This window comes from Roseivirga ehrenbergii, assembly GCF_001593005.1.
GTDB classification, from domain to species: domain Bacteria; phylum Bacteroidota; class Bacteroidia; order Cytophagales; family Cyclobacteriaceae; genus Roseivirga; species Roseivirga ehrenbergii.
This window is the reverse complement of sequence record NZ_LQZQ01000051.1, coordinates 57,672-173,014: the sequence shown is the minus strand read 5'-3', so window position 1 is coordinate 173,014 and position 115,343 is coordinate 57,672. Positions and strand designations below refer to the sequence as shown.

At 39.3% G+C, this 115,343-nt stretch carries 105 protein-coding genes and 2 tRNA genes (2 of these 107 cut by a window edge); 51 read left to right on the top strand and 56 right to left on the bottom strand.

Annotated features, from left to right (window positions below):
- Positions 1 to 52, top strand: partial view of a YggS family pyridoxal phosphate-dependent enzyme gene (locus MB14_RS18095; RefSeq protein ID WP_062594122.1) — the end only. Its footprint begins 626 nt before the window's first position; the window shows 52 of its 678 coding nt (coding positions 627–678); the start codon falls outside the window, past its left edge; it ends in the stop codon at positions 50 to 52.
- A complete protein-coding gene (locus tag MB14_RS18090) occupies positions 52 to 429 on the top strand; it encodes a DUF423 domain-containing protein (protein ID WP_062594121.1) in 378 nt (125 codons plus the stop codon). Before MB14_RS18095 ends, MB14_RS18090 begins: the two co-directional genes overlap by 1 nt.
- Positions 430 to 535: 106 nt before the next feature.
- Here MB14_RS18090 and MB14_RS18085 read toward each other — a convergent pair whose 3' ends face one another.
- The gene (locus MB14_RS18085; RefSeq protein WP_062594119.1) at positions 536 to 1,936 is read right to left on the bottom strand and encodes an ATP-dependent DNA helicase; all 1,401 of its coding nucleotides are present in this window, start codon (positions 1,934 to 1,936) and stop codon (positions 536 to 538) included.
- Between the two features lie 3 nt (positions 1,937 to 1,939).
- Complete coding sequence (locus MB14_RS18080; protein ID WP_062594117.1) at positions 1,940 to 2,395, bottom strand: PaaI family thioesterase; 456 nt, start codon at positions 2,393 to 2,395, stop codon at positions 1,940 to 1,942.
- A 38-nt stretch (positions 2,396 to 2,433) separates the two neighbouring features.
- On the opposite strand from MB14_RS18080, the gene MB14_RS18075 reads away from it, so the two are divergent.
- The 5 genes from MB14_RS18075 (at position 2,434) to coaD (ending at position 6,880) form a co-directional block, all read left to right on the top strand.
- Positions 2,434 to 2,925, top strand: a complete 492-nt coding sequence (locus MB14_RS18075) for an NUDIX domain-containing protein (RefSeq protein WP_062594115.1) — start codon at positions 2,434 to 2,436, stop codon at positions 2,923 to 2,925.
- A gap of 59 nt (positions 2,926 to 2,984) precedes the next feature.
- On the top strand, positions 2,985 to 4,565 hold the full coding sequence (locus tag MB14_RS18070; RefSeq protein ID WP_062594113.1) for a TlpA family protein disulfide reductase: 1,581 nt from the start codon (positions 2,985 to 2,987) through the stop codon (positions 4,563 to 4,565).
- Between the two features lie 380 nt (positions 4,566 to 4,945).
- A complete protein-coding gene (locus tag MB14_RS18065; RefSeq protein WP_062594110.1) occupies positions 4,946 to 5,524 on the top strand; it encodes a hypothetical protein in 579 nt (192 codons plus the stop codon).
- A gap of 12 nt (positions 5,525 to 5,536) precedes the next feature.
- Positions 5,537 to 6,409, top strand: coding sequence for a DUF3822 family protein (locus MB14_RS18060; protein WP_062594108.1), 873 nt, complete (start codon positions 5,537 to 5,539; stop codon positions 6,407 to 6,409).
- Positions 6,410 to 6,424: 15 nt separating this feature from the next.
- On the top strand, positions 6,425 to 6,880 hold the full coding sequence (gene coaD, locus MB14_RS18055) for a pantetheine-phosphate adenylyltransferase (RefSeq protein WP_053224734.1): 456 nt from the start codon (positions 6,425 to 6,427) through the stop codon (positions 6,878 to 6,880).
- Here the strand turns inward: coaD and MB14_RS18050 are convergent.
- The gene (locus tag MB14_RS18050) at positions 6,877 to 7,560 is read right to left on the bottom strand and encodes an NUDIX hydrolase (protein ID WP_062594106.1); all 684 of its coding nucleotides are present in this window, start codon (positions 7,558 to 7,560) and stop codon (positions 6,877 to 6,879) included. The two genes, coaD and MB14_RS18050, sit on opposite strands and share 4 nt — an antisense overlap.
- Positions 7,561 to 7,661: 101 nt before the next feature.
- On the opposite strand from MB14_RS18050, the gene pyrE reads away from it, so the two are divergent.
- The 6 genes from pyrE to MB14_RS18020 all read left to right on the top strand — a co-directional run bounded on the left by pyrE (position 7,662) and on the right by MB14_RS18020 (position 14,670).
- Entirely contained in the window at positions 7,662 to 8,312 is a 651-nt protein-coding gene (pyrE, locus tag MB14_RS18045) for an orotate phosphoribosyltransferase (RefSeq protein WP_062594104.1), read from the top strand.
- Between the two features lie 23 nt (positions 8,313 to 8,335).
- Positions 8,336 to 9,439 carry a glycosyltransferase family 4 protein gene (locus MB14_RS18040; protein WP_062594103.1) on the top strand — a complete coding sequence of 368 codons (1,104 nt, stop codon included), beginning with the start codon at positions 8,336 to 8,338 and terminating at the stop codon, positions 9,437 to 9,439.
- Positions 9,440 to 9,476: 37 nt separating this feature from the next.
- On the top strand, positions 9,477 to 11,753 hold the full coding sequence (locus tag MB14_RS18035; protein WP_062594101.1) for an ATP-dependent helicase: 2,277 nt from the start codon (positions 9,477 to 9,479) through the stop codon (positions 11,751 to 11,753).
- A 170-nt stretch (positions 11,754 to 11,923) separates the two neighbouring features.
- Positions 11,924 to 12,562: a DUF4290 domain-containing protein gene (locus MB14_RS18030; protein WP_071387043.1), complete on the top strand. Its 639-nt coding sequence runs from the start codon at positions 11,924 to 11,926 to the stop codon at positions 12,560 to 12,562.
- Positions 12,563 to 12,565: 3 nt separating this feature from the next.
- On the top strand, positions 12,566 to 13,870 hold the full coding sequence (gene murA / locus MB14_RS18025) for a UDP-N-acetylglucosamine 1-carboxyvinyltransferase (RefSeq protein ID WP_062594099.1): 1,305 nt from the start codon (positions 12,566 to 12,568) through the stop codon (positions 13,868 to 13,870).
- Positions 13,871 to 13,935: 65 nt separating this feature from the next.
- On the top strand, positions 13,936 to 14,670 hold the full coding sequence (locus MB14_RS18020; RefSeq protein WP_062594097.1) for a VIT1/CCC1 transporter family protein: 735 nt from the start codon (positions 13,936 to 13,938) through the stop codon (positions 14,668 to 14,670).
- Here MB14_RS18020 and MB14_RS18015 read toward each other — a convergent pair.
- From MB14_RS18015 to MB14_RS17965, 11 genes are all read right to left on the bottom strand, one after another.
- Positions 14,667 to 15,926: a sulfate adenylyltransferase subunit 1 gene (locus MB14_RS18015; RefSeq protein ID WP_062594095.1), complete on the bottom strand. Its 1,260-nt coding sequence runs from the start codon at positions 15,924 to 15,926 to the stop codon at positions 14,667 to 14,669. The two genes, MB14_RS18020 and MB14_RS18015, sit on opposite strands and share 4 nt — an antisense overlap.
- On the bottom strand, positions 15,913 to 16,818 hold the full coding sequence (gene cysD / locus MB14_RS18010) for a sulfate adenylyltransferase subunit CysD (RefSeq protein ID WP_062594093.1): 906 nt from the start codon (positions 16,816 to 16,818) through the stop codon (positions 15,913 to 15,915). The genes MB14_RS18015 and cysD overlap by 14 nt, the downstream gene beginning before the upstream one ends.
- An 8-nt stretch (positions 16,819 to 16,826) precedes the next feature.
- Entirely contained in the window at positions 16,827 to 17,537 is a 711-nt protein-coding gene (locus tag MB14_RS18005; protein WP_062594091.1) for a phosphoadenylyl-sulfate reductase, read from the bottom strand.
- Between the two features lie 3 nt (positions 17,538 to 17,540).
- Positions 17,541 to 17,786, bottom strand: a complete 246-nt coding sequence (locus MB14_RS18000) for a DUF2061 domain-containing protein (RefSeq protein WP_062594089.1) — start codon at positions 17,784 to 17,786, stop codon at positions 17,541 to 17,543.
- An 82-nt stretch (positions 17,787 to 17,868) separates the two neighbouring features.
- Entirely contained in the window at positions 17,869 to 18,282 is a 414-nt protein-coding gene (locus tag MB14_RS17995; RefSeq protein WP_062594087.1) for an RrF2 family transcriptional regulator, read from the bottom strand.
- Between the two features lie 95 nt (positions 18,283 to 18,377).
- Positions 18,378 to 19,499: a DNA polymerase III subunit beta gene (dnaN, locus tag MB14_RS17990; RefSeq protein WP_062594085.1), complete on the bottom strand. Its 1,122-nt coding sequence runs from the start codon at positions 19,497 to 19,499 to the stop codon at positions 18,378 to 18,380.
- Between the two features lie 175 nt (positions 19,500 to 19,674).
- Positions 19,675 to 20,973: an adenosylmethionine--8-amino-7-oxononanoate transaminase gene (gene bioA / locus MB14_RS17985; RefSeq protein ID WP_062594083.1), complete on the bottom strand. Its 1,299-nt coding sequence runs from the start codon at positions 20,971 to 20,973 to the stop codon at positions 19,675 to 19,677.
- Positions 20,966 to 21,577, bottom strand: a complete 612-nt coding sequence (bioD, locus tag MB14_RS17980; RefSeq protein ID WP_062594081.1) for a dethiobiotin synthase — start codon at positions 21,575 to 21,577, stop codon at positions 20,966 to 20,968. The genes bioA and bioD overlap by 8 nt, the downstream gene beginning before the upstream one ends.
- 22 nt (positions 21,578 to 21,599) lie before the next feature.
- Positions 21,600 to 23,669 (bottom strand): PAS domain-containing hybrid sensor histidine kinase/response regulator, encoded by a 2,070-nt coding sequence (locus MB14_RS17975; protein WP_062594079.1) that lies wholly within the window; start codon positions 23,667 to 23,669, stop codon positions 21,600 to 21,602.
- A 92-nt stretch (positions 23,670 to 23,761) separates the two neighbouring features.
- Positions 23,762 to 23,992, bottom strand: coding sequence for a hypothetical protein (locus MB14_RS17970; protein WP_062594077.1), 231 nt, complete (start codon positions 23,990 to 23,992; stop codon positions 23,762 to 23,764).
- A 9-nt stretch (positions 23,993 to 24,001) separates the two neighbouring features.
- Complete coding sequence (locus MB14_RS17965; protein WP_053224715.1) at positions 24,002 to 24,406, bottom strand: OsmC family protein; 405 nt, start codon at positions 24,404 to 24,406, stop codon at positions 24,002 to 24,004.
- Between the two features lie 106 nt (positions 24,407 to 24,512).
- Here MB14_RS17965 and MB14_RS17960 point away from each other — a divergent pair, with 106 nt between their 5' ends.
- Complete coding sequence (locus MB14_RS17960) at positions 24,513 to 25,532, top strand: VWA domain-containing protein (RefSeq protein ID WP_084376143.1); 1,020 nt, start codon at positions 24,513 to 24,515, stop codon at positions 25,530 to 25,532.
- 154 nt (positions 25,533 to 25,686) lie between these two features.
- Entirely contained in the window at positions 25,687 to 26,220 is a 534-nt protein-coding gene (locus MB14_RS17955; protein WP_062594075.1) for an NADPH-dependent FMN reductase, read from the top strand.
- An 8-nt stretch (positions 26,221 to 26,228) separates the two neighbouring features.
- On the opposite strand, the gene MB14_RS17950 is transcribed toward MB14_RS17955, so the two are convergent.
- The 8 genes from MB14_RS17950 to MB14_RS17915 form a co-directional block, all read right to left on the bottom strand.
- On the bottom strand, positions 26,229 to 26,837 hold the full coding sequence (locus MB14_RS17950; RefSeq protein WP_084376142.1) for a DUF1684 domain-containing protein: 609 nt from the start codon (positions 26,835 to 26,837) through the stop codon (positions 26,229 to 26,231).
- An 87-nt stretch (positions 26,838 to 26,924) separates the two neighbouring features.
- Positions 26,925 to 27,443, bottom strand: coding sequence for a DUF4199 domain-containing protein (locus tag MB14_RS17945; protein WP_062594072.1), 519 nt, complete (start codon positions 27,441 to 27,443; stop codon positions 26,925 to 26,927).
- Positions 27,444 to 27,567: 124 nt separating this feature from the next.
- Positions 27,568 to 27,999, bottom strand: coding sequence for a response regulator transcription factor (locus tag MB14_RS17940; RefSeq protein WP_084376141.1), 432 nt, complete (start codon positions 27,997 to 27,999; stop codon positions 27,568 to 27,570).
- Positions 28,000 to 28,002: 3 nt separating this feature from the next.
- Positions 28,003 to 29,259 carry an RNA polymerase sigma factor gene (locus MB14_RS17935; RefSeq protein ID WP_062594070.1) on the bottom strand — a complete coding sequence of 419 codons (1,257 nt, stop codon included), beginning with the start codon at positions 29,257 to 29,259 and terminating at the stop codon, positions 28,003 to 28,005.
- Positions 29,260 to 29,330: 71 nt separating this feature from the next.
- Entirely contained in the window at positions 29,331 to 30,326 is a 996-nt protein-coding gene (locus MB14_RS17930) for an adenosine kinase (protein ID WP_062594068.1), read from the bottom strand.
- Between the two features lie 9 nt (positions 30,327 to 30,335).
- Entirely contained in the window at positions 30,336 to 31,505 is a 1,170-nt protein-coding gene (locus tag MB14_RS17925) for a hypothetical protein (RefSeq protein ID WP_053224697.1), read from the bottom strand.
- A gap of 106 nt (positions 31,506 to 31,611) precedes the next feature.
- A complete protein-coding gene (locus tag MB14_RS17920) occupies positions 31,612 to 32,499 on the bottom strand; it encodes a glycerophosphodiester phosphodiesterase family protein (protein WP_062594066.1) in 888 nt (295 codons plus the stop codon).
- Positions 32,500 to 32,606: 107 nt separating this feature from the next.
- A complete protein-coding gene (locus MB14_RS17915) occupies positions 32,607 to 33,629 on the bottom strand; it encodes an alkaline phosphatase D family protein (RefSeq protein WP_157716615.1) in 1,023 nt (340 codons plus the stop codon).
- A gap of 107 nt (positions 33,630 to 33,736) precedes the next feature.
- Between MB14_RS17915 and MB14_RS19060 the strand changes: the two genes are divergently transcribed.
- From MB14_RS19060 to MB14_RS17890, 6 genes are all read left to right on the top strand, one after another.
- Positions 33,737 to 33,883 (top strand): hypothetical protein, encoded by a 147-nt coding sequence (locus MB14_RS19060; protein ID WP_165899503.1) that lies wholly within the window; start codon positions 33,737 to 33,739, stop codon positions 33,881 to 33,883.
- Entirely contained in the window at positions 33,846 to 34,148 is a 303-nt protein-coding gene (locus MB14_RS17910; protein ID WP_062594062.1) for a hypothetical protein, read from the top strand. Before MB14_RS19060 ends, MB14_RS17910 begins: the two co-directional genes overlap by 38 nt.
- Positions 34,149 to 34,583: 435 nt before the next feature.
- Positions 34,584 to 34,657 (top strand) — tRNA-Pro (locus MB14_RS17905).
- A gap of 193 nt (positions 34,658 to 34,850) precedes the next feature.
- Positions 34,851 to 35,495, top strand: a complete 645-nt coding sequence (locus tag MB14_RS17900; RefSeq protein WP_062594060.1) for a hypothetical protein — start codon at positions 34,851 to 34,853, stop codon at positions 35,493 to 35,495.
- A gap of 227 nt (positions 35,496 to 35,722) precedes the next feature.
- The gene (locus tag MB14_RS17895; protein ID WP_062594058.1) at positions 35,723 to 36,277 is read left to right on the top strand and encodes a carboxymuconolactone decarboxylase family protein; all 555 of its coding nucleotides are present in this window, start codon (positions 35,723 to 35,725) and stop codon (positions 36,275 to 36,277) included.
- Between the two features lie 197 nt (positions 36,278 to 36,474).
- Positions 36,475 to 36,939, top strand: coding sequence for a MarR family winged helix-turn-helix transcriptional regulator (locus tag MB14_RS17890; protein WP_062594057.1), 465 nt, complete (start codon positions 36,475 to 36,477; stop codon positions 36,937 to 36,939).
- Between the two features lie 31 nt (positions 36,940 to 36,970).
- Here the strand turns inward: MB14_RS17890 and MB14_RS17885 are convergent, their stop codons facing one another.
- The 5 genes from MB14_RS17885 to MB14_RS17865 form a co-directional block, all read right to left on the bottom strand.
- On the bottom strand, positions 36,971 to 37,831 hold the full coding sequence (locus tag MB14_RS17885) for a type 2 periplasmic-binding domain-containing protein (protein ID WP_062594055.1): 861 nt from the start codon (positions 37,829 to 37,831) through the stop codon (positions 36,971 to 36,973).
- Between the two features lie 196 nt (positions 37,832 to 38,027).
- Positions 38,028 to 41,258: a S41 family peptidase gene (locus MB14_RS17880; protein ID WP_062594053.1), complete on the bottom strand. Its 3,231-nt coding sequence runs from the start codon at positions 41,256 to 41,258 to the stop codon at positions 38,028 to 38,030.
- 78 nt (positions 41,259 to 41,336) lie between these two features.
- The gene (locus MB14_RS17875) at positions 41,337 to 41,993 is read right to left on the bottom strand and encodes a DUF2461 domain-containing protein (protein ID WP_062594051.1); all 657 of its coding nucleotides are present in this window, start codon (positions 41,991 to 41,993) and stop codon (positions 41,337 to 41,339) included.
- Positions 41,994 to 42,021: 28 nt separating this feature from the next.
- A complete protein-coding gene (locus MB14_RS17870) occupies positions 42,022 to 42,717 on the bottom strand; it encodes a DUF2461 domain-containing protein (RefSeq protein ID WP_062594049.1) in 696 nt (231 codons plus the stop codon).
- A 78-nt stretch (positions 42,718 to 42,795) separates the two neighbouring features.
- Positions 42,796 to 43,692 (bottom strand): aldo/keto reductase, encoded by an 897-nt coding sequence (locus tag MB14_RS17865; protein WP_062594047.1) that lies wholly within the window; start codon positions 43,690 to 43,692, stop codon positions 42,796 to 42,798.
- A 193-nt stretch (positions 43,693 to 43,885) separates the two neighbouring features.
- Here MB14_RS17865 and MB14_RS17860 point away from each other — a divergent pair.
- Positions 43,886 to 43,959: transfer RNA gene (locus MB14_RS17860), tRNA-Arg, on the top strand.
- A 71-nt stretch (positions 43,960 to 44,030) separates the two neighbouring features.
- Here the strand turns inward: MB14_RS17860 and MB14_RS17855 are convergent.
- Complete coding sequence (locus tag MB14_RS17855) at positions 44,031 to 44,942, bottom strand: Abi family protein (protein WP_221405516.1); 912 nt, start codon at positions 44,940 to 44,942, stop codon at positions 44,031 to 44,033.
- A 319-nt stretch (positions 44,943 to 45,261) separates the two neighbouring features.
- Between MB14_RS17855 and MB14_RS17845 the strand changes: the two genes are divergently transcribed.
- Complete coding sequence (locus MB14_RS17845; protein WP_062594043.1) at positions 45,262 to 46,353, top strand: putative phage abortive infection protein; 1,092 nt, start codon at positions 45,262 to 45,264, stop codon at positions 46,351 to 46,353.
- On the opposite strand, the gene MB14_RS17840 is transcribed toward MB14_RS17845, so the two are convergent.
- On the bottom strand, positions 46,350 to 48,026 hold the full coding sequence (locus MB14_RS17840) for an AMP-binding protein (RefSeq protein WP_062594042.1): 1,677 nt from the start codon (positions 48,024 to 48,026) through the stop codon (positions 46,350 to 46,352). The two genes, MB14_RS17845 and MB14_RS17840, sit on opposite strands and share 4 nt — an antisense overlap.
- Before the next feature lie 395 nt (positions 48,027 to 48,421).
- Between MB14_RS17840 and MB14_RS17835 the strand changes: the two genes are divergently transcribed.
- The 9 genes from MB14_RS17835 (at position 48,422) to MB14_RS17795 (ending at position 55,546) form a co-directional block, all read left to right on the top strand.
- Positions 48,422 to 48,889 (top strand): Lrp/AsnC ligand binding domain-containing protein, encoded by a 468-nt coding sequence (locus MB14_RS17835; protein WP_053224680.1) that lies wholly within the window; start codon positions 48,422 to 48,424, stop codon positions 48,887 to 48,889.
- Positions 48,890 to 49,014: 125 nt separating this feature from the next.
- Positions 49,015 to 50,460 (top strand): Fe-S cluster assembly protein SufB, encoded by a 1,446-nt coding sequence (sufB, locus tag MB14_RS17830; protein WP_053224679.1) that lies wholly within the window; start codon positions 49,015 to 49,017, stop codon positions 50,458 to 50,460.
- 67 nt (positions 50,461 to 50,527) lie between these two features.
- On the top strand, positions 50,528 to 51,286 hold the full coding sequence (sufC, locus tag MB14_RS17825; RefSeq protein ID WP_062300192.1) for a Fe-S cluster assembly ATPase SufC: 759 nt from the start codon (positions 50,528 to 50,530) through the stop codon (positions 51,284 to 51,286).
- Between the two features lie 11 nt (positions 51,287 to 51,297).
- Positions 51,298 to 52,623: a Fe-S cluster assembly protein SufD gene (sufD, locus tag MB14_RS17820; RefSeq protein ID WP_062594040.1), complete on the top strand. Its 1,326-nt coding sequence runs from the start codon at positions 51,298 to 51,300 to the stop codon at positions 52,621 to 52,623.
- A 3-nt stretch (positions 52,624 to 52,626) separates the two neighbouring features.
- The gene (locus MB14_RS17815) at positions 52,627 to 53,871 is read left to right on the top strand and encodes an aminotransferase class V-fold PLP-dependent enzyme (protein WP_062594038.1); all 1,245 of its coding nucleotides are present in this window, start codon (positions 52,627 to 52,629) and stop codon (positions 53,869 to 53,871) included.
- Positions 53,868 to 54,299, top strand: coding sequence for a SufE family protein (locus tag MB14_RS17810; protein WP_062594036.1), 432 nt, complete (start codon positions 53,868 to 53,870; stop codon positions 54,297 to 54,299). The genes MB14_RS17815 and MB14_RS17810 overlap by 4 nt, the downstream gene beginning before the upstream one ends.
- Before the next feature lie 32 nt (positions 54,300 to 54,331).
- Positions 54,332 to 54,679 carry a four helix bundle protein gene (locus tag MB14_RS17805; protein ID WP_062594034.1) on the top strand — a complete coding sequence of 116 codons (348 nt, stop codon included), beginning with the start codon at positions 54,332 to 54,334 and terminating at the stop codon, positions 54,677 to 54,679.
- A gap of 91 nt (positions 54,680 to 54,770) precedes the next feature.
- A complete protein-coding gene (locus MB14_RS17800; RefSeq protein WP_062300185.1) occupies positions 54,771 to 55,079 on the top strand; it encodes a DUF59 domain-containing protein in 309 nt (102 codons plus the stop codon).
- A gap of 50 nt (positions 55,080 to 55,129) precedes the next feature.
- Positions 55,130 to 55,546 carry a BrxA/BrxB family bacilliredoxin gene (locus MB14_RS17795; RefSeq protein ID WP_053224673.1) on the top strand — a complete coding sequence of 139 codons (417 nt, stop codon included), beginning with the start codon at positions 55,130 to 55,132 and terminating at the stop codon, positions 55,544 to 55,546.
- Positions 55,547 to 55,614: 68 nt separating this feature from the next.
- Here MB14_RS17795 and MB14_RS17790 read toward each other — a convergent pair whose 3' ends face one another.
- The 7 genes from MB14_RS17790 to MB14_RS17760 form a co-directional block, all read right to left on the bottom strand.
- Complete coding sequence (locus MB14_RS17790; protein WP_062594032.1) at positions 55,615 to 55,992, bottom strand: hypothetical protein; 378 nt, start codon at positions 55,990 to 55,992, stop codon at positions 55,615 to 55,617.
- Between the two features lie 276 nt (positions 55,993 to 56,268).
- A complete protein-coding gene (locus MB14_RS17785) occupies positions 56,269 to 56,661 on the bottom strand; it encodes a hypothetical protein (RefSeq protein WP_132644141.1) in 393 nt (130 codons plus the stop codon).
- Positions 56,662 to 57,004: 343 nt separating this feature from the next.
- On the bottom strand, positions 57,005 to 57,433 hold the full coding sequence (locus tag MB14_RS17780; protein WP_062594028.1) for a hypothetical protein: 429 nt from the start codon (positions 57,431 to 57,433) through the stop codon (positions 57,005 to 57,007).
- A 6-nt stretch (positions 57,434 to 57,439) separates the two neighbouring features.
- A complete protein-coding gene (locus MB14_RS17775) occupies positions 57,440 to 68,830 on the bottom strand; it encodes a T9SS type A sorting domain-containing protein (protein ID WP_062594026.1) in 11,391 nt (3,796 codons plus the stop codon).
- Between the two features lie 297 nt (positions 68,831 to 69,127).
- Positions 69,128 to 70,003: a hypothetical protein gene (locus tag MB14_RS17770; protein ID WP_062594025.1), complete on the bottom strand. Its 876-nt coding sequence runs from the start codon at positions 70,001 to 70,003 to the stop codon at positions 69,128 to 69,130.
- A 110-nt stretch (positions 70,004 to 70,113) separates the two neighbouring features.
- Positions 70,114 to 70,842 carry a LytR/AlgR family response regulator transcription factor gene (locus MB14_RS17765; RefSeq protein ID WP_062594023.1) on the bottom strand — a complete coding sequence of 243 codons (729 nt, stop codon included), beginning with the start codon at positions 70,840 to 70,842 and terminating at the stop codon, positions 70,114 to 70,116.
- A gap of 129 nt (positions 70,843 to 70,971) precedes the next feature.
- A complete protein-coding gene (locus tag MB14_RS17760; protein WP_062594021.1) occupies positions 70,972 to 72,927 on the bottom strand; it encodes a sensor histidine kinase in 1,956 nt (651 codons plus the stop codon).
- A gap of 218 nt (positions 72,928 to 73,145) precedes the next feature.
- On the opposite strand from MB14_RS17760, the gene MB14_RS17755 reads away from it, so the two are divergent.
- The 4 genes from MB14_RS17755 to ppgK all read left to right on the top strand — a co-directional run bounded on the left by MB14_RS17755 (position 73,146) and on the right by ppgK (position 75,803).
- Positions 73,146 to 73,724: a MarC family protein gene (locus tag MB14_RS17755; protein ID WP_053224662.1), complete on the top strand. Its 579-nt coding sequence runs from the start codon at positions 73,146 to 73,148 to the stop codon at positions 73,722 to 73,724.
- Complete coding sequence (gene rnhA / locus MB14_RS17750; protein WP_062594019.1) at positions 73,721 to 74,182, top strand: ribonuclease HI; 462 nt, start codon at positions 73,721 to 73,723, stop codon at positions 74,180 to 74,182. Before MB14_RS17755 ends, rnhA begins: the two co-directional genes overlap by 4 nt.
- A gap of 77 nt (positions 74,183 to 74,259) precedes the next feature.
- On the top strand, positions 74,260 to 74,979 hold the full coding sequence (locus MB14_RS17745) for a tRNA1(Val) (adenine(37)-N6)-methyltransferase (protein WP_062594017.1): 720 nt from the start codon (positions 74,260 to 74,262) through the stop codon (positions 74,977 to 74,979).
- 80 nt (positions 74,980 to 75,059) lie between these two features.
- A complete protein-coding gene (gene ppgK, locus MB14_RS17740) occupies positions 75,060 to 75,803 on the top strand; it encodes a polyphosphate--glucose phosphotransferase (protein ID WP_062594016.1) in 744 nt (247 codons plus the stop codon).
- A 151-nt stretch (positions 75,804 to 75,954) separates the two neighbouring features.
- On the opposite strand, the gene rplI is transcribed toward ppgK, so the two are convergent.
- From rplI to cdd, 5 genes are all read right to left on the bottom strand, one after another.
- The gene (gene rplI, locus MB14_RS17735; RefSeq protein WP_062594014.1) at positions 75,955 to 76,401 is read right to left on the bottom strand and encodes a 50S ribosomal protein L9; all 447 of its coding nucleotides are present in this window, start codon (positions 76,399 to 76,401) and stop codon (positions 75,955 to 75,957) included.
- 25 nt (positions 76,402 to 76,426) lie between these two features.
- The gene (gene rpsR, locus MB14_RS17730) at positions 76,427 to 76,678 is read right to left on the bottom strand and encodes a 30S ribosomal protein S18 (RefSeq protein WP_053224657.1); all 252 of its coding nucleotides are present in this window, start codon (positions 76,676 to 76,678) and stop codon (positions 76,427 to 76,429) included.
- Positions 76,675 to 77,040 (bottom strand): 30S ribosomal protein S6, encoded by a 366-nt coding sequence (gene rpsF / locus MB14_RS17725; protein WP_062594012.1) that lies wholly within the window; start codon positions 77,038 to 77,040, stop codon positions 76,675 to 76,677. Before rpsF ends, rpsR begins: the two co-directional genes overlap by 4 nt.
- A 156-nt stretch (positions 77,041 to 77,196) precedes the next feature.
- Positions 77,197 to 77,838, bottom strand: coding sequence for an alpha/beta hydrolase (locus tag MB14_RS17720; protein ID WP_062594011.1), 642 nt, complete (start codon positions 77,836 to 77,838; stop codon positions 77,197 to 77,199).
- Entirely contained in the window at positions 77,838 to 78,326 is a 489-nt protein-coding gene (gene cdd, locus MB14_RS17715; RefSeq protein WP_062594009.1) for a cytidine deaminase, read from the bottom strand. Before cdd ends, MB14_RS17720 begins: the two co-directional genes overlap by 1 nt.
- Positions 78,327 to 78,457: 131 nt before the next feature.
- On the opposite strand from cdd, the gene MB14_RS17710 reads away from it, so the two are divergent.
- Positions 78,458 to 79,798 carry a saccharopine dehydrogenase C-terminal domain-containing protein gene (locus MB14_RS17710; protein ID WP_062594207.1) on the top strand — a complete coding sequence of 447 codons (1,341 nt, stop codon included), beginning with the start codon at positions 78,458 to 78,460 and terminating at the stop codon, positions 79,796 to 79,798.
- Between the two features lie 57 nt (positions 79,799 to 79,855).
- On the opposite strand, the gene MB14_RS17705 is transcribed toward MB14_RS17710, so the two are convergent.
- Entirely contained in the window at positions 79,856 to 82,204 is a 2,349-nt protein-coding gene (locus MB14_RS17705; RefSeq protein ID WP_062594007.1) for a penicillin-binding protein 1A, read from the bottom strand.
- A 204-nt stretch (positions 82,205 to 82,408) separates the two neighbouring features.
- Between MB14_RS17705 and MB14_RS17700 the strand changes: the two genes are divergently transcribed.
- Complete coding sequence (locus MB14_RS17700; RefSeq protein ID WP_062594005.1) at positions 82,409 to 83,092, top strand: VLRF1 family release factor; 684 nt, start codon at positions 82,409 to 82,411, stop codon at positions 83,090 to 83,092.
- 67 nt (positions 83,093 to 83,159) lie between these two features.
- On the opposite strand, the gene MB14_RS17695 is transcribed toward MB14_RS17700, so the two are convergent.
- Complete coding sequence (locus MB14_RS17695) at positions 83,160 to 84,662, bottom strand: beta-1,3-glucanase family protein (RefSeq protein ID WP_062594003.1); 1,503 nt, start codon at positions 84,660 to 84,662, stop codon at positions 83,160 to 83,162.
- A 157-nt stretch (positions 84,663 to 84,819) separates the two neighbouring features.
- Here MB14_RS17695 and MB14_RS17690 point away from each other — a divergent pair, with 157 nt between their 5' ends.
- Entirely contained in the window at positions 84,820 to 85,539 is a 720-nt protein-coding gene (locus MB14_RS17690) for a DsbA family protein (protein ID WP_062594000.1), read from the top strand.
- 70 nt (positions 85,540 to 85,609) lie between these two features.
- Here MB14_RS17690 and MB14_RS17685 read toward each other — a convergent pair whose 3' ends face one another.
- From MB14_RS17685 to MB14_RS17655, 7 genes are all read right to left on the bottom strand, one after another.
- Positions 85,610 to 87,097, bottom strand: coding sequence for a RagB/SusD family nutrient uptake outer membrane protein (locus tag MB14_RS17685; RefSeq protein ID WP_062593998.1), 1,488 nt, complete (start codon positions 87,095 to 87,097; stop codon positions 85,610 to 85,612).
- Between the two features lie 12 nt (positions 87,098 to 87,109).
- On the bottom strand, positions 87,110 to 90,187 hold the full coding sequence (locus tag MB14_RS17680) for a SusC/RagA family TonB-linked outer membrane protein (RefSeq protein WP_062593996.1): 3,078 nt from the start codon (positions 90,185 to 90,187) through the stop codon (positions 87,110 to 87,112).
- Positions 90,188 to 90,798: 611 nt separating this feature from the next.
- Positions 90,799 to 91,362, bottom strand: coding sequence for a fibrobacter succinogenes major paralogous domain-containing protein (locus MB14_RS17675; RefSeq protein WP_084376139.1), 564 nt, complete (start codon positions 91,360 to 91,362; stop codon positions 90,799 to 90,801).
- A gap of 99 nt (positions 91,363 to 91,461) precedes the next feature.
- Entirely contained in the window at positions 91,462 to 91,923 is a 462-nt protein-coding gene (locus MB14_RS17670; protein WP_062593992.1) for a hypothetical protein, read from the bottom strand.
- Between the two features lie 223 nt (positions 91,924 to 92,146).
- Complete coding sequence (locus MB14_RS17665; protein ID WP_062593990.1) at positions 92,147 to 92,737, bottom strand: hypothetical protein; 591 nt, start codon at positions 92,735 to 92,737, stop codon at positions 92,147 to 92,149.
- Between the two features lies 1 nt (position 92,738).
- Positions 92,739 to 93,107 carry a hypothetical protein gene (locus MB14_RS17660; protein WP_062593988.1) on the bottom strand — a complete coding sequence of 123 codons (369 nt, stop codon included), beginning with the start codon at positions 93,105 to 93,107 and terminating at the stop codon, positions 92,739 to 92,741.
- Positions 93,108 to 93,117: 10 nt separating this feature from the next.
- Entirely contained in the window at positions 93,118 to 93,573 is a 456-nt protein-coding gene (locus MB14_RS17655) for a hypothetical protein (RefSeq protein ID WP_062593986.1), read from the bottom strand.
- A 347-nt stretch (positions 93,574 to 93,920) separates the two neighbouring features.
- Between MB14_RS17655 and MB14_RS17650 the strand changes: the two genes are divergently transcribed.
- Both MB14_RS17650 and MB14_RS17645 read left to right on the top strand, forming a co-directional pair.
- Positions 93,921 to 94,892 carry a vWA domain-containing protein gene (locus tag MB14_RS17650; RefSeq protein ID WP_062593983.1) on the top strand — a complete coding sequence of 324 codons (972 nt, stop codon included), beginning with the start codon at positions 93,921 to 93,923 and terminating at the stop codon, positions 94,890 to 94,892.
- Entirely contained in the window at positions 94,889 to 95,845 is a 957-nt protein-coding gene (locus tag MB14_RS17645) for a hypothetical protein (protein WP_062593981.1), read from the top strand. Before MB14_RS17650 ends, MB14_RS17645 begins: the two co-directional genes overlap by 4 nt.
- 4 nt (positions 95,846 to 95,849) lie before the next feature.
- On the opposite strand, the gene MB14_RS17640 is transcribed toward MB14_RS17645, so the two are convergent.
- The 3 genes from MB14_RS17640 to MB14_RS17630 form a co-directional block, all read right to left on the bottom strand.
- Positions 95,850 to 96,635: a histidine kinase gene (locus MB14_RS17640; protein ID WP_062593979.1), complete on the bottom strand. Its 786-nt coding sequence runs from the start codon at positions 96,633 to 96,635 to the stop codon at positions 95,850 to 95,852.
- A gap of 163 nt (positions 96,636 to 96,798) precedes the next feature.
- On the bottom strand, positions 96,799 to 97,461 hold the full coding sequence (locus tag MB14_RS17635; protein ID WP_062593978.1) for a response regulator transcription factor: 663 nt from the start codon (positions 97,459 to 97,461) through the stop codon (positions 96,799 to 96,801).
- Complete coding sequence (locus MB14_RS17630; RefSeq protein WP_062593975.1) at positions 97,448 to 101,992, bottom strand: PAS domain-containing protein; 4,545 nt, start codon at positions 101,990 to 101,992, stop codon at positions 97,448 to 97,450. Before MB14_RS17630 ends, MB14_RS17635 begins: the two co-directional genes overlap by 14 nt.
- Positions 101,993 to 102,321: 329 nt before the next feature.
- Here MB14_RS17630 and MB14_RS17625 point away from each other — a divergent pair, with 329 nt between their 5' ends.
- From MB14_RS17625 to MB14_RS17600, 6 genes are read left to right on the top strand one after another with little or no spacing between them, the layout of a single operon-like run.
- The gene (locus MB14_RS17625) at positions 102,322 to 103,500 is read left to right on the top strand and encodes an acetyl-CoA C-acyltransferase (RefSeq protein ID WP_062593973.1); all 1,179 of its coding nucleotides are present in this window, start codon (positions 102,322 to 102,324) and stop codon (positions 103,498 to 103,500) included.
- Between the two features lie 54 nt (positions 103,501 to 103,554).
- Complete coding sequence (locus tag MB14_RS17620; protein WP_062593971.1) at positions 103,555 to 104,871, top strand: toxin-antitoxin system YwqK family antitoxin; 1,317 nt, start codon at positions 103,555 to 103,557, stop codon at positions 104,869 to 104,871.
- A gap of 45 nt (positions 104,872 to 104,916) precedes the next feature.
- Positions 104,917 to 105,858 (top strand): phosphoribosylaminoimidazolesuccinocarboxamide synthase, encoded by a 942-nt coding sequence (locus tag MB14_RS17615; RefSeq protein ID WP_246032653.1) that lies wholly within the window; start codon positions 104,917 to 104,919, stop codon positions 105,856 to 105,858.
- 4 nt (positions 105,859 to 105,862) lie between these two features.
- On the top strand, positions 105,863 to 106,246 hold the full coding sequence (locus MB14_RS17610) for an STAS domain-containing protein (protein WP_062593967.1): 384 nt from the start codon (positions 105,863 to 105,865) through the stop codon (positions 106,244 to 106,246).
- Between the two features lie 9 nt (positions 106,247 to 106,255).
- Positions 106,256 to 107,179 (top strand): ribonuclease Z, encoded by a 924-nt coding sequence (locus MB14_RS17605; RefSeq protein WP_062593964.1) that lies wholly within the window; start codon positions 106,256 to 106,258, stop codon positions 107,177 to 107,179.
- An 11-nt stretch (positions 107,180 to 107,190) separates the two neighbouring features.
- On the top strand, positions 107,191 to 107,991 hold the full coding sequence (locus tag MB14_RS17600) for a queuosine precursor transporter (protein ID WP_053224631.1): 801 nt from the start codon (positions 107,191 to 107,193) through the stop codon (positions 107,989 to 107,991).
- Here MB14_RS17600 and MB14_RS17595 read toward each other — a convergent pair.
- Positions 107,988 to 108,725, bottom strand: coding sequence for an RNA methyltransferase (locus MB14_RS17595; protein ID WP_062593962.1), 738 nt, complete (start codon positions 108,723 to 108,725; stop codon positions 107,988 to 107,990). The genes MB14_RS17600 and MB14_RS17595 overlap by 4 nt on opposite strands.
- A gap of 14 nt (positions 108,726 to 108,739) precedes the next feature.
- Between MB14_RS17595 and tamL the strand changes: the two genes are divergently transcribed.
- The gene (gene tamL / locus MB14_RS17590) at positions 108,740 to 111,202 is read left to right on the top strand and encodes a translocation and assembly module lipoprotein TamL (protein WP_062593959.1); all 2,463 of its coding nucleotides are present in this window, start codon (positions 108,740 to 108,742) and stop codon (positions 111,200 to 111,202) included.
- Positions 111,203 to 111,267: 65 nt separating this feature from the next.
- On the opposite strand, the gene MB14_RS17585 is transcribed toward tamL, so the two are convergent.
- The gene (locus MB14_RS17585) at positions 111,268 to 113,367 is read right to left on the bottom strand and encodes an alpha-ketoacid dehydrogenase subunit alpha/beta (protein WP_062593958.1); all 2,100 of its coding nucleotides are present in this window, start codon (positions 113,365 to 113,367) and stop codon (positions 111,268 to 111,270) included.
- 128 nt (positions 113,368 to 113,495) lie between these two features.
- Between MB14_RS17585 and hemF the strand changes: the two genes are divergently transcribed.
- From hemF to MB14_RS17570, 3 genes are read left to right on the top strand one after another with little or no spacing between them, the layout of a single operon-like run.
- Positions 113,496 to 114,401, top strand: coding sequence for an oxygen-dependent coproporphyrinogen oxidase (gene hemF / locus MB14_RS17580; RefSeq protein ID WP_089082186.1), 906 nt, complete (start codon positions 113,496 to 113,498; stop codon positions 114,399 to 114,401).
- Positions 114,402 to 114,965 (top strand): phosphatase PAP2 family protein, encoded by a 564-nt coding sequence (locus MB14_RS17575; RefSeq protein WP_062593953.1) that lies wholly within the window; start codon positions 114,402 to 114,404, stop codon positions 114,963 to 114,965.
- Between the two features lie 26 nt (positions 114,966 to 114,991).
- Positions 114,992 to 115,246: a hypothetical protein gene (locus tag MB14_RS17570; protein ID WP_053224626.1), complete on the top strand. Its 255-nt coding sequence runs from the start codon at positions 114,992 to 114,994 to the stop codon at positions 115,244 to 115,246.
- On the opposite strand, the gene MB14_RS17565 is transcribed toward MB14_RS17570, so the two are convergent.
- Positions 115,243 to 115,343, bottom strand: partial view of a response regulator gene (locus MB14_RS17565; RefSeq protein ID WP_053224625.1) — the end only. 529 nt of this gene lie beyond the right edge of the window; the window shows 101 of its 630 coding nt (coding positions 530–630); its start codon lies off the right edge, out of view; it ends in the stop codon at positions 115,243 to 115,245. The two genes, MB14_RS17570 and MB14_RS17565, sit on opposite strands and share 4 nt — an antisense overlap.

Sequence of the window (115,343 nt, the reverse complement as noted above, 5' to 3'; positions counted from 1 at the left end):
TATGGTAAGGATTGGGTCTGCTATTTTTGGAGGACGAAACTACAATCAATAATGAGCGCAAAAACTGTTTTAATTTTAGCTGGAATATTTGGAATGTTATCCGTAGCCATTGGCGCTTTTGGTGCGCATGGTTTGGAAAGTACATTAACTGCCAACAATCGAATGGATACTTTTGAAACTGGCGTGAAATATCAGTTTTATCACACTTTGGCACTTTTCCTTTTAGGCATGTTAATGATCAATTACCAAAGCAATTACTTTGGCTATGCTGCCATCTGCTTTGTAGCGGGCATATTCATTTTTAGTGGTTCGCTCTATACCTTATCATTGACCAATGTTACGTGGTTGGGCGCTATCACTCCAATTGGAGGCTTGGGCTTTATTATGGGTTGGTTGTTTTTGGTTTTAGGGGTGAAGAATAGTCTTTAAGAGCAGCATAAACTTAACTTTTGGTGAATCAATTCACCAAAAGTCATAACTATCGGTGAATTGATTCACCAAAAAGACTATACAAGTATTGCGGTTAAAGAAGTAATCAGAAGAATTTCTGATGAAAATTAACAAGAAAAAGCTCTTTTGAGGCACGGGTAACGGCTGTATACAGCCAGCGTAAATAATCTTGATCGATCATTTCTTCATTGAGGTAACCTTGATCTACAAAAACTGCCTCCCATTGCCCGCCTTGGGATTTATGGCAGGTAAGCGCATAAGCGAATTTCACTTGTAAAGCATTCAGATAAGGATCCTTCTTGATCAATTTTATCCGCTCCCCTTTCGATTCTACATCCGCATAATCTTCAACCACTTGCTCGTAAAGTTTCTTTTGATCTGCACTTGGCAATGAGGCTTCTGGCGTATAAAGGGTGTCTAAAATTACTTTGGCCTCGAAAGGCTCATGATCTGGGTAATCGAGTAATCGGAGGTTCAGCGTAGCAAAACGCAATCCGTAAACATCTTCAAACCGAACTATTTTCATCACCTCCACAAAATCTCCATTCGCTAAAAAACCACCAGGCGTATTCTCTGGTAAATAGTGATAGTTGTTCCGGACAATCATCAATATATCTCCAGCCTCCAATTCGTCTTCTCTATATTGAATCGCCCTGCGGATGTATTGATTGTACTGCACCGCATTTTTATTCGACCGACAAACAATCACCGTATTCTCGGTTCCATATTTATCGTAGGCATAGCGAAGACCATCTTCCAACCTTTCACCCGTCATTTTAAAAATATCTTTAAACTGACCTGTGGTAAACTTAATATCAAACTTCTCTTTGCTAAGTTCTTTCCTGAGTTGCGTAGCATTATATAGTATCCCAGAAGATTCCTCCTGCCGCATTACTTCGGTAAGCTCTATGGAAAAGTTATCGGTTTTGAAATTGTGTTTCAGGTATGAGGCTTCCAAAGCTGGGCTTTCAGCACTGCCTACTGGCGGAAGCTGCGCCACATCACCAATCAGCAAAAGTCTGTTCCCCTCCTTTTCAAACACGTAGTCCATCAACTCGGTCAACAGCCCTTTTGTGCCATAGTCCGATTGGTCGGAAAGCATTGAAGCTTCATCCACAATAAAGAGTGTATTCGTGTGGTAATTCTTCTGACGCGAAAAACGAAGACTTCCCCCCGGCTCTTCTGTTTGTTGGAAGATCTTTTTGTGGATCGTAAAAGCCGTGCGTTTGGAATAAGAAGACATCACTTTGGCGGCACGCCCAGTTGGCGCCATCAACACATACTTCATATTGAAGAAGGGAAGCATATTGACCACCGCTCCAATCACAGTGGTTTTCCCCGTTCCAGCATAACCCCGAATGGTCAGGGTAGGCTTTACTAAATCTTTGTCCAAAAGAAATTTATCGAACATACGGAAAAGCTCCTTTTGGCCAGAAGTGGGTTCAAAAGGGAATTTGCTCAATAATATTTCTGAAGGTTTTGCCAATGCTTATTTTTTAGCGGGTGAGATGTCTTCAGGGAAAATAGTAGCCATGGTAGTGGTGGCTTTTGCAATCAATGTTCTTTTCTCTCCACCCAAGCACCACACTTCGGCTTCACAGAAGTTCAGCTTTCTACCTTGTTTAATCACTTTGCCAATGGCATGAAGTCGGTCTCCTTTACCTTTAGAAAAATAGGAGATTTTAATCTCTCCCGTCACTACGTGGTGATCTTCCGGCACCACCGTATAAGCGGCAAAACCCGCAACAATATCGGCCACAGTAGCCGTAACGCCTCCATGCACCAAACCCGTTTGCTGCTGATGCTCTTGTTTTAAAGTCAACCAACCTTCCGTAGTTCCCGCTTCAATCACATTCAAATCAAAGCCTACCAGCTTCATAAAATATTGTCTTTCGAGGAATTTCTCGATTCTTGATTTAAAGTTGGGATTCAATACCTTTATCATCTTTTCAATTTTGGACAAATATATCGTATCTCCTACTTATGGACTCACTGGAATCCAAAATCAAATCTAATTATGGCGAAAAACTTCGGGTTCGGGTTTGCGGCATCTGCATTACCGAAGAAGGTCTGTTGATGGTTCATCATACTGCTTTGGGAAAAGGTGGCTCTTTATGGGCGCCACCGGGCGGAGGTATGGAATATGGAGAAAGTGCTCATGAAGCATTAAAACGTGAGTTTATAGAAGAAACCCATTTGGAGATTGAAGTGGAGAGATTCCTTTTTGTGCATGAATACCTCGATCCGCCACTACACGGCATTGAATTATTTTTTGAAGTAAGAATAACGGGTGGAAAACTCAAAAAAGGCACTGACCCAGAAATGGAGGCCAATGCACAAATCATCACACAAGTCGAGTTTAGATCCTTTGAAGAAATACAACAACTCCCAAAAGCACATTTGCATTATGTGATTCAAAACATGAGCAGCTTTGAGAGTCTTTTAAGTAGGACTGGTTATATGAAAAATAAATAACTAAAATGTTAGTTTATAAATGTGATATTTCTATATATTTATAGAATAAACCACATGTTATGAATAAGCACCTCGTTTTACTGATCTTAATATCCACTTTGGCCTGTAGTGACAATAAAGAAAAACTCGTAGACCTGCCTCAATTGCCAGATCAGGTGGTTTTGATTTTCAAAAACCCTCAATCGCATGCGAGATACACTTTTCCTACTTTCGATAGTGTCACTGCCATAAGTCACCCGCATCAGATTGCAACTATAAATGATCAATTTATTCCAACGCGCTACAAATTTGAAGTTAATGCTACATCCGATACCGTAATCATAAACACTAAGCGTGATTTATTCGAAGTTAAACTTACCTACAAGTCCCAAGATGAACTCACCTATTATTTTCAGAAGGGGGACACCGTAGTTTTTGACTATGAGGGGAAGAAGCCAATAGCCAAAATCATTAATCGAAGGGAAAACCCGGAGATCACAAACTTCAGTCTACATCAGCGAGATTCTGTTTATCATGATGACATGCCAGCTTTACTTGTCTTTAGCCACCCTATATTGATTGATAAAAAGTACTATGAACTTAACGACAGAACTATTGATTACACAAAGTTTGTTAAAAATTACAAAAACAAGATTGGCGAAATTTTGATAAACGAGCTAATCGAAGACGTTAAACTAATTACCTCTTTCAGAAAAAGTAACCTAATAACAGAACAACATCAGAATGCCATACTTAGTGATCTATACTGGAAACTTACCAATGGATTGACCAGTATAACCAAGAAACCCGAGGGTGAAGCTTTTGGAGAGCTCTATCAAATTTTAAAAGATTTAGAAAAAGATCACCCAGTGCTTGCGATTAGAAACGATTCTCTTCTCGTTTCAGGGGGTTACCAAAAATTCATTGAAGAAAAAGCCAAGCGACTCTACCCTCTTCCGAAGCTTGAAATGAGAGGTAGAGGTAGTGCTAGCAGTATAAGAGACTACGCTACCTCATACGATTCTATTCAAGCATCTAAAGCGTTCAGTCCCACAGAAAGAAAACTTCTTCAGTATAAAAACTTAGACAAAATACTTTCTGAGACTGGGGATTTCAACATTGAAACAAGGCTTAAATACCTCACCAAATTCAAAAATGATTATCAAGACACTGTGCTATTTAATGACTTTGTAAAGAAGTATAATGTCAAGTTTGAAATTGATGACGATGTTCAATTAGTAGATAACAGCGGAAAGACTGGAACACTGAATGAATTCATTTCGACCAATAAAGGAAAAGTGATCTATGTAGATTATTGGGCCAGCTGGTGCGCCCCTTGTATTGCTGAAATGCCTAGTTCTAAGAAATTCCAGAAAGAAATGAACAACGAGAATATCGTCTACCTCTACCTTTCTACAGACCGCACAGAAGAACCATGGCAAAAGGCATTAAAAAAACTAGAGTTAGAAGGAAGCACCAATTACCGCATTATGAACGCAGATAATTCATTGCAAATGGACGATTTAGAAATTCAATTTATTCCGCGCTACATGATTTACGATACCCAAGGACGTTTGGTAAATAAGGATGCTCCAAGACCAAGTGAATCAGAACTTCTAAAAGCACAGTTGATGAATGCTCTCAACACTTCAAGCAATTAGTACTAGAAATTCTTGGACATAAGCCTCGTTTTAAAATTCAACAAGGCTCAATTCAAAACCCAAATAGCCGATTGAATATTCAAATCGAAAAAAAAATATTCTCAACCGTGAACTAATATAAAAAGTTAAAAAAAGCCCTAAAACTCAAATAGAAGCCTATTCTCAGGTTATCGCTCAAACCGATTTTAAACCCTTTGAAAAAATAAAACAAATCCCTAACGCTCCCTTGCACCATCTTATTCAAAATATTACTAGTTTCGAAAGCCTTTTAAATCAGACTGGCTATTTCAAATTTCGTTAGAATTGCATAAAATAGCAGTTCGATTTATTTCAGTTACCTAATAAAATAGTTATTTTCGCAAAAAGATCAACCTTAAAAAATGAGCCTAACTAAAATCCTTACTGTAGTCATATTCATTGGAGCCATCGCATTTGGCTACTTCCTTTATGACAGTATTAACTCAACCATTCAGAAAGCAAAAGAGATTGAAAGAGTAGAAAATTCGGTGAAAGCCAAACTTGAACTCATTCGTGATGCACAAATTGCTTATCAAGTGACTTACGGTGACTATGCCGATACTTGGGAGAAATTAATTTCTTATGTAGATAGTGGAAAAATCTGGTTGATTCAAAGAACTGAAACCATTACCCCTCAAGCCTATGGAGAAGAAATTTCTACCTTTACTTATGACACATTAGGTTTTAGAACAGTGAAAGATTCATTGTTTAAAATGCCAAACTTCAACCCAATGAACCTACCAAGGTTACCACATGCACCAGACAAGTTCTTTTCGCTTTACGCCAAAGATTCCGTTCGTTCAGGTGTTAATGTAGATTACATTGAGGTAGTTGACACTTATCCTTTCGACAGAACAAGAACAGAGGATCACGAAATTAAAAACAGAAGACCTTTACGTTTCGGTTCTAGAACTGAAATCACCACTTCAGGTAACTGGTAGTAAATCATTATAGTGAGTACTTTTAAAAACCAAGAACTCATAAAAATTAAAGACGAAAGAATGGACATTGATCATATTGATCAATGTCGTCTTTCGTTTTTTATTGGTGAGCACGACTGTCAAATCATAGTATTTGATGAACAAAAGCAGAAGCTTCTGCTTTTCGAAAATCACCTTATTTCATCTTCCCCGATTGAATTTCTCGATAAGCTACACGATCAGCATGAGTTAGTACCTGCTGGTTTTTGGCCTACTATACATATTCATATCAGGAATAATCAGTTCTGTTTGGTACCTAGCTTCCTATTCGATGAAGATTCAGCATACAATTACATACGCCTGAATACCGATAGCAATCCTGATTTAGACAATTACGCTATACAGCAACACAAGTCATTGGCCGCTACATATGTTTTTGGTTACCCTGCTGCCATTCAAGACTGGTTCTTCTCTAAATATAAAAAGGCCAGTATCCATGTTTTTCATGAAGGTTCTACCTTTTTAAAGAGTATAGAAAAGCAATTGCTTAAAGTTGCTAAACCAGCCTTATACCTCAATTGTAATTCGGACAACTTAATGCTTGCTGGTTTTAATGGGCAAAAGTTGATGATTTATAACCAATTCAAAATTGGCGACCTAAAGCAGATGCCTAAATTAATTTTGATGTCAATTCAGCAATTTAGTCAAGAAGGCCAGGACACCCCAATAACGCTATGGGGTGTTAAAGACAGAATAAAAAGCTTAGAACCGCTGCTGAAAAAATACTTTAAAAACCTTAGCTTGGGTAAAAGATCTACTCAATTTAAAATGAGTCATCAGTTTGATGAAATTGAGCTTTACGAACACATAGAAATTTTCGGAAGCTTCTCAGACACCAATTCATAACCAATACCCGCTGCTATGAAGCGCATCGCTATTTTCCCAGGTTCATTCGATCCTTTCACAAAAGGACATCATGATATTGTAATGAGGTCTTTAGGGCTGTTTGACGAAGTGGTTATTGCGATTGGCTACAATACCGCCAAGCAAAATCGATATTTCGATATTGATTTTATGGTGAAAAAAATTGAAACCACGTTTGTCAATGTTCCAAGGGTAAAAGTAGTTGTTTATAATGAGCTTACAGCCACCCTCGCAAATAAAATGGGCGCTAAATACCTAATAAGAGGGTTACGAAATACAACAGATTTTGAGTACGAAAACAGTATTTCTCAGGTAAATAGGCATCTAAACGATGAACTCGAAACGGTATTTTTAATTACTTCACCCGAGCTATCATCGGTCAGTTCTACCATTATCAGAGAAGTGCATCGTTATGGAGGCGATGTTCAAGAGTTCCTGCCTTACGAGCTTTAAACGACTTTCTTCTTTCTCTTTTTCTTATACTTTTTATAAACGTGTTGAATTGAACGATAAGTGTGGTAAAGTGCCACGTTTACCTCGTTAGAGTTCATCCATTTCACTTCATCAATATCTTCATCCACTTGAGGTTTCATTTTAGAGTCGTCAAGGTTATCCATCAAAAACCAACTGGTTTTCTTTAGAATATCCTTTCCACCACGCACATACGTATGCCAAGTAACACATATCTGTTCCTTCACCTGCACCTTAACGTTACACTCTTCCTCTACTTCTCTCTTCGCACCCTCTTGAACGCTTTCCTTCCCTTCGATTTTACCTTTTGGGAAATCCCACATGCCGAGCCGGTGAATCATTAGCACTTTATTGTCCTTCTCTACTACCCCACCAGCCGCTTTAATGATCTTAAACTTCGCTTTGATTAAATTGACGGTTTCTTCGTATTCTGGAGTAATAAGGGTTACAGACTTAAAGCCCTTTAATTTGCTATGGTGCAAAATAAAAAGTAACGATTTTATCATTCCCTGAGAAGCGTTGGTGATCAACATATTACCCCTAAATGCTTTCTCATTCAGAATAATATCATCCACATTGATTACAAGGTCGAATTTCGAATGATCCTTAACTTCCTCCGGGCGTTTGATTCGAAGGGGCTTATCTTTGATGTATATTCTCATCTATTGTGAGCACTAATTTTTGCTAATATGAAATATTTTTTAAGAACAATACCTCTGTTGGGTTTATAAATTTCAGAAAAAAAATCCCTTAAATTCGTGCCATGGAAAAATCAGGCACCCCTAAAGATACAGCACTAAGAGTTGCTTCCGACTTATTAGAAATAAAAGCAATTCAACTTAATAAGTCTCAACCGTTTACCTGGAGCTCAGGATGGAAATCTCCAATTTACTGCGATAACCGCATGTCGCTTTCTTTTCCTGCCACAAGAACTTACATTAAAAAGGCACTAGCCGAAGCATGTAAATCACTCTACCCAGAAGCGCAATCTATTGCAGGTGTAGCTACTGCTGGTATTCCTCAAGGCGCTTTACTTGCAGACGAACTGGACCTTCCCTTCATTTATGTTCGTTCTTCCCCAAAAGGACATGGCATGGAAAATCTTATTGAAGGTAAAGTCGCACCGGGCCAAAAAGTAGTGATTGTAGAAGATCTTGTTTCTACCGGAGGAAGTTCCTTAAAAGCGGCAGAAGCACTAAAAGCTGCTGGCTATGAAGTACTTGGAATGGTGGCCATTTTCACTTATGGTTTCCCTTTAGCTGACGAAAATTTTTCAAAAGCGGGCATCAAGCTTCACTGCTTGAGTAACTATTCAGTAATGCTTGAAAAGGCGAAAGAACTTGGTTATGTAAACCAAGACGACTTGGCTTCTTTAGAAAAGTGGAGACAAGATCCGGCCAACTGGAAAGGTTAATCCGCAAAGCACTTATTTAAAACATGCCGAAAGACAAACTCAGGCTTCTTTTTATTACCTACCAAGGTGGTTTGGCAGGTTCTACCAATTCCATTGCCTATTTAGCAAAAGGGCTGGCCGAAAAGGGGCACGAGGTTTTTGTGGGCTGCAGGCAAGACATGCTCATTTGGGATTTGCTGGAAGGCAGTAAAGTGCAGCGAATCCCAATGACATTCAAAGGAAAGTTCGACATTGAAAACTGGCGGCAGATTCGGGATACAGTAAAAAAACATCGCATTCAAGTGATTAACGCCCAATCGAGCTACGACCGCTACACGGCCATTTTTGCCAAACTCTGGTATAAGCTTAAGGTAGAAATTGTTCATACCCGAAGACAAAATCCATTGAGCGCTGGCGGTTGGTTACAGAAATGGTTTTACGTAAAAAACACTGCTGGAATTGTGGTAATTAGCGAAGGCTTGAAAACCATTTTCGCAGAAAAGGGCTATCCCAAAAATCATTTAAAAGTAATTCATAACGGCATTCCCGCAGAGCGACTAACGCAATGGAATGAGGAAACCGTAGAGAAATTCAGACAACAGCTTAAGATCAAAGCAACAGAAAAAGTAATCGGTTGTGTTTCTCGCTTTAAAGAGCAGCCTCAAATTATTGAAGCCGTTGCCCAACTCAACGACCCAAGTATTAAACTCGTTTTTGCAGGAATTGAACAAAGTCAACTACAGCCTTATATCGAGCAGTTTGGCCTAAAGAATGAAGTGATTTGCTTGGGCGATGTTTCTGGAAAAGAAGTACTCAACCTTTACCGTTTGTTCGACATCAATATTCTTGCTTCCACCATGGACGGCTTCGGTTTGGTGTTGATTGAAGCCATGGCCATGAAATGCCCCGTAATCGCCACCAACTTTGGAGGTATAGCCGATGTAGTTCAAAACGATTACAACGGTTTTCTCTTCGAAAACGGAAACATTACTGAACTATCCTCTAAAATAAAGCAGCTTCTCTCCGATCAACCCACCAGAGATAAGTTTATCGAAAATGGGTTAACCACCGCCTTCGAGACTTTCAGTATGGAGAGTACAATTCTGAATTACGAGGAATACTTCTACGGTTTAGTGTCGAAAAACTAGAATCAAAGCTTAAATTGCAGGTTGAAAACTGTGCAGAATGGATTACCTCTCTTCCCTTAATGAACCCCAATACGAAGGAGTAGTGAATACGGAAGGCCCTACCATGATTATTGCTGGTGCGGGTTCCGGAAAAACTAGGGTGCTTACTTACCGTATCGCTTACCTGATGCAGGATAAAGGAGTTGATCCTTTCAATATCCTTTCCCTCACTTTTACCAATAAGGCCGCAAAAGAAATGCGTGAAAGGATTGAGAGCGTTGTGGGTTCTAATGCCAGAAATCTATGGATGGGCACTTTTCACTCGGTATTTGCCAGAATTCTTAGGGCAGAAGCTGGTAAGTTAGGCTACCCAAGTAATTTCACCATTTACGATACAGACGATTCTAAATCGCTCATTAAAAATATTGTTAAAGAATACGGGTTAGACGATAAAGTTTATAAGCCCAACACGGTACTCAGTAGAATTTCTAGTGCCAAAAACAGGTTAATCTCTTGGCAGGAATACACCACAAACCCCATTTACAAAGCCGATGATGATTCGGCCATGAAACCAGAAATGGGTCGACTGTACAAAGCCTATAGTTTGCGCTGTAAAAAAGCAGATGCTATGGACTTTGACGACCTGCTTTTTAACACTAACGTATTATTTCGAGATCATCTAGACGTATTGAACAAATACCAACATAGATTTCAGTATGTACTGGTAGATGAGTTTCAAGACACGAACGTTTCTCAATATTTGATTACAAAAAAGCTTTCTGCGGTAAATAGAAATATTGCTGTGGTGGGAGACGATGCACAAAGCATCTATGCTTTTCGCGGAGCAGACATCGAAAATATTCTGAATTTCGAGAAAGATTTTCCAGACCTGAAGGTGATTAAACTAGAACAAAATTACCGTTCTACTCAGAACATTGTAAACGCGGCAAATTCAGTAATTGGAAGAAATAAAAGCCAACTGAAAAAGACCGTCTGGACGGCTAATAACGATGGCAACCAAATTGAATTAATCAAATCAGTTTCAGACAATGAGGAAGGACGATTTGTAGCCTCAGAGATTTTCGAACAAAAAGCTAACCGAAACTACAAAAACGAGGATTTCGCTATTCTGTACCGAACTAATAGCCAGTCGCGTTCCATTGAAGAAGCACTAAGAAAATCAGGCATTGCCTATCGCATTTATGGTGGGCTCTCGTTCTATCAAAGAAAGGAAATTAAGGATTTGATGGGCTATTTAAGGTTTGCCATCAACCCAAACGATGAACAATCTTTCCGAAGAATCATCAACTTGCCGAAACGAGGTATTGGCCCAACTTCTGTAGAAAAGATTGTTGTAGCGGCTTTCGAGCATGATATTCCACTTTGGGAAGTACTCACCAATATAAATTCCTTTCTACCCGGTCGAGCCGCCAATGCCATCAACGACTTTGTAACGCTCATTAAGAGTTTTATGATTTATGTTGAAACAAAGGATGCCTTTGAAACAGCCAGTCATATTGCCAAAAATTCTGGCCTGTTAAAAGAACTTTATGAAGACAAAACCATAGAGGGCTTGAACCGTTATGAAAACGTTCAGGAATTACTGAATGCCATCAAAGAGTTTGTAGATACGCCAGAAGTTGAGGATAAATCGCTGAATAACTTCATGCAAGACATCGCCTTGTTAACCGACAATGACAAGGAAAATCAAGAGACCGATGTAGTAACTCTAATGACCATACACTCCGCCAAGGGGCTCGAGTTTAAGAATGTGTTCATTGTGGGCATGGAGGAAGACCTTTTTCCTTCCCAAATGATGATGAGTAGCAGAGCCGATTTAGAAGAAGAAAGGCGTCTATTCTATGTGGCCATTACTCGAGCAAAGGAAAACCTCTATTTCTCCTATGCGCTATCGCGCTATCGTTATGGTCGTTTGCTGAACTGTGAGCCCAGCCGATTTATTGAGGAAGTAGACCCGAGTTACATCAAGGTTAATACCAAATACGGAAGTCGCGAACAAAAGCCTTCAAGTTTTAGCCCTAACCCTAACAGAAATGTGCCACAGGTGGGTTCAAACTACGCCCGAAACCTAATTGCAAATAGAAATACCGCCCCTAAAAAGCCTTTGGCCTACCATAAACCTTCAGATAATTTCACCCCAAGTGATATTTCAAACCTGAAAGAAGGAATGAAAGTGGAGCATCCTAAATTCGGTTTCGGAAAAGTACATAAAATGGATATCGAAGGTTCGAACAAAAAAGCTAGGGTAATATTTGAGAACTTCGGTGAAAAAACCCTGTTATTGAGCTTCGCGAAGCTTAGGATTGTAGAATAAAAAAGAATTAACTTACAGCCATAACAAGCCAACGCCATATACGTTGAGAATATATTAGTCCGAAAGAAGGATCAAGTTTATAAAACGGCACTCAAACCGATTCACATCTAGCATTAAATAGACCTTCTTCTTCCAGAATAATTGTTAATTTCGTAGTGAAAACTGAAAACATGAGTTTAGAATATAATACCCAAAGAGAAGATGTAATCCAGAAGGAGTACGGCAGAAACGTACAGAAACTGGTTGAATATATCAAAACCGTAGAAGACAAAGAAAAGCGCAATCAATATGCGCAAACGCTCACTGACCTTATGCGTCAGATTAACCCTAATTTGCTTCGCGAAAATGCCGAATACGATCAAAAAGTATGGGATGATTTATACATCATGTCACGTTTTGATTTAGACGTTGAATCTCCTTTCCCAATGCCTGAGAAAGAATCAATTGGTAAAAAGCCTCAGCGTATGGAGTACAAAACCGATGAAATCAAGTTCCGCCATTATGGTAGAAACTTAGAAACAATGGTGAAGTTGGCAGTAGAAATGGAAGATGAAGAATCTCGTGAAAATGCGATAATTCACATTGGCCGCTTAATGAAAAGCTTCTTCTCTAACTGGAACAAAGACAATATTGAAGACGAAGTAATTGCTCAGCATATTCACAGAATGTCGAAGGGGCAATTGAAAGTAAATATTGAAAAAATCAAAGAAGAAGGTTTATTCAATACCAGTGTTAGAGAAAGAAGACCATCCTCTGGTTCGTCTAACCAAAACAGAAAAAAGAATTATACAAAACGTAGACGTGCATAATTAATGGCATCTTTTGTAATTGAAGGCGGTACCAAATTGAGTGGAGAAATCACTCCACAGGGTGCCAAAAACGAAGCATTACAAATCTTGTGTGCTGTTTTAATCACTCCAGAACCCGTTACACTTCACAAAGTCCCTGATATTCGTGATGTAAATAAACTGATCGAATTGCTTGGCGCCATGGGTGTAGAAGTGCAATTCTTAGGGGGAGAGAGTTACCGCTTTTGTGCAAAAAATGTAAACATCGATTACTTAGAAACTGAAGAGTTCAGAACCAAAGCATCATCGCTCCGTGGTTCGGTAATGATTTTAGGGCCTCTGTTGGCGCGTTTTGGAAAAGCAAAAATTTCGAAACCAGGAGGTGATAAAATTGGTCGCAGAAGACTCGATACCCACTTTATTGGTTTTCAAAAATTAGGTGCACGCTTTCTTTACGAGGCCGAAACGGGTATGTACCACATTGATGCTTCGCAACTGAAAGGCGCTTATATGCTTTTGGAGGAAGCTTCGGTTACAGGTACGGCCAACATCCTAATGGCAGCCGCAATGGCCAATGGAAAAACTACCATTTACAATGCGGCCTGCGAGCCTTACTTGCAGCAGCTATGTGCCATGCTGAATAGAATGGGTGCAAAAATCACAGGTGTAGGATCTAATCTGTTACATATTGAAGGCGTTGATTCGCTTGGAGGTACAGAGCATACGATGCTGCCTGACATGATTGAAATAGGCAGTTTTATTGGTATGGCTGCCATGACACAATCGGAAATCACTATTAAAGATTGCCGAATTGATCAGCTTGGTTTAATTCCAGACACCTTCAGAAAAATGGGAGTTCAAATGGAGTTTAGAGGTGACGATATTTTTATTCCGGGGCAAGATCATTATGAAATAGAAACCTTTATTGATGGCTCTATCATGACCATTGCCGATGCCATTTGGCCAGGATTAACTCCCGACCTTTTGAGCATTATTTTGGTGATGGCTACTCAAGCCAAAGGAACGGTTTTAGTACACCAGAAAATGTTTGAAAGCCGCTTGTTCTTTGTCGATAAGCTGATTGATATGGGAGCACAAATTATTCTTTGCGATCCGCACAGAGCTACTGTTATTGGCTTAAACCGCCAGCAAAAGCTCAAAGGGATTCGTATGACTTCTCCTGATATTCGTGCGGGACAGGCCTTGCTTATTGCAGCGCTTTCTGCCGAAGGCACCAGTGTAATTGATAATGTTGAGCAAATTGACAGAGGCTACCAACATATTGATCAAAGATTAAACGCATTAGGCGCTAAGATTCAAAGACAATAGGGTTTAAAAAAGCAATCGTGCTATATTGAGTAAATATTCAGGTTAAACCCTATTACTCAAGCAGTATGAGCAAGAAACATCACGAAGCCCATTTACACGGAAAAACATCTTTCTTCTCAAAATTCCAAGAATACATTGGCGAATTCATCTATGGAGGAATAGACGGAAGTGTAACCACATTTGCTGTTGTAGCAGGGGCTGCTGGCGCCAACCTCGACAGCGCTGTAGTAATCATTTTGGGCTTTGCCAACCTCTTTGCCGATGGTTTTGCCATGTCTGTTGGCAGCTACCTTTCTACCAAATCTGAAAAACAGAATTACGATAAACATAAAGCCATTGAATACTGGGAGGTGGATCACTTACCAGAAAAAGAACGAGAAGAAATCAGGGAAATCTATCAGGCCAAAGGCTTTGAAGGCGAACTTTTAGAACAAGTGGTTGATAAAATCACTGAAGATAAAGACCGCTGGGTAGATGTAATGATGAAAGAGGAGTTAGAAATGATGGAAGAGACCAAGTCACCTTTTCAAATGGGCTTGGTCACTTTTATTTCATTTTTACTAATGGGCTTTATTCCGCTCATTGTGTATGTAATTGACTACACAAGAGGCCTAGATGCTGATTTATTTCTTTATTCTTCCATTCTCACCTTCGTTGCATTCGGTGCCATTGGCTACGCAAAAAGCTATGTAACCTCTACCAGCCGAGTACGAGGTGTGCTCGAAACGCTTTTCTTAGGCGGCTCAGCAGCTATTCTCGCATATTATGTTGGGGTAATTTTGGAAAGTATGATTTCTTAAGCCACAAACCCCACTCCTACGGTGTTGTTGGTAAACTCATCAATCAAAATAAAGGCTCCATTGTTTCGGTTTTGCTCGTATGAATCGGCTAACACAGGCTTAGAGGATTTCAAAACCACTTCACCAATGTCGTTCAACTGAAAGGCAGAAATACCTGATTCAACCAACAAGCTGTCTGTATTTATCTTATGGTTTAGCCCCAAAATCTTTACTCTTGATTCGCTTACCCCATGTTGCAACTTATAAGTTTTTCCTGCTATCAACGGGTTGCTATCCATCCAGCAAATCTCAGAAATTACTTCACTCCCAAAGTTTAAGCCGCCTTCCTTCACCAACATATCCCCTCGGCTAGCTCCTACATCATCTTTCAGCAAAACACTCACCGACTCGCCAGCGACAGCCTCATTCAGCGTTGTGGTATATTTTTGAATAGCACTTATCTCTGACACGGCCCCTGAAGGTAATATGGTAACCTTATCCCCAACCTTGAACACACCACTTGCTATTTTGCCCGCATAACCTCTATAATCGTGGTAATTCTTTGTTTTAGGCCTAATAACATGCTGAATCTGGAACCTTGATGGCAGTTCGCGTTGCTGCGCTTTTACTTCAGTAGCTTCCAGTATTTCGATCAGTGAACTGCCCGAATACCAAGGCATTTCTTTACTTACATCAACTATATTCTCACCGTAAAGTGAACTAATAGGTAGAAAAGAAATGTCAAAACCTGTTAGTGAAGCATTGGCCACCAAAGCATTTACTTCTTTCACAATACTTTCAAATCGCTTCTGATTATATCCGACCAAGTCCATTTTATTGACACAAACTAGCACTTTGGGTACACGTAAGAGGTGAGCAATATAAAGGTGCCTTCTTGTCTGTTCCACCAAACCATTTCTTGCATCTATTAAAATCAAGGAAACATCAGCGTTACTTGCTCCTGTCACCATGTTACGGGTATATTCAATATGCCCAGGAGTATCAGCAATGATATACTTTCTGGTTTTGGTAGCGAAATAAATATGGGCTACATCAATGGTAATTCCTTGCTCTCTTTCTGCCACTAAGCCATCTGTTAGTAAAGAAAGGTCAGTATAATCAAGCCCCTTTCTTCGACTACTTTCTTCAATGGCCAGCAGCTTATCTGAGGTAACCGATTTGGTATCGAAGAGCAATCTTCCAATCAATGTGCTTTTACCATCATCTACACTTCCCGCTGTAGCTATTCGTAAAACTTGTTTGTTAGAAATATCCATACTGTTTTCTTTTTTCCATGGCGGCTTCCGAACGTTTGTCATCAATTCTAGCACCTCGTTCGGAAATAGTGGCACTTAAAATTTCTTCGATCACCCGTTCTATCCGATCTGCATCAGATTCTACCGCGGCAGTACAGGTCATGTCGCCTACAGTACGGAAGCGCACTGTACGGGTCTCTATATTTTCACTTTCATCTTTATTGATAAAGGGTGAGTTTGGCCAAATCATACCATCTCGTTGAAAAACTTCGCGCTGATGCGCATAATAAATGGATGGAATTTCAAGGTTTTCTTCTCTGATGTAGTTCCAAACATCAATTTCGGTCCAGTTAGAGATCGGAAATACTCGAACGTTTTCACCCACATTAATTCTTCCATTGAGCATGTCGAAAAGCTCAGGTCGTTGCTTTTTGGAATCCCACTGACCAAAGTCATCCCTCACCGAGAACACTCGCTCCTTGGCCCTAGCCTTTTCTTCGTCACGCCTTGCCCCACCAATGCAGGCATCGAACTTAAACTCCTCAATAGCAGCCAACAAAGTAACCGTTTGAAGTGCGTTTCTGCTGGCGTATTTACCCGATTCTTCTACTGCCAATTGCTTGTCTATAGAATCTTGTACGTATCGCACGTGCAACTCAAGCCCAAGCTCCTCCACCAGTGCATCACGAAAAGCAATGGTTTCCGGAAAATTATGACCAGTATCTACATGCAATAATGGAAAGGGGATTTTAGCGGGATAAAATGCCTTTTCAGCCAATCGCACTAAGGTGATAGAATCTTTTCCGCCAGAAAACAATAAAACAGGACGCTCAAATTGAGCTGCCACTTCTCTCATTATGTAAATGGACTCATCTTCCAACTCACGTGGAAATTGCCCGTCAAAAACATTCATATTAAGCTTTATTTCTTAGTTGTAACTCCGTGTAAACCACACTCTTTCTGTGAACTCTCCCACCACCATCGGCCAGCCCTTGCAGGTTCGTCAGGGCTTATTGCCCGAGTGCATGGTTGGCAACCAATACTCACAAAGCCCTTATTATGAAGCGTATTGTAAGGCACCTTGTATTCTTCGAGATAAGCAAGCATGGCATCATAACTCCAATTTAGAATGGGGTTGTACTTAATTACCTGATTGGCTTCATCCCATTCAAACAAATTCAAATGTTGACGACTGTCGGACTGACCGGCTCTTAAACCTGTAATCCAAACCTTAGCGCTTTTTAAAGCCCTTTTCAACGGAGCCACTTTTCGTATATAGCAGCATTCCTTCCTATTTTCAATGGATTCGTAAAAGCTGAAAAAACCTTTTTCACTCACTAGTGACTCAACATCTTCTGACTTTGGGAAGTAGGTTGTTATTTCCTGCTTGTAGCGCACCCTTGTCTTTTCCATTAAGTCATAGGTCTCAGGAAACAAGCGCCCCGTATCCAAAGTGAAAACTTCAACCGCCAACTGTTCTCTAAAAATGATGTCGGTAATCACTTGATCTTCTTGCCCAAAGGCACTTGAAAACTTAACCTGAGCAGGAAACTGTTCAGTTAATGAATGGATCACCTCCTCTATTGCATGTCCAGCATATTGGCTGTTAAACTCATCAATCCTCTCCTTCATCCTTTATTTTTTCAGCTTTACAGAAGACCAAACTCGTTCGTGAAAATAGTAGAGAACTATTTTACTGAATACCTCAACCGAACCTATTGACAAGGCCAGACTTACTTCACCTGTAATAAAATAAGAAATCATTATGGTGTCGATCGTACCGACAATTCGCCAACTAATTGTTTTAAGAATGCTTTTAAGGTTGCTATCACTTTGCTGCTCCCTCTCTATTTTACTCTTTACCACCGAGTCTAAAAACATAGTACTTCTCTTTTGTTGAAACACTGAGTTCACAAAAGTATATATTCCCTACCATTTTAATAGACTAATAAGTAAAATTTTTTTAATGCTTTCTCAATACATCCTTTAACGACTTATTTTCCAACACTTTAAGTGTATTATCACGCACCTCGCTCATCACTACATTAAGTCCACAAATCTCTTCTTGGCAGTTTTCACATCGTTCATAATAGTTTAAACTAACACATGGAAGCAATGCGATAGGACCATCGAGTAACCGAATAATTTTTGCTAGACCAATCTCTTCGGGAGGTTTAATAAGGTAATAGCCTCCACCCTTTCCCTTCTTACTCCCCAGAATACCAGACTTCTTCAATTCTAAAAGAATATTCTCTAAGAACTTTAAAGAGATTTTTCTCTCTTCTGAAATTTCAGAAATGAGTACGGGCCCCTTGTCTTGGTTTTCAGCCAAGTAGGTAAGGGCATGGAAAGCGTATTGGGTTTTCTTAGATAGCACTTTTCGTTTTTAATTAACGAAGTTATCAAAAAAAGAGGATTGAAAATAAAAAAGGAGCCTAAAGCTCCTTTCTTTAAATTTTTGCTGATGATGAATTAGTAGTTATTCAACATAACTGGCATTACCAGCATAAGAATATCTTCGCTTTCATCTTTATCACCAGGAATCAAAAGCCCAGCACGATTAGGCGCTGACATTTGAAGCGTAACTTCTTTAGAATGCAGGTTACTCAACATTTCTACCAAGAATTTAGCGTTGAAACCAATTTCGATATCTTCTCCCTCATGCTCGCAAGCCAAAGTTTCTTTTGCTTCGTTAGAGAAATCTAAATCTTCAGCAGAAACAGTAAGTTCGCTACCTGTAATTTTCAATCTAATTTGGTGTGTAGTTTTGTTGGCATAAATCGAAATCCTTTTCAACGAACCTAAAAGCTCGCTTTTGTTGATTTTCATTTCGATTGGGTTGTCAGAAGGAATTACGTTTTCATAATCAGGGAAACGCTCATCGATCAAACGGCAAATCATTTTTATTGCATTGAAATGGAAGTAGGCATTAGATGCATTGTATTCCACCACTACATTCGAATTTTCTGAAGGCAAAGTAGACTTAAGCAAGTTCAAGGCTTTACGAGGAATGATGATCGACATTCCAGTATCAGAAGCTACATCTACTCTTCTATAACGTACCAAACGGTGACCATCAGTCGCTACAAAAGTAGTGTTAGTTTCTGCCAACTTTACATAAACCCCAGTCATTGCTGGTCGCAACTCATCGTTGCTAGTAGCAAAAATTGTATTGTTGATTGCACTGCTCAACACCTCTGTAGACATGTCTACTTGGTAGGCATCAGTTACCTCTGGCACTTTAGGGAAATCAGTAGCGTTTTCACCAGCCAGTTTATATCTACCATTGTCAGAGTTGATTTCAACACTGTAAGTTTCATTGTCGATAGTAAACGTTACAGGCTGCTCTGGTAAATTCTTAAGCGTATCCATTAAGATACGAGCAGGAACCGCAATGCTTCCATTTTCTTTTGCTTCTACATCAATCTCTGTAATCATTGAGGTTTGAAGATCAGAAGCCGTGATGGTCAAAAGCCCATCTTTAATTTCGAATAAAAAGTTTTCAAGGATTGGCACTACTGGATTAGTAGTGATTACTCCATTGATATTGGAAAGGCGCTTTAGCAATTCTGCTGAAGAAACGATAAACTTCATAAAAACTGGGTTTATTACTATGGGTACTTTAATCGCATAAAGTTAAAAATAAAATCAATACTCGGTATCAAAACCTAGCTTTTTGGCACAATAGAAAATTTTAGTTCTGCACTCAACTAAATGTATCAGTCAGTTTTACTTAAAAGCCTTCCTTTTAAGTTGTATAAGCTGTTTTCTAACCTTTTGTACTCTCTGGTTTAGGTGGGTTATTTAAGAAGTCTAAAACGGTTTGATATACGTAGTTCAAATCTTCGTCACTAATTACATAAGGAGGAATCAAATAGAGCACATTTCCCAAGGGACGAAGCAAAACTCCTTTGCTAATGAAGTAGGGATAAAGATAATGACGCGCCTCATTAAAATAAGAGGTATCCTTTTCTGTATTCATTTCAAAGGCCAGAATTGTTCCCAAAACTCTGGCATTTCGTACCATAGAATGGTTTTCTATCATTTTCAGAAATGAAAGATGACGATCATTTAATCGCAATCTGTTCTCTTCACTTTCTTTGGTAAGCAATAAATCTAAGGAGGCATTTGCCGCTGCGCAGGTCATTGGGTTGGCCGTAAATGAATGACCGTGAAAGAAGGTTTTCATCAAGTCATTTGAACGATAAGCGGCTTGAATTTTCTCTGTGCATGTAGTTACTCCCATGGCCATTGCTCCACCTGATAAGCCTTTCGATAAACAGAATACATCTGGTTTATTGATGAGACAATCGGAAGCAAACAATTTCCCTGTTCGGCCAAATCCTGTCATTACTTCATCGGCAATGCAAATCACATCATATGTCTGCGCCAGTGCCATCATTTTATCGAGCAAAGCCATGCTGTAAACACGCATACCCGATGCCCCTTGAATGATGGGTTCGAAAATAAAAGCAGCCACATCACCTTTTTCAACCAAGGTTCTAAATTGCTGATAAACCTTTTCTTCTTTTCCTTCTTCTGGAAAATCAACAAAACTGACATCGAACAAATATGGATCGAAAGGTTCAGTAAACGGGCCTCTTTCCCCTACCGACATAGCACCAAACGTATCGCCATGATATGCACCATCAATCGCTATAATTTTCTTTTTACTAACCCCTTGATTATAGAAATACTGAAAAGCCATTTTTATAGCTACTTCTGTTGCTGTACTTCCGTTATCGGAATAAAAAACCTTCGATTGATTTTCGGGCAGTATTTCTAATAAACGCTCCGCCAAACGAATAGCGGGTTCGTGTGTAAAACCTGCAAAAATTACATGTTCTAATTTTGACGCTTGGTCTGCAATGGCTTTGGCAATATGTGGATGGCTATGCCCATGTAAATTGACCCACCAAGATGAAATGGCATCAATGATTTTCGCCCCATCACTGGTATATAAATTTACTCCTTCTGCCCGCTCGATCATCAGCGGATTTTCCATTCCCCTTAAAGGGGTGAAAGGGTGCCAAATCGCTTCAGCATCTTTCTTAATCCAATCACTCATACCAATTCAGCATTAGCTCGTCAGCCCAATATTTTATTATTTCTTTATTGATCAAACTGAGTTTTGGAAGTCTTAACAGCACCTTGTATCCAGATTTTTCTTCAATAATACTTTCACTTTCAAAGTCAGGATCTCCGTTGAAAACTATCCCTAACACTGGAATTTTATTTCGCTTTAAATAATCTACCGTAAGTAAAGTATGATTAATACAGCCCAAATAAAGGTTCACCACTAGAATTACCGGAGAAGATAACTCGCGGGCAATATCGATCACATAATGCTCTTGATTAATGGGTACCAAAACCCCTCCTGCTCCTTCAATTACAATATCATTGGTAGTTTCAGGAAGCACAAAATCATCTAGTTGTATGGCTAGATGTTCGAATTTTGCAGCAGCATGTGGTGAAGCTGGTAGTTTAAATATATGAGTTTCAGGATGGAACCTTGTGATCTCATTGCTCACCAATTCTTTAACCGTTTCTGTATCTAATGGTTTTCCTGCTTGCACAGGCTTCCAATAATCGGCTTTCAAGGCCTCTACTAAAATGGAGGAAACCAAGGTTTTGCCACTATCGGTACCTATGGCTGTAACAAAATAATTCATGCTGTAAAGCTATGAACGAAACTCAAGACACAAAAGGAAAACGCCTTTGCCCTACTTGGATAAGTTTTTCGCGCAGAGCATCAAACTTAACAGGCTTTATCAGATAATCATCCATGCCGCTTTCGAGGGCTTTTTGAACATCCTCATCGAAAGCACTTGCTGAAATACCGATGATATAGGGAGGTGTATTTAAGTCGAGCGCTTTAATTTTTTTTGTGGCTTCTAGCCCATCCATTACTGGCATTTGAACATCCATTAAAATCACATCAAAAGTCTCCGCTTGCATTTTTGACAATGCTTCTAACCCTGTTTTTGCTAAGGCTGGTATGTAGCCCATACGCTCTAATATAAGACATATGAGTTTGCTATTGATCTTGTTATCTTCTGCCAAAAGAATTTTGAGCGGGTATTTACCTGAAAGTACTCCTGCTAATTTACCCGTTTCGTAGCGACTAGATTTGGTAGAATGCTCCATTTTCCCTTCTACCATACCTTCTACTGCAAGGTTCAAGTGCACGTTAAAACTGAACAGGGAACCAACACCAAGCTCACTTTGAACAGAAACCTTTCCGTTATATAACTTTAGCAAATTCTTAACGATAGCTAAACCTAATCCGCTGCCTCCAAATCGTCTGGAATTAGAAGATTCTACTTGGGTAAATTCTTTAAAGAGGTTTTTGATTTCCTCTTTTGCAACTCCTATCCCTGTATCTTGAATTTTGAACTCTATATTGGCCGTATCTCCTTTAATTTCTATCAAAGAAACCCTAACAGACACAAAGCCTCTTTCTGTAAACTTTACTGCATTTGAAAGCAAATTGACTAGTATTTGCCCTAGTCTATTTCTATCGGCAAAGAAAAATTCAGGTACATTTTCATCTATAATTAAGTTCAGTCCAACTTTCTTGCCTTTAGCTTCATAAGCCACAAGATTTAAAGACTCCTCCACTACCCTTTTCAATCCAAAAACTGAATCTTCTAAAGTTATCTTACCCGATTCAATTCTGGAATAGTCAAGAATATCGTTTAGAATTCTAAGTAATGTTTCTCCACTTACCTTTATGGTTTCCACATAATCTCTCTGTTCAGGATTGAGCAAGGTTTCATTTAAGAGATTCGTCATTCCAATTACACCATTCATTGGCGTTCTTATTTCATGACTCATGGTTGCCAGAAATGTACTCTTAGCTTGGTTTGCATTTTCAGCAGCTTCTTTGGCCAATTTCAAACCTTCTTCCAGTTGCTTTTGAGCGGTAATATCGCGCATCATCAAAAGGATCCTATCATCGGTTAGTTTGATAAACCTGCCTTCGCAAAAATGCTCTTTCTTATTTACTTGGAGTTTAAACTCAACCGTTTGCATTTGATCGGTTTCAAGTGCTTTCTTTAAGCCCGCAGTCATCAATGAAATTATACTTTCAGGGAAAATATCGACTATATTATCTCCTATTCGCTTTTCAGCTGAAAGAATTACTCCCATCTCATTTTTAGCATGATAATTCAAGAAGACACCTTTTTTATCAAAGGTGAACATGGTGTCTGGAATGGCATCCAAAATCAACATTTGTTCCTTTTCAAACTTCTTGATTTCTAACTCTGCATTGTAAATACCAGTAATGTTTTTGGCAATTCCCGTCACAGAAATCAACTCTCCTTGATCGTTATAAATAGGCTTATGAAACACCTCTAACATATGAGGATAGCCTTTTGAATCGTTTACCTCAACAAAATAAGGAGGGACAGAATCATACTTTCCTGCAAGAAATCCATCTATTCTCTCGCGTGCTTTATCATTTATTGGATTGTCGGTGTAACTCGTACTATAATGGGCGAGTCTTATATTAGGATTTCGTCCCATTACTCGCACCACATTCATTGATGAATAGGTAACTATTCCCTTGGTATTGAATTTAAAAAGGAAGTCGGAAGTATGATCTAAGAAAAAGTCGAGTTGAAATTGGTTCTCATCATACTTCTCCTTTACTGCATGGAGTTCTCCTTGTAATGAGGTAGTCTTTTGTTTGGCTTGAAATAAAAGATAGGCGAAAACAAGTGCTAGAATGACAGCTAAAGAGAGTAGAAAATAGATCATGTAATGTTTAGCAAAAGCAAATGTTCAAGAACAAGAATAACAAAAATACAGAACTACTTACACAATACCAGCCAAAAAATCAATAGCACATTCTAAGGAATGGCTTTACGCAGCGATTTTGCCATATCATCAAATCGCTCAATAGCTTCTGTAATAAAAGTTTCGTTTAGTATTTCGTCAAGTTCTTGCTCAAGTACATCAAGCTCGCTTACCTTAAAGGTTTGTTCAAAACCACCGTTTTCCAATTTGATGAGGAATTTTCCATTCCATGAAAAAACGGTGATTTTACATTTGCTATTGGGTATCTCCTTTACAACTCTCACAGGTAGTAATTAGGCTCTATTCACTATAAACTTGTGATCTACTTCTGAGTTTAATGTACCAGCAACAGAGCAATATTTTGTAGCGGCCAAATGACCCATTTTCTCAAACTCTTCCTCGGTAACGTCAGGAGAATCAACGGTAAAGGTGAGAGTAATATGAGTGAATGCTCTCGGGTGTTCATCCCTACGAGTACCATCGGCAACTACAGTAAGGCCATTTACAGTTTTCTTACGCTTTTTCAACATTTGAACCAAGTCAACCGAAGCGCAAGCTGCTAAACCTGATAACAACAATTGGGTAGGCGACATGTGTTTTTTCTTGTCAGCAGAATACATGTCAATGTCTAGAACATTGCCTTCTTCGTTAACCGATTGAAATTCATAATCATCCTTGAACGTAGTTGTAACTCTCATATTGCGTGGTTTTATTAAAGTTCAAAATTAAATCAATTATGCTGTTAACCACACAATATCGACATAAGTTTCAAGGTTGAGTGTGAAGTACCAACCTAGAGACAACATGACTCAAATACGTTTTACGGCAGGTCTAATGACTGCACTTATATTTATGCTTATACAAAGTTGTAGTGGAGACAATGACACCACTCCACAACTGCAAGTAACCATTGAAAATCAGTTTACCAATTTACCTTCCAATGTATCTGTATTTTTTAAAGTACAAGATGGCGCAGGAAAAGGAAAGGCGGGCTTAAAAGAATCCGACTTCAATATTTATGAAAATGGAAGTTTAATTTCAGAGTTTGAGGCGGTACGAAAAATACAACCGAACGAGAAGGTTTTAGACTACAACATTATGCTTTTGCTCGATTTGAGTGGAAGTATATTAAGTAGTCAGAATTTGGCTCCTCTAAAGTCGGCAGCTAAAAGCTTTATTGACGAAGTAGTGCCTTCTGAAGGTGAAGTTTCTGCCGGAGCCGTAAAAGTTGAAATTTGGTGGTTCGATGGTTCTCAAAACATTAAGCAGCTTCAACCCATCACTTCCAATACAACCACTTTAAAAAATGCCATTGACAATATTAACGCCTCAATGAGCTCAGACAATTCTACCAACCTTTATGGCGCTGTGATTCAAAGTGTAGGCATTGCAACGCAAAGACTCGGTCAGTCGCAAGAACTAGATAAGTTTGGATCGAATTCGGTAGTGATTTTTACTGACGGAACCGACCAAGCCAACCGATCTACCAAAGGCCAAGCGTTAGAAGCCGTAAGAAAAGCAGACCCTTCTATTTCGTTCTACACCATTGGACTTGGGGGCGAAATTGACGAACCAGTATTGAAAGAGATTGGGAAAACCAGCTTTGTATCAGCTGTAAACATTGGCGAGTTGCTAGATAAATTCAAAGAAATCGGTGATTTAATCAACGGTAAAGCCAACAGTTACTATTTATTAGAATATTGTTCTCCCAAACGTTCTGGAAGTAACCAGCTCACCATCGAGGTAGTACAAGGCAATTTAAAAGGTAGCGCCAAAACTATTTTTGACGCCTCAGATTTTAACGGCAGTTGTAACATACAATAATCCGTTTTACAATAATCACATCAAGCGTTCTTCGATTTTTAGGATTGAGGAACGCTTTTTATTTAACTATCTCTCGCTCCTTTGTACATGAAAGGATATAACCTTAACTTGAATTGGTTGCCCATTGTAAATTTAAAACAAGGCCGAAAAACATATGAAGAAAATAGTAGCATTTGCAGGCAGTAATAGTAGTACATCCATTAATAAGCAGTTAGTAGAGTTCGCGCTTACCTACTTTAAATATTTTGAAATCAGCTTATTAGACCTTAATGATTTTGAAATGCCTATGTTTTCCGTAGACCTAGAAAAAGAACAGGGCTACCCTGAAAACGCTTATAAATTTAGGCTAGAAATGGAAAAAGCTGATGCCATTATTTGCTCTTTGGCCGAACATAACAGAAACTATACTGCTGTTTTCAAAAACACCATCGACTGGTGTAGCAGAATTGACATCAATATTTTTGGAAACAAACCTATGTTATTGATGAGCACTTCCCCAGGCGGCTACGGTGCTGGAAATGCCATGAACTCAGGTAAAATTCTTTTGCCTCGCTGCGGTGCGGAAATTATTGAGGCCTTTTCTCTTCCATCCTTTGAACAAAACTTCTCTGAGGGGAAGATCTCGAACGAAGTATTAAAAATTGAATTAGAAGAGAAGATTTCCGTCTTCAAAAACAAGCTCAGTTAGATTCTCAATCAATACCCCTTTACCCCAGCCTCAACAGCAATGGGTAAATGATTTGGTTCGGGCACCATCGGACATTCATATTTATCGCTATAAGCGCAATATGGATTATAGAGTTTATTAAAGTCGATAACCCAATCTGTACCTTCAGGAATACCTTCATAGTGTAAATAGCGCCCAGCATCATAAGTGCTTTCACCAGTAGTGGCATCTATCAAAGGAAGAAATACATAGGTTTTTTGCCCTGGAATGGTGAACCTCTGAATTTGAAGATAAGCCTCTAAAGTATAAGGTTTGCCTTTTAATTCGAAATGAAGAATTCCGATGCGCTTATACAACTGCGTTGTGCCTTTGCTAGTATTTAGAGGAAATGGCTTTGAATCTGGAGTAGGCTCAAATCTCGCTTCTACCCTATAGTCTTCATCAATGGGAAAGAAATCGTGGCCTTTAAAATCCTTTCGTTCTTGGGCTGTCAAAGGCGATTTACTTGGATTCAAAAATTCTTCGTTTTGCTCTTTTCGATACGCTTCAATTTCTTCAATATAACTCACATTTTGAGCATTTATAGGCGCAAATGAAAACAAACACAAAAGAACGACAGACAGGAATAGGAAACGCATAAGTCTTAGATTTCAATCAATACCACCCTCCCAAAATTGATACCAGAGCAGTTTTGTGCTAAGGTAAACAATCATTCACAATTGCAATTACACAGTCATTACTTGTTTGCGTTGGAGGATAAGTGTCGAAATAACGCTCATGATGAACCCAATTAAGAAAACCGTAGCAAACATCAAGATTGTGCCTCCTAATACACTAAACATAAAGCCATTGCTTTCCATCATGGCAGTGAATTTCGCCTCGAATTCAGGAGTTCCTAACTCTAGGCCCTCCGCATATGCGAAATACTGCTCATTGAAGTCGGGCATAATAATGGTTACGAAAACAACATTATAAATGGCAAAGGCAATTCCAGCCAAAACAGAAACTAAAGAACCGATTTTTAAACCTAGGCCAAAACTCAGCATTCCATTATTAATTTGATCTCGGTACTGGCGCATGGCGAAATAGACGGTAGTCATGGCAGCAATCATGGAAGTGTACCCCACTATTTCACCCATGGCAAAACTATCCATGCCAAAGCCGATGATTAGCCCTGAAAGCAAAGGCATACCCACCACAATTAAACTGGCAATAACTCCGTAACGAACAACAATATTTTTCATGGTTAAATTTTTATGTACCTCCAAATCAAGCTCAGAATGGCCAAAATCGATTCATACTTTAGTACCAAAATTCACATTCCGACTTTAGTACTAGACGAGAATTTGGTATAAAACACTCCAAAAGTTAAGGTATAATCCGCCACTCTTTCCCTCGAATAACAGCTTGAGTTCTACGTTTCACATCTAGCTTTACAAAGAGATTGGAAATATGGGTTTTGATAGTGCTTTCCGACACAAAAAGCCTTTCTGCAATCTCTTGATTAGATAGACCTTCTGAAATTAACTGTAATACTTCCAATTCTCGAGGACTAATACCAAGACTAAGAATTCTCTTTTCATCAATAATCGAAATAGGCTTTACCTCAACTATTTTCTCCTTTTTAATCCCCTTGCCTAAATAAATCCCTAAGGCTAACAGAACAATTGCTGCTATTCCAATTACGAAATCGGCAGAAATGGAAGGGATAAAAAGTGACGCATTCGTTAACTGAAATAGAATTAACAAAGCCAGAATAATTAAGCCAAACCGCAAAACTGTTTTTAATAATGGAGACATAGGTTAGGCAGGTCTAGGGGTTTTCCAATTGAGCAACTTGGTCTCTAAGAATTTCTTTTCCGTTATATTCTGCGCCTGGTTTATTGCCTTTTTTAAACAAATACTGGCATTCTCAAAATCTCCAACTTCGGCATACAGCTCGGCTTTTAAGGCTTGGAAAGATTGAACTTCAGAAGATTCACTTTCAATATCGGCCATGGCCTCCAATGCTTTATGAGCACCAAGCACTTTACTCATCACAAACACCCGGCTCATTTTCACTACGGGCGAAGGTTTCAGTTTTACTAAACCATCATACAGCTTAAAAATTACTTTCCAGTTGGTTTTTTCATAGCTGGCTGCCACGGTATAATAGCTTGCAATGGCTGCCTCTAGTTGATATACTGAAGTATTTTCCGCTTTGCTAGATTCTTGCATAAACTTCCAACCCCACTGTATATAATCTTCTCGGTAAAGACTTCTGTCTTGATGTTCCAAAGTCACCAAACCGCCATCTTCACCTATTCTTGCTGGAAAACGAGCCGCTTTAAATAGCATCATGGCGATTAATGCATTCAGCTCACTGGTATAGCAATCTTTGGCATTGGTAAGAATAAAAGCCAGGCGAATGGCTTCTTCACAAAGTTCATGACGAATCAATTCATCACCTTCCGTGGCTTTATAACCTTCATTGAACAAAAGATAAATTACGTGAAGAACTGCCTCCAACCGTTCATTAATTGCTTCTCCCTCTGGAACAGAAAGCTCACCTACTTCTGTCTTAAATTTCTGTTTGACCCTAGTAATTGCCTTCTTGGCTGCATCCTCCTTCTTTAAAAGTGCCCGAGCAATTTCCTTCACGCTTAGTCCGCAAAGCAGTTTCAGACTTAGCATCAATTGTTCTTGAAGTTTCATTGAAGGATGGCAACAGGCGAAAATCATTCTCAACTGACCATCTACCAACTGCCCTTCTTCGAACTCAAACTCCAAAGCAGCTTCACTCTCACTTTCATTATGCGCCTCGTAAGCCACAGACTTATTTTGCCTTCTAAGTTGGTCGATTAACTGATTGTTGGCCACTCGATATAACCAAGCCGAAGGGTTTTCTGGCATGGGTTGAAAGCTCCACTGTTTTGCTGCTTTAAGTAAGGATTCCTGCACGGCATCTTCGATTTGATCGATCAAAGCAGAGGAATAGCGGTTCGTAAAAAGCGAAATCATTTTTGCATACTCTTGCCGAAAAAGATGATCGAGCGTATTGTTGATTTCGGGCTTTGACATTGATGCAAAATAATGAAAAAAGCCATCCGTCAGGCGACAGATGGCTTCTTGTTCTATACTATTTCGGATGATTACTTTAGGCGTCTTAGCACTTCGTGCGCCTCTGGAGTTTTTAATCTTGGCCCATATTGGCTCACTATTCTTGAACTGGCCAAACTGGCTAATTTTCCAGCTTCAGCATACGACATTCCGTTGGTAATACCGTACAAGAAAGCCCCAGCGTACATATCTCCTGCTCCATTGGTATCTATGGCTTTTACATCATATGCTTCGATATCGATAAAAGTATCGCCATCAAAAATCATAGCGCCATTCTTACCCTGTGTGATCACAAACCTTCTGGCGTCTTTCTTCATGGCCTGACGGGCTTCTTCTAAGTTATCTTTGCCGGTGTAAGTTTTGGCCTCTTCTTCGTTGCAGAAAATCAAATCTACCGAAGCACCAATAACATCCGTAAACTGGGCTTTGAAAAATTTAGCAATAGAAGGATCTGAAAGTGTAATCGAAGTTTTTACACGGTAATCTTCGGCTATTTTCTTGGCCTTCATCATAGCTTCTACTCCATTTGGAGAAGTGGTCAGATAACCTTCTAGGTAAATATATTGTGAATCTTTAATGGCATTTTCGTCCAGTTCTTTTACCGAAAAATTCGATGTAGCCCCCAAGAAAGTGTTCATGGTTCTGTCGGCATCTGGCGTAATCATTACCAAACATTTACCTGTAACTCCATCTTCTCTTTCTTGCTTGTCGAGGTTGGTGTCTACGCCTGCCTCACGCATATCTTTCATGTAGAAATCGCCAAATTCATCGTTGGCTACTTTGCATGAATAAAACGATTTCCCTCCAAACTGACTGATGGCAATCATAGAATTGGCCGCAGAACCACCCGATTTACGTACTGTATCGGTTTGCATCATTGAGTTAATCAACCTGAACTGTGTTTCCTCGTCTACTAAGGTCATTAAGCCTTTTTCAACCTTATGTTCGGTTAAGAATTGTTCGTCAATCTTGAACTCAAGGTCAACCAAGGCATTTCCAATGCCATATACATCGTACTTCTTTTTCATATGCTATTATTATATAAAGGAAGCTCTTTTAAACTCCTTCGTTTCGTCAAATAATTTTCGGTAGGTGATGTGCGTTTTTGCAATTTCGGCACCGATTTGCTCTGCCACACGCATCATTTTCGGATTGAAATCACCGATCCAGTTCATTTCAATATTTTCGTACTGAAACCCTTTTTTCCAAGCTAAGGTTTTTACAAACGAAACCACCAAACCTCCTTCAACGCCTTTCCGCTGATGGGTTGGTACCACTCCAAACACAATTCCCAATGCCTTTTTGCATACACCAGTCTTGAGCATATACATGAACTTAATTTTCGACCATAAATTCCATTGGCCGTTTAGGTGTTTATAAAGCTGATTCAATTCTGGAATGGAAATGAAAAAAGCGACAGGCTCTCCTTTGTAAAAAGCAAACCATACAATTTTAACATCAGTAATTGGTTTTAGTTGCTTGAAAATATTATGCGCTTGTGCTTCTGTCATGGGTTTTACTCCATTATGTCCCGTCCAAGCTTCATTGTAAACCTTCAAGAAATATTTATGGGCAATTTTAAATTCGTCCTTTCTAATATGTCTGAATTCGTAGTCGGGGTTATCTAGGCTACTTTGAGCCTTCGCATAAAAGCGATCGTCAAGCTCTACTTGGCTGCCCACCGGACGTTTGTAGGTAAACTGTTTGAAATATTCTTTAAAACCGTAAGCCTCGAAAAGATCTTTGTAGTAGAGGAAATTATACGGCATTTGATAGTTAGGCTCTGAAAACCCATCGACTAAAAGGCCCCACCAATTGTTACGGTCACCAAAATTGATTGGCCCATCCATGGCTTCCATTCCTCGTTCTTCAAGCCATTTTTTGCCTGCATCAAAAAGCATAAATGCCGCAGCTTGATCATCGATGCATTCAAAAAAGCCAATTCCACCTGTAGGCTGCTCTTGTGCCTCGGCTACCTTTTTGATAATGAATGCTGCCAGTCTTCCAATGACCTCGCCTTTATCATTCTTCAGAATCCAGCGAATGGCTTCTCCATTTCTATAATTTTTATTTTTACTGGGGTCGAAAACGGCCTTGATGTCCTTATCAAGGGGTCTAATCCAGTTTTTTTCATTTCTATAAAGCCTTACAGGCAATTGAATGAATTCTTTTTCGGAATGGCTGTCGGTAACTTCAAATAGTTGCATGTACGAAATTGGGCAGCCCAAAAATAATTAGATATACCCAACATCAAAATGTTATTCGAAGGCATTTGATAAGAATGTGATCGAAGGCAAATCTCTGTGTTAAAAATCAGGCTCCTCTATTCCTCAGCCCTTTCGCCCTATCAGGGTAATCAGTAATAATTCCGTCTACGCCATCAGCCACTAATCGCTCCATATCTTTTCGGTCATTTACGGTCCAAGGAATTACTTTCATTCCCTTTTCATGAATCAGATCAATGTCTTCTTTCTTCAGGAGAATGTAATATGGGCTGTAAACTTCTGGAATAAACCCTAGCGCTTCCAGATTGGCCTCCACTCCTTTTGCATTTTCTATCAAAGCCACCAAATGAACCTCTGGGTTTGACTTATGTAAATGCTTGAGTACATTAAAATCAAATGATTGAATGGTAAAGCGATCGTTGGTAAGCCTTTCTCGAATTACACTTAAGACTAACTCAGAAAACTCATCTACTTCTGGTTGGCTGACATTATATTCACTCTCAACACTCTTGATTTCAATATTATAGTTCACTTTGGGTTTCTTATTTTCTTTTAAGTGATCTTCCACCATTGAAATTACATCGGCCAATAATGGCTTTGCCGTTTCAGTTTTCACTTGCTCTGGAAAACGAGCATTTCCTCTCGATCCGCAATCATAGCCCACCACTTCTGCGTAATCCATCTCATAAATATTCAGTGTTCCTTCCTCATCTTTAGTGACGGGTTCTCCATTGGGTTTATCGCAAATTGTAGAAAGCATATATGGGTCGTGCGAAACCACTACTTGTTTGTCTTTGGTAATGACCACATCCAGTTCCAGTGTAGTTACCCCTTCCTCTAAAGCTCTCATAAATGCTGGAATAGAATTCTCAGGCATTAAGCCTCTAGCGCCTCTGTGCCCTTGAATATCGAGAGGTTCTTGAACTTTGGCACAACTTAAGACAACACAAAAAAGAAGTAATACAGAAGTTTTCATAAATAGAATTTGAATCAAATTACGCAAAGGAAATTAAAAATGAGATTCTGAAACGGACAAGGTAGTAAAACGCCCTGCTTATAATTAAAAAACAGGGCGTCTCAACTTTATTTTCCCCAATCTACTTTATGAGTATCGATTAAAACATTTTCTAAGCCTCGCATTTCAAAAGTTACTTGAGGTTTAGCCTGAGACCAGTCTATTTTAATAAGTCCGAAGCTCTTTTTATCTACCAATTTACTCACTCTAAATCCGTTGGGTTCAGATGTATTTCCTTCCGAACTATGGGTTAAACCACTTGAGGTGAAATCATAAAATGCACCATAGCCAGGAATCACTGTTTTTGAAATTTCCGAAATATGGCGATCTCCGCTTAGATAGAAAGTATTCTTTGGCTGAACAGTACCGATAAGCTTCATTAGCCTTTGCTTTGCCTTCGGGAAATTATTCCACTTTTCGTAAGGGTGCTCCTCTGGCAATAACTGGATTCCTCCTGCCAAAATATGAATATCGGCATCACTATGGGTCAGTTCACTTTCAAGCCACTTCCATTGATCTTCACCCAAAATATCTCCTTCTAAGTTTGGTACATATTTTCGGTTTTCACGCTTCAATTCATCTCTGAAATAGCGAGCATCTAAAAGCAATATCTTCACCTTTTTACCGGCTACTCCGTATTCGTACGATTGGTAACCACCCTCCCTTTTCCAAGCGGGGTTATTACGCTCTACATCTAAAAACTCAAACATTAGGTCGCGGCTTTCTTCACGTTTCACAAACTCTTTACCGCCATCGTTCACCCCATAATCATGGTCGTCCCAAATGCCAATAATATCCATCTGCTTCAGCATCTTCTGGTAGTCAGCATTTGATTTTTGTACTTCATACTTTTCTTTCAAGAGTACCATATCTTGGGTATCACCATAAATATTATCGCCTAACCAAATCCATAGGTCTGGGTTATTTTTTAGCACTTCGGGCCATAAATACTGAGGTGCTTCTTGGCGACTGCACGAACCGATAGCAATAGTGGTTAATACTTTAGTTCGGCTGGTGTCTTGGGCAAAACCATTGATGGTCAGGAACAAAGCAATTGCAGTTAATTTTAAGCTTGTTAGTTTAGTTTTCATGCTGTAAAACTTCATTTTTTACTTAGCAGAAATTGAAAATCATTATTAATAAATTGTTACAATTGAATCACAAATCGTTAATTTTCGATGCATAAAAACTGTAACCCATGAGAAAAAAAATCTTAGTAATGATGTGCCTCTTTCCGCTCATTAGCTTTGCTCAGCAAAATTGGGGAGCAAAATTCGAACAGCTAGGCACAACCCTCCCTACACCTAATGAATACCGCACGGGGTCGGGAGAACCAGCAGGTTAAAAAAAACGGTGCAGGCTTAATTACACCATTGGTAATTGAATGGACATATAAAGATGGCACTAAAGAAATCGAGAAAATTCCTGCAGAAATCTGGAGACTTAGCGAAAGTCAAGTATCCCATATTATTGCTAAAGACAAAGAAGTGGCGAGTATGATGTTTGACCCGAATAAGGAATTAGCCGATGTAAACACGGAAAATAATTCCTTCCCAAGAAAGAACACCCAAAGTGCTTTTGATAAAGCCAAAGAAAAAGGAGGAAACTAGTTTTCCTGCTCAGAACAGCTAAACTAAACACCAAGGCCTCTAGCTTCGGGGTTTGCTTTTTAAATCTAAAAAAGGATTTCTACCAAAAAACAAGCAGATTTCCCTTTCGTAAAAAGGAACTAACCTTTTACTACATACTTGAGTTTAGGAAAGTAGTTACTTTTTTATTAGCGTTTTGGAAGAGAAAACATTTGAACTGAAGGCACAACCGGCACATAAAATAGCCGTGCCATTATTTTTACTTACTGCCTTGTGCTACTTTATACCCCTAGTATATTTCTACTTTAGCTGTTGCGAAACCGACAGTACTTTTCTTTGGTTTGGTGGATTCTATTTAGCACTCGGCCTTATATATTTGGCAAGAAAGTACACCCGCTAAAATTCCCATTTTCTTACATTTCATAATCATATAAATTATTATAATTGCAGCTTAATCGGGGTATGGCGCAGTCCGGTAGCGTGCTCGTCTGGGGGGCGAGAGGTCGTGGGTTCAAATCCCGCTACCCCGACTTAATTTGGAGAGAGTGGGTTCATTCCGGCATTTAAAGAGGTTTTTCTGATCTCCTTTCGTTGTTATAGAAGTTCCAAACTCTGTTAAATTTCAAATCGAGAGCAGATATTCAATCTTGTCTACACCAGTACAAAAAAGTCTAACTATCTTATCACTCATTTTTTGAGGAAATACTTCGCAATAGACCGAGCATGAGAATTAAGAAACTAAGAGGGCACCATCGTATATGGAAGGACATTGAGACTTGGAAGAATGAAAATCTTAAACTAGATATTGAATCCTTAAAAAGTAGTCAACGCGACCATACAAAAATTTGGGTCAGCCCCTATTGCGACTATACTTTATTGAACAGCGAATACCCTCAACCTAAAGGCAAAACCCGCCAAAAAATACTTGCTGGTTTGATCGATATCTATACCGAATGGAAAAAGCAGTTGGATGCATTGGGAGAACCTTATTACCTCAAAATATGGCTTATCGACCCGTACTTTGCCAACTCTCAGGTGGTCTGTGCGATTGGTGATTTTCTCCATTTCTATGACAGCACATTCTTTAATCCCGATCAAGAATACACAGCACGGGCTGATCATCAAATCAAAAACCTTCCTAATGGCTTCAATTGGGAATGCCGCCTAGACGAAATGCATCTAAGCAGTAATGATCTGGGCGAGCCTGAAGACTATTACGATGAAGTAGATTTCCTAACAGAGAAAAAGGCCTTTGAAAAACAATTAAAAAAGCCACATCGAAAAACAGTTAGTAAATCAGAGGACGGTGAAGTAACAGAGTATTACTCTTTCAAAGTAGGACATGCTTGGTTGGGAAGTAAGGACTAACCCATTAAAACCACTTCATTTTCCCTTTTCAAAAGCCAGTTTCTTAAAGTATAGCCCATAGACTTAGAAGTTTATTGAAAAATAAATACCCACACTAACCACTCATTATCAGACTTTTAAATAGACCATTTCAAAATATTCAAATATTCTTATTTCAATGTTGGAACTTCAATGTTGCAACATTAGTTAACTACTTGAATTTGAAAAACACTAAAACAAAAAATACAATGAGAAAATTTGAAGTACCTACAAGAGAACAAGTAGCTCCAGCAGCACAAGCCATTTTTGATGGCGTAAAACAGAAAATAGGAATGGTACCGAACATTTATGCCACCATAGGCTATTCTGCAAACGCACTAGATTCTTATCTTACTTTTCAAGGTGCCCAAGCGAAAGGATCATTCAATGCGAAGGAAAGAGAAGCAGCAGCGCTTGCTGTAGCCCAAGCCAACGGATGTTCATATTGCCAAGCCGCACACACCGCCATTGGAAAAATGAACGGCTTTAGCGAAGAAGAAACTTTGAATTTAAGGACTGGAAAAAGTGAGAATGCTCGATTAAATGCAATTGTGGCTTTAGCAAGAGAGATTACCCTTAAACACGGCCGTCCGTCTAGCGAAACTGTAGAGAACTTCTTTGCTCAAGGCTTTGATAATGCTGCGCTTATGGATTTAGTCCTTTTGGTAGCCGATAATACTGTAACCAACTACGTAAACAACGTTACAGAAATAGCCATAGATTTCCCAGTGGCAAAACCGCTTGAAGAAGTTATAGAAGCATAATTACTGCAATAATTATGGATAAAGTTTTTGGTGATTGTTGAACATAGCCATCTAATAATCAAGATAACAACCTTGTGCGTTAGATGGCCTATGTGTTTATAGGCCTTCTTCCATTTAAGTCGAAGCAAATTTTGATTTACTGAGTCAATGTTATAACATTAGGCCTCATTAGTAAGCTAACCGACAATATTTGAAAAATGGATACGCAAAGAACCGCTCAGAACACCAAAAGCATTAAGGAGCAGTTGCGTGCAAACCTATTGTACTCTGCTTATTGGCTCAGTGACTTGACCACCGAGTTTTTAAAACAATACGATATTACTCAACAGCAATACAATGTATTGACCATTTTGGGTGAGCAACACCCCGAACCCATAAGCACCAAGCAGATTAGAGAACGAATGATTATTAGTAATTCTGATACTTCGCGTTTAATAGACAGGCTATGCGACAAAGGTTTGGCTTGGAAAAGACCTTGCACGCATGATGGCAGGTTGATTCAGGCATTTATTCACGAAAAAGGTCAAGCGCTTTTGAAGGACATTGACCAAAACAAAAGCAAGCTTGATGATGTCATGTGCAACATTACCGAAGCGGAAGCCACAGTAATGAACAAGCTTTTGAACAAAATGAGGTTCCACACCAAAGATAAAATGGTTTAAATTAACCTGAATTTTTGACTGTTATTTCCCCCTACACTTCCATTGGACCAACCAGATGATCTACCTTCAAGTTTTCACTCACCAAATTAAGCACTCTTAAAGTGTCGATGGTGGTTTGCAGCATTGCTGGGTTAAGGTGCGGACGAGGTGTCCAGTTTACATCTTTGAGCCATGCTTCTACATCTTCTGGTTTTAAATGATAGAAGTCGCTGATCAATTTAACTTTATCAGCACTAGTAATAAATTGATTTACTTGCTGAAACAAGGCATTTATAGTTGTTAACACGGCTTCTTTCTTTTCGTGAAAGGCCTTGTCCGACACACAGATTACAAAGCAGCTGAAAGGTGTTTTTCGCTCCCCTACTCTTCTAAATTCTCCATTATCCACTAAAGATTTGGTCGTGAACTTCTCCCAGAAGAAAACATCTGAATCGCCATATTTGAATGACTCGCGTGCACCAGCCAAATTATCGATCACTTCGAATTTCATATCCTCCGTAAACCAGCCTCTTGCTTTTGCGTCAATAATGGCCATCAAGTGAGAGCCCGAACCATAGCGGCTAATGGCATAGCGTTTTCCTTCAATGTCAGCAACAGTTTTAAAATCAGAATTAACGGGTACATGAATCCCCCAGGTTAAAGAAGAATCGACATAGAAACTGAAAATTTTGAAAGTTTTCCCTTTATCAATTCCTTGAACAGCCCCTTCCGTAAGCAAGATTCCAATGTCTAAATCGCCATCGTGTAAAGCTTGCGCTAGAAGGCCAGTACCACCGTGATAATCGGCCCAATGTGGTGTAATTCTAGATTTCTCAAGTATTCCAGAGGCAAGCAATAGTTGCCAAGGCATATTAAAATGTTCTGGCACCCCACCAATTTTCAACTCAACCATTCCTCTTTAAAAAATTTGAGGTGCAAAGAACACCAAAATCAAAGAGAAAAGCGCCCAAAAAATGGAAAGAATGTCGTGCTGCTGAGGTAAGAGATAGATTAAATCAATTAAAGGTTTTATAGAAAGAGTGGAAATAAAAAAAGCCTCTATGAGTAATTTAACTCACAGAGGCTTTTACTTACGATCAAGTATTAGTTTACCTAATCTCTTTCATCAATTCCTCGATGGCTTTTTCCAGCTGCTGATCTCTTCCTTTATCTACAACACCTGGCATTAACTTTACCTTAAACTGAGGTTCGGTTTGGTTGTTTTCCATCCATTCGCCCGCCTTATTTTTGGCACTCACAGGTACAACTCCCCATCTTCCACCATCGGGCAAACCTTCCCAACCAGCAAAACTACATGTGCCAGGCACTGGCATGCCTACCGTTTTTCCAATCTTAAGATCTGTATAACCACTGGCAAAGCAGTGACCATCAGAATACATACTTTCGTTGAACATGGCTAAAGTTGGTTTTGTCCAACGAGAAGTTGGTTCTCCGCCTACCACTTTAGCTTCTGTAGCATAAGTAATAAATGGTTCGCCTGTGAAGAACATGGCCAAATCAGCTACCAAATCTCCTCCTCCATTAAATCGTGTATCGACTACAACAGCTTTACGATTAGAAAATTTACCCATCATATCTTCGTAAATATCACGATAAGGGCCATCGCTCATACCCGGAATATGTACATAGCCCAACTGACCTTTACTCTTCTCTTCTACTTCTTTCTCATTGATTTTCACCCAACGGTCATACAACAAACCTCTTTCAGCCCCTAAAGAAATAGGCTTCATGGTAATTTGCTGCCTCTTTTTAGTAGCAGGATCATAAATTTCTAACAAGGTAAATTGGTCGGCCTTACGGTTTAGATACTTGGCCACATCCACATTCTGGGATATGGTTTCACCATCAATTTTCTCGATGATCATGCCTTTAGTTACATTGAGGTTTGCTTTGTCAAGTGGCCCACCTTTAATTACTTCAGCAATTAAAACACCATCGCCTTTGTGTTTATAATCCATAAAAACACCAAGTGAAGCAGTGGCGTCTGCATTTGGAATGCTTGTGCTGTATCTGGCGCCAGAGTGTGATACATTCAGTTCACCTAGCATTTCTGAAAGCAATTCAGAGAATTCATATGAGTTGCCTATGGAAGGCAAATACTTCGAGTATTCTTTTCTCATCAATTCCCAATCAATACCATGGAAAGTTGGCTCGTAGAAAACATTTTTGGTTCTAATATAAACGTGATCAAACATATACTGACGTTCTGCAACGGCATCATAATTCATTTCTCCTTTTACATCCACCCCTTCACGCTTTCCGCTTTCTGGATCAATTTTAGAAATTCTACCGCCACTTAATAGGTAAAGATTTTTTCTGTCTTTATCCCAAGTAAGACTTCCAAAACCAGCATCGAGCTTCATTGCCATTTTTGTTTCACGGGTTCTTAAATCGGTACTCCATAGGTTCATGCCTTTTTCGAAGCGTGCCAAGTAATACAGTTTATCTCCATCTTTAGAGAGTACGGCATCACCCAAACTAGAAGAATGAATGGTCATTCTCACCTTTCGGTCTTTCATATCATCCCAATCGAAAGTGAGGTCTTTCACCTTTTCTTTCTCTTTTTCATCTTTCTTATCCGTATCCGCCTCTTTGTCTTTCGGCTCATCTTTTTTAGTCGCCTTTTCGATTTCCTTCATCAAGTCGTAATCTTCTTTGCTCAGGTTATATTTGTCCCAAGCGTCTTGATCGAAGAACATGCTGTATACATCGCGTTGAGACGAACCGCTGGTAGCGTAACTCTTCAAGCCATCTCGGTTACTGAACCAAATCATTTGCTTACCATCGTTCACCCATTTAGGATTACTATCGCTATAACCGCTTTCCGTAAGATTTACTCGTTTAGAACCATCGGCTGCTAAAAGTAGAATCTCATTATTGCTTAATGTTTTTCCCCAATCGAAAAGAATCCATTTACTATCGGGACTCCAAGTGAAAGATTGGTCGCCATCGCCCATATGGTACAAATCATCTGGGGTCATTAAAGTAGTTGTATTGTTCGAAGCCAAATCCAACACCTTCAAAGTTCTTCTGCCTTCAATAAAAGCTAGTTTTTTTCCATCGGGTGAAAAGTTAGGAAGGTAATTATCGAGCTTATTTTGTACCAAAGGCTCTTCTTTTACTAAGGTAGAAGCAAAGAAAAATGGTTCTTCGGTTTCACGGATTCTTGTGGTTTTGAAAATGCTCCATCGCCCATCTCTTTCGCTGGCATACACCACTGATTTTCCATCGGGTGAAAAAGTAACAAACCTTTCTTGCTCTGGAGTATTGGTAATTCTTTTTGTGAGGGAACCATCTACAGAAGTAACAAACACTTCGCCACGGGCCGTAAAGGCTATTTCTTTTCCATTCGGTGAAATGGCCATTTCGCCAACACCACCATTGATGGAAACGAATTTATCATTGTTAGCCTTGCTTTGTGTAACGATATTCACCGAAAGCTTTTTAGGTTGTTGCCCTTCTTTCATGGTGTATAATTCGCCATCGTAGCCAAAGCTTAAAGTGCCTCCGCCCATGCTTAGGAAACGAACTGGGTGAGTTTTGAAATTCGTCAATTGAGTCCTTGCAGAAGGGTTATCTAACGAAAGCTTGTACACATTGAAATTGCCACTTTCTTCACTTAAAAAGTAAAGGCTTTTCTCGTCTTGGCTATAAATCGGCTGGCGGTCTTCTCCTTCATAAGAAGTAATCATTTTGTGAGAATCCGTCTTTTTATCATATACCCAAATATCGCGGGCAATAGCAGAGGTTTGATGCTTACGGAATTCGTTTTCACCACCCTTTTTATCGTGGTAAACCATCTGGTTTCCGCTTTTATTTACCTGCACATACTCTGCTGGAAAAGTAAAAACTTGGTCTACACGTCCTCCAGCTACTGGAACCGAATACAATTCAGACTGAGAACCATGAGGATACTGTCTGTGTTCTGCCAAATCTTGTCTTAGCGCACCAAACAATACCGATTTATTATCGGCAGAAAAAGAGAAAGGCTGCTCATCGTTTGAATGGAACGTAATGCGATTTGCTTCTCCTCCACGTATGTCCATGGTGAATACATCGAAATTGCCGTAACGGTCGGAAGCAAAGGCAATGGTTTTTCCATCTTTGCTAAACACAGGCATAAAATCATGCGATTCGTGAAAGGTAAGTTGAGTAGCATCGCCACCGTTTGAGTTTACCTTATATAGGTCGCCTTTGTAGGTAAAAACTATTGTTGAGCCATCAGGAGAAATAACCGGATAGCGAAGCCAGTTTGGTGCGGTTTGGGCGAAAAGCCCTACCGAAACCAACATTAAAAATGTGATGAGTTGTTTTTTCATATCAGGGTTGTTTTGAAGAGGGTGAAGCTATGAAAAAAATCAAATTACAGCTAACACCAAATCCCCTAAAGTCGAAAACTAATCATCCAACAAAGCAACATTCAAAAAGTCGATCATCGGTAAAATGGCCGCATAAGATTCAATTACCATATCATGGAAACCATCCGAAAGAATGTCTTTCCGTGTAATCGGGCGCATGGCTGCGATACTTTTCAGCCTCAGCAATTCGATAAACTCATGATCTTGCGAATAGCCTTTTGGTGCAGTTTTTAGTGCCCCTTCGGTATAGAAATGAAACCAACTTTTAAACGGTTCAGCATTTAAGGTTTTCTTCAGTTTGTGCCCTTCATAGTCAATCTCGGTTCTGATTTTCTTCAGCCTTGCACTGTCTGGATGCCAAATCCCGCCCGCCATTAAGGTTTCGTCCGTACCCAAGTGTACATAGAAATCGGCCAAGCCTTTCCCATGCCCAAACACTACTCCAAAATGATCTTTATAGGTCGGCCTTTCAGGATGAAACATCAGATTGTTATTGATTCGGCTAATGGCTTTTCTGGCCGAGGGCTGTACAATTCTTGGGTCGATTTCCTTCAGCGAAGCTAAAACAGGCTCGAACAGATTGACCACTTCGTTTTTGGCTTCTTCGTACCAAGCCCTGTTGGCGTCCATCCATTCTTTAGAGTTGTTTGCGCTGAGTTGTTCTAAAAATTCAAAAATCAGTTTTCTTGCCATCATCTTTATTCCCTTTTTTCCTCCTTAATGCTTACCCTTGATTTTCAATAAGAGAAATTCCATTCATATCAGTAGTGAGGTAGTCTGTCATTACATCGAAAAAAGGACGCAAGGCCAAAAATACAGACAAAGCATTTTCTACAAAGTCGGGTGAGGTTACTTCCTTATCGGAGAAGCTTTTAAACACATACATTGATTTATACCTTAATAAATCAATGGAAGGATGATCTTTCTCAAAGCCTTTTGGCGCAGTTTTCAGTTGTTCGCCTTGCAAGCCTCCAAAGGTCTTTATGAACTTAGGATCGGATATTACTTTCCTCAAGGGTTCGTCATCCATAGCAATGTGATCACGAATAAGTTTGATATCATCGGCATTGGGCTGATAAAAACCTCCGCCCACTACCGTGTTTCCGCCCGGCTGTAAATGGAAATAATAACCGCCCCTCAAGGCTGGTTTGGATCGATTGAAACTCCCAGCCCAACGTGGATTATAAGGGCTTTTATCTTTTGAAAAACGTACATCTCTATAGATCCGCATCAAACTCTTCTTTCCAGTAGCGGTGGTGATTTGGTCGTGTTCCGACAGCCCCACCAACAAGGCATCGGCTACTGAAATCGCATTTTCATGGGCTTGTTCGTATTCCTTCTTATTGGCCGTAAACCATTCGCGGTTATTGTTTTCAGATAAGGTTTTCAGAAACGAAAAATTGGAGGCACTGATGTTCATGACTTTGATGGTTTGATATTTCAACTAAAACTAACATTTACTAAACGAATGACCTGCTGAATTTGGGACATTTTATACTTATCGATGCGCTTGGTAATAAGCAGGCGGCAATACCTTCCCTAAATCATCAAGCTTAGCCTTTTCAATAGCAGTCGATTCGGCATAAGCCAAAGCTTCATCGAGTTGTTCTTTGGTTCGAATTCCCACCACGGCACTTGTTATAGCAGAGTGACTCAAGATCCATTGCAAAGCCACATGCGAGAGTTTCGTTTTGTCATCCGTGAGCTTCTTCATTTCATTGACCAATAATTCGATTTCTTGTGGCTTATAATTCAGGAAAGCTTCTGGGGCTTTACCTGCCAATAACCCTTTGGCTAAACCACCACGTGCCATGACGCCCACCTTACTACTTTCCAACAAGTCCAGCATTTCCTCTTCGGGCCTTCTGTCGAGCAAGCTGTATTGCATCATTATATTCGCAATATTTGAATTGGCCACATATTCCCGAATTACATTGGGGCGAATGGAGGAGATACCATAACTCCTGATTTTACCTTCAGCTTTTAACTGCTCAAAAGCTTCGATCACTTCGCTGATCGGGTCTTCCATTGTTCCGCCATGCAACTGGTACAAATCGATATAATCAGTTTGCAGTCTTTTCAAGCTCTGATCAACTGCTTTCAGAATATGGTCTTTCGAAGGGTTCCAGTCCCAACCACTGCCATCATCTCGTAGTTGATTGCCTACTTTGGTTGCCACAATCACCTCGGATCTTTTGCCTTTTAGTGCCTGACCAAGAGCTTTTTCGTTCTTTCCTTGGTCATAAAGGTCGGCAGTATCAAAATAATTTATTCCGCCATCAATGGCAGCGTGGATCAACTCATCATTGTCCTTTAGACTCAAATCCATTGACATACAGCCGAATGCGATTTCACTGATTTGTAATTCTGTATTTTTTAGCGCTCTATATTTCATCACAAAAAACTAAACAGCAATAGATGCAAATAAATTCAAGGTTCAACTTGCCAAAAGAAAATCGATTTTCATATATTTGCACTCGCTTTTGAAAAGCGCGTTGGGTCTTAGCTCTTCCGAAACTTCGGAAGGATAGAGCAACTTAACGGTCCCTTAGCTCCCCCGCAGTGTCGGGGGGATAGAGCGACACAACGGTCCCTTAGCTCAATTGGATAGAGCAACTGCCTTCTAAGCAGTAGGTTTCAGGTTCGATTCCTGAAGGGATCACTTAAAAGCCTTATTGGAAATCCAATAAGGCTTTTTTTATGTCTTCTTGACAACATTCCGTTCTTATGTTGTCAAAGTCGCCTCCATAATGGTTCTTCTTCCCATCCCACCTTAAAGCCTAAAGCATTAGGATCCACACTTCGGTATTCACTCATTAAAAGTGCAAGTCTTTCTGTAAATCTATTATTGGGCTGAATTACATTTAACATATACTTCATCAAACACATATGTATATAGAGTTTTTGAAACTCATGCTGCTTGGGAACTTCAGACAACCATGGATTAGGTGGTTTTGGCAAAAGCTTTGGAGCTCCGGGTAAATTTTTATTCCAAAGCCTACTATGGTGTGCACAGTAATTTCTGATTTGAGCCATCGACTGTAACCAACTGGGTAAATACGTATGGTTTACCGCACCATAATCTTCGGCTATAGCATCTTTCGATTTAATATTATTCTTTAGGTTACCATACAATTTGGATAAGCTTCCAAAGCTGGTCATCTCTAGTGTTTTCCATGCAGGCGGAAAACGTTTATCATCCTTGTATTTTCTGTTATGTTCTTTAATAAAAGTATCCTTAGACCTTTCCACTTCTTCCTGAATACTTGAAAGCGTTTTTATCAACGATAAGCTATCCTGAAACAAATCAGTGTTTTGAAACCACCAAGGATCAAACTCATGAGATAAGTGGTAGATCAGTTTAGTTCTTAAGCTTATCTCAATTTTTTCGATCATATCGAACAAGAGAATCCTGAGTTCGTGATCAAAATTATAAAGGGCGACTACATCTTCAAATACTGTATTCGGCTTAAAAATGTGGTTTTCTTTATCCTCATACATAGGCCACCAATACCCGACCATTCTGTAATAACTGATATGCGAAAGAGCCCTATGTGCTAAAGAAACGTCATTAAAAATCATTCCTCGATTCTGGAGTTTACTAATTTGTTCTTCAATAGTAATGGGAGACTTGTCGTAAATCATGAGAAAAAATTTGATTTAAAGACAAAACAGAGGAGCTATAAAAGCAAAAGACTCGCCCTGGGACGCTGTTCTAATGGGTAGCGTGGCGAGTACTGTTAATACAAATGTACGTAAAGCCAACAGAAACGGGTCACTTATTTCTATATTTTTTCTAAAGTCTATTTCAGTATCCTTCTGATAATAAAGCCAACTATTCATTTTCTCTACAGCCATACAGCATACGTGATTGTTTAACTTATAATCTAACGCATAGTAAGATATAAACAAATAAACTTTGAAATAAACAGGTTAATTTGTGCTTAAACATTTCATATTGAACATGAAAATCAAAAGTCAGCGGGAATTCAAGATCATACTAGGCTCTCTCTATGTCATTGCAGCCATTTTCATAATCACATACATTATTGCTCTCTCAATTAAACTTGACCCAACATCAGCTAGCACTGCGGGTAGTATTGGGGACACCATTGGAGGATTAGCTAGCCCATTTATAGGAACTATGGGGGTGATCTTAACTTTCTTAGCCTTTTGGGTTCAGTTCGAAGCGAATCAAAGCCAGCGAGAAGACATCAGGCGTGAACGTTTTGAAAATAAGTTTTATGAGCTTTTGAGGCTTCACAAAGAGAATGTGAATGAAATTGAAATTACCGATACAGATAAAAAAGGTCGAGTCTGCTTTGAGTCATTTCTTAAAGAATACGCGGGAATCTATACAATTATTGATATCGTCAACGCATCGAAAAATAAACTGGACAAACTAGACAAGGAAGACATATCAGAACAAGCCTATGAACTTTTCTTTTTTGGTATTACCAACAAAACAACTTCAAAATACTCTGAACGTAATCACAAAGGACCTTATCTGATTGATGAATTTGTTTTAGAACTAATAAAATCTGCTGCTATAAGATGGGGAAAGGATTATTACCCCCCTCTAGGTACCGACCCACTCCAATACTATTTTGCCAACACACCAAACCTTCGCTTCAATTACACGCCTTTTCAAGGACAGTCTTCCAACCTAGGACATTATTATCGTCATATTTATCAGATACTTAAGTTTGTTCACTCAAACCATGAACTCTCTGTTTCTGAAAAGAAAAACTATATTAAAGTCTTACGTGCCCAACTCTCTAACTTTGAACAAGCATTACTATACTTGAACTCACTATGGGGGCCTGGTAAAAGAATGTGGTTCGACAGAGATGAAAAAACTGGATACGAAGCACGTTATCTAATCGACTATAAATTGATTAAAAACCTCCCACTTCATTTGGTAGATTTTGCAATTGAACCTCAAGTAAAATATAAAAAAGAACTCAAAAAGGCCTATCCTGACAAAGACGAAAGTTGGCTAAACGAAACCACCTTTTATGCTTTTGAAGAATTGGAAAACCTCATGCCTTATTAAGTATTAGCCTCCTCTTCTTCTTTCAACTTTCTTCTTAAGATTTTACCCACATTGCTTTTCGGTAGTTCAGTTCTGAACTCATAATGTTTCGGGCGCTTGTAGCCTGTTAGGTTTTCATGACAATAATCGCGTAACTCTTCTTCGGTAAGTGACGGATCAGATTTTACAATAAAAGCCTTCACACACTCGGTTGAATGTGGGTCAGGAACTCCGATAACCGCCACTTCTAACACTTTTGGATGGTCGGCAATGGCATTTTCAACATCGTTTGGATATACATTGAAACCCGAAACGTTAATCATATCCTTTTTACGATCTACAATTTTGAAGAAACCTTCTTCATCCATTATACCGATGTCTCCAGTTTTGAAATAGCCTCCTTCAAAGAATACCCCTTCGTTGTCTTTATTCCAATAGCCCGACATCACTTGTGGCCCTTTAACACAAATTTCTCCCGTTTCTCCTTGCGCTAAGCGGTTTCCCTCATCATCGAAAATTGCCAATTCAGTAGAAGGGACAGGTAAACCAATAGAACCCATTTTATGAGTGCCATCTAATGGGTTCACACAAATCACCGGAGAGGTTTCACTCAGGCCGTAACCTTGTACCAAGGGTGTCCCTGTCACTTCTTGCCATTTATTAGCTACAAAATCCTGAACTGCCATTCCTCCTCCTATCGAAACCTTCAAATGTGTAAAATCAATTTCCTTAAAATTAGGCTGATTCAGCAATCCATTAAATAGTGTATTAACGCCTGTAAATAAAGTAAACGGATGTTTCTTTAATTCCTTGACAAAACCTGGCATATCGCGCGGGTTAGTAATTAGCACGTTTTTAGCGCCAATATGCATCATAAATGTGCAGTTCACATTTAGCGCAAAAATATGATAGAGCGGAATGGCCGTAATCATAATGTCTTTTTGGCCTTTCTTTAAAAGCGGTGTAAAAACTCGGGTAATAATAAGTGTATGAGCCACTACATTATCATGAGAAAGCATAGCGCCTTTCGATACACCTGTAGTTCCACCAGTATATTGAAGAAAGGCAATATCATCACTTTCAATTTCTGGTTTGGTGTATTTCATTCGAGCACCCTTTGCCATAGCACTCTTGAAAGAAGTTGTGTTAGGAAGTTTAAATGCAGGCACCATCTTCTTAATGTGCTTCACCACAAAATTGACAATCTTACCTTTCAGGCCTCCAAGCATATCGCCCAGTTCGGTAACAATGATATTTTCAACAGAAAGATTTGGCATTGCCTCCTCTAAACTTTTGGCGAAATTGGCCATAATCACAATGGCTTTTATGCCAGCATCATTAAACTGATGCTCCATTTCGCGATGTGTATACAGCGGATTTGTATTAACCACAGTGCAACCCGCTTTAATAGCACCAATCAGCACCACAGGGTATTGCAAACAATTGGGCATTTGGATAGCTATTCTATCTCCTTTTACCATGCCTAATTCATTTTGCAAATAGGCCGCAAAGTTGGTCGAAAGCTGATCTACCTCCTGAAAAGTAAGCACTCCGCCCATGTTCTCGAAAGCCTCGCGGCTGCCAAACTGATTAAAGGCGTTTTGATAAAGTTCTAGAAGGTTTTTAGGACGTTGATCTTCAATTTCTGCGGGAACACCCTTTGGGTAATGCGCAATCCAGGGGAAAGTACTCATGTATTAAAATTTGGCTATCATCAAATATAAAGATGAATTACCAAAAAAAAAGGAGGCTAACAAACAAGCCTCCTTTCAATCTAAGAAAAAACAAACTGAATACGTTTCCAAACTAATATTCAATGTGAATGGCTGTAGGGGAAGGAGTCGAACCTTCACGGAGAGATTAGTCGTCAGGTAGTTCAGATTTATTTCTTTTTCTCCACCCTCGAGAAAGGAGGGCATGGCTGCCTGTTTCATCACCCTACAGTGTATAGCTTCTCTTTTGAAACTGTTTCAAAGGTAATAGAAACAGTTGATTCATTAAAATATCAGCAACGTAATGACCAAATATTTAGAGATAAATTATTTTTCCAATATATTTATTATTGAATCAATAATTTTAACCAAAAATCATGGCCGATAATTACGAAATCGATAATGTGGATTTGAAAATCCTCTCTATTCTTCAGCATAACGCAAAAAAGCCCTATACCGAAGTAGCCAAACAAGCATTTGTTTCTAGCGGGACTGTACATGTAAGAATGAGCAAGCTTGAAAAAATGGGTGTAGTAAAAGGCGCTTCACTCGATTTAAACCTTGCTAAACTTGGTTATAATGTCTCTGCCTTTTTGGGGGTCTTCCTTTCTAAAAGTTCCCTGTACGAAAAAGTAGCCACACAACTGAAAAAAATACATGAGATTACTAGTATTCACTACACTACGGGGAATTACTCCATGTTTGTGAGAATTTACGCCAAAGGAACCGATCACTTGAAGGATATTCTCCACGATAAAATTCAGAAAGTAGACGGCATTGAACGTACAGAAACCTTTATCATACTTGAAGAAACTTTAACCCGAAGCATTCAGTTGGATAGTTGATTCAAGGGATTTCTAAACTCATAATAGCTTTTAGTAATAGTTTATTGAAAAAAGGAATTAAGGAAACCAATCCTTTAATCTATAAGTTGTACCTTTGTATTTAAAACGATTCTAAATAACTAGGAATGAGCAAAGACGATCAGATATTAGAAGAGTTCACCTCCAAAGAATACGAGTTCGGATGGACAGTAGACTTTGAAGCAGATGAAGCTCCCAAAGGTTTGAACGATGATATCATTCGGTTTATTTCTGCAAAAAAGGAAGAACCGCAATGGATGCTAGAATGGAGGCTTGAAGCTTTTCATGCATGGCAGAAAATGAAAGAACCAGAGTGGGCCAATGTTCACTACCCAAAAGTAGATTTTCAAGACCTCATATATTATTCAGCACCAAAGAAGAAAAAGAAGGTTAATTCCTTGGATGAAGTTGATCCGGAAATGATCGCTACTTTTGAAAGACTTGGGATTTCGCTTACAGAGCAAAAAAGGCTTACTGGTGTTGCTGTAGATGCTGTTATCGATTCAGTTTCGGTAGCCACTACTTTCAAAGAAACTTTAGGTGAACTGGGCATTATATTTTGCTCATTTTCGGAAGCAGTGCGCGAACACCCTGAGCTGATTAAAAAGCACATGGGTTCTGTAGTACCTGCCAACGATAATTACTATGCAGCACTAAACGCAGCGGTTTTCTCTGATGGCTCATTCTGCTTTATTCCAAAAGGTGTAAGATGCCCTATGGAGCTTTCCACCTATTTTAGAATCAATGCCGCCAATACAGGTCAGTTTGAAAGAACCCTGATTGTGGCCGAAGAAGGATCTTATGTAAGTTACCTCGAAGGCTGTACCGCTCCTATGCGTGACGAAAACCAATTGCACGCTGCCGTAGTAGAAATCAAAGCAGCCAAAAACGCTGAGGTAAAATACTCAACAGTTCAAAACTGGTACCCAGGAAACAAAGAAGGAAAAGGTGGTATTTACAACTTCGTAACCAAGCGTGGTATTTGCGAAGGCGACCACTCTAAAATCTCTTGGACACAAGTAGAAACTGGTTCGGCAGTAACATGGAAATACCCTTCATGTATTCTGAAAGGTGATTATTCAATTGGTGAATTCTATTCCGTAGCCGTAACCAATAATTACCAACAAGCCGATACCGGAACCAAAATGATTCACATTGGTAAAAACACCAAGTCGAGAATCGTATCAAAAGGTATTTCTGCTGGAAAATCACAAAACAGTTACCGAGGTCAAGTGCATGTAATGAAACGCGCGACCAACGCCCGAAACTTCTCACAGTGCGATTCGCTTTTGATGGGCGATAAATGTGGAGCGCATACATTCCCTTACATCGACATCGAAAACCAATCGGCACAAGTAGAACATGAAGCGACTACTTCTAAAATTGGAGAAGATCAAATCTTCTATTGTCAGCAAAGAGGAATTGACGCAGAAACTGCTGTGGCACTTATCGTAAACGGATACGCCAAAGAAGTGCTTAAGCAATTGCCAATGGAATTTGCCGTAGAGGCGCAAAAACTACTGGCACTTACTCTAGAAGGGTCGGTGGGTTAACCATCTTCTTCAAGTTATCAAGTAGAATTAGAGCGAATAAACCACAAAAGAAAACATTCAACATAACATGTTATCAATAAAAAATTTACAAGCCAGAATTGAGGAAAAGGAAATCCTGAAAGGAATCAACCTAGAAATCAAACCAGGCGAAGTGCACGCGATTATGGGACCAAATGGTTCTGGAAAAAGTACTTTGGCTTCTGTGCTTGCAGGAAGAGAAGATTACGAAGTAACTGGCGGATCGGTAGAGTTTTTAGGCAAAGATTTGCTTGAAATGGAAGCTGATGTTCGTGCTAGAGAAGGTGTTTTCTTGGCATTTCAGTACCCAATCGAGATACCAGGAGTTAGCACCACTAACTTTATGAAAACGGCTGTCAATCAAATCAGAGAGCATCATGGAGAAAAAGCACTTGATGCGGTTTCTTTCTTGAAACTAATGAAAGAGAAAATGAAGTTGGTTGAAATCGACCAAGCTTTATTGAGCCGTTCTTTAAATGAAGGTTTCTCAGGCGGTGAAAAGAAACGCAACGAAATCTTCCAAATGGCGATGCTTGAACCAAAGCTGGCCATTCTTGATGAAACCGATTCAGGCCTTGATATTGATGCACTCAAAATTGTAGCGCATGGTGTTAACACCCTGAAAAACAAAGATAACGCCACAATTGTGGTAACTCACTACCAAAGACTTTTGGATTACATAGTTCCTGATTTTGTACATGTTCTTTATAATGGAAGAATTGTAAAGTCAGGCACTAAAGAGTTAGCCTTAGAGCTAGAAGCCAGAGGTTACGATTGGATTAAGGAAGAAGCAGACGCAACCGCTTAAGCAGATATTTTATGGAAAAAATTGCAGGACAATCGATTTTAAATTCGCTTGAAACTCAATTTGAGGCGTTTGAAAAAAGCTTGAATGGTCAAAGTAAATCGGCAGCGCATGCTGTAAGAAAAGAGGCTTTCTCTAGCTTGATGAACTCTGGCTTTCCTGGTCCAAAAAACGAGGAATATAAGTTCACCAACTTTACCAGAGCCGTTGAAAAGAACTTTGAACTGAATGGAACAAATGCTGATTTTGGATTAACTGAAGCTCAAATTTCGGCTACTCAAATCGAAGGATTGGATGCGCATAAAATCGTATTCTTAAACGGCATTTATTCAAGTGAACTATCTGATAACATTCAGGTGGAAGGTCTAAAAGTTGAATCACTTGCGGAAGGCTTCAAAGCCAATTCAGCGTTGGCTCAATCGAATTTTGGTACTAAAGCCAACTTCACAGAAGACGCTTTTGTAGCCTTGAACACAGCTTTCAGTCAGCATGGGGTTACGATTGAGATCGCGGACAAAGCGGTAATTGAAAAACCAATTGTACTTTACTTTATTGGTGATAGCTCAACAGCAGAACTTTCATACCACATCAGAAATATTGTGGTGGCAGGTAAGTTTTCTCAAGCCACCATTATTGAGAAATTCGATACCGTTGGTGAACACAAAAGCTTTACTACTTCTGTAAATGAAATCAGTGTAAGCGATAGTGCCCATCTTCGTTTTTTCAAAATTGAAAACGATACAGAGCAAGCTTATCACATCTCAAACATACACGCCTCTCAAGGAGCAAACAGTAATTTCAAAGCCTTTACCTTCTCGCTAAATGGAGCGATGATTCGTAATAACCTGAACATTAAACTTCAGGCCGAAGGTATTGAAACCTACATGAATGGACTCTATTTATTAGACGGAAAAACGCATGTAGATAACCACACCGTTGCTGATCATATGATGCCAAATTGCTATTCAAACGAATTGTATAAAGGCATAATGGATGGTAGCTCAAAAGGTGTTTTCAATGGAAAAATCTTTGTTCGCCCTGACGCACAAAAAACCAACGCATTCCAGTCAAATAAAAACATCCTGATTTCTGACAAGGCGACTGTAAACACCAAGCCTCAATTAGAAATTTGGGCAGACGATGTTTCTTGTTCGCACGGCTGTACTACTGGCCAATTGGATATGGACGCACTCTTCTACTTACAAGCAAGAGGAATTCAGAAAGATAAAGCACGGGCCATTCTATTAAAGGCCTTCGCTAACGATGTATTAGAAACCGTTGAAAACGAAGCGATCAAAGATTATCTCGCTGCAATTATAGAAAAGAGGTTGGAAAAATAAACCATGGCTCAGACTTTGGAAAAACACACATTGGACATTCAGAAAATCAGGGCTCAGTTTCCCGTGCTTCATCAAGAAGTGAACGGTAAGCCTTTGATTTATTTCGATAATGCGGCCACAAATCAAAAACCTAAAAGGGTGATTGATGCTTTGGTGAAGTATTATGAACATGACAATGCGAACATCCATAGAGGAGCGCATGCCTTGGCCGCTCGTGCTACAGAAGCATTTGAAAATACACGTGTTTCCGTACAAAAATTTATCAATGCCAATGAGCCCGAAGAGATCATTTTCACAAAAGGGACTTCTGAAAGTATCAACTTAGTTGCTTCAAGTTGGGGTCGAAAGTTTTTGAACCCAGGAGACGAAGTATTGATTTCAACCTTAGAGCATCACTCCAACATTGTGCCTTGGCAAATGATTTGCGAAGAGCGCGGAGCAGAACTTAAGGTGATACCCATTAACGAAGCTGGTGAAATTATTATAGAAGCACTTGATGAGTTGATCACAGAGAAAACCAAGATGGTCGCATTTAACCATGCTTCCAATTCTTTGGGTACCATCAACCCAGTAAAACACATTATCGACAAAGCACATGCCGTTGGCGCTAAAGTTTTGGTAGATGGCGCACAAGCCTCCTCTCACCTCGCTGTTGACGTTCAAGCATTGAATGCAGATTTCTATGCTTTCTCTGCTCACAAAATGTATGGTCCAACAGGTTTGGGCGTGCTGTACGGTAAGCGTGATATTCTCGAAAAAACCCCTCCTTATCAAGGCGGTGGAGAAATGATTAAAGAAGTGAGTTTTGGTAAAACCACTTACAACGACATTCCTTACAAATTTGAAGCAGGCACTCCAGATATTGCGAATGTAATTGCTTTCAACGAAGCCATTCTTTTTATTAATGAATTGGGCAAAGAGAATATTGCCGCTTACGAAAATGAGCTATTGGCTTATGCTACTGATAAGATCAGCCAAATAGAAGGCGTGAGACTTATTGGTACGGCCAAAGAAAAAGTGAGTGTACTTTCTTTCGAAGTAGAAGGAATCCATCACTTTGATTTAGGCATGTGGCTCGATGCTAAAGGTGTTGCCGTAAGAACAGGCCACCACTGTACTCAACCTTTGATGGATCATTATTGTATTGAAGGAACTGTTCGTGCGTCATTCTCTGTTTACAACACAATTGAAGAAATAGACGCTTTTATTGAAGCCTTAAAAAGCACAATCAGCAAATTCAAGAAATGAGCGAAACCATAAACGATATTCAAAACGAGATCATCGAAGAGTTTTCAATGTTGGATTCCGACATGGAAATGACCATTGAATATATTATGGAATTGGGACAGCAACTGCCAGAAATGGCTGAAGCACTCAAAAATGAAGACAACATCGTCAAAGGCTGTCAATCCAAAGTTTGGCTGAATGCCGAAGCAAAAGATGGAAAAATATATTTAGAAGCCGATAGCAATACTGCCATCACAAAAGGGTTAGTGAGTATTTTGGTGAGAATTCTTTCAGGTCGTACGCCTCAAGAAATCGTTGATGCGGACCTCTACTTTGTTGACAAAATTGGTTTAAATAGATTCATCGGCACACAAAGATCTAACGGATTGGGCGCTATGATGAAACAAATAAAAATATATGGGTTAGCTTATTCTGCGAAGGCCGAATAAAACTCAAAAAACAAAAGACAAATATCAAAGCGGTGGCGAGCAATTATGACCTTGAGCAAAGAACAGAACAGTTCGCCAAAGACGTTAGGAAGTTTATAAGGTCATTGACATTAGATTTATCGAATTACGAGGATTCAAAACAGCTCACAAGATCATCTGGATCAGTCGGAGCTAATTACATTGAAGCCAATGAAAAGTTAGGTGATAAAGACTTTAAGTTCAGGGCTAAAATCGCTAGAAAAGAAGCGAAAGAGTCAAGGTACTGGCTTAGGTTAATTGATACCTTAGGAAATAAAGAAGTTGAACAAGTAAGAATTAGGCTAGAACAAGAAGCCACCGAATTGTTGAAAATCTTATCAGCAATAATAAATAAGGTTTAGATAATTGAGCTCGAAGTATTCATTACTAACTAGGACTGAATGTTGAGTTTTGTGATTTGCTTTTTGAGATTTGATAATTTGAAGTTGAATTATGGAAGATAACTTAAGAGATCAGGTAGTAGCTGCAATTAAGACAGTTTATGACCCTGAAATACCAGTAGATGTATATGAGTTGGGTTTGATTTATGAAATCAATGTCTTTCCAGTGAATAATGTTTACGTATTAATGACATTAACTTCTCCTTCCTGCCCTGCGGCAGAAGTGATACCAGAAGAAGTAAAACAAAAAATTCAGGCCATAGAAAGTGTAAATGATGTTGAAGTTGAATTGACATTCGACCCGCCATTTACACAAGACATGATGTCGGAAGCGGCCAAGCTAGAACTTGGTTTTATGTAAGAATAGCCACAAGGCATTTACGATTTAGAAACGAAATAAAATTAAGAAATATGTATCCTGAACATTTACTCGTCCCATTCAGACAAGAATTGACTGAAGCGGGTTTTACAGAACTAAAGACTGCTGAGGCTGTTGAAGATCATTTAAAAAACCAAAAAGGCACTTCTTTGGTCGTGATCAATTCAGTTTGTGGTTGTGCAGCTGGAACAGCAAGACCAGGTGTTAAAATGGCTTTAAAACTAGCTGATAAAAAACCGGATCATCTTATGACTGTTTTTGCTGGTGGTGACATCGAGGCAACTGCTAAAGTAAGAGAGTTCCATATGCCTTACCCTCCTTCTTCTCCATCTGTTGCGCTTTTCAAAGATGGTGAATTGGTACACTTTGTTGAAAGACATCACATTGAAGGCAGAACTGCAGACATGATTGGTGGCCATTTGGCTGACGTTTTCGAAGAGTACTGCTAGTACTGAAATTTGATAAAAAAGGGTCGACTTCTCACGAAATCGACCCTTTTTTTATGGTACAAATTGAATTAGAAATCCAATCTATAGATTAGAACATTGTTTGATTGCGCTAAGAAATCACACGCATTTACAACCGTTCTCAACTTCTTATTAGCCATTTGTTCCAAAGTATGAATTGGTGCCTCTAGCAATAGATTGTTATCCTTATCGTAAATCATGATCATTTTGATCATTTCGAGTTTTACGTTACCCTCATCATCAATTACAAAATCTAGCGCTGGATCAGTAAAGCTTAATTCTTGTTTTAATTCAGAAATCAGCTCAAAAGCCTCTTCTTTTATAAATCTTTCATTGCTAGATTCTTGTGCAATTGACATTGTGCTTATTCCTATGAAAAGGAAAATCATTAATGGGATTCTTCTTCTTAAATTGTTTATTGAGTTCATGACCTTATATTTTTGTGTTGAACATTGTAGCTGTTAAAAGCAGCTGACTTACATGTTTTTGACAACACATACCTCCGTTAGTTTAACGCACTGAATAGCAAACACTTGATTTAACATATATTAAGAAAACTAACCCTGAAACCGTCCATATTCGTACACTTTTAATTAATCGACTACAACATTCATTTTAATGACTTGATACCTATTAGATTCAATACAAAAAAGAGGCTAATTTCAGATGAAACAGCCTCTTTGCTTTACTACTAATGGTACAAATTATAAATCTAATCGATAATAGAAGGTGTTATAAGATGCAATTAGGAAATCACTTGAATTTACTAACCTTCTTAATTCCTTGTTGCTCATTTGTTCTACCGTATGAATCGGAGCTTCTAAAAGCAACTCATTGTCCTTATCGTAAATCTTGATGATTTTAATCGGTGAAGGCTTGACATTACCTTCATCATCAATTACGAAATCCAATTCGCAATTTTTACCTAAGCTCAAGTCGTGCTTTACTTCAGAAATCAATTCAATGGCTTCTTCTCTTGTTAATTTTTCATCAGCAATTTCTGAAGCCATTGAAATGGTACTGATACCTATCAAAAGGCAAATCATTAAAGAAATCCTTCTCCTTAAAATGTCGATTGTGTTGTTTATTGAGTTCATGACCTTTGTTGTTTTTAAGTTTAACATTGCTGCCGACCAAAGCAGCTGACCTACCTCCTTATGACAACGCTTGTGCCAATAAAGACATCTATCTGTATTTCAACGTTTTAATAAAATTTATAACAAAAAACACAGGTAAATATTTGTTCACAAGCGTACACTTTTGTTCGAAAGTGTCACAGTGAAACTTTAATAGATTTGAATCGTCCGACAAAGGACTGATTAAGTTCAAAAACAAAAAAAGAGCCTATCTCCATAGGCTCTTTATCGAATTTGAAAACTTAAGTTTTCAAACACTCCCTCTCAACACAAAATAGTAATCTTTATTAAATTGAATTCTCTCTTACTTCTCTAAACTCACTGTATAATTTCCGGAAGTCCCGGCTGCTACTCCTCCACCTGTATGAGTAAAACTGAACTTAAAGTGTGTAAGGCTCAATTCTAGGATTATCACCTCCTCACCTGTATCTAAATTAACACTTCCTGCTGCTTCGTTAACCCAAGCCCATGTACCCGTGGCACGAAAAAGGTCACCTCCATTGGTGGTGGTGTAAGTGCCATCCGTGAACGACAAGGTGAAGCCCGGATAATTTAGACTCACATCCTGACCATCTAATATAATCTTACCATTGGTACCGTACTTCCAGGTACCTGCTAGCTTTTCAAAGGCCAATTCCTTATTTGTCGGCCCAATTGGATCATCTGGTTCACAACCTATGATTAAGCCAACAAAAAGTACTAATACGATATTCTTTATTCTATTTGTGTTCATGGTTTATTATCTCTTGATCATCACTTTTTTCCTTACCACAGATTTTCCGTCCGTAATCTGAATAATATAAATACCGCTGGTATAACCTGAGACGCTGAGTTGAAGGATTTTCTCTGTAAAGGACTTTCTACTGAACAATGGCGTACCTGAAGCATTTGTTATGTCAATGTCCAGCTTTTTGCCTCCCAAATCAGATAAATCAATGTTCAGTATTTTACTTGCTGGGTTAGGGAATATACTGATAGTCTCAGGATTGATCGCTCCGTCATCTACTCCTGTGATTATTGCCCCTTCACCTGATACATTTACTGAAACGGTACCAGCATTGGTAATGAACTGAATTGTGCCAGTGTAGATCTTCACTTCGGTTGGTTTAAACCCGAAGGCGATGGTTCTGCTTTCCCCTGGATTTACTATGATCCCTGTAACTGCTCCAATAAACCCTTCGGGGAATAGCACACTGTTGACAATCAATGCTGCTTCTCCGTCATTATGAACAGTGATATCAAAATTGCTCGTCAGTCCTAGTGCGGTAGCTGGAATGTCGATATCGGAAGTAATTCGAAGTTTTGGTTCTGCTACATTAGTGACTGTTATCTTAAACACTTTTTCAAATGCCCCCCCTCTACCATCGTCTGTTTTTACTCGGATACTATAGCTCGATTTAGTCTCGTAATCAAAAACTGAAGCTGCTTTTAGGGTTGAACCGTCAATAAAGAAATGATCATTATCTACACTTCCTGTTCCCGTTACCAAACTGTAAGTGTACCCATCAAGTTGGTCTGCATCTATTGTAGTGAAACTTCCTATCACAGCTGCTACTTGATTGTTCTCCGCAATACTCGATGCATTTATGGTAATCTCAGTTGGTGACTGGTTCGTCTTATAGACTTCTCCTGTATGCGCCCCTTCCAATGGATTATTTGCCGCATCTAAAATGGATTGATCATTTTTTATATTGAGACCGATGGTACCTTCTCCTGAAATGCCTTCGATATTCACATCATAGGTTTTTGCATTTACTTGGGTAATGGTACTCAGTCTTCCTGTGGCTGTACCTGTAAAGATTACTTCAAAATCAGTCAGGTCTACGCCTGTTACATCTTCTGAAAAGATTGCTCTAAAGCTTGCAATGGCCGTTAAAAGTGGATTAGCGGTTTTTCTTGTGATCGAAGTTACCCTTGGCGCAGTACCATCAAAGGTGCTACTTATTGTATTGCCCGCTTTGTTGGCATTTCCAGGGGTATCAGTGACCTTATTGGCTGGAAGACCCACCGTCACTGTACCGTCTTTTCCTGGAGTAATTTCTACTGTCCATTGTTTTCCTGCTATTACCTCTACCAAATTACTGGCTGTACCATTTGACACTTGAATATCACTTAAAGCAAAGCCTGTTACCACTTCATCAAATCTAATATTCACTTCAAATTTGGTATTCGTCAATGCCCCTACAGCGGTGGTCAGCGTTACTGCTGGTGCTACTGCATCTACCAAAACACCCGCTGTACTAGGCACATTGTTTAGGGCAAGTATGGCATCGGTGCCAAATTCATCTCGAATACTTCCTCCGTTTAGTTCGATTGAGCTGCCCAATACTAAACCATCAGAATCCAGATCACCTTCTTCCACAGTATAACTGAAGGTAGCTGTGGTGGCATCAGTTATGGAGCCTTTCAGGCTTGCAGCTACAATACTAGAACCAATGGTCAATGGCAAACTAGGCGCCCCTGTAATGGTAACAGGCAGTGCAAAGTTCACAGTAAAGCTCATCTCATCGCCAATGGCGTAAGTACCGTCATCTGGAACAGAAACAGAGGTGACAAATGATGCCTCCACAATGGTCAGCGTTCCATTCACAAAGTCGAAGGCGTAGTTATTGTCGCTGCCCCCGCTCAAGGTAATGGCTGCCGTTCCTGCCACCGTGGTTTCATCTGCCGTTGTCGAAGCTATTGGCTCTGAATCGATCACCGACTTTTCATCTCCATTTACAAAGCCTGTATAGCTGATGGTAAATGCCGGATTGGCCTGCCCCACTGCCCTTTGCTTGTCTTCCGCAGTGGCAGTTAGCGTAGCTTTTCCAATAGTCAGCGTACCGTTATTCATTATAATTGAATAGTTATTGGCCAAGCCAGCAGACAATGTGATCTCATAAGTTCCCGCATCACTTGTCACATCTGTAGTAGAACTGGTGGTTGGTTCAGTGATATCACTTTCCTGATCTCCGTTCACGAAGCCTGTATAACTGATTGTGAATTCAGGATTGGCTTCACCATAAGTTTTCGACTTATCATCGGCAGTTGCGGTTAGCACTGCTTTGTTGATAGTAAGCGTTCCACTAGCCAGGGTGAAGCTGTAGTTATCTGCTGTTCCTCCAGCCAAGTCGATATCGTAAGCACCTACTCCTGTAGTAGCATCTGCCACTGTTGAAGCCGTTGGCTCAGTGGTGATAGCATTTGCATCATCGCCATTTACAAAACCAGTGTAGCTGATGGTGAATGTAGGATTGGCTTCCCCGTAGGTCTTCGACTTATCATCGGCAGTTGCGGTTAGCACTGCTTTGTTGACAGTAAGCGTTCCACTAGTCAGGCTGAAGCTATAGTTATCCGCTGTTCCTCCAGCCAAGTCGATATCGTAAGTACCTACTCCTGATGTTGCATCTGCCAAAGTTGATGCAGTCGGCTCCATTGTTATGACTGTTTCATCATCACCATTGACAAAGCCTGCATAGCTGATGGTCAATTCAGGATTGGCTTCTCCATAAGTTTTCGACCTATCATCGGCTGTGGCGGTCAAAGTTGCTTTGTTGATAGTAAGCGCTCCTCTACCTAAGTTGAAACTATAGTTATCAGCAGCCCCTCCTGCCAGGTTGATATCATAGGTTCCTACTCCTGATGTTGCAACTGCCAAAGTTGATGCAGTCGGCTCGGTAGTGATAGCATTTGCATCATCGCCATTTACAAAACCTGTATAAGTAATTGTGAAAGTCGGATTCACTTCGCCATAAGTTTTCGACTTATCATCAGCAGTTGCTGTTAGCACTGCTTTGCCGATAGTAAGCGTTCCACTACTCAAGTTGAAGCTGTAGTTATCAGCAACCCCTCCTGTCAGGTCGATATCGTAAGTACCTACTCCTGCGGTAGCATCTGCCAAAGTTGAGGCCGTTGGCTCCGTGGTGATAGCATTTGCATCATCGCCATTCACAAAACCAGTGTAGCTGATGGTGAATGTAGGATTGGCTTCCCCGTAGGTCTTCGACTTATCATCGGCTGTCGCAGTTAGCACTGCTTTGTTGACGGTTAACAATTGGGTTGCATTGGTTGCAACAGCGTAGCTGACATCTCCTGCCTGCGAGGCGGTAATGGTGGTCTCTCCTGCTCCAATTATGGTTACAGTACTTCCATTGACAGTGGCTACACTAGTGTTTGAACTGGTATAAGTCACTCCCAAGTTAGAGGATGCTGTAGCCGAAAGAGTAAAGGTGGCATCGCCATAAGTTTTGGCAGTTAAAGGTTCAAACGTGATGGTTTGATCGATCTTACTCACAGCACCTTTCAGGCTACTTTCAACCGCATTTCCTGCATTGTTTCCATCATGAGGAGTTACCTCAAAGCTGGTGTATTTGTCTACATCTGCACTGGTTAGAGCATAAGTTTTAGAAGTGGCATCAGCAATAGCTGCTTTATTGGTTCCGTTGGCATCGTCCGATCTATACCATTGGAAGGTAGTGCCATCTTCAGCATCATTATCTTCATCTGAATAGGTATAAGCACCTGTCAATGTTTCACCAACGATCAAGTTTCCTGAGAAATCTACATTGGTAGCTGTTGGAGGGGTGTTCAGAGAAATAATAACTCCCCCTCTGGTAGAACTCATTTGATTACCTGCTAAATCCGATACCTCGCCATTGTTATTGGTATAGAAAATCTCTAGACTCAATTTGGCAGTACTTAAGTCTGCGAATGTTAAAACCAAATCATTGTCTTCTGCTGTACCATCTAAAATGGTTTGAACCGTAAAATTGGTACTATTTCCATCCGTTACAGTGAAATCCGTTGGATGGGCTCCCAACGTTTTAACGGCTTCATTAAAGGTTAACGTAATCTTGGTGTCGCTATCTTTTAATGCACTTACCAAGCTTGGTTCGGTTGCATCATAAGCCACACTATGCTGAGTAGCAGCAACATTGTTGTTTCCTGCATCATCTTGCGCCACATCGGCAGCTACATCGATTGTCACTTCTCCCTCTACTGTAGGCGTAATGGTGGCAGTATAAACACTGGCACTGAATAAATTCAAATTGCCTTTAGTACCGTTACCAACAGTAATATCATTCAAATCAAAGCCAAATATTTCTTCAGAGAAGGTGAAAGTGGCCGTGAATAGTCCACTAGTCGGATCTGCGCTACTACTGATCGTCACTGTAGGTGCTGTTTCATCATTGGTAACACTTAGCTGCGTTGCTGCTGTATTACCATTACCCGCTATGTCGGTAGCTTTACCGGCAGCTACATCTACTGTTACTTCTCCATCAGATGAAGGTGTAATGGTAGCAGTGTAAAGAGTTGCACTAGTAGCGCTAAAATTACTAGCAGCCCCATTTCCGACAGAGATATCGCTTGCATCGAAGCCTGTGACACTTTCTGAGAAAGTAAAGGTGGCCGTAAATGCTCCACTTTGCGGATCATTTGCATCACTGGTGATTGCTAAACCAGGTGCCACACCGTCAATCACAATGTTTTTTGAGGTTAATGAACCGCCAACATCTCCTTGTTGAACATCTAAATCTGCATTGATATTGACTGCATCTACAATTGTTCCACCGTTTAATGATAAGGCCGAAGTACTGGTCACATCTAGGTCTTCACTTACATCTCCTGTCTGAACTGTATAAACAAACCTTAACGTAGAAGAACTTCTATCTACATAGTCGATGGTTCGATCTGTGTCTCCTGTTTCAAGCTCCAACTGCGGTGTTCCTGTCACAAAAACCTCTTCGCTGTATTGCACATATATATTGACCTGATCTCCAATTTTGAAGGAAGTATTATTCACATTTGAAGTCACTTCTAGAACCGTTGGAGCGGTCTCATCATTGGTTATGCTGAATTGTGTTGCTGCAGAATTGTTGTTCCCAGCCACATCCTGAGCGGCTCCACCTGCAACATCTAAAGTAACCTCTCCATCAGTTGCCGGAGTTATGGTAGCTGTGTAAATAGAGGCACTGGTTGTAGCAAAATTACTTGCTGCTCCATTGCCAACGTTGATGTCACTTACATCAAAACCTGAGACATCTTCTGAGAAAGTAAAGATGGCAGTAAACTCTCCATTGTGCGGATCATTGGCGTTGCTTGTAATGGTTACAGTTGGCTGCACCAAATCAATCACCAATGTTTTGGCTGCTGATGCTGGTGAATGATTTCCGGCATCATCCAATTCCTTGGCGGTGATTGAATAAGTACCTGCTTGCAAGGTTGTTCCTTCATGGTCGAACAACCAGGTTCCTTGGGCATTAGTAGCAGCAATCCCAGTGCTCATTCCATCTATAAATACCTCTACTCTACTATTGAAACTGGCATTTCCTCCAATAATCAAAGTTTGGTCGTTGGTGATAAAGTCAGAATTAGAAGGTCCATTATCATTACCGACTGCTCCTACACTTGGTGCCGAAGCTGGGCCAGTAAGATCGATTTGCAAATCGAAAACTGAAGAAGCTACCGACTCATTACCTGCTAAGTCCGTTGCTTTTGCAGTAATGTCATAGGTATCTTCTGTCAAGGCATCCCTAGAACGGTCTAATGTCCAGTCACCGTTGGCATCAGCATTGGTGGTTCCAACACTGGCGTTGTCAATAAATATTTCCACACTGCTGTTGGCTTCAGCCGTACCGTATATTTCAATTCCAACATCATTGGTCAAACCATCAGAATCGCTAATACCAGTATCATTGCCAATACCCGTTACCACCGGAGCATTTGGAGCAGTGATATCAATCTCCACACTTAAAGCGATTGACTCGGCAGACTCATTACCAGCAGCATCTGTAGCCCTAGCAGTAATGCTATGGGTAGCCTCAGTAAGCGTTGAACCCGTATGATCGAAAGTCCAGTCACCAGAACCATCTGCTGTGGTATTCCCTACGCTGTTTCCAGCAATAAACACTTCTACAGAAGCATTGGCCTCGGCCGTACCGCTGATTTCCAAGGTTTGATCATTGGTCAGATTATCCTTAGCACTACTTCCCGAATCTGTTGAAATGCTTGCCACAATCGGAGCTGACGGAGCAATTTCATCATTGACTATTCTCAGTTCTGATGCAGCCGAATTTCCATTGCCACCTGCATCCTGTACCTTATTGGCAGCAACATTTACAGTTACATTTCCATCAGCCGATGGTGTGATGGTGGCGGTATAAATCTTCGCACTTGTAGTATTAAAGTTACTCGCTACTCCATTACCTACTGAAATATCGCTCACATCAAACCCAGAAACATCTTCGTTGAAGGTAAAGGTGGCCGTAAAGGCTCCGCTTACTGTATTGGAAGAACTGGTAATTGACATGTATGGTGCTGATGTATCAACTCTTACATCAGCAGCACCAGCAACACTAATAGAAGTGCTGGCATCATTACCCGCTGCATCTTGGATTGTTCCTCCGTTAAGGCCAATGCTTGAAACAGACACACCATTGCCATCAATATCACCAGCAACTGTTGTGTATCTGAACACCAACGTGTTTGTGCCTGAACCACTATGATATGCTGCAACTCTATTCTGCCCACCCATGGCGATAATAACACTTGGTGTGCCATTGGTTTCATCTACAAATACTGTTTCGCTAAATACATAGGTAACATCTACGTTTTCTGTCAGGCCATAAGTTTTACCTACAATGGTACCTGTAGAAACCGATGGAGCGCTGGTATCTATCGTAATATTAAGCGTACCTGAAAGAGCTGACTCATTGCCAGCAGCATCAGTAGCCTTTGCAGTAATGCTGTGAGTGGTTTCAGTAAGAGATGATCCAGTATGGTCATAAGTCCAATCTCCTGAACCATTGGCTGTGGTATTCCCTATGCTGTTTCCACCAATAAACACTTCTATTGATGCATTGGCCTCGGCCGTACCACTAATTTCCAGGGTTTGATCATTGGTTAAGTTATCAGTGGCACTGCTTCCAGCATCCGTTGAAATACTTGCTACAATTGGAGCTGCTGGAGCAGTTTCATCATTAGTCACGCTTAGTTGGGTGGCCGCTGTGTTGTTATTACCTGCAGCATCAGTTACCTTATTGGCAAGTACATCGATATCTACATCGCCATCGGCCAATGGAGTCATCGTAGCGGTGTAAATTTTAGCGCTGGTAGTATTAAAGTTGCTTACGGCTGCATTCGATACTGAAATATCTTCTGAAGCAAAACCGGAAACATCTTCGCTAAAAGTGAAGGTTGCTGTAAAGGCTCCGCTGGTCGGGTTCGAACTACTAGTAATAGTAACAGTTGGTGGCGTATTGTCAACTTCTACCGTATAGCTTTCTTCCGTTCCCGGAGCTTGATCGAAAAGGGCTTCACCGTCTGTTTGAGTGCCTTCGAATATATCAATCTTAAAATCGAAGGCCGCATGGTTACTATTATTCGAGTTGGTAAAAAATGCTCTGCCACCTGCTAGGCTTCCAGATGTATGGGCATAGAATGCACGATTTCCCGAACCAATAAAATTATCTAGTGTGATACTATATACTGAGCCTGAAGTTAACTGAGAAGGATTTGAAATCGTAAAAGTTTGTCCAGAAGCGTCAGTGCTACTTGAAATGTTCACTGTCTCTTCGGAGAGAATAGCATTACCATCGTTCAACACTGATGAATTGGAAGCATCGTCTTGGTAAATTCTTAATCTTGCAGTACCGGAAAAAGTATGGTTACCAGATTTCGCGAATAAAGTAAAGGCAGTAAGAAAATTATTGCTTCCAGCAGTAAAGGTCTGACCAATCAAAGCCTGATTTAGGTAGTCATTCTCTGTGGTTTGTTGGTGCGCAGCTGCTCCATTTGAATAACTAATGCCAACAATGTCGTTGCTACCAGCGGTTCCGTCAATACCTTTTAACTTCAATGATAGCGTACCATCTACATGGTTAAGGTTATTGACTGTCACCTCGTAAGTACTGGCATCAACTTGACTAACATTGGAAACGGAACCTCCAACAGTAGAGCTTACAGAGAAGTCATCACTACTTACATTCTTTACATTTTCACTAAATATTACCCGAAATACCGGAGAGGTGTTCGAGTTAATGGTGGCATCGGTAGGTGTTTGCCTAGCTATTGACTGAACAGTAATAATATTGTTGATTTGCTGAGCAGTACTTTCAACAGCATCGCCAGTATTAGTTCCATCGGAAGGAGTAACCTCAAAACTGATGAACTTACCTGCATCGGCCAAAACCAGAGTATAGGTTTTAGTAGTAGCCTCAGCAATTGCTGCCTTATTGGTACCTGAAGCATTATCTGCCCTATACCACTTAAATATGGAACCGCTTTCAGTATCTGACTGAGGGTCGCTAAAATCATAGGTACCTGTCAATTGCTGACCTACATTTAATGTTCCAGTAATGGCAACATTGCTGGCTACCGGAGGATTAGAGATGGTATAAGTTTCATCAGTGGCAGGTAGTGTGCTACCAAGTGCTTCACTCGGGCCAGAAGAAACAAAGAGTTTGAAATATAAATCTGCATTTGAAAAAGCGGATGCCTGATAAAGAATTCCGCCTGAATAACCTGCCTCTACTTGGGCTGAAAATGCTGTACTGTTTGCTGGAGCTCCTGGGATATTGACCCTCAGAGTATAGGTTGTTCCAGCCGTTACACTTGCTGGGCTACTGAATGAATAGGTCTTCTCGGTCTGTGCGGAAGTGATTTGTATGTTTTCTGTGGCCAACACCGTTCCTCCATAGCCTTCGCCTGAAATTAGTTCTAGCGTACCCGCTCCACTGTAACTATGACCTACACCGTTTTTCAATACTACATCTAACAAAAGTCCTGAGTTATTGGGCTTGAAAGACTGACCAAAAACCGGTGAGTCAGTGATCTGGAGATCGGCCGTAGAGTTGGCATCTAATTGAGATGGGATTTTGGCAATATCATTACTTCCTGATCCATCTACTCCTTTCAAGTCGAGGTTGATGGTTCCACTAGAATTAGTAATGCCCGTGACTCTTATATCATAAACGCTTGAAGAAATAGATGTAACTGAAGACACTGTTCCATCTGCAGCGGCAGTCCCGCTCAAAACAAAATCACCTGTTGTAACCAAGCGAACATCATCACTGAAGGTCACCCTAAAGGTTACTTCATCGGCATTTGTAGTGGCATCTGTGGGTGTTTGACGGACAATTGAACTAACATTGACTGGTGATATGAATGACAAAGCACTCTCTACAGCCGTTCCTGCAACGTTACCATCATTCGGAGTTACCTCAAAGCTGATGTATTTACCAAGGTCATCGGCTACCAAGGTATAAGTTTGAGCTGTAGCCCCTGAAATGGCAGTCTTATTAGTTCCAGAATTATCATCTGAACGATACCATTTAAAGGTAGTACCACTCTCGGCATCGTTCTCACTGTCAGCATAAGTATAAGAACCTGTAAGCACCTCATCCAACTCCAGTGTTCCCGTAAAAGTTACATTGCTAACCGTAGGGGCTAAGTTTATAGCTTCCAGTATATAACTCTCGTTAGTTTGAGCTGCATCTGTACTCAGTGCATTACCTGCCGTGACTGTTCCTTCATAAATATCAATTTTCAGATCGAAGTCAGTGTGATTACTGGTACTGGTTCCAGTAAAAATCACCCTACCATCATTATAGTTTCCTGAAGTGCTTGATTCTAAAGCGTGAGAGCCACTACCGGAAAAATTCTCCATTACAATGCTATACACTTCACCCTGAGTGAGCGAAACAGGGTTTTCGATAGTAAAGGTTTGTCCTGCTGCATCGGTGCTATTGCTTATATTGATAGTCTGTGATCCAATCAATGTTGCGTCTCCGGCAAGCTCATTGCCACTGTAAATTTTCAGGTCTGCAGTTCCATTAAAGCTGTGGTTTCCTGATTTGGGGTAGATTGTATATGCTGTTAGATAATTGTCGGTAGTGGCGGTAAAAGTCTGACCAAGTTTCGCTTGGTTCAAGTAATCATTTACATCAGTTTGACTGATCGTTTTCGTTCCCGTTCCAAAAATGGCACTTTTAATCTCGTTGGAACCACTAGCTCCATCTACCCCTTTAATTTGAAGTGCTAGGGTTCCATCTACATTGTTGATATTGTTTACCGTTACATCGTATACACTAGCAGTCACTTCGCTCACAGAGGAAATGGTTCCTCCCACTGTAGAGTTAAGAGAGAAATCATCTGAGGTTACATTGGTAGCATTTCCGTTAAAGGTCACTCTAAAGGTTACCTCAGATGCCGAAATAGTTTGGTCAGTTGGATTTTGTCTTGCTATCTCTTGAATTATGAGAGGACCTAAAACAGGCCCAGACAAAGTACTTTCACTTGCTCCTCCGACATCTGTACCATCACTTGGAGTTACTTCAAAACTGATGTATTTATTTATATCATTGTTTGTAAGAGTATATGTTTTTGAAGTAGCTCCTGCTATAGCAGTCCTGTTACTTCCCGAAGCATTATCTGCCCGATACCATTTGAAAGTAGAACCGATTTCTGGATTTTCATCGTCATGACTATAAGTGTATACCCCTGTTAGTTCTTCTCCAATAGACATTGTTCCTGAGAAAGTGACATTAGAAGCCACAGGTAAGGCACTTGGAGAACCTTCAATAATTTCAATTACGATATCTGAAGTACTAAAATTTGAAAACCCAGCCTGAACCCCATCAAAAGTGCCAGCATAGGTTCCGGTTGTCAGGTCTCCAAATGTGGCACCACTCAAAGTAAATGTTGCCCTCCCCGATAAACTATAGGATGTGTTTGCTGCCATACTCTTAATAGAACTCACATCGAAGGCAATATCATCGTAATCCGGATCGGTGTCATCGTCCATGACAATCGCACTGAAGACAATAGGTGTAACCCCATCGCTTAAAGTCAAATCTCCTGAAAGATTAAATGTTTTAAAATTAATATTTGAATTGGTGTAGTTAAATGAAGAGTTTCCGAATATCTGATTAACACCATTACCGGCAGTCCATGAAGCACCATTGTCATTAGTAGTCGCAGAACCGGAGCCAACGACTGTAAGTGTAGTTGCAGAGGTTGATTCGCCATAGATTGAGAACTTAATCTGGGCAAAACCTGCAGTCTGTATAAAGACTATTAAAAGTAATGCCCATAAGCCCCCCCTTTTGCTGAGAATAGATTCAATGAGTTTGGTTGACAAGGCTCGCATTGCTATCGAAGTTTAATTCAATATGAAAATGCGGCCATTTATTGCGTAGAAATGGGAAATGTGCGTGAACTGCAGTTTTTTGGGCGTGAACGTTGGGGGAATTGGTTACGGGGTCATTGGTCAATGGACAATGGTCATTTTGTTATGACAATGCTGGGGGTGCGAAGTTTGGGGAATTGGGGTCACCTTTGCCAAGGCTTCGGTGCCCAAAGGAATTGGTTGATTTGTGGATTGTTTAGTTTGTAAACAGTCGTTTTAGAATTTAGTGCATGGAATCTGGTACTTCAGGTTTTGGAGTTAACTATGAACATGAGGTAAGATGCCAACCAATTCCACATCTGGAGATTCAGCCAACTGACGAGGCGTCACAACTGTCTCTTTTACTTGTAAAGGTTTTAATGGCACTGATGCGGTAAAGGTTTGATGGAAGAAATCAGTGCTAAGTTTTAGCTCATTTGGTAAACTCAAAACGGGGTTCGTTTCCATAGGCAAAATATCCAATTCAAAGCCTGCATTCTTGTATATCATTGCCACCAATGTTGAACATGCTATCATTTTATCTTGGTGATCATCATTGTATTGATTGATCAGCGATAGTATTATCTCAATCATTTTACTCGCTCCCCATTCGCCTAAATGCTTCTCTAGCATTTCGCGCAAAGCGCCATCTGTATATCTCATTGAGCAAATAACAGCCAATAGCCAGGCTGTTTCATAAGAATATGGCAAACTTGCATCATCATAAAAAGCCCAAATGGCATTATTAACCTTGTCTTCAAAGTCTACAGAGCGAGTTGTTTTTCTATAGACGTAAATATTCTTTACACCTTCTCCTTCTAGTGTAGCTTCCAGTGCTGCTTGTCCGATGCCATGAGTTCCTGCTTGTACTATACGGTGCTCATTCTTGGGTTCTCTATTCTCTCCCCTATAAATGTTTACATTTCCCCAAATAGCTGCATGGTAGATATTCTTGTAGTCTTTGCCTTCCTTTCCGGGGTCGAACCATGGAATCATATATAACAGCAGATAAAATGCCGCATGCATTCGTTTTTTAGGATCCTCTTCAAAATAATCCTTCCTTAATTCATCTAATAATTTAACATAGTTAAAGTCTTGATTTTCGAAAATGAGAATGTCTCCAATTTCAAGATCGGATTGCCTTAATACCTTCATGTTATTTGAATTAAGCCTTAATATATTTCTTATAAAAATTGGCTCAAGATTTTGTGCGTCAGTTACCCAATTAAAGGCGTAAACATTAGAGTATGAGGAGTGAAAGAAGTTTACAGCATTTGCAAGCGTTTGATTAAAACGTCTTTATATGATTTTCCTAAGGGAATTTCATTCCCATTGATTCGAACCACAAACAGATGTAAATCTATATCTTCAATTTTTGAAGCATTCACAATATGAGACCTATGGGTTTGTACAAAAACGGAAGGGTCGAGCTTTTCGGCAACATCTTTCAGAGATTGTCTTAAAACATACTTTTTATCAGCCACATGAAGTATGCTATATTTATCTTCTACTTCTACCCAAAAAACATCATCAATATCTACCTTAATTAATCGATTTCGCTCCTTTACAAAAAAGGAATTCTTAGCGAGCACTACATTCGATTCCTCATCAAAAACTTTGGTATCTTCAGTATGAGCCCTCTGCAATGCTAACTCAATACTCCGCTCAAGCGTTTCTGGATCAAAAGGTTTAATTAAATAAGCATGTGGTGCGGTTTCTTTGGCCTTTTCGAAAGTCTCTTTATCGTCAAATGAAGTAATAAATATAATTGGGGTGGGTTGAATGGATTGAAACTCCTTTGCTACATCAATCCCTGTCATTTCCCCATTGAGGTTAATGTCCATTAGAACAATATCAGGCTTGCTTGTCTTGAATAAGTTCAGGGCTGTTCTTCCTTCTTGGGCAACACCAATAACCTGATACCCAAGTTCGTCAATGAACATTTCAAGGGTATCGGAGTAGTTGGGTTCGTCTTCAACTATAAGGACGTTCATACTTTTGGTTAAGGTTAAAAGCAACTCAAAGTAAAGTATAACTCTTTACTTTGAGTTGCTTTTCGAACAACTTTTAAATAAATCCATTATAAGTACAACAGAAATCCGAACATCTCTAATTTCTACGAATTAAGCTGTTGGCAAAGTCACGGTAAACGTTGTGCCTATGTTTTGCTTACTCTTTACAGCAATTTGCCCTCCATTCATCTTTACAAATTCATTACAAAGCTTCAAACCTAAGCCAAAACCCTTTTCGCCCCTCTGCCCTATGTGGCCTTTTACATTTGAATTAAACAGTTGGGCTAAAGTCTGCTTATCTATGCCAATACCCTGATCTTCAATTTCTATTTCTACCAAGCCAGCTTTTTTCTGAGTTGAAATCTTAATTTCTCCTCCATCTTTGGTGAATTTCAGTGCATTACTCAACAAGTTTCGGATAATAGTAGAGGTAGTATTTATATCTGCAAAAACAAACTTTTCGGATATATTGCATACTATATTGATACCCTTAGATTCAGCCAAAGACCGATAGAGTTCAATGTTTTCCTTTACCAAGATGGATAAGTCTAGCTTAGTAGGATGATGAGGTACTCCGCCTGTTTGCGATGTAGCCCAATTGAGTAAATTGTTTAGCAAATGATTCAACTGATCGATTGATTGGTCGATCTTACCTCCAATTTCTAACAGTTTTTCTTGTTTATTCTTTCTTATAAAGTATTCTAGTTTTTGCCCTACTCCTTGCAAAGCAATCATTGGGCTACGTAGATCATGCGCAATGATGGAAAAGAACTTATCCTTAGTATCATTGGCCTCAGATAGTTCCTTTGTTCTCTCGTCTACACGCTTTTCCAATACCACTTTTTGTTCCTCCAAAAGTCTAGTTTTAAACTGCTCCTTTTCCAGCTCCTTTTCAGCAATTTCCTTACGCATTCCTTTAATTCTGGCTGCTAGGGCAAAAGAAAGTAGTACTACCTCAATAGCACCTCCAAACTCAATCCCATAGGCGGTTACCCAATGTTCACCTATAAGGCCTGCTCCACGAAAGGTCATTAACACGATACCCAACATATAGGGAATCCATGCAATAACATAATAAATGGCAGTGGTGTACCCTTTAAAATAGGTTCTCAGACCAATGATTATATAAGAAGGAAACGTAATGATAACCAATAACCTACCGTACAAAAGCAAGTCGGTAGCCGTATAAAAAAGGGTTAGAATGGCCAGTAGTAAACTGGCAAAACAAATGCCCCATAAAAAATCATTCATTTTTGGGTCGAACTTTTTCAAGTTCAAGAAATTAGCTGCAAATCGGCTTGAAAAAACTATACTGAGGCTTCCGAATGTTAGATAAATGTGTTGATCGAGGGCTGGGTTGTTTGGCCAAATAAAATAATAACCAAATCCATTTAGCACCAACGATGCGCACAATCCCATAATGGTAGCTCCCACATAAAAGAGGTAAGAAGTATCTTTTAAAAACAGATATAACAGAAAGTTATAAGAGGCCATTATGAACATCAAACCAAAAAACACTCCTAGTAAGAGCATCCTGGTCATTTGATGGGTATTGTATTCTGATTTTGGCTTGATTAAAATAGGCACGGCCATACTCACAATAGTCTCTACTCGAATATAGATTGTTTGATTCTCTATATCAGGCTTGATTGCAAAGGCATAAACAATTCCTCCATAATCGTTCGACCTTGGGGAATAAGCGTGTCCGGCCTTTTGCTCATTCCACAATGAGTCTGTAGAAACCTTTGTGAAAACACTAATGTAATCCAAAGAAGGTTGATTAATCTCTAGCACCAAAGGTTCTGATGGCGGATGGGTCAGTTCAACTCGAAACCAATAAGGCCTATGATCAAACCCGAAGTTTGGCGACTTAAGAGGGTTTGCATCAAAAGCAAGTTGCACTTCGGCCTGTTGTATCTCATCAATGGATAATTTGCCTGCACTATCAACAATATAGTGAATACTGTATTCAGGGTTTGATGAGTTACCCACTTGAGCATATACATTAACCGAGTCTGCAAAAAAAGTAAATAGAGCAACAAGACCAATGACAAGCCTATACTTCACGTTTTGTAAATATTTAGTTGAGTACTCATTAAGCCAAAAGCAATCTATAATCAATTTGCTAAGCGTACAAAATGAATTTATAAACGGTAAGCAATTCTGAGGTTTACGATTCTAAAATTCAATTGTGTATTTAAGATTTAATAATTCGTTTACAGTTTTTACTCATCATTTACTGGTCAATTCAACTTTCAATTTCCTAGCTTTGTCAAAAAAAAGCGATGTTCAATTTCAAGGAAATTCTTTCGGTAACCCTGATCTTATTTTCAGTTATCGATATTCTGGGTTCCATTCCGATTGTTATCGACCTGAGAAAAAAAGTGGGTCATGTTCAGTCTGGAAAAGCCACTTTGGTAGCCGGTATCTTAATGATCCTCTTCCTTTTTGTAGGCGATAACCTTCTCGGCTTATTTGGAATTGATGTGGGTTCTTTTGCTATAGCCGGAGCTATCATCATGTTCATTATTGGAATGGAAATGATTTTGGGCAGAAGTTTCTTTAAAAATGAACCAGTTGAAGGTGCAAACAACACTTCATCTATTGTCCCGATTGCCTTTCCTCTCATTGCTGGAGCAGGAACACTAACCACTATTGTTTCTATCAAAGCAGAATACAGTGAACTTAATATCTTGGTCGGAATCGTTGTTAACTTGGCCTTTGTTTACTTAGTATTAAAATCTACCAACTGGCTAGAGAAAAAAATAGGTGCAGGTGGAATCAGTGTTTTGCAAAAAGTATTCGGTATTATTCTTCTATCAATCGCCATCAAACTTTTCAAAGACAACATTATTAATCTATGATTATTATCTATACTGACGGCTCTTCTCGTGGAAACCCTGGCCCTGGAGGTTATGGCACAGTACTTAAGTACAAAGAACACCGAAAAGAACTTTCAGAAGGCTTTAGAAAAACCACCAACAACCGAATGGAGTTGCTGGCCGTGATAATGGGTTTAGAAGCCATCAATGTACCCAATGCTCCTGTAACCGTTTATTCAGATTCCAAATATGTAATCGACTCTGTTGAAAAAGGTTGGCTTTGGGGCTGGATAAAGAAAGGCTTTAAAGGAAAGAAGAATAAGGACCTTTGGCTGCGTTTTGCCGAAGTGTATAAAAAACACCGTGTCACTTTTCAATGGGTGAAAGGCCATGCGGGTAATATTGAAAATGAAAGGTGTGATGAGTTAGCGGTAGAAGCAGCTATGGGAAGTGATTTAAAAGTTGACACCGAGTTTGAAAATGGCATCAACGACTTTTAAACTAAAAGAGTCATATTTTATCTGAGTACCCGGAATTGATAATTCCCAATTCGTAAATCTAAATTCTAAGCTTCACAATGGCCAACTCATTCTTTCAGTTTAAGCAGTTCAGAATAGAGCAGGGCAATTGTGGAATGAAAGTAACCACAGAAGGTTGTTTGTTTGGTGCACTTAGGCTAACACCTAGTACATTCAAACCTAAGCGAATTCTAGATATTGGAACGGGAACCGGGCTTTTGGCACTAATGAAAGCCCAACAAACTGAAGGCCTTATTGATGCAGTAGAAATTGATGAGACGGCTTTTAAACAAGCGAAATCAAACTTTGAGAACTCTCTTTGGTCCAATCGTTTATCTGCATTTCATACAGATTTACTCGAATTCGAACCAAACCGCCTCTACGATCATATCATCTGCAACCCCCCATTTTTTCAGGACAATCAGCTTGGCAGCAATCGCCAAAAAAATCAAGCCATCCATAATTCAAACCTCACTTTTGATGATTTGGCTGCGAATATTTCCAGACTTTTGAAGCCTGAAACAGGTATTGTTTCGGTGCTTTATCCTGAATATGAAATGGAGATCTTCAAAAAGAAAATGGAAGAAAGAGGTTTTTATGAACTAGTAGACATCCAGATTCATAATCAAATTGATAAGCCAATATTCAGAAGGATTAAATCCTTTTCGCGAATACAGCCAAAGCATATTACAGTAGAGAAGTTTTTAATTAAAGAAAATAATAGCACTTATACCGACCAGTTTATTAGCTTACTGAAGGACTATTATCTTCACTTATAAACAGGTTTTGTGTATGAGTTGCAAATGTTGCACAGCCTAATTTATCTGAATATCTTCACTCCCATTACCTGATAGAAAATATGCAAGTTTTAGGAATTGACATTGGTGGCACTGGAATTAAAGGTGCTGTTGTAGATACAATTACGGGAGAAATGGTTTCGGAAAGGTACAGGCTAGACACTCCACAGCCTTCCACCCCAGAATCCTTGGCCAAAACGGTTAAAAAACTGATAGACCATTTCGAATGGGAAGGTAAAGTGGGTTGCGCATTCCCTACTGTGGTTATTAATGGTAAGGCCATTTATAGTAGCAATCTAGACGATTCTTGGGTGGGCACACAAATCGATGAAACGTTCAGTAAATATTGTAATGGACTAAAATTCACCGCAATTAATGATGCTGATGCGGCTGGCATTGCAGAAATGCGGTTTGGCGCAGGAAAAGGACTTAATGGCCTAGTGATTACTATTACCATTGGCACAGGACTAGGCAGCGGTGTTTTCTATAACGGTCAGCTTATTCCTAATTTTGAACTAGGCCGTATTTATGGCACTGATGGAAATGTAATTGAGCATTATGCAGCAGGTTCTGCAAAAACTAGAGAAGACTTAAGCTTTAAAGAATACGGAAAACGTTTTAATTTCTTTCTGAAGCATATAGAAAGAATCTGTTCACCCGACCATATTATTATTGGCGGTGGTTTGAGTAAGAAAATACATAAGCTCGAAAAGCACATCAAACTTAACACCCCCTACTCTGTATCGGCCAAGCTCAATAATTCGGGCATCGTTGGGGCAGCCATGTATGCGGCTGAAAAGGAATAAGCTCAGAGCAGTAATGCCCTCCCAAAGTACTCGACTTGTCTTTCAACAAAATAATGGCTTTAACTTTTGAAGGGTTCTGCTAAAGTTAAAAACATAAAAAAAGCGGCTGAATCAGTGATTCAGCCGCTTTTCAATTCTATATCCTAAGGGATTACTCAGCTACAACGTTGAATTTAACGTCTTTCTTCACCGACTTATGTAAATCGATTTCAGCCTCGTACTCACCAATCATTTTTACTTCACCTTTGAAAGAAATTTTCTTTCTGTCAACTTCCACACCTTTGGCAGCTTTCAAAGCATCAGAAATTTGTAGGGTAGTTACCGCTCCAAAAATCTTTCCGCTATCACCAGCTTTTGCTTTAATTTCAAGTACAGTATCTCCAATTGCATCAGCAATTGCTTGAGCGTCTGCCATGATCTTTTCAGCTTTGTGTGCCATTTGCTTTACTGTTTCTTCAGTGTGCTTCTTGTTAGATACACTAGCGATAACAGCAAATCCTTGTGGAATAAGGTAGTTTCTTCCGTATCCTGGCTTTACAGCAACAATATCGTTTTTATAACCTAAGCCCTTGATATCAGTCTTTAATATTACTTCCATTCTGCTCTACTTTTAAGGGTTCAAATTATTTCAAAGAATCAGTTACGTAAGGTAAAAGCGCAATGTGTCTTGCTCTTTTAACTGCCTGAGCTACTTTCTTCTGATACTTTAAGCTTGTTCCAGTTAATCTTCTAGGAAGAAGTTTACCTTGTTCGTTTACAAACTTTAAAAGGAAATCAGGGTTTTTGTAATCAACGTACTTAATACCGCTCTTTTTGAATCGGCAATATTTTTTCTTCTGTTGATCTCTGTTTACTGGTTCGTTTACGAGTGTCATGCTGCTGCCTCCTCTTTTTTAGATTTGTTGAATGCGCCTTTTCTTCTTTTTTCGTTGTACTCTATCGCGTGCTTGTTCAAAGCTGTGGTCAAGAATCTCATTACCTTTTCGTCTCTTTTAAACTCTACTTCTAAAGTTTTGATTAGGCTTGGGTCGGCTTTGAATTCAATCAAATTGTAGAAACCAGTAGACTTGTGTTGAATTGGATAAGCCAATTTCTTCAAGCCCCACTTCTCTACGTTTATTATCTCTGCTCCATTGTTTTTAAGCAAAGTTTCAAAACTTCCGACAGCATCCTTCATCTGATCATCAGACAAAACGGGATTTAAAATGAATACTGTTTCGTAATTGTTCATGTTAATGATTTAATTATTTCGGGCTGCAAAGATAGGCAATTCCAATAAAAAACCACACGAAAGTAAAAGATTGTATTTTAGGAAAGTCACCACCACAAAAAAAGCAGCCATCTCATTAAACACCAAGCACTTAATTCATCACAAAAAACTACTTAATCAAGGCTATTCTGCCGCAATTTCAAGCAATACCTCACCTGAAAGTTCGTGTAAGCCTTTAAAGGTTTTTACTCTTGGCTTTATATCCAAATGATTAGCAATGGTCTCTTGCTCTTCCATTACCCCAGCGGAAAGATATTGGTCATCGGTTCCATATACCCAATACACCTTTTTTCCCTTTAGTCGCTCTATGCTTTCTAGTGGAGGTAAATCAGGAGGGAAAATGCCCGCCCAAAGAATAAGTTTATCAAAGTGAACATTGGTTTGGGTAGCAAAACGCGAAATGGTAGCTGCGCCTTGCGAAAAGCCTAAAAGGTTCACCTGTACACCAGGTTTTAACTGGCTTTTTACCGAATTAAAAACCCGATCTAAATAGGTTAGGTAATTTTCTATGTCCGAAAGTCGATCTTCTTTGGTCATCCAAGTAGCCCCTACTCTTCCGGTAAATCCTTCTAAATAATATCGCGAAAGCCCTTCTGGAGCTACTATTAAAGCTTTCCCATCGTTCAACACTTCGAACTTTCTAATAAAATACTTAGCCAGTTGACCGTGGCCATGACACACGAACCAAAGTTGTTCAATTTCATCTGAAACCTGACCTAAGGTGTGAAATCTAGCATTGAACTCAAAGCTTATCTTGTGCTCCATTATGAATTAAGATCTTTGTTCGAAAACTTAAAAGGAAGAAAGTTATCAACTGAATCGGACTCGTAAACACTGCCATCCGTTGCTGGCAAATAGACTTTAATATGCTGCTCCTGATTATTTTCGTATTCACTCATTACCTGACGGCAACTTCCGCAAGGCGTAGCCATTTTAAATTGTTCTTGACTCGCAGGCTTAGCCACTATGGCCACTTTAAGAATTTGACAATCTGGAAACTGCGACTTCGCTGAAAAGAAGGCAACACGTTCAGCGCAAAGCCCAGCCGGATAACAGGCATTCTCTTGATTGTTTCCTGAAATGATTTTGCCATTATCTAAAAGTAAGGCAGCCCCTACTTGAAAATTAGAATAGGGCGCATAAGCTTTCAGTGCAGATTGTTTGGCTGTTTCTATTAAGTCTTGTGTCACTTCATCAAGCTCATCCGCTTCATATTGTGTTAGTGACACTTCCTTTTTAATTATCCTAGGCATTAATTTTTTCTTGATGTGCGCTTGGAATATACGAATCCTTTTTGATTCAGATGCTTGAATCAGGATTTGTTGGAATATGTTTGGGCGGCACAAAAAAAAATGACAGCTTGGCGGCCAAACCTAATGAACCTATGAATCGCATATTAATTCTTGGGGCTGGACGCTCTGCAACTTCATTAATTAACTATTTACTATCTGCTGCCGAAGAAAATGATTGGCATGTAACTGTTGGCGATTACGCCCTTCAGCTTGCCGAAGAAAAGGTAAAAAATAGTGAAAGAGGAAACGCAATTGCTTTTAATGTTAGAGAAGAGCAAGAAAGAATTAAAGTAATATCAGAAGCAGATGTGGTGATTTCGATGTTACCAGCATCCTTCCATCCTACAGTGGCCGAAACCTGTCTTAACTTAGGCAAGCACTTGCTCACCGCCTCGTATGTATCAGACGATATGCGGGCTTTAAATGAGCAAGCAAAAGCAAAGGGATTACTCTTTTTGAATGAGTGCGGCCTCGATCCAGGAATCGACCATATGTCGGCCATGAAGGTGATAGACAAAGTGAGAAGCAAGGGCTTAGAACTCCGCGCTTTTGAATCGTTTACTGGCGGACTTTTGATGCCCAATCCAAATGACGATAACCCTTGGGAGTATGGTTTTACTTGGAACCCTCGAAACGTAGTACTGGCGGGCCAAGGCACAGTGAAATTTATTCAGGAAGGAAAATTTAAGTTCATTCCTTACCATAAGCTTTTTAGAAGAACAGAGATGATCCATATTCCTGGACATGGCTATTTTGAGGGCTACGCCAACCGTGATTCATTAATGTATATGGACGTTTATAACCTCCATAATATCCAAACGCTGTTTAGAGGAACACTGAGAAGGCCTGGCTATTGCAAGGGCTGGGACGTTTTTGTGCAGTTAGGGGCTACAGACGATACTTATCAAATGGATGGAGTAAATCAAATGACACATCGTCAATTTATCAATTCTTTTCTTTCTTATAACCCAAATGACTCTGTTGAATTAAAACTAGCCCATTATTTAGGTTTAGAACTGGATGGCCCAGAAATGCATAAACTAAGGTGGTTAGATATGTTTGAAGAAACGCCTGTTGGACTTCAGAAAGGAACTCCAGCGCAAATTCTAGAGCATATACTAAAAAAGAAATGGACGATTGGACCTGACGAAAAAGACCAAATAGTGATGTGGCATTTATTCGACTACGTTGAAAATGGGAAGACAAAACGTATTCGTTCCGCCATGGTAGCTAATGGAGAAAATGCCAATGAAACTGCTATGGCAAAAACAGTAGGTTTCCCTCTAGGAGTTGCTACTAAATTGCTGCTGCAAGGAAAAATCGAAGCCCGTGGTGTGGTTATTCCGATTACTCCAGAATTCTACGAACCTATTTTGAATGAACTCGATGAGTTAGGTTTCCACTTTATTGAGGAAGAGGTTGATTTAGATTAAGTGCATTCCAAACTAAAAAGGCCAGTTGATTTATACATCTACTGGCCTTTTTTCATTTCAATTTTGGCCTCCGCCACTTTTCTTCTTCTCCTTTTTATCTTTTCGCTTAAATAGGTTTCCAATTTTTGAAAATATCCCTTCCTTCTCTTCCTCAGTTTTGGTATCAAACTCCATAGGCTTAGGTTTTTCATCATTGGTGAAAATCCGTTTCAGAAAACCATCTTCTTCCACCGGCTTACACCCCATTTGATTGAGCACCTCGATTGATGGTGGCGGAAATTTTGCCCTTGTAATGGAATTGAAATTTTTATCTCCATTCATTTTCTGCATCATTAAACCATAAATAGGCAATGCAGAATTCGCCCCCTGCCCCATACTGGTGGTTTTAAAGCCAATTCTATGGTCGTCAACTCCTACCCAAGTAATAGTCAATAGCTTTGGAGTAATCCCTACAAACCAGCCGTCTTTATTCGATTGTGTGGTACCCGTTTTACCTGCAATGTCATTGCTCAATCCATACTTCCATCGCAAACGAGAAGCGGTACCTTCATCGACAGTAGCTTTTAGCATTTCGATAATAGCCTCGCGAGTTGTTTCAGAGAAAGCAGGGTCTTCACTTACTTCTGGTTTGAATTCTGCAATTAATTCTCCTCTACTATCTTCAATGCTTGTAATGAAATACGGTTTTACTGTTCTAGATGAATTGACATAGCTTGAATAAGCCTCAATCATTTCTATCAGACTAATTTCGGCAGTTCCAAGAGCAATGGAGGGTACTTGAGGCATATTAGATGTAATCCCCATTCTTTGCGCTTGCCCTATTACATTCTGTAAACCTGCATCTTCTAGCACTTTCACCGCTACAGTATTGACAGAATTACTCAGGGCTCCCTTCATTGAGTAATTGAGGTCGTAATTTCCTTCGTCACCAGAGTTTGTAGGTGTCCAATTGTTGTAATTGGTATAAGTTACCTGCTGGGCAGAATAGTGTTTACACGGGTCAACCCCTGCTTCTAAAGCCGCAGTATAAACAATGGGCTTAAATGTAGAACCCACCTGCCTTTTGGCCTGACTCACATGGTCGTATTGAAAATGCTCGAAGTCAATTCCGCCAATCCAGCTTTTTACTGCACCCGATCTGGGGTCAATGGACAACATTCCTGTGTTCAAAAACTTTAAATAATGAACGGCACTATCAATCGGACTGGCTTTCACTACCTTTTTTCCCGACCAATCAAAAAGCTCCATTTCATACTTTACAGCTAATGAATCCATGATTTGCTTTTTGGTTCTCCCAGAAGCTTTTAGCGCTTTGTATTTGGGGAGTCTCTCTATTGTACTTTCGATCAAAGAAGCATTTTTCAACCAAGGTGCATTCTTTCCATAGCTTTCTTCAAAATCCGTTTGAAGCTTACTCATATGCTCCGTCATGGCCTCCTCAGCCATTCTTTGCATGTCGTAGTCCAAAGTGGTATAGATTTTCAAACCACTGGTATACAGATTATACTTATCACCTTTTTCATCCTTATTATGCTTTGTCCATTCTTCCAAAGTCTTTCTTACCTGCTCTCTAAAATAAGGCGCTAGTCCATCTTCATGACTAAACCCTCTATATGAAAGCTGTAGTTTTTCCTTCTTGGCTATTGCAACTTCTTCAGCTGTTAAATAGCCATAGCGCGACATTTGGTTCAACACAACATCCCTTCTGGTTTTGCTCCTTTCAGGGAAAATCCTCGGGTTATAGAGGTGCGAAGCTTTAAGCATCCCTATTAAAACGGCAGACTCTGTAAGGGTTAATTCACGTGCTTTTTTACTATAAAACTTACCCGCAGCGCTCTCAATACCAAAAGTATTATCACCAAACGGAACCGTATTTAAATAAAGCGTAATGATTTCTTCTTTGGTATAAGCTTTTTCTAAACGAGTAGCAATGATAGCTTCCCGTGTTTTATTAACGGGCATACTAAATATACCGTGGTTCTTTCTGGGGAAGAGATTTTTAGCCAACTGCTGAGAAATCGTACTTCCTCCCCCGGACGATTCATCTTGCAGCAGCAAACTCTTGAAAATCACCCTTAACAAACTGCGGTTGTCAATTCCATCATGATCATAGAACCTTGCATCCTCAGTTGCAATTAGTGCATCAATCAAGTGTTTAGGAATTTCATCATAACCTATCGGCTGCCGATCGAAAATATAGAATTTACCAATGAGCTTTCCGTTAGAGGCATATACTTCAGAAGCTTTGCTCTGCCTAATTTCTGTAAGTTGATTCTGATTTGGAAGTGGCCCCCATACTTGCAAATAAACACTGAGGTAAAAAAGTAGAATTGAGAGGACACCAAACAAAGTAATTCTCAAAGTCCATTTTAAGAACTTACGTTTTGGCTTGCGTGATCTAGTCATTTGTGTCTATTGTGGTTCAGCAAAAATATGCACTTGCCATGCCGAAAACATCATCTTTTTTAATATGCCTTCCAACTTCATCTGAACCAATATTATTGCACTGAATAACAACTTTTTTCCCGACCTAAATTTTCATTTTGAAAAAAGTTTTCTCGATTTGAAAGAAAGGTTTGATGATAGCGTTTCCTTTTTTTAGTATTCGGAATGAAAAGCATTTTCTTTGATCGTTCCGAAGTGCCTGAGATTCTGGATAAAATCAGAGACTTAAACTTTGAAACCCAATATGATTTCAATAAACACAGAGTTGAACTTGGTTTGGAAGGACAAGATCGTGAAGCTTATCTACGTTTGCCCCTAACTTTGACCTGCAATCAAAATCTAGTTTTAGATTTTGAAAAAGAAGTAAACTACCTAATGCTTTTGGTGCAATCGGGCAGTGCGTCTGTAGGCGTGTTTAAAGGAGAAAAATGCTTAGCGCACAAAGTATTCGGTGCCTACATGGTTAGAAAGAAGCAGGGAAAAAGCCAGATCAAACATCTCAAAACCAAAGGGAAATCAAGAGCTGGTTCTCGAGTACGCTTGGCCAGTACTTTAGAGTTTTTCGAAAACATTAACCTCAGGCTTCAGGATCATTTCAAAGAATACGAATTTGATAGAATTGCCTTGAGCTGTTCTAAAATTCTAATACCCTACTTATTTGGGTCGAAAGAAAGCACTCCCTTCGATAAAAAAGACGATCGCCTTTATAGAATCCCAAAACACTTGCATCAACCCAATTTCGAGGTTATGCTCGGCATGCAAAAATACCTCAACAAAGCCGAGCTGGTATATGACGATGCATTTTTTGAGCAGTTTGATGAGTTAAAAAACAAAGGCACTTCATATTGAAGCACCTTTGTAAAGTTGAAAAAATTAGACAGTTGACAGTCCCACAACTGACAACTTTCTATTATCCTTAGTTTGTTGGTTTCGCTGGAGCGGCCACACTACCGTTCCAAGCTAGACCAGCCCCCCAAACAAGGACTTTATTATTTATAACACAAGCTTGGGTAAGGCATTGGGTTGATCCGCTCCCCTCCGCTACTTGGTTATTTTTAACCCATATATATTTATTGGCACCAAGTCCGCTAAATTCCATTTTTGTCCAATTTGGCAAGTCGGGAAGGAATCCACCATAGGCTCCGGCTGAATTAGGAAGATATCGCCAGTTCCCAATTCTTATCACACCTAAACCTTGGCTTCCTGTTCCTATACCAAATTGATAAGTACCAGATTGCGGCTGATTACTGCTGTTATCTGATGGCGCTGAATAATCCTTTGTAGCATCATCAGCAATTACATTCAGGGTAAGGTCCGCTCCTAGTTTAGAAGTTACTAAAACCTTAAGATTTGAATCTGCATATGGAAACCCATAAGAGTTTGAGTTCTCATGAATCACCTGCGCATATTGGTTGCCATCACCAGTAGCAAATGGCACTAAACCTGGAAACATGGCATTACTATTATTTGCAGGGTTGGCCATTGAAAAATATCCCTCATTAATACCAATCATAATTTCTCTAAATACAGAATTGGTAATTGTCCTTTCCGCCAGCGTGCTTGACGGATCATTTATAGCAGTTCTATTCTGATGAATCGCTTTAAAAGTATTTCCACTATCAGTGGACCAATTCATATAACCACCATCACATTCATAAATGATTTGTGAGGTTAAATTTACCTTGGTGATGTGACAAACTTGCTTACCATCAGTACTTGTAAGCTCAATAATGTTATCGGAACCCGTTGAAGCATTTTTAAAACTCCCCGTCATTTGAACCGGACTTCCATCTTTTGGAGTATCCGACAGTATACTCAAGGAAGCTGGGTAATTGGCAGCTGTGGTATCGGTTAAACTTTTCAAATAAGTATCATAAGACCTATAACTAGCAGGTACATGATTAGGCGCAAGAATTTTATCCTGACCAGTATTGGTCTTTATTACCGCTGCAGAGCTATTGACCAGCACGGCTTTTACTTGGCCAACGATTGAGTCAGAAGCTTTGGCTGCTACCATTGGGGTTTTGTAGCCCAAAGAGAATGCGGCACCTGCGGAATCAGTTCCTTCAAGCGTTAGAGGCAGTCCAAGAATATCAACGTTAGATAGATTTATCCATACCGCAGTATCAGTGCTAGTTCGTGAAAACTCAATCCATCCATAATAATCAGGCCCCTGAGGTAACGGTGGGTTTGGGTATTGACCATAGCCAACGTACAAACGACCACTTTTGATTGTATCAAAGGTGATGGCCATGTTCTCCGTCAAAGGAGTCACAGCCCCCACGGTTATTCCAGAAACTCCAGATGAAGCATCGGCTGTTAATAATACATAAAGGGCTTTACTTGGATCTGGAGAAGATTGATTCGCCAGCAAAGAAGACGCACCTCTTAGGTTTTCGATTTTAATAGTAGTACTCATTATTGGTTGGGTTAGATTTAAAATAATGGACAATGTAGACCCTTAATCTCCGTATTTCATACCCCTAAAGTATTACTCTCTCTTTACTAATTAATAACCAAAAGCATTTCACTAACCGTTGAACTTACTGTACCCCCAAACTGTTGGGATTTTTGATATGAAAGAAGAGAAATCATTTTGCGACCCTGAAACTGGTGAGTGCAGCCCTTCCGAATTGGGAGAGTTAAAACATCAAACCAAAAAAGATATCAATAATGAAATCATATATGTTGGTGACCCAATGTGCTCTTGGTGCTGGGGAATTTCAAATCATTTAAAAACTTTGAAATCTGAATACCCACAATTTAAATTTTCGATTGTTGTAGGTGGTTTGCGCCCTGGAGGTGGAGAAGCTTGGGATGATGAAATGAAGGAGTTTTTAAAACACCATTGGGAAGAAGTAACGAAAAGAAGCGGACAACCATTTGGTTATTCATTATTTGATAAGGAAAGTTTCAACTATGATACAGAACCTCCTTGTAGAGCAGTTGTTGCCTCAAGAAAATGGATGGGAGAAAATGAGCTCCAATTCTTTGAGTCAGTTTCAAGAAAATTTTATGTAGATAATGAAGACCCTAGTGAGCCAGAATTCTATAGATCAATTTGTCAGGAATTTGATATTCCTTTTGAACCGTTCAAACAGATATTCGAAAGTGATGAAACAAAATACAACACTCATCAAGAGTTTCAACTTAATCGCCAGTGGGGTGTAAAGGGTTATCCTACGGTGCTTTTCAAAAGTGGAAATCAACTCTTTCAAATCAATCACGGGTATACCGAATTTGAGCAAATGCAATTCGTAATTGAAAAAATTCTTAGTGAAGAAGTGAACTCATAACTGATAAGTATAAAGGCATAAAAAAAGGCCGCTCAATGAGCGGCCTTTAAATGTATTTTAAAATTTTGGATTATCTCCAACCTCCATTCGATGCATTCACACCATCGGCAGCATCAGGACCACCATAAGTGTAGAACGGACGAGCAGTACCCATTGTCTCCAAAATTTGAGGAGCAACTGGTAAGTGAAGGAAAGTACCATACTGAAGTAAATCTCTCTTTCTCATTTCATAGAACTGAATACCAAGACTAGTTGCCATTAATTCTACGTGTCTTTCATGATGAATAGCATCCTTAATTGCAGCTAAGGTTGGTGCTACTGGAGGTAAATTACCTCTAGTTACACGAGTACCCGCATTAATGATAAGTGCAGCACCTGGTAAATCACCAAGGTTAGCTCTTGCTTCAGCTCTGATCAAATCGTTCTCAGACAATAAGATCTCTGGCATATCACCAAACCATCCAGAAAGAAGGTAATCGTATCTGCTAAATCTGTAGTTAGAGAAGTGGTAGTAACCTCTTTCTACACGGAACGGAACAGAAGACTTGTATTGGAAATCCGTTACTAACCTTTGATCCTCAGGAGTAGTTGACTCTGGTGGGAAAGGGAAGTTTGGATCATCATCCCAATGCTCTGGCTGATCATCATCCATCATGTGAATCACTCTCATATCAGTTTGTCCCCAACCTGGGTACACTGAATATACCCAGTGCTCATTAATCCATCTTACGTAACCATCACCTTGAATAATGAAATCTTCTGTGATACCGTTATCCGCATAGTTTTTAGCTCTTGTCCAGTCAGCCGCAGCATCTTCAGCTGCATTTCTTGGAGCATAAGCCACTAAACGCGCTGCAAAAGAGTTGATTAACTTTTTGAAATCATCATTACTCAAATCCTCCGCAGTATTCATCCATGCTGCAGGAATAGTGAATGAATTTCCAGATAGTGCTATGGCCTCATCCAGTTTGGTTAAAGCAACATCAAGAACTTGATCATAAGGAAAGAATTCTGCCGCAGCAATCTCTTCTGGAGTACTGTTTTCGTCCACAATAAATCCTTTATCATAGTTCAAACCAATATAACCGAGTCCGATACCCTGCATAAACTTAGACCAAGCTCTAACTAAGTTATTATCCTCACCGTTAGTCCCAATATCTAGACCTCCGTCCATTACTTGAAGTACTGTATTGGCTGTAGAAACAGCTTCATACAGATTAGTAAACATATAGTTAGAGTTTGAAGCATAGCTATAAGCTGGCTGGTTATCCCAAGCTTTTCTAGGCTCCCATGACTGATCTCTCATACCAAAGTTACCCCAAGAACAAGTTAAGTTATCCGCAGCGGCTGAAAGCATATGAGATATACCATTTGTCCAGTGAGTTGGGGCATACCATGTAATAAACATACCTCCAGCAAGTGTCTTAACGTCTGAATCAGACGCCAATACTTTTGCCGTATCTGGGTTGTTTAAGTTCTCGACTTCCAAGTCGTGGCAAGCAACGCCACTGACTAAAAGAAAGGCTAATAAGAATCCTTTATATATTATTTTTTTCATATCAGTTTAGTTTTAGAAATTAAGTGATAGAGATAAAGCATAATTTCTGAAGTTAGGATAAGTACCTGTACCATCCACTGGGTTTCTAATAGAACCAACTTCTGGATCATACCCAGAATATCCAGTGAAAGTAAACAAGTTACGTCCAATAGCTCTCAAAGAAGCACCTTTAAAGGCGTCAAACCCGAAGAGGTTTTGTAATTGAGTAGCAGAGAAAGTATAACCTAAAGCCACTTCTCTCACTTTAACGAAGCTAGCATCTTCAACCCAGTAAGAGTTGTTTGAGTTTACATCATAAAATCCTTTGTAATACTCAAGTGCTTTTTTCTCAGAATCAGCTTTACCGAATTGATCCATGATACCATTTCTATCATCTCTAGTTAACCATTGAGATTTTCTGTTATAAGCGTCTCCACCTTCTTTAATATCTAACAATACATATGCTGTAAAACCTTTGTATCTGATAGTATTAGAGAAACCAGCGTAGAAATCAGGGTTCCCATCACCAATTTTAACGAAAGCATCAAGACCATTTTCGTCTTTTAATTTAATAGGTGCCTCACTTGTAGTTCCTTGAGAACCTGCTGGCACGACATAACCTTCATTGTTTACTTCATAATCAGAAATGCTCTCACCTTCTGGTAATTGCTTTGCCATTTGGTCTAATGATTTAACCCAGGTGTTCCCGTAAATTGAACCATAAGTCTCTCCTTCTTTCACATAGAATAATCCGTCTGTTCCGTAAGTGTAAGGTGCAATAGGAAGCTCAGTTACAGTTTGTCTTGTTCTTGAGAAAACAAGGTTAGCGTCCCAAGTTAGGTTTTCATTTTTAATGATGTTAGCACCTAAATTAAGCTCGAATGTATTTGACTCAATTGAACCTGCATTTTGGTATTGGCTACTAAAACCACCAGCGATCGGAAGTAATCTTACACTCAAGAACTGATCAGAAGTTACTGAATTAGCATAAATAGCCTCTAAAGTAAATCTGTTTAAAAACTCCGCGTTAATAGCTACTTCAGTCTCAGCAGTTCTTGACGGCTTAAGGTTTTTGTTACCCAAAGTTGAAGCAGAAGCAATACCATTACTTACACTGTAAGTTTCATATTGCCAATCAAAACCAGGTCTGATACCAGCAACACCATATGCTCCTCTAATCTTCAATTCCTGAACGTTAGGAATATCTATATCTTCAGTAATTCTGTATCCACCAGAAAGTCTATAATAGTTATTCCATCTTTCGTTTTCACCAAACAGAGAAGAACCATCAATACGGAACATACCATCAAACAAAATCTTGTCTTTGTAATCCAAAGAACCAATGAAGAAATAGTTAGACGCGATTACTTCTTGCTGATAATTAGAAGATTGTATATTAGCCGTAGGAATAGCTGACAAAGTAGGTAAGTCTCTAATACCGAAGTCAAAACCACTTGTATTTACGTTGTGAATTTTGCTGTTCTCATATAAGTAAGAGATTTTACCCTTTGCTGTAACATCACCAAATCTTCCATTAAGATTCATTGTAGTTTGTACTTGCTGAACGTTTCTTTCAGAAGTGTTTTCACTAAGTGAACCTAAAGAGTAAGTAATACCTAGCGGATCTGTTCCACCCAAAGTCCAAGTGTCATAAGGAGAATATGAGCCTGAGCTGATTTCTCTAAACTCAGTAGAATAACTTGCTTCAAAATTAACCCATGAAGCTAAATCAAAATTCAAACGGTAGTTACCAATGATTCTTTTCTCTTCGTTTCTATTTTCAGTTTTATATGTACTGTAAAGAGGGTTAGACTCATTAGACCAATGGTTGTGTCTGTAATAATAAGGCTGTCCATCAGGGTTTGGTAAAAACAAATCATTATCTGGTTCCGCCAATACAATGTTGAAGAATATACCTCCCCCACCACCTGGGTTATTTTGTGAAGAGTTTGCAATCAAATTCGATGCAGAAAACTTCAACCAATCGTTAATTTGATGATCAATATTCAATCTAATGTTCTGACGAGAAAAACCATCCGTATTAGGAATAATACCTGTTTGCGCATTGTTCTCAAACGACATAAAAGCATTAGTGGTAGCGTTACGAGTAGAAACCGCCACATAGTTTGTATGGTTAGTTCCAGTTCTAAAGAAAGCCTCTTGCTGATCGATGTTTCTTCCGAAAGGATTGTCCATATAGTGATCGGCATCAAAACTTCTATTTCCAACAATATCAGGGCTAAATCCACCTACATATCCTGCAGGGTATGTAACTCCGTCATATTTAGTAAACTTATCAAAGCTTGCATAATCAGGTGCTAATGTAAATGCATGGTGTTCAGCAAGATCAATAGTTCGCTCAAGCTGTTGCCATCCAATCTCATTTCTTACAGTAATATTGGTAGTTCCAATATTTTGGTTCTGACCACGCTTAGAAGTAATAATAATTACACCATTACCAGCTCTAGATCCATATAGTGAAGCAGCAGAAGCTCCTTTAATCACTTCATAAGACTCGATATCATCTACGTTAAGGTCAGAAAGTCCACCTTCAATAATAACTCCATCAATAACCACCATTGGGCTAGACCCTACACCCAAGTTGTTATCAGCTCTTAACTGAACACTTGCATCGTTACCTGGAGTACCTCCAGCTTGAGAAATTCTAACACCTGCAACTTTACCCGCGAGAGCATTACCTGCAGAAGTTGCCGGAGCTAAACTCAAACGCTCTGAGTCAATTTTAGCTACAGTAACCGTTAGTTTCTTTCTAGGAGTACCAGCAGCCACACCCGAAACTACGATTTCTCCCAAATCAGTAGCATCTGGGTTTAATCGAATATCGATTGTTGTCTGTGATCCAATTTGAACTTCTTGAGTAACATACCCCAAGAATCTAAAGACGAGAACTCCATTTGCTGGAGCCGACAGTTGGTATGTACCATCTGGATTTGTCGCAACACCATTTGTGGTGCCCTTAATTAATACGTTAACACCAGGAAGCCCCTGGCCAGTTTCATCAGTTACTTTTCCCTTGATGTCACGATCTTGCGCAACAGCAGACAGGGAGACAAGCACTGACATCATGAAAGTCAGTAATACTCTCTTCATAGTTAGTAGTTTTAGTAAAAAAATTATTTTAGTAAATAATTCGATTGAATTATCAAATGTAAAATAAAATACTGTCAAAGAAAAACCTCACCATATTTTTTGGCCAAAAAAAAGCTTTTCAAAGTATATTATTCTTAAGTATCCGTCAATACTTTCAGAATATGATGGTTTTTAAATTGACACAAAAGGCGTCACTATGGCACATATTTATACTTATCTTATTTGATATTTAATTATTAAGCATAATAAGAAAAATACAGACACTTATATCTACATTATATTATTTCATCGCTGTACTATACGAAGGAATAAACTCATTACCCCTTAACTATCAATCCGTTATAGATTACCATTACATATTGGGAAAAGCGAACATAAACTCATTAAAAGTCCGATTAAATACACTTTTACACAGGATAACATCCGCAGGCTTGAATTCTCAACTTTATCGACCGTAGAAAATAGAGAACTTATATTGGGGGAAACAAAAAGCTGTGTGGTGGTTAATAAGTGATAGGACTGAGCACATTGACTACGAACGCTTTACATATAAAAAAGGGCTTCCCGTCTGAAAGCCCCTTTAACCAAAACATTTGTGTGTGTGTACTCAATTAATCTTTCACATATCGAACGGCCATTTTAGCCATTGTCGAGATTTTACCGTGATTATAATTTAACTCTCTATTCGGAATAGAGATATAGTTACCATTTTCATTGTCAGAAGACTGAGTCCAAAAGAAACCAACTTGGTTGACTCCTATTTCCCCCATCAGAGGATCCTGATATCCTTCAGATTCAAAATTGAACAAGTAATAGTCATCAGGAATAATTTGATTTGGGTCAGACGAAAAACCTGTCTTTTCAAGGAGCTTGTTCCATTCGTTAATCGTTGGGATTCTCCAGCCTTCTGGAGCTGTTGTTTCAGCCTCTTTGTAAGACATTTGTTTAGAAGCGCCCATAAAGTTAGCCGTCATCCAAACTACACCATCAAACTCTTCAGTGGAGTAAGTCATACCATTCCTCCAGTCCACCCAATCAACCCCAGGAGTCCAATCATTATTTATTTCTGGACTCAACATCACAAATTCTTCCGGAGAATTGAAAAAACCTTTTATAGGTAATGTCATCAACGGAGTGATGAATGCTAGTGCGAAAAGTATCTGACGTATTTTCATAATGTTTATTTAAATCAAAGTTGAAGAATCTTATACCCTCATTCGTTGTGGTAATTCGTAAAATCAACTTTAGGTAAATCCTTAAGCCGTCTAAGAGTTTTACCTAGACAGATCTAATTTCCATTTCAGCCCAAAATCAAAACTTGCAAAACCATCTACCTTTCCAATACCTGCATTGACTGACAAGTTTTCCTTCATTATAAAAGAACCTTCAATAGTAGGCTGAATTGCTAAAAAGCGACCATCATATAAACCCACCTTGAGACTAGGGAGTAGCGTGAATTTAGATTTAGGATTTAGGGCGTACTGAAAATATGTTCCGGAGAATGTTTTTTGGCCTTTCTCTGAATTATCGAAACTCTCCAATCTAGTATACCCCGCTTTTATTCGTGATTTATAATCTACTCCAAGCCTGACCCCATATTTCCATCCATAAATCGTACGATTTGCAGAAGGTGATACCTCTAAAGTATAATTGGGAGTCTTTGCTCTTTTATAAAGCGATTGAGAGGTGGCTTCTAGGCAGATTAAGCTCAGTACTAAAATGATTACAGTTTTCATGGTTTTGGTTGTTGTTATTCTGTAACATAAAAGTAGCTGATAACCAAAGAGATAAGATATGAGAAAAACGAATTGAAAAATTTAGGTTTAACCCTCAAGCCTCTAGGTATTTTCCTTAAACACGTCCTTCTTCACTCAAATTCCAAAAAAAATGGAGGCCAATCCTAGATCGACCTCCTTCAGAACAACTAACCAATGAGCCATGAACGCTCACCGATAATCTTTATTGGTTCAATATTTCTTTGATATACACTGATATATCGTGTGGTGCTGTTTCGTCTCCTCCAAAGTATGGGTAGAGCTTATAGTACAAGCCAGTATCGCAATTAGCTCCACGATCAACCTCCTGTTCTATCTCTCCATTCAATAGTAAATAAAACTTATCGTCTACAATTTGAATTTGATAGTATGCTGTTTCATCAATAGCTACATCACCCATGTGATGGTAACTCACAACCCCACTGGTGTAGGCATATGAAAATATTTCAACCAAGTCCTTTTCTACACTATACCTCCAGCCAAACCTTACACTGTTTTCATGATGCAAACTGTTGCAGTCAGAAAAACCCATTAGCTTGTTAATATCTTCTTGGTTCTTATTTCCTAAATCGTATCGTACGGTTTCATCAAACCTTGCGGTAAAAGCCAACATATCTGACTTTAAGGTTCCTAGCTTTTCACCTGGCAAGCCTCCTATCTTTCTACTGGTATGTTGCCCCTTTTGCATAAGATATTCTACCTCATGTTGCTCATAAATATCTGAACACGAACTCAAGCCGATGAGCAATATTACAAATGCTAATACTCCTTTCATCTTACTGAACTTTAGGTTTAACACATGCCATTACATCGCGCAAGAAACCATTGAGCGGATTCCGCTTTGCGGAAAGTAGGCCATTGCACCTAGGCTCAGCCTCAATCTCCGTGTGTTCTTTAGAAGATCGCTTTCTTTGTTTTAGATAAAACTCTTCTTCAACATTTGCATTAACAGGACTTTTTTTCGACTGCTCGTTTGAGTTACTTACCGCATTCATTCGAGGAGGCAAGTCAAATATCAGCCTATACCCTACTCTACCATCATTGGACGGTGAGTGCTCTTCACCAATACTGCTTTTGTCTGTTCTATCTATTCCACCAAGCCCTAAAAAATCGGACTGGAAATATAATCTGTTGTGCTGTCCCATGATTTCATTATTAATACATGTTCCAGATAAACTTCAAACCAAAGCCCTTCTCGTCACCAGCCCCATACTCTAAACCGAGTTTCCAAGCATCACTTAGATCGAATCTTACTTCGGCAGCTATAAATACTTTTTGTAACTCGGTATTGTATGTTGCGAGCCTTACAGAAGGCCCTACTTGCATGTACTCTCCAACTGGCAGCATTACACTACTTTGAATTCCAGCAAAACGATCGTCCATGTATCGTTCGCCAAAGTCATAATCTCTAGTATGGAAATAACTTAAGTTGAAAACTTCTTTAAAATTGACACCAATTTGATACCCAAATAAATCACCTCCATAATTGAAATAAGTGGGAGCCACTTGAAAGGTGAACGGCTTTTCGTATTTTGCCTTGTAATAATGAGTTTGAGAAAAAACTGCGTTGCTAACTAATAGCAGGATTGCGATGATCATTAACTTTTTCATGACTTTTAGATTTAATTGTTCTGTATTCCAAAGGTCATTGATTGGCCGGCCGATCTTCTGGGCTTGTTCCCTAATATGAAAAATGTTGATTACGCTTAATGGAATGGGGAATATGAGTAATCATTATCATTAGGCAATATGTGGTAAAACCATATAGTTTTTAACCTACCAACAATTAGAAATTTACCTACTCGATTTTAGTAGTTTTAGCAACTGAGTAATTCACCTAGAAAATGTTTTTCGAGTCCATTTAACAATCTTTAACAGCGATTTTTTAGAAAGCGCTTTACAAACGGTTAACCTAGACGTTAAAGGATTGCTATCTTTGTCGATTAGTTAAAAAACACATGACTTGGTTTAAATCTATAGGAACAACAGAAGCCATATTTATAGGGCTTTTTATTGCTGCCTATCTTGCATATATTTTTAGGTTAGCCACAATTGCTAAAAGACTGCAAACCAGTTTTAGGCCATTGCTGCTCAAAGTATTGATTCGTACTTTGGCATTCGCGCTCATCATCTTCTCACTAATGGGGCCATCTTTTGGAGAAACTACTAAAGAAGTAAAATCAGAAGGTAAAGACATTTATATTGCTGTGGACTTGTCTCAATCTATGAATGCGGAAGATGTTGAGCCATCTAGATTATCGAAAATCAAATACGAGCTCAACAATATTGTTCAAGCCTTTAGCTCAGACAGAATCGGCTTAATCATATTCTCTTCTGAAGCATTTATTCAATGCCCGCTTACTTATGATCAAAGCGCTATCAACTTGTTTATTAGTACACTCAAAACGGATTTAGTACCCAATGCGGGAACCGACTTTAGCGCCCCTTTAAACATTGCGATGGAAAAACTTGAATTGGCAGCCGAGGGACCAATAACCCAGCAGAAATCAAAAATCATTTTAATGATTAGCGATGGGGAAGATTTTGGGGATGAAACTGACAAAGCAGCTAAGAAAGTAGTAAACACTGGAGTTAAGCTTTTCACACTGGGTGTAGGCACAGAAAAGGGAGCAAAAATTCCTGAGGGACGTTCTTTCAAACGAGACAGAAACGGGCAAGAAGTAATAACAAAGCTCAACTCTGAATCGTTAAGGAAGTTGGCCGCAGATACAGGTGGAAATTATTTTGAAATCAACCAAGATCAAAATGATGTAAAAAGACTGATTAGAGCTATCAATGAAGTAGAAGGCGAAGTGCGCGACACTCGCCAAATTGATGCTTCAGCCAATAAATTCTATTACTTTCTAGGAGCAGCCATTTTACTGCTCATCTTAGATGCATTAATTAGAAGAAAGACATTACGACTATGAAATATTTAATTACGCTCATTTTAGTTTTTACTAGCATAACCGACCCCGTAACGAAAATTGCTAAGTCTAATGCTCTGAAGAAGGATGCCAAAGCTTTTTATGACGAGAAGAATTATGAGCAAGCCATTACCAGCTACGGAAGACTATTAGACTCTATGCTGGTTGAGGATGAAGATGCCAGACTAAACATGGCTAATGCCGCCTACTTGTTAGCCTATGGCGACAAAGAGCTTCTGGGTGTTTTAAACGAAGCCTCAGAAAATCCAGACGAGCTTGACGAAAGCAAAGTAGAACTGGCAAGCGAAGGACTAAAGTACGCTAGTATTGCAAGCAATAATTATGACGAACTATCTGCCAATGCTAAAAATAAAGTCATTGCCTCAAATGCTTTTAATCAAAAGGGAATTATCGCTTACAAAAGAAGCGAGGCCGCTAAAGCCGAAGAGAAGAAGTCTCTTACCGACCAAGCTTTAAATGATTTTAAGAACTCATTACGCAAAAACCCTGAAAACGAATCTGCCAGATACAATTATGAGCTTCTGAAAAAACTGATCAGAGAACAAGAACAGCAAGAGCAGAACAACGAAGACAACAAAGATCAAGAGGAGAAAAAGGATCAGGAAAAGAAAGATCAAGAACAAGAAAAGAAAGATCAGGAAGAGGAAAACGAGCAGGAAAAGAAAGATCAAGAGAAAAACGATCAAGAAAAGAAAGACCAAGAACAAGAGAAGAAGGATCAGCAACAAAACGATGAAGAGCAAGATCCCAATGAAGAAAAACCTCAAGAAAAAGACCCTCTTGAGAAATTAAAAGAAAAGCTTGAAGAGATGAATATGAGCCCAGAAAAGGCTCAGATGATTTTAGAGGCCATGAAGAACAACGAAATTCAGTATGTTCAGCAAAACAAAAGAAAAGCCACTAAGAAAAAGGATTCAAGTAAACCTGACTGGTAAACACTTAGGCAGCAGCGTCTGGATTGGCACTGTCAGGCTTGCGTTGCATCATACTTTGAGCCATAGGTATGGCTATCATAAAAGTAACCTGATTACTTAGCTTTGACGCCACTATTTGGCAGTCCGCCAAATTAAAAAGTTTCTTTATTATATAGAGCCGAAGAGAAAGCATACTTGCTCTTTCATTATCATCAAAATTAACACGATGTGAAAAGAACGACTCCCACTCAGAGAAATCCTTTTTTTCGTTATATGCCATAGTAATATTCACATTAACGAAATCATCACCTAACCTCACGATAAGTTCCGGTTTCTCTCCGCTAGAAAAATCCTTCATCAGATCAATTAGTCTTTCAAATGCTAAAACTGTCTTTTCTAAATCTGTATTAACATATACATCTTTAAGATAGTCTTCAATCCTATGTTGTCTACACGCAGAATATTCTTCAAAACAAACACTCAACTGATCCTCTAAATCTAGAATTTTATAATCCAGTTTAGACTTTTCAAGCATTCCTTGCTCAATCCTCAAGAGCAGAAGTAAATCCTCTAATATACTCTCAATATTATTTGCTTGATTTAGGATTTTACGAACCCTCCCCTTCATGGCTCCTTCATTCAAACCACAACCTCCAGCCATTCTATTTATAAGTTCCGTATTGAGCTTTATTGCAGAAATCGGCCCAGTAAAATTACGGCTCAAAATATTTGAAAGATCAAAGTTGAATGGTTGAAACTGGGTGCTTGAAAAGGAAAGGCTGTCATTCGCCTTCTGATTCTTAATGTCCATACTTTAGGTGAAAGTGCAGGTCAAGGGTCTCTCTTCTTGAAAAGATCAATCTCTGCGGTTGTTCTTAGCTATAAATTTAACCAAGAATCAGAGTGAAAAGCATGAATTGATTGCCTACACACAAGAAATACTAATATCACCTAAAAAATAGGTAACTCACCTATTAAATGTCATCAAAAAGCCTTTTCTCTAAAGCATAAACCGCTAGTCCGGCCATATTCTTAGCGCCTGTTTTTTCAAGAAGGTTTCGCTTGTGAGCATCTACAGTACGAACAGAAATGAACAATTCATCTGCAATTTCCTGATTGGAATACTCTTTAACAATTAGATGAAGTACCTCTCGCTCTCTTTTGGTCAACGGAATATCAACGGCCATTCTAGAACCTCTAGATTTATCGCCCCTGAGGTTGTTCATAATTATGGTTGTAACCTCTTGTGAGTAATACGTATTGCCGGCAGCTACTTCAGTGATTGCCCGCTTTATCTCTTCCTCCCCACTGCTCTTCAAAATATAGCCTTGAATGCCATAATTGAGCATTTTCTTTATGTGTTGGGTTTCGCTCAACATAGTAAGGGCCAATATCTTAAACTCAATAGTTGCTCCTTGAATCAAGTTTTTTACGAGCTCGATCCCGTCCATTGAGGGCATTACAATATCAGTTACAAGCACATCGAAATTGCCATTTTTGCTAATCATAGATAAAGCTTCCTGCCCGTTATTGGCTTCGCCAACAATCTCAAACCTCTCATCCTCGTCTAGGTAAAATTTAATGCCATCACGAATCATTTTATGGTCGTCAACGAGAAATATTTTAATCGTTTTCATATGCTATTTTTGAGTTATCCAATGGTACATTTAAAATTAATGAGGTTCCTTTTCCTGGGAAAGAATCAAGAATAAATTCACCTGAAAGAGCACTAGCTCTATTTTTCATACTTGCTAAGCCAAAGCCAGAAGTATTAAAGTTTATATTATCCATGTCGAAGCCCTGCCCATCGTCTTCAATTATAAGCTGAATGCTTTCGGAAAGTTTAATCAATTGTATTGAAACAGTCTCCGCTTGAGCATGCTTAATAATATTGGTTATTGACTCTTGGATAATCTTATAGAAGCTAGTTTCAGTACTAACATTAAGTCGTTCTTCCTCTAAGTTAGTAATGAATTCGAAATTCACCGAAGAAGTAGCATTCAATTCATCTACTAAGTCTTTAACAACTTCTGTTAATCCAAAATCTTCGATGGCTTTTGGCATTAACCTATGGGCAATTTCACGAGTTTGATCTAGAGACTTTCTTAGGTTTTGCCAGCCCCGTTCGTATCGTTCCAACACCTTCGGGCTTAAGAGGTGTTTTTCTTTTTTAACAAACTCTAAGTTGAGCGAAGCAATAGTTAAAGTTTGTTGCAAACTGTCATGAATCTCGCGAGAAATACGGCTACGCTCATGATCTGCGGCATCTAAAATGGCCGCCAATACTTTTTCTTCTGACCTTATTCTATCTGTTATATCAAAAACAGAAGCTTCGATAAATAAAGGAACTCCATTTTGGTCAAAAATACCATGCCCAAATTCCGAGAGCCACTTTATTTTCCCTTCTCTGTCAAGAATTCGGTAGCTTAATCGATAAGGCTGCTTGTTACTTATTGCTGTCTTCAAACTAGATTCGACAAACCTTTTATCGTCTGGATGAATTTGTTTTTGGTATTGTAAAGGATCTATTTTTATCAGCTCATCGGCAGTAAATCCGGTTAACTCAAGGCAATATGCGTTTACATAAATAAACTCCTTAGTAGGGTATTTGGCACTATATACAAGCCCTGGAATATCCTCTACCAATGATTGGTATTGAGCATAAGATTTTTCTAGGTCAAGGGTGAGCTTTCTTTCTTTGGTCACATCCATTAATGTACAGACATGCCTTATAGGAAGTCGATTTTTATCAAACTCTACATTTTTACCTAAGGCTCTCATCCACTTTACATCTCCAACATTTGTCACTAGCCTCACTAAAACATCGATTTCATTAACCTCTCCGGATTTAAGCTTTGTAGCCAAATCACAAACTAACTCTACATCCTCGGCAAAAACACTTTTCTTGACATAGTCTGATGTATCATTCTCAAAATCATATTTTGACCTTCCTATGAGTTCGTAATAATTTTCATTCCACTCCAGTACATCGTTCTTAATATCCCAATCTAGAATTATTTGCTTTGTGCCCGAAATAGCTAGGTTTAAAACCCTTTGGCTTTCCATAAGCTGTTCTTGAGCAATCCGCGTGGCAGTCACATTCATTGTCAAACCAATCACCCTTAGTCTGCCATTTGTATCAAGAAAAGTTTTTCCTTTAGATCTAAGCCAGCGCAATTCATGGTTCTGAGTAAGCACTCTATACTCAAGCTCGTAATGCCTAAGTTTTCCTACCTTGAGTTTACTAAAGAGCGTCCGCACTTTCTCACTATCGTCAGGATGAAGCACAGAATCCATAAATTGATCTTTGGAAGGGTCGTATTTACCCTTTTCCTGACCTATAATTTCTAGATAATTATCACTTACACTCACAGTGTTGGTTTCCAAATCCCAGTCCATTAGAGCCATATTGGCTCCATCAAATGCAAGCTTTAACCTCTCTTCATTTTCTAATAATTCCTGATCTTTGAGATATGAATCAGTAATATCTAAATTCAACCCAATTACCTTATCCCCCTCCTCATCGTTGATTCGAAAAATCTTGGCTGTTGATCGCACTCGTTTTATCTTTCCAGATTCGGTCTTAATCTCATATTCGGCATCAAATACCCCTCTATTTTTCACTAAAGAGCCTAAGTTTAGAGTCAGGATATCCTTGTGGCTTGGCTGAACATATTCTAGCCAGTCAGAAATTTTAATTTGATTATCCTCCGGAAGTTTCCTTTCATGAATGGAAGCCATCCCCTTATCCCAAACCAGATAATCGGAAACCATATCCCATTCCCAAACCCCGGTTTTTGCCGTAGTAGCGGCTAACTCATACTTAAGGTTTGCATTTACAATTGCCTTCTCTTTTTCTTTATATTCGGTAAAATCTATATGAGTACCGTAGATTATGAGCGGCTTACCATCTTTGTCTCTTTCAATAATTTTACCTCTATCTAGCACCCATCTCCACTTTTCATCTTTCCCTTTTATTCGGATCAATAACTCAAACTCTCCGCTATTGTTAACTTCCTCTCCATACAAACCAGTATTGATTCTTTCTAAGTCGTTTGGGTGAACACGTTCATTAAAAAAAGCTTGTTCATGAACAATCTCATCGAAATCATAACCCAACATTTCTGCGTAATATTCATTGAATCGGGTCTTGCCAGTTTTCAGGTTCAATTCCCATGTTCCAATTCTGGCAGATTCGATGGCTAGCATCATTTTTTGCTTGCTATCTAACAACTCCTTTTCGGCTTTAATTCGGCCAGTAACATCTCTAAAAACAGCAAAGATGAAAACATCCCCGTCTATCATAATTCTACTTAGATTTACCTCGCAGAAAATGATCTTACTATTGCTCTTCTTTACATCCCAGAAAAAATTTGCCTGACCGTTTTTCAAGACACTCTCAATTTGTTCCGCGACAAATTCTTCAGAAAGACGTCCATTGGTTTGATATTCTGGAGTAAACCTCCAAAGTTTTTCATTTTTAAGCTGCTCTTCTGCTATACCAAAAATTGCTTTAACATTCGTATTACAATCTAGGCAGAAACCATCTTTTAAAATGACCATAGCGTCATTACTCTGCTCAAAAATGGTTCGAAACTTCTGTTCATTTTCTTTTAAGTTCGCCTGAATTAGGTACTGATCATGAACATCTGTTGAGATACCGATAAGAGAGGTAATATTCCCAGCTTCATCTAACATAGGAGATACAGAAACCATAAACCACCTATAAATTCCTGTTGAGTTTTTAATTCGTACTTGTTCAGAAAAAGTAGTTTTATTTCGATTTGTCTCCTTCCATTTTGTCTTTATCAAAAGAATATCATCAGGGTGGACAAAATCCAACCACTTAGAACCGAAAAACGAATGATCGTGAATCCCAAAGTAAGCTCTTCCTCTGTTGTTTAAATAAGTCAAGCTACCCTGAGCATCAACGAGCCACAGGATATGAGGCAATGCCTCTGATTGAAACCTATACTTTTCCTCACTTTCCTTCAGCGCCAAATTCGAGAGCATCTCACTTGTTACATCCCTCAGCATCCCCGTCAAATCTTCCCCGTTTCGCTCTAATTCGCAGTACAAATGCCTAACCTCACCTTCAATATTCATTCTAAAATTGAAGTTGGTTCTTTCTCCAGATTTTAAGTCGAGGGTCAACTGAATAACATACCTATCTTCTTTAATTATTTTATGGAAGAAACGCAGTGAAGGTCCTTCTGAAATTGGCATCCCTAAGAGATTATAAATATTGTCGGACCATACAATTTTATCTGTTTTAAGGTTCATTTTAAAAGAACCTATTCCTCCAATTTTTTCAGTTCGTGACAAAAGCTCTTTGGTATTCATCAAATCGAGCTCCTTTATTTTACGGTCGTGTATATACTCCTCAATACCAATGTTTTCTGTATAAAACAAAAACGCCTCTGTTTCACCATTATCGTTTATTACAGGCGACACCGTAATTTGAATATCGAAGAACATTCCGCTCTTACGCTGAGAAGTATATTTACCTTTCCATTGTTTGCCTTCGTTTAACTTTTGCTTGATTTCTTCAACAATTTCAGGCTCTATAAAACGAGGATCGAAAAGAGTAACCAATTTACCTAAAGATTCCTCTCGTTTAAACCCGGTAAAACTCTCATGAATATCATTTACAAAAAGAGTGGTTCCTGCCGTATCGGTGATTGCAATAGCATTGGAAGACTTATTAATAGCGGCATATAAACTGTTTAGTTCTTGTTGGTTTTCCCTCTCTTCAGTAATGCTTTTGATACTCGACAGCAAATATTGACTGCTACCAATACTAATAATTTGTATTGTCTCGGATGCCTCTATAACCGATCCCGAATTTGTAATGAATTCATACTCTATCGACTCGACCAGTTCACCCTCAAATGCCCTCTGACGGTTCTTTTCAAAAGACTTCCTGAATTTCGGCTCAACAAAATCAACCAATTTTCTCCCTTCTATTTGGTCTGATGAGTACCCTATCAGTTTAATAAACTGCTCATTCGCCACCAGTAGATTGCCCGTTTCGCTTGACAGTGTGACTCCATTATTATTTGCTTCTAATAATGAGTTAATCAAAGGCTTATTAGCCCCAATCGCATCATATAACTGTTCCCGCTCATAGCGCCAGTTGTCGCCTCCATCTACTTTCTTACCTTTCATTATTGCAATTTCCTTATGGCTCAGTTAATTATTTTTCAATCTAATAAGATTGAAAAGAGGATATATCCACTTATTGAAAAACACCTAAAAGAGTGGCCTAGGTGGAACCGTCAAATATGATTGAATTCGTTTTTAGTAAATTAGGTAAAACACCTAGTCATTAATTTAAGAGTTTATCCCAACATTTCATCATAATAGCCAAACAAATTATAAACTAAAGCTTATCACAAAACTGAAGTCACGGTTTTATCATCAGGCATTTCTTTTCCTATTTGGCTCAGTATTTCTTACATTTGCTAACACTCGTTAGGTAAATTAAATAATTCAATATGAATGAAGTTTATATAGTATCAGCAGCCAGAACACCAATAGGAAGTTTTGGAGGTAAATTAGCAGGCTTCTCTGCCACACAACTAGGATCGTCTGCCATTAAAGGCGCTTTAGAAAAAGCTGGCTTAGACCCGAAACATGTCCAAGAGGTTTTTATGGGCAATGTAATTTCAGCTGGTTTAGGTCAAGCTCCAGCAAGACAAGCTGCAATAGGTGCTGGGCTCAGCAATGAAGTTCCTTGTACCACCATCAACAAAGTATGCGCCTCTGGAATGAAAGCCGCAATGTTTGCCGCTCAGTCGATTATGATTGGAGCTCAAGATGTAATTGTAGCAGGAGGAATGGAAAGCATGAGCAATGTTCCTTACTATATTCCAAAGGCACGTTATGGCTACAAATATGGTAATGGAGAATTAATAGATGGCTTGTTGCACGATGGTCTTTGGGAGGTATACAATCAATTCCCAATGGGAAATTGTGCTGATAATACCGCAAAGGAAATGGGAATTACCAGAGAGCAACAAGATGAGTTTGCCATCAATTCTTATAAAAAAGTAGCCGCTTCAACTGCTGCAGGTCATTTCAAAAACGAAATTATTCCAGTTGCAATTCCACAAAGAAAAGGCGACCCAATAATTATGGATGAAGATGAAGAATTTCACAATGTGATTTTCGAAAAAATCCCATCTTTGAGACCTGTTTTTAGTAAAGAAGGAACCGTTACTGCCGCCAACGCTTCTACCATTAATGATGGAGCATCTGCAATGGTTTTGATGAGCAAGAAAAAAGCAGACGAATTGGGCATTAAGCCAATCGCTAGAATTATAGGTTTTGCAGATGCTGCTCAAGATCCACTATGGTTTACCACAGCTCCTTCAAAAGCCATCCCTAAAGCAATGGCAATGGCTGGAGTAGATAAGTCGCAAGTAGATTATTATGAAATTAATGAGGCATTTTCAGCTGTAGCGTTAGCCAACAACATTGAACTCGGCTTAGACCCTGAAAAGGTAAACGTATTTGGTGGTGCGGTAGCCATGGGACATCCGCTAGGTGCTTCAGGATGTAGAATTGTGACTACACTAACTTCTGTGCTCCACCAAAAAGGAGGCAGCATTGGAGTTGCTGGCATTTGTAATGGTGGCGGTGGTGCTTCAGCCATGGTTATTGAAAAATTATAATATCAATTATACTAAACCAAAAAGCCTTTCGTAACTTTACGTAAGGCTTTTTTTATGAAACACCTATTCTCATTCATCCTGATAATCAGTGGCTCCATTTCTCTATTGGGTCAGCAGAAGGTGGTAAAATATTATCCGCCAGAAAATAAAATCGTCAAAGAAGAATACTACATTCTGAATAACGACACCACCAAAATACATGGTGAGTATGTTAAATACTACGAAGAAGGCGGTATAGCCATGAAAGGCAAATTCGAAAACGGAAAACCCAACGGAGTATTCAATGAATATTATGAGAACGGAAAGAAGTTAAGCACCATTACTTTTGACCACGGAGAGAAAACAGGCCCTTTTCAAATTTTATCTCGTTCAGGAAAACCCATTCAAGACGGAGGCTACAAGAATGGAGAACTCAATGGCTTGGTCACTTCTTATTACGAAGACGGCACAAAAAAAACTGAAACACAATTTAATGACAGCACCCCTATTGGTTGGGCAAAAGAATATTTTCCTTCAGGAGGTTTAAAGTCAGAATTTCAATACAACAACGGCACCCAACACGGACCAGCCAAAACCTACTACCAAACAGGAGAAGTGTCTTCCAAATTCACTTATAAGCAAGGAGTAATTGAAGGCAAATACCTGACCTACTATAAGAATGGTCAAGTTGAATGGCAATACCAATATGTTGGTGGTTATAAAAATGGCCCTTTCAAGCGATTTGATGGAGATGGAAGCCTATTAGATGAAGGCCAATATGTTGACGGTATTTATGTAGGTGAAGTAAAAAGCTATTATTTAGACGGTTCTCTGAAAGAAAAATTCACCTATGATAAAGGAGCTAAAGTGGGTAAAAATTACACTTACTATGAAAGTGGGAAAATAAAGAAAATTGAAGATTACACTCGCGTAACGCAAGATGTAAACATTCAGGAATATTATGAAAACGGAAATCTAAAGAAGACTCAGTTCTACATAAACGCTTCTCCAAACAAAACTTGGGTTGAGTTTTTTGAAAATGGACAAAAAAAGACAGAAACACCTTACAGCAACGGAACTGTGAACGGTTTTTATAAAGAGTACAACAAAGACGGTTACTTAGAAAAACAATCGCCTTATCAGTACGGACGAAATACAGGTATTCAAACCATATTCTTTCCTAATGGAAAAGTAAAAAGTGAGACCAGCTATGTCAACGGGTCTAAGTCTGGAAATTACACAGAATACTTTGATGGAAAAAAGGTGAAAATCAAAGGGAATCATCGTTACGACATGCGTGAAGGCACTTGGCAATACTACAACGAAAATGGCGTGGTAACCAAAAAAGAAGTCTATTCTAGAGGTAAATTAATCAGTTCGTCAGAAAACTAAACCAATCATTAAGCAAGACTATTTTTTGACTATTTTTGCCAAATGATCCAAGGTATTAAAGAAACCAACTTCAACTTCCCAAACCAATCCGATTTCTACAGAGGAAAGGTTAGAGACATTTATTTCTTTAGCGATTTTCTTGCCATGGTGGCCTCAGATAGAATTTCTGCTTTTGACGTGGTGCTCCCGAGAGCAATCCCCTATAAAGGGCAGGTTTTAAACCAAATTGCTTCTAAGTTTTTAAAAGCTACGGAAGATATTGTTCCAAATTGGATTCAAGCTACTCCAGACCCCAATGTGAGCATTGGCTTAAAGTGCGAAACCTATCCAGTTGAAATGGTGATTCGTGGTTATTTAGCTGGGCATGCTTGGCGCGAATATCGTGCTGGGAAAAGACAACTTTGCGGAGTAGAGTTTCCTGATGGCTTAAAGGAAAATGACAAACTCCCCTTCCCTATTATTACCCCAACCACCAAGGCCAAAGAAGGTCACGATGAAGATATTTCAAGGGAAGAAATATTGAAACAGGGGCTTGTGTCGGAACGAGAATACAAGCAACTTGAAAAATATACTCAAGCCATATTTAAAAGAGGAACAGAACTAGCAGATGATCAGGGGTTAATTTTGGTAGATACCAAATACGAATTCGGCCATAAAGACGGAGAAATTTATCTCATTGATGAAATCCATACACCAGATTCTTCAAGGTATTTTTACAAAGAAGGCTATGAAGAAAGGCAACGAAATAACGAAAAACAAAAACAGCTTTCTAAGGAGTTTGTAAGACAGTGGCTAATTGAAAACGGTTTTCAAGGCAAAGAAGGACAACAAATTCCGGAGATGTCTGACGAGGTTGTTAAATCAATCTCAGACAGGTATATTGAACTTTTCGAAAAAGTAACCGGTGATAAGTTTGTAAAGCACCCCACTCAAGAAATCGAAAAAAGAATTGAAAATAATATCCTCGGATACCTAAATAAAAAATAAGACGATGAAATTTACAGTAGATAAACAAGAAAAATACACACTCTTAAAACTAGACGAAGATAAACTCGATGCTACTATTGCTCCAGGGTTGAAGTCAGAGTTTGTAAACCTAAGTACTCAGGGTGTTATCAATATAGTTTTAGATCTTTCTGCCACCAAATATTGCGATTCTTCTGGTCTAAGCGCTATTCTTACAGGAAATAGAATTTGTACAGAAAATGAAGGCAAGCTTGTATTAAGCGGTTTGCAACCAATGGTTCAGAAACTGATTGAGCTTTCTCAGCTACACAAAATTTTAGACATCCTCCCTAGCTCAAACGAAGCCATCGAATTTATTACGATGACAGAGATTAAAAAGGAATTGGGAGCTGAAGAAGGCGAAGCTTAATTCAGCGATTTGAGTATAAAAGTAAAGATATTAGGCTCTAATTCTGCAGCTCCAGCCCATAAGCGTAACCAAACTTCTCAGTTGCTTACTATTGAGGGACATCTCTATCTGATGGACTGTGGAGAAGGTACTCAACTTCAATTAAAACGATATAGAGTACCTATTCAGCGCATCAATAATATCTTTATCTCTCATTTACACGGAGACCATTATTTAGGAATTATGGGGCTTTTATCTACCATGCATTTGATGGGTAGAAAAAAGCCTCTTAATCTTTATGGACCTCCAGGTTTGTCCGAAATCATCACCTTACAGCTTAAATACTCCGAAACTGTATTTAATTATCAGGTAAACTTTCACCCTGTAGATACAAAGGCCAATAAACTCATTCATGAAGATGACTTTATTAGGGTTTACACTATCCCGCTAAACCACAGAATCCCTTGCGCTGGTTTTCTTTTTGCTGAGAAACCAAAGAAGAGAAGAATCATAAAGGATAAAATACCCGAAGGTTTTTCTGTCAAGAATATCATTAAACTCAAGAATGGTGAAGACATCTATGATGGCGATGGTAACATTATTTATCATCACACTCAAATGACTTTACCTCCAAAACGGGTTTATAAGTACGCATTCTGTTCCGACACCAAGTATGACGAGTCCATTATCCCCATCATTCAAGATGCGGATATGCTCTATCACGAAACTACTTTTATGGAGGAACATGAAGATAGAGCAGCAAACACTTATCACTCAACTACGAAGCAGGCCGCTACCATTGCAAAAAAAGCCAATGTTGGAATGCTTCTAATGGGACATTTTTCCATTCGGTATAAAGAGTTAGAGCCCTTGAAATACGAAGCCCAGTCCATTTTCCCGAATTCTCACCTTGCCATTGAAGGAGAAGACTTTATCTTAGACGATATTTCTTAAATCCATAACCCATGGGCGAGTCGATTCTGAAGAATAAAAAGACCAACCTCTTCATTGTATTAGCTGGTATTTTCATCACAAATGCTCTGATTGCTGAGCTCATTGGCGGAAAAATTTTCTCTTTCGAAAAAACATTAGGTTTTGAGCCTTTAGACATCTCCTTGATGGGAGATTTTATGCTTCAGTTTAACCTAACAGCTGGCGTATTACTTTGGCCCGTAGTTTTTATTACTACAGATATTATTAATGAATACTTTGGCAAAAGAGGCGTAAAGCGAATTACATACATTACTGTTGGACTTATTGCTTATGCCTTTCTGGTAATATATTTAGCCATCAAACTTGTGCCTGCAGACTTCTGGCTAGGAGTATTTGCTACAGATGCTCAAGGCAACCCATTCAATATTGATGAAGCATTTCAAAAGGTATTCTCACAAGGGTTGAATATTATTTTCGCATCACTTGTGGCCTTTCTAATTGGTCAGTTTGTAGATGTTTACGTTTTTCATAAGCTAAGAAAAATCACAGGGCAAAATAAAATCTGGCTTCGTGCTACGGGCTCAACCTTAATTTCTCAGCTTATCGATAGCTTTGTTGTGCTTTTCGTGGCCTTCTATTTCCTTGGCTCTTGGCCAATAGAACAAGTTTTAGCGGTGGGTGTAACCAATTACATCTACAAATTTCTAATTGCAATTGCGCTCACTCCTTTGCTTTATGTTGCTCATTTCTTTATTGATCGGTACTTAGGGAAAGAAATTTCGGAACAGCTTCAAGAAGAAGCAAGTTTAGAAAGTGGAGATAAAATCTTTTAACGAAAGAAGTTATCTAAAATAACAGCCGTAGCAATAGCCACATTTAATGACTCCGCCCCTCCTCTTCTTGGAATATGTAACGAGTGGGAAATGTATTGTTCCAAATCGGAGTTAATTCCTTGTGATTCATTCCCCATTAACAGAATCCCTATGTTGGTCAATTGAGATTTATAGATGTTTTCGCCAGAAAGTAAGGCTCCATAAACAGGCAATTCAGTCGCTGTAAAAACTTCCTTTAGGTCTTTATAATACACCTTAATTCGTGTAAATGACCCCATACTAGCGTTAATCACTTTAGGGTTGTAAAAGTCTGCCGATTCCAAAGAGCATATAATGGTGTCAATTCCATACCAATCTGCAATTCGAATAATTGTACCCAAATTACCCGGGTCGCGAACATCATCAAGTGCGAGAACCAGTCGGTCATTAGGGAGTAGAAAGTCATGCTTTTCTTCCATCGAAACAACCGCTAAAGCCGCACTATTGGTTTGAAATGTGCCTACCGCTTTCAATTCGCTTTCCGTCACTTCAATCACTTCCTTTACCTTCGATAACTGGTCTGTGGGTAACAATTCAGCGTAGACTTTTGTCGTTAAAAGAAAATCTATGGCTAAATCAGATGCTAGAACTTCAGAAACCCCTTTTGCCCCCTCCACAATAAACTTACGTTCTTGATGTCTATATTTTTTTAATTGAAGAGATTTAAAGTACTTTATCAATCGTTTAGAAAGCATATCGAAAGCTATTTGTGAAGTCGGGAAATCTAATATTCTTAATTCTTTTTTTCACCATCCTAATCAATGGTTGTACAGGCGTCAGACATCTGGAAGATGGCGAAAAACTTCTATACAAACAAAGCATTGTAGGTGTTGAAAAAGCCAACAAAGATGCACTTTCTGAACAAATAACCCTTACTCCGAACACTAGAATTCCACTTCTGGGTCCACTTGGCGCGGCAATCTATGAACTTGGTGAAAACAGTTATGACACCGCAAAAATCAATCAAGACAGACGAGAATACATTGAGAAGATGGATAAAAAAATTTCAACAAGAGAAGAAGATGGAAAATCAACTTCACGGCTTGAAACCAATAAAAAGAGAAAACTTGAGAGGTATGAAAACAAATTACGAAACGGTAATTTGCCCATGCGTACAGGAACCCCTTTGGCTGTATATGACAGCCTAGCCATAGCCAATTCAAAGGAGCGTATGCTCACTTACCTAAATTTCAATGGTTTTTTGAAAGCGGAAATCGATATTGAAGTAAAAGAGAAACGAAGAAAGGTTCATCAAAAATTCATTGTGGATGAAGGCCCACGCAGCTACATCGATAGCCTTACTTTAAGAACAGGGGATTCAACATTAAGTAACCTAATCAACGCTACCCAAACAAAGTCCTTCCTGAAAATTGGCGACCCTTACAGCAAAGATAAAATCGACCAAGAAAGAGAGAGAATTGAATCTTTAATGAAAGACAATGGCTATTTTAATTTTACCAAGGGCTTTATCGAGTTCGATGTATTTTTTAAACCAAATGAACTTGACTTATGGGTTTCAACAGTTATCAACAAGCCATCTGATAAGCCTAAGCATCAAATCTATCAAATGGACTCAATTATATTCAATAGTAACGGTAGCGACATACCTACCGACACCACTGAATATGAAAACGTAAGTTATGTTTCAGGGTTAAATTACTACTCTCCTAAAGTAATCGACACGCGTCTAATTTTTAGAAAAGGCGAATTATACAACTATACCAGCGTAATCAATACGCAGCGGCAACTATTAGCAGTCGACATGTTTCGCTATGTCAATATTAATTTTGACACCACCTTAGTTCCTGGTAAAATGGTGACCAACTTCTATACCGCTCCGCTCAAGAAATATCAACTTACCCAAGAGCTAGGTTTAAATGTAACCAACAACACTCAATCGAGTTATCCAGGGCCATTTTATAACCTATCTTTAAAAGACAGGAATGTTTTCGGAGGTTTAGAAATACTAGAACTCAATGCTTTTGTTGGAATAGAAGGAATCGCAAAATCAAATTCATCTGAATCTTCAAACTCTAACCTTCAGTATGGCGGCAACCTATCACTGAGCTTCCCGAGATTCATCACTCCTTTCCCTTCGCGGGAATTAAACTTAGGAACCTTTAACCCCCGAACTACTGTGTCTTTGGGTTATTCTTACACCGATAGAACACAGTACAAACGAGAAAATATTAATGGAAATTTATCTTACAACTGGCAAAACCTTAAGGGTAGCAAGAACTATACGCTTACCCTAGCAGACGTCAATTTGATTTACACTCCATTCAGAAGTGAGGAATTTATTGCTTTACTTGACCGACTCGAAGCACAAGGAAATACATTGAACCTTGCATTTGAGCCCTCTTTTGTGAGTAGTACCTCCTTTAATGCTACATTGAATAATGATTACTCAAACGCCAATTCGCCCTCTTCATTCTTTCGCTATTTTGTTGAAGCAGGAGGAAGTTTACTGAACGTTACTGGCACAGGTCTACTGCGAAACAATGCTTTAACTAATTATCAGTTCCTCAAATTTCAGGTGGATTATCGAAGATATTACCCGTTAAGTAGAGAAAGGGCTTTAGTATTCAGGGGCAATATGGGCATTGCTGACCCTTACAATGGAGCAGATTTACCTTATGAAAAATATTTTTTCTCTGGCGGAAGTAATAGCAACCGGGCTTGGACACCAAGACGATTGGGACCTGGCTCTGCATTCCCTTATTTACTAGATGATAATGGTAACAACGTAAAAGATTCAGAAGGAAATCTAGTGGCCGACCGCTCGAAAGACAGTTATCAATTTGAACAGCCGGGAGAAATACTTTTAGAAATGAATGCCGAATACAGGGCTAATATTGTTGGCTTTTTAGACTGGGCTTTCTTTGTAGATGCTGGCAATGTGTGGAAATTCCGTGACACCGAAGCGCCTGATGATCCAAGCGATCCAATTACTCTATCGTCAGGTGCCGATTTTAAATTCAATCGCTTTTATAAAGAAATAGCTGTGGGGGCGGGAATCGGGCTTCGCTTCGATTTCTCATTCCTTGTATTTAGGTTCGATATTGGACATAAAATTCGTGACCCTCGCTTTCCAAACGGTGAACGATGGAGAAAACCTTTTACCGATACCAACCAAACGGTATGGAATATTGGAGTGGGTTACGCTTTCTAACATTAGCGCATAAAAAAAGCGACTGATCAAAAACCAGCCGCTCATATTTCTATTAATTCTCTCAATTAGTAATTCAACAATTGAGAAAGTACTCCTTTTACCTTTTCAGCAGTAGGAAGCATCTGTTTTTCTAAATCTACATTCAATGGTATTGCAGGCAAATTGGCCGCACCATAAGTCATTACTGGTGCATCCAGAATTTGGAAACACTCTTGCGATATACGACCCGCTAAAGATTCGGCAAAAGAATTCAATAAAGGCTCCTCTGTAAGTACTAAAGCCTTATTATGCTTTTTTACTGATTCAATAATACCTTCCCAATCTATGGGGTTTAATGTTCTTAAATCAAGTATTTCTACTTGTCCTTTGAAAGCTTCAGACGCTGCTCTTGTCCAGTAAACACCCATGCCGTAAGTAATCACCACACAGCTTTCACCATTTTCAATAGCCTCTTCAGTCGCTTCTTGATCAATTCTAGATTTACCTAGGGGAATGATGTAATCGCTATCTGGTTCAAATGTTTTTGCTCCTTCAGTCCCTGGTACTTTCGACCAATATAAACCTTTATGCTCCAACATCACCACTGGGTTAGGGTCATGGAAAGCCGCTTTCATCAAGCCTTTCATATCGGCAGCGTTTGATGGGTAAACCACTTTAATTCCTCTGATATTAAGCAAAGTAGACTCTATACTTCCAGAGTGGTATGGGCCTCCTCCACCATAGGCTCCAATCGGCACTCTAATCAGTGATTGTATTGGAAATTGCCCCTTCGACAAATAACAACTTTTAGAAAGCTCTTCTACTAACTGGTTAATTCCTGGCCAGATGTAGTCCGCAAATTGAATCTCTACAATGGCCTTAGCCCCAATGGCCGACATTCCCGCAGTTGACCCAATTATATAGGCCTCTTGAATTGGAGTATTGAAAATACGATCATCTCCATATTTCTGAGCAAGCGTAGCGGCTTCACGGAATACTCCTCCTAATGTCCCTCCCACATCCTGTCCGTAGAATAATGATTCAGGGTGCGTCTTTAAAATATCATCAACTGCATGAAGTGCAGCATCAACCATCACTACCTTTTCGGCTCCTCTCGGTTTTCTTTGCCCTTTTTCTTCAGTAATTGGCGTAGGTGCAAACTCATGATCCATAAACGTAGTAATGTCCGGATCATCGGCATTGATTGCTCTTGCGTATTCTGCCTGCACAAAAGCCAAGGCTTCATCTTCTATTTTTACCAGTTGGGCTTCCTTCCACCCTCGCCTTTTCAGTTCTTTCCTCAACCTCGGAATTGGGTCATTCTTCAGGTGCTCATCATAATCACCCCTGTACCATTCTTTTCTTACCCCCGATGTGTGATGCCCCAATAAAGGTACTTTCGCATGAACAAGAATTGGCGCCCTATTTTCTCTAACGTAGTTAAAAGCTTTCTGCAAACCTTCATAGGAATCTACAAAATCACTTCCATCTACACGCATGCGCTCCATGCCTGTAAAGCCGGAAACAAAATCATAAGCATCCATGGCACGCATTTCAGCACCAGTCGCAGAAATACCCCAATCATTGTCTTGAATCAAATAAACGATTGGTAGTTTATGAAGTACCGCCATTTGAAAGGCCTCAGAAACTTCACCCTCAGTTACAGAACCATCGCCAAGCGAACAAAGCACTACTGGATTTCCTTCTCCCTTTAGTAAGTTTTGACTTTCCAAATAATGAATACCATGCGCCATTCCGGTAGCTGGTATGGCCTGCATTCCCGTTGCCGAACTTTGGTGAGGTATAGTAGGAAAGCCTTCTCTTTTTAAAGAAGGATGCCCATAATAGGTCCTTCCGCCAGAAAAAGGGTCGTCCTTTTTAGCCATAAGTTGAAGCATGAGCTCATAAGGCTGCATTCCTATTCCCAAAAGGATGGATTCATCTCTATAATATGGTGCAGCAAAATCATGAGACATTAGAGAAAGCCCTGCTGCCAATTGAATAGCTTCGTGCCCTCTTGATGTACTATGAACGTATTTACTGCAAATCGCCTTGTTCTCCTCGTAAGTCATCGCCATGTTCATGGCGGTGTGCATCAGGCGGTAGGCCTTCTCCAACAAAGCTTTAGATATGGTAATTTCTTTTTTCTCGTCTGTTAAAATCTTCTTCGTCTTGATAACTCCCATATGTGTGGTTATGTCAAATCCAAAAATAGCCAATATTTCTGAACGAAGCGCTAAAAAACCTACCGATCGTTAGGCAATCTATTTTGCATACGGAATTGCCTTTCAACGGTTTGTTTTACTTTTGCATTATGACAATGACAGATAGAGATTCGATTACTCGAATTTTCAGAAATATTCAGGATCATATTTGTAAAGAAATCACCAAATGTGATGGCACAGGCCGCTTTATTGAAGACCAATGGGAACGTCCGGGCGGTGGCGGTGGTATTAGCCGCGTAATGCGTCATGGCACCATAATAGAAAAGGGAGGGGTCAATTTTTCAGCAGTGCATGGTAAAACACCTGAAAAAATATTGAGCTCTTTCGGGCTTACTGAAGGAGATTTCTTTGCTACGGGTGTTTCTATAGTTCTTCACCCTGAAAACCCAATGGTTCCTATTATCCATATGAACATTCGCTATTTCGAAATGTCGGATGGAAAATATTGGTTTGGTGGAGGAATTGATTTAACACCTCATTATGTAGACGAATCGGATGCTCAGTTTTTTCACGAGAAATTGAAGGCTGTTTGCGACAAGCATCACTCTTCATACTATACAGAATTCAAGCCTTGGGCCGATGACTATTTCTACGTAAAACATAGAAAAGAAACCAGAGGAATTGGAGGGATTTTCTTTGATCACTTAACCGAGGATAACACTTTCAGCAAGTCTGACCGCCTAGAATTCGTAAAAGATGTAGGGCTTGCCTTTGCCCCTATATACACTTACTTAATGCGCAAAAACTCTAAACTTCCTTACGGAGAAAGAGAAAAAGAATGGCAGATGCTCAGAAGAGGTCGCTATGTAGAATTCAATTTAGTGCACGATAGGGGCACACGTTTTGGTTTAGAAACTGATGGACGAATTGAGTCTATTTTAATGAGTTTACCCGCTCAGGCTGGTTGGGAATATGACTTTCAACCATTAAAAGGAAGTAAAGAGGCAAAAACTCAGGCTCTATTACAAAAAGGAATCAACTGGCTAAAGCTTTAAATGATCGATCAACTAGAACAATGGGATAAGGCACTTTTCCGCGTTATAAACGAGGCGCATAATGGCTTTGGTGATTTTATAATGACCTGGGCTAGCAATAAATTCATTTGGATTCCTCTTTATGTCGTCTTGCTTTATTGGCTATTCAAATACAAAAAGAACTACGGCTGGATGGCTCTATCTCTTGGTTTACTCATATTAATCAGCGACCAAACAGCCTCTGGGCTATTAAAACCCTGGATAGCCCGTCTTCGACCGTGCCATGATCCTGAAATAATGGATTGGGTCCACACCCCAGATGGTTGTGGCGGACGTTATGGCTTTGCTTCATCCCATGCCTCAAATATGTTTGCGTTGGCTTTTTTCTGCTGGTTCTGCTTAAAGGACAAGCTAAAATACATTTGGCTATTGCTGCCTTGGGCTGCGCTAATTGCGTATAGCCGTGTTTATTTGGGGGTTCATTTTCCTGGTGATGTAATCACAGGTGCATTAATCGGCTTGATTGCCGGATATATATGCTTCCGCTTATTTACCTTTGCTTCAACTAAAAAGCAGAAGGGTTAATTCACCAATACAAATCAGATTTTAGTATGAAAAAAGATGCTATCGTTTTTAAATACTTCAAGCGCGTTTTTGAAGACTATCAGGTACTTGTGTCAGTCAACCCTATTGACTTTTCTGGCACCGAATTGATTATTCACCCTGATGGAAAAGTAGAAAAAACAGACATGAATTTTGATGAAGAAATTTATGATGATTTGGCCGAAGATGAATTCAAAGAAAGTAGTCCATTAGAGTTTCAACTCTATATGAAAAAAGACTTTTTTCAACGAAAGGAAGGCTAAACCAACTGATTCTCGTAAGCAAATTTCACCAAGCCTGCCAAATTCTTCACTCCTAACTTACTTAAGATATTCTTCCTGTGCGTATCTACTGTATGAG

Bases quoted from the DNA above. Each gene is read 5' to 3' on its own strand.
- MB14_RS18090 (WP_062594121.1), top strand. From the start codon at position 52: ATGAGCGCAAAAACTGTTTTAATTTTAGCTGGAATATTTGGAATGTTA.
- MB14_RS18080 (WP_062594117.1), bottom strand. From the start codon at position 2,395: ATGATAAAGGTATTGAATCCCAACTTTAAATCAAGAATCGAGAAATTC.
- MB14_RS18075 (WP_062594115.1), top strand. From the start codon at position 2,434: ATGGACTCACTGGAATCCAAAATCAAATCTAATTATGGCGAAAAACTT.
- MB14_RS18070 (WP_062594113.1), top strand. From the start codon at position 2,985: ATGAATAAGCACCTCGTTTTACTGATCTTAATATCCACTTTGGCCTGT.
- MB14_RS18065 (WP_062594110.1), top strand. From the start codon at position 4,946: ATGAGCCTAACTAAAATCCTTACTGTAGTCATATTCATTGGAGCCATC.
- coaD (WP_053224734.1), top strand. From the start codon at position 6,425: ATGAAGCGCATCGCTATTTTCCCAGGTTCATTCGATCCTTTCACAAAA.
- MB14_RS18050 (WP_062594106.1), bottom strand. From the start codon at position 7,560: ATGAGAATATACATCAAAGATAAGCCCCTTCGAATCAAACGCCCGGAG.
- pyrE (WP_062594104.1), top strand. From the start codon at position 7,662: ATGGAAAAATCAGGCACCCCTAAAGATACAGCACTAAGAGTTGCTTCC.
- MB14_RS18040 (WP_062594103.1), top strand. From the start codon at position 8,336: ATGCCGAAAGACAAACTCAGGCTTCTTTTTATTACCTACCAAGGTGGT.
- MB14_RS18035 (WP_062594101.1), top strand. From the start codon at position 9,477: ATGGATTACCTCTCTTCCCTTAATGAACCCCAATACGAAGGAGTAGTG.
- MB14_RS18030 (WP_071387043.1), top strand. From the start codon at position 11,924: ATGAGTTTAGAATATAATACCCAAAGAGAAGATGTAATCCAGAAGGAG.
- murA (WP_062594099.1), top strand. From the start codon at position 12,566: ATGGCATCTTTTGTAATTGAAGGCGGTACCAAATTGAGTGGAGAAATC.
- MB14_RS18020 (WP_062594097.1), top strand. From the start codon at position 13,936: ATGAGCAAGAAACATCACGAAGCCCATTTACACGGAAAAACATCTTTC.
- MB14_RS18015 (WP_062594095.1), bottom strand. From the start codon at position 15,926: ATGGATATTTCTAACAAACAAGTTTTACGAATAGCTACAGCGGGAAGT.
- cysD (WP_062594093.1), bottom strand. From the start codon at position 16,818: ATGAATGTTTTTGACGGGCAATTTCCACGTGAGTTGGAAGATGAGTCC.
- MB14_RS18005 (WP_062594091.1), bottom strand. From the start codon at position 17,537: ATGAAGGAGAGGATTGATGAGTTTAACAGCCAATATGCTGGACATGCA.
- MB14_RS18000 (WP_062594089.1), bottom strand. From the start codon at position 17,786: ATGTTTTTAGACTCGGTGGTAAAGAGTAAAATAGAGAGGGAGCAGCAA.
- dnaN (WP_062594085.1), bottom strand. From the start codon at position 19,499: ATGAAGTTTATCGTTTCTTCAGCAGAATTGCTAAAGCGCCTTTCCAAT.
- bioA (WP_062594083.1), bottom strand. From the start codon at position 20,973: ATGAGTGATTGGATTAAGAAAGATGCTGAAGCGATTTGGCACCCTTTC.
- bioD (WP_062594081.1), bottom strand. From the start codon at position 21,577: ATGAATTATTTTGTTACAGCCATAGGTACCGATAGTGGCAAAACCTTG.
- MB14_RS17975 (WP_062594079.1), bottom strand. From the start codon at position 23,669: ATGATCTATTTTCTACTCTCTTTAGCTGTCATTCTAGCACTTGTTTTC.
- MB14_RS17965 (WP_053224715.1), bottom strand. From the start codon at position 24,406: ATGAGAGTTACAACTACGTTCAAGGATGATTATGAATTTCAATCGGTT.
- MB14_RS17960 (WP_084376143.1), top strand. From the start codon at position 24,513: ATGACTCAAATACGTTTTACGGCAGGTCTAATGACTGCACTTATATTT.
- MB14_RS17955 (WP_062594075.1), top strand. From the start codon at position 25,687: ATGAAGAAAATAGTAGCATTTGCAGGCAGTAATAGTAGTACATCCATT.
- MB14_RS17950 (WP_084376142.1), bottom strand. From the start codon at position 26,837: ATGCGTTTCCTATTCCTGTCTGTCGTTCTTTTGTGTTTGTTTTCATTT.
- MB14_RS17945 (WP_062594072.1), bottom strand. From the start codon at position 27,443: ATGAAAAATATTGTTGTTCGTTACGGAGTTATTGCCAGTTTAATTGTG.
- MB14_RS17940 (WP_084376141.1), bottom strand. From the start codon at position 27,999: ATGTCTCCATTATTAAAAACAGTTTTGCGGTTTGGCTTAATTATTCTG.
- MB14_RS17935 (WP_062594070.1), bottom strand. From the start codon at position 29,259: ATGTCAAAGCCCGAAATCAACAATACGCTCGATCATCTTTTTCGGCAA.
- MB14_RS17930 (WP_062594068.1), bottom strand. From the start codon at position 30,326: ATGAAAAAGAAGTACGATGTATATGGCATTGGAAATGCCTTGGTTGAC.
- MB14_RS17925 (WP_053224697.1), bottom strand. From the start codon at position 31,505: ATGCAACTATTTGAAGTTACCGACAGCCATTCCGAAAAAGAATTCATT.
- MB14_RS17920 (WP_062594066.1), bottom strand. From the start codon at position 32,499: ATGAAAACTTCTGTATTACTTCTTTTTTGTGTTGTCTTAAGTTGTGCC.
- MB14_RS17915 (WP_157716615.1), bottom strand. From the start codon at position 33,629: ATGAAAACTAAACTAACAAGCTTAAAATTAACTGCAATTGCTTTGTTC.
- MB14_RS19060 (WP_165899503.1), top strand. From the start codon at position 33,737: ATGAGAAAAAAAATCTTAGTAATGATGTGCCTCTTTCCGCTCATTAGC.
- MB14_RS17910 (WP_062594062.1), top strand. From the start codon at position 33,846: ATGAATACCGCACGGGGTCGGGAGAACCAGCAGGTTAAAAAAAACGGT.
- MB14_RS17900 (WP_062594060.1), top strand. From the start codon at position 34,851: ATGAGAATTAAGAAACTAAGAGGGCACCATCGTATATGGAAGGACATT.
- MB14_RS17895 (WP_062594058.1), top strand. From the start codon at position 35,723: ATGAGAAAATTTGAAGTACCTACAAGAGAACAAGTAGCTCCAGCAGCA.
- MB14_RS17890 (WP_062594057.1), top strand. From the start codon at position 36,475: ATGGATACGCAAAGAACCGCTCAGAACACCAAAAGCATTAAGGAGCAG.
- MB14_RS17885 (WP_062594055.1), bottom strand. From the start codon at position 37,831: ATGGTTGAGTTGAAAATTGGTGGGGTGCCAGAACATTTTAATATGCCT.
- MB14_RS17880 (WP_062594053.1), bottom strand. From the start codon at position 41,258: ATGAAAAAACAACTCATCACATTTTTAATGTTGGTTTCGGTAGGGCTT.
- MB14_RS17875 (WP_062594051.1), bottom strand. From the start codon at position 41,993: ATGATGGCAAGAAAACTGATTTTTGAATTTTTAGAACAACTCAGCGCA.
- MB14_RS17870 (WP_062594049.1), bottom strand. From the start codon at position 42,717: ATGAACATCAGTGCCTCCAATTTTTCGTTTCTGAAAACCTTATCTGAA.
- MB14_RS17865 (WP_062594047.1), bottom strand. From the start codon at position 43,692: ATGAAATATAGAGCGCTAAAAAATACAGAATTACAAATCAGTGAAATC.
- MB14_RS17855 (WP_221405516.1), bottom strand. From the start codon at position 44,942: ATGATTTACGACAAGTCTCCCATTACTATTGAAGAACAAATTAGTAAA.
- MB14_RS17845 (WP_062594043.1), top strand. From the start codon at position 45,262: ATGAAAATCAAAAGTCAGCGGGAATTCAAGATCATACTAGGCTCTCTC.
- MB14_RS17840 (WP_062594042.1), bottom strand. From the start codon at position 48,026: ATGAGTACTTTCCCCTGGATTGCGCATTACCCAAAGGGTGTTCCCGCA.
- MB14_RS17835 (WP_053224680.1), top strand. From the start codon at position 48,422: ATGGCCGATAATTACGAAATCGATAATGTGGATTTGAAAATCCTCTCT.
- sufB (WP_053224679.1), top strand. From the start codon at position 49,015: ATGAGCAAAGACGATCAGATATTAGAAGAGTTCACCTCCAAAGAATAC.
- sufC (WP_062300192.1), top strand. From the start codon at position 50,528: ATGTTATCAATAAAAAATTTACAAGCCAGAATTGAGGAAAAGGAAATC.
- sufD (WP_062594040.1), top strand. From the start codon at position 51,298: ATGGAAAAAATTGCAGGACAATCGATTTTAAATTCGCTTGAAACTCAA.
- MB14_RS17815 (WP_062594038.1), top strand. From the start codon at position 52,627: ATGGCTCAGACTTTGGAAAAACACACATTGGACATTCAGAAAATCAGG.
- MB14_RS17810 (WP_062594036.1), top strand. From the start codon at position 53,868: ATGAGCGAAACCATAAACGATATTCAAAACGAGATCATCGAAGAGTTT.
- MB14_RS17800 (WP_062300185.1), top strand. From the start codon at position 54,771: ATGGAAGATAACTTAAGAGATCAGGTAGTAGCTGCAATTAAGACAGTT.
- MB14_RS17795 (WP_053224673.1), top strand. From the start codon at position 55,130: ATGTATCCTGAACATTTACTCGTCCCATTCAGACAAGAATTGACTGAA.
- MB14_RS17790 (WP_062594032.1), bottom strand. From the start codon at position 55,992: ATGAACTCAATAAACAATTTAAGAAGAAGAATCCCATTAATGATTTTC.
- MB14_RS17785 (WP_132644141.1), bottom strand. From the start codon at position 56,661: ATGAACTCAATAAACAACACAATCGACATTTTAAGGAGAAGGATTTCT.
- MB14_RS17780 (WP_062594028.1), bottom strand. From the start codon at position 57,433: ATGAACACAAATAGAATAAAGAATATCGTATTAGTACTTTTTGTTGGC.
- MB14_RS17775 (WP_062594026.1), bottom strand. From the start codon at position 68,830: ATGCGAGCCTTGTCAACCAAACTCATTGAATCTATTCTCAGCAAAAGG.
- MB14_RS17770 (WP_062594025.1), bottom strand. From the start codon at position 70,003: ATGAAGGTATTAAGGCAATCCGATCTTGAAATTGGAGACATTCTCATT.
- MB14_RS17765 (WP_062594023.1), bottom strand. From the start codon at position 70,842: ATGAACGTCCTTATAGTTGAAGACGAACCCAACTACTCCGATACCCTT.
- MB14_RS17755 (WP_053224662.1), top strand. From the start codon at position 73,146: ATGTTCAATTTCAAGGAAATTCTTTCGGTAACCCTGATCTTATTTTCA.
- rnhA (WP_062594019.1), top strand. From the start codon at position 73,721: ATGATTATTATCTATACTGACGGCTCTTCTCGTGGAAACCCTGGCCCT.
- MB14_RS17745 (WP_062594017.1), top strand. From the start codon at position 74,260: ATGGCCAACTCATTCTTTCAGTTTAAGCAGTTCAGAATAGAGCAGGGC.
- ppgK (WP_062594016.1), top strand. From the start codon at position 75,060: ATGCAAGTTTTAGGAATTGACATTGGTGGCACTGGAATTAAAGGTGCT.
- rplI (WP_062594014.1), bottom strand. From the start codon at position 76,401: ATGGAAGTAATATTAAAGACTGATATCAAGGGCTTAGGTTATAAAAAC.
- rpsR (WP_053224657.1), bottom strand. From the start codon at position 76,678: ATGACACTCGTAAACGAACCAGTAAACAGAGATCAACAGAAGAAAAAA.
- MB14_RS17720 (WP_062594011.1), bottom strand. From the start codon at position 77,838: ATGGAGCACAAGATAAGCTTTGAGTTCAATGCTAGATTTCACACCTTA.
- cdd (WP_062594009.1), bottom strand. From the start codon at position 78,326: ATGCCTAGGATAATTAAAAAGGAAGTGTCACTAACACAATATGAAGCG.
- MB14_RS17710 (WP_062594207.1), top strand. From the start codon at position 78,458: ATGAATCGCATATTAATTCTTGGGGCTGGACGCTCTGCAACTTCATTA.
- MB14_RS17705 (WP_062594007.1), bottom strand. From the start codon at position 82,204: ATGACTAGATCACGCAAGCCAAAACGTAAGTTCTTAAAATGGACTTTG.
- MB14_RS17700 (WP_062594005.1), top strand. From the start codon at position 82,409: ATGAAAAGCATTTTCTTTGATCGTTCCGAAGTGCCTGAGATTCTGGAT.
- MB14_RS17695 (WP_062594003.1), bottom strand. From the start codon at position 84,662: ATGAGTACTACTATTAAAATCGAAAACCTAAGAGGTGCGTCTTCTTTG.
- MB14_RS17690 (WP_062594000.1), top strand. From the start codon at position 84,820: ATGAAAGAAGAGAAATCATTTTGCGACCCTGAAACTGGTGAGTGCAGC.
- MB14_RS17685 (WP_062593998.1), bottom strand. From the start codon at position 87,097: ATGAAAAAAATAATATATAAAGGATTCTTATTAGCCTTTCTTTTAGTC.
- MB14_RS17680 (WP_062593996.1), bottom strand. From the start codon at position 90,187: ATGAAGAGAGTATTACTGACTTTCATGATGTCAGTGCTTGTCTCCCTG.
- MB14_RS17675 (WP_084376139.1), bottom strand. From the start codon at position 91,362: ATGAAAATACGTCAGATACTTTTCGCACTAGCATTCATCACTCCGTTG.
- MB14_RS17670 (WP_062593992.1), bottom strand. From the start codon at position 91,923: ATGAAAACTGTAATCATTTTAGTACTGAGCTTAATCTGCCTAGAAGCC.
- MB14_RS17665 (WP_062593990.1), bottom strand. From the start codon at position 92,737: ATGAAAGGAGTATTAGCATTTGTAATATTGCTCATCGGCTTGAGTTCG.
- MB14_RS17660 (WP_062593988.1), bottom strand. From the start codon at position 93,107: ATGGGACAGCACAACAGATTATATTTCCAGTCCGATTTTTTAGGGCTT.
- MB14_RS17655 (WP_062593986.1), bottom strand. From the start codon at position 93,573: ATGAAAAAGTTAATGATCATCGCAATCCTGCTATTAGTTAGCAACGCA.
- MB14_RS17650 (WP_062593983.1), top strand. From the start codon at position 93,921: ATGACTTGGTTTAAATCTATAGGAACAACAGAAGCCATATTTATAGGG.
- MB14_RS17645 (WP_062593981.1), top strand. From the start codon at position 94,889: ATGAAATATTTAATTACGCTCATTTTAGTTTTTACTAGCATAACCGAC.
- MB14_RS17640 (WP_062593979.1), bottom strand. From the start codon at position 96,635: ATGGACATTAAGAATCAGAAGGCGAATGACAGCCTTTCCTTTTCAAGC.
- MB14_RS17635 (WP_062593978.1), bottom strand. From the start codon at position 97,461: ATGAAAACGATTAAAATATTTCTCGTTGACGACCATAAAATGATTCGT.
- MB14_RS17630 (WP_062593975.1), bottom strand. From the start codon at position 101,992: ATGAAAGGTAAGAAAGTAGATGGAGGCGACAACTGGCGCTATGAGCGG.
- MB14_RS17625 (WP_062593973.1), top strand. From the start codon at position 102,322: ATGAATGAAGTTTATATAGTATCAGCAGCCAGAACACCAATAGGAAGT.
- MB14_RS17620 (WP_062593971.1), top strand. From the start codon at position 103,555: ATGAAACACCTATTCTCATTCATCCTGATAATCAGTGGCTCCATTTCT.
- MB14_RS17610 (WP_062593967.1), top strand. From the start codon at position 105,863: ATGAAATTTACAGTAGATAAACAAGAAAAATACACACTCTTAAAACTA.
- MB14_RS17600 (WP_053224631.1), top strand. From the start codon at position 107,191: ATGGGCGAGTCGATTCTGAAGAATAAAAAGACCAACCTCTTCATTGTA.
- MB14_RS17595 (WP_062593962.1), bottom strand. From the start codon at position 108,725: ATGCTTTCTAAACGATTGATAAAGTACTTTAAATCTCTTCAATTAAAA.
- MB14_RS17585 (WP_062593958.1), bottom strand. From the start codon at position 113,367: ATGGGAGTTATCAAGACGAAGAAGATTTTAACAGACGAGAAAAAAGAA.
- hemF (WP_089082186.1), top strand. From the start codon at position 113,496: ATGACAATGACAGATAGAGATTCGATTACTCGAATTTTCAGAAATATT.
- MB14_RS17575 (WP_062593953.1), top strand. From the start codon at position 114,402: ATGATCGATCAACTAGAACAATGGGATAAGGCACTTTTCCGCGTTATA.
- MB14_RS17570 (WP_053224626.1), top strand. From the start codon at position 114,992: ATGAAAAAAGATGCTATCGTTTTTAAATACTTCAAGCGCGTTTTTGAA.